This is a genomic window from Betaproteobacteria bacterium, assembly GCA_016713305.1.
Lineage (GTDB): Bacteria > Pseudomonadota > Gammaproteobacteria > Burkholderiales.
In genome coordinates, this window is record JADJPK010000031.1 from 574,839 (window position 1) to 690,181 (window position 115,343).

A 115,343-nucleotide genomic window follows, 5' to 3' on the forward strand; every position below is an offset into this window, starting at 1 on the left:
GTCCCTGTGGAATTGCTCCCGCCGAGGGTGCAGACTTCGACAGACCGCCATCGAGAAACAGCCCCCAGCGGAGGAACTTCATGCGCGCCAGTATCGATGCCTGTTTCCTTTTCCTTGCGATTGCCGGAATGCCGGTGTACGCAGCCGACCGGCCAGCAGGTCAGTGGCAATGCCAGTCGGGGCTCGGGCCGGCCGTCCTCGAGTTCCGTGACAGCGGAATGCTGATCTACGGCGGCCAGCCGATGCAGTACCGGTTTCAGGGCAATGCGATTCAGGTGCTGCTGGACGGACTGCCCGCGACCTACCCCTACGTTCTTCAGGCAGACAAGCTCGACATTGTGTCTCCGGAAGGGGACCCCATCCACTGCGTCCGCGCGGGCACGGGTTCGGCCCGAGCGCAGACACCCCCTGCTGGAGGAAGCGGACTCAATCACCTCCTGCAGGGACTGATGTGCGCGTGGTCGGGCTCGTCATCGAGCGGATCGAACTACTCCACGACCCGCAAGGTCACCTTCGACGGCCGCGGCCGGTTCGCTACGGGGGCCGAATCGAGTTTCAGCGTGACCAACCGGGACTCGGGCGGAAACGAGACCAGTTCGGCATCCGGATACGGCAGCGGTCCAGGCGAAGGGGGCGCATACGAGGTGACGGCCGCAACGCCCGGCGCCCCCATTCGCATTCGGTGGAATACCGGTGAGGACGACGTCGCATTCGTGCATCACGTTGCGTCTGGTCGGATCATGGAGGTCAGGTACGGCAAGTTGCTGTTCGCGGCCGCACTGTGCGAATGACCATTCCCGGACGGCCGGCCTCGGTCGGGCTGGGAGGAGCTCCTGTTTCCCGCCGTGCGTTCAGCCGAAGCGACTCAGAGCGTGCCCAGGTAGTGCCGGACCGATGCAAGCAAATGGCGCGGCATTGACTAGAACTTCCCCAGATGCTTGCCGCTGTCGATGGCAAGCAACTCTCCGGTGGTGACTCTCGCGCCTTCGATGAGCCACAACACGGCATCTGCGACATCCTCCGCCGACGCCGTCGTGGCCAGAGGAACGCTATCTTCATAAGACTTCTTGAATCGCGCGAAGCCTTCTTGGTCAAATCGGGCGGTGTGCCAGCGAGTCTCGATGAGGCCCGGGCATACCGCATTCACGCGGATCTCCGGTGCCAGCGCCCGGGCAAGCCCGAGGGTCATCGAGTTCAGCGCGCCCTTCGACGCGACGTAGGCGAGGGAAGATCCAAGCCCCAAGGTACCCGCGATGGAGGAAACGTTGACGACGGCGCCAGCGCCCTGCGCCTTCATGACCGGCACACAGGCCCGGATCATCTGGTACGCGCCGATGACGTTCACCGCGTAGATGGACTGGAAATCGTCGGCACTGAGGCCTTCCAGCTTGGCGGCATGCACGAACTTCGTCACGCCGGCGCTGTTCACCAGCGCATCGATGCGTCCCCAGCGCTCGAGCGCGCTCTACGCCAGGCTCCGGCACGCTGCATCGTCCGCCACGCTGCCCTGAACAACGTGCGCCTCGCCACCCGCTTGCCGGCATGCATCGGCAGTCTGGTTCGCCTCGGATTCACTGCGACTGTAGTTGATGAGCACGCGCCACCCCCGACGAGCGAGGGCGAGAGCGCAGGCGGCGCCAGTGCCCGTGCCGCCTCCGGTGACAATGCAAACCTTGTTAGGATCGTTCATGGGACGACGATAACCCTGCCCGTCGCGACGAGCAACGTCCTGGTCGGCCTCGCTGCAGTGCGAGTCCGGCCGCGACGATGCCTGGAGCGCATGTGGGCGGCATGGCTTGCTCAGGACAAGGCCGCCTGATTCGACCACTGTTACGAGGTGCCGATGACCACTCCCGATGACGTGCTGGCGTTCTGGTTCGGTCCGGGGTCTCCGCCCACGGATCCGCGACCGGAATGGTTCCGAAAATCGCCAGAATTCGATGAGGAGATCCGCACACGGTTCGCCGCCCTGCACGAGGCTGCCGTCTCCGGATCTCTGGACGACTGGGCGAACTCACCCCGTTCCCTGGCTGCACTGATCATCGTTCTGGACCAGTTCTCGCGCAATCTGTACCGGGAAACGCCTCGGGCATTTGCCGCAGATGCGGCGGCGCTGTCCCACGCGCACAGGATGATTGCGTCCGGGTGGGACGATGCGCTGTCCCCGCTGGAGCGGGCGTTCGTGTACCTGCCCTTCGAGCATGCCGAATCGCTGCCTGAACAGGATCGTTCAGTCGCCCTGTTCGGGAAACTGGCCAGGTATCCCGAGACGCAAGGCATGCAGGACTGGGCGCTCAAGCACCGGGAAGTCATCGCGCGTTTCGGACGTTTTCCGCACCGCAACGCCGCGCTCGGCCGGGCAACCACGGCCGAAGAGGCCGTCTTTCTCGAAGAACCGGGGTCTCGATTCTGAGGGCGTTACGGCATCGACAACGGGGGCGAGCCGACGGTACCCTTTCGGTTTGACCCGCCGCACCGGAGGCTTTCTTGGAATTCACGCGACTCGGCAACACCGGCCTCAAGATCTCCCGCATCTGTCTGGGCTGCATGAGCTACGGCGCACCTGAGCGCGGCCGCCATCCCTGGACCCTGGACGAAGAAACGAGCAGGCCGTTCGTCCGCAAGGCGCTCGATCTGGGCATCAATTTCTTCGACACCGCCAATTCATACTCTGAAGGCACCAGCGAGGAGATCGTCGGACGAGCGCTGCGCGATTTCGCCGATCGCGACGAGATCGTCGTGGCAACCAAGGTGTTCTTTCCGACGGCCAAAGGACACAACACGGCGGGACTGTCGCGCAAGTCCATCCTCGCGAACATCGACGCGAGCCTCCAACGGCTGGGCATGGATTACGTGGATCTGTACCAGATCCATCGGTGGGACTACAGGACGCCCATCGAGGAGACCATGGAGGCCCTGCACGACGTCGTGAAGTCGGGCAAGGCGCGTTACATCGGCGCCTCGTCCATGTTCGCCTGGCAGTTCTCGAAGGCCCAGCATGTGGCAGAAACTCATGGATGGACCCGTTTCGTCACCATGCAGAACCATTACAACCTGCTCAACCGCGAGGAAGAGCGGGAGATGCTTCCTCTGTGCGCTGACCAACGCATTGGCGTGATCCCATGGAGCCCTCTCGCGCGCGGCCGTCTCACACGCGATTGGAGCGAAGTGACCGAAAGGGAACGTACCGACGATCTCATGGGCCCGCTCTACGCCGCGACAGTGGAATCGGACCGGAAGATCGTGGGGCAGGTCGCGGCCATTGCGGCGCAGCGCGGCATTCCGCGGGCGCAGGTGGCGCTCGCCTGGCTGCTCTCCAAGCCTGGCGTGTCGGCTCCCATCGTCGGGGCCACCCGGATGGCTCATCTCGATGACGCAGTGGCAGCCTTGACGGTCCGGCTCACGACGGAGGACATCGCCTCGCTCGAAGCTCCCTACGTTCCGCACGCAGTCGTTGGCTTCAGCTGAACGCCAGGGAAGGTCTCATCAATGTACGTGGATCGCGTGGCGGAGGTAGGCGGGCAATCGCAAGGTGGGAGGCAAAGCCGGGACTGGACATCTCGTCGAGCCGCCCCACGCCGCCAGCGCCCGTTTCCGGCACAACGAAGTGGCGGTGAAGGCTCTTGCCACCTTGGCGGCGTGATGGCGAAACCCACACTGGAGGGGACAGTGCTCGCCCGGCGGCTGACGTTGTCGGCTGGACTCCTGTGTGCTCCAGCGCACGGCGGCCCGGATCTTCGCGTCATCCGCCCGCCGAACCTCCGTCGCGACGGCCCACACATTGGACCTTCCCTTGGACAATCCTTCTTTTCCACTCCTTTGACCAAGAGATCCGCTTCATGAGTTCGAATTCCGACGCATCCCTCGCCTTCCCTTTCTCGGCCTTCCGGCTCGCCGGCAAGGTGGCTCTCGTGACAGGCGCAAGTGCCGGCCTTGGCGCCGGCATCGTCGAAGCCTACGCGGCTGCCGGGGCAGAAGTGATCGCTTTGGCCAGGTCGCAGGATTCGCTGGAGGCGCTCGCGGCCCGTATCCAAGGCGCCGGCGGCCGCTGCCGTGCCGCGGTGTGCGATGTCACGGACACCGCCGGGTTGCGCCAGACCATCTCGGGACTGCCGCGTCTCGACATCCTCGTCAACAATGCCGGCACCAATTTCCCCGAACCGATCGATGAGGTGAGCGAGCACCACCTGGACGTGATGCTCGACCTCAACATCCGATCGGTCTACATCGCCGCCCAATGCGCCGTGCGGAAGATGCGCGAGGATCCGGAACGCAAGTCCAAGGGGGGCGTCATCATCAATATGTCGTCCCAGATGGGACACATCGGTTCGCCGAACCGCACGGTCTACTGCATGACCAAGCACGCGCTGGAGGGCTTCACCAAGGCATTGGCCGTGGAACTGGCGCCCGAGGGTATCCGGGTGAACAGCATCGCTCCCACCTTCGTCGACACTCCGCTGGTACGGCGAGTGGTGGATACGCCGGAAAAGCGCGCCTTCATCATGAGCCGGATTCCCATGGCTCGTCTTGCGACAGTCGAGGAGATATCGGCCGCGGCCCTGTACCTCGCTTCGCCGGCGGCGGGAATGGTGACGGGTACCTCCCTGGTCGTCGATGGAGGATGGACTGCGCAGTGAAGACGTCCCAAAGTGGCGTTGGCCACCTGGTCCACAAGGGCGGGGCTGCGTGAAAGGGCGACGCAACAGGCGAATACTGTTCCGATGCCAAGCATGAAAAAGCCGGGCGGCAACGCGCCCCGCGCCGCTCCGCACTGTTCCACGTCTATTGAAAGACGTGCAGAGCGGTCCTGTTGGCTTCGATGAACCCCCAGTCGTATTCCACACCCAGGCCGGGTCCTGAAGGAATGCCGACGCAACCGTCGGGGCCGATGCAGTCGAGTTGATCCGAGTACCCGCAGGCGTAGACGGGCGGAACGGCGTTGGGCATGTCGGGCCCCACCAGTGCGACTTCGTAGTAGTTGCTGTTCCGCATGGCGGACATGCAGTGACGGTGAGCCGGGCCACAGGCGTGGATCTCGCAGTCGACACCGAATCCCTCGGCGATATGGGCGATCTTCATGCAGCCAGTGATCCCCATGTCGTACTCCGGATCCACACGCAGCAGATCCGTCGCCTCGGCGACGAGAAAGTCCGCCTTCGGTTCGACACCACGAACATGCTCCGTCTGGAGGATCGGCGTGTCGAGGAATTCCCGAAGCCGTTTGTGTGCATAGGCTGACACGCCGCCGTCCCGGAACGGATCCTCGTACCAGAAGAAGCCAGCCTCGTCGCAGGCTCGCCCCACATAGAGCGCGTCGGCAAAGGTGCGCAACTCGCAGGCGGGATCCAGCATGAGTTCCATGGAATCGCCCACCCGCTTGCGCACGTGCAGGACGTTCTCGGCTTCTTCGCGCTTGTTGCCCTCGTTCCACCCGTGAATCTTGAATGCGCGGTATCCCAGTTCCCGGCACGCAATCGCGAAATCGCCGAAAGCCTCCTTGGAATTGAGCCCACCCTCTCCCCGGGATGCGTGATAGGTGGACGCATAGGCGGGAAGCCTCTGTCTGTACCCTCCCAGAAGCTCGCTGATCGAAACCCCTTGCGTCCTGCAGGTCCCAGAGCGCGATGTCCAGCGGTCCGTGGCCCATGTGATCGGACTGGCGCGATTCACGCGAGATCGTCGAAGATCCCCTCGCGTTGCTCCGCCTCCCGCCCGATCAGATACGGAGCCAGCATGAGCGTGGAACCGAGGGCCGCGGAGGATCCCACCCAGTGCGTCACGTATTCGCCTCGCAGCCCTCCCTCGGCGAGTATCCGCACGGCGTACTTGGTGAGCCGGGTGCTGCCTCCCTTGCCGTAGTGGAGCGCGCCGACGGCGCCGCCCCCCGCCGGGACGAGATTGGGCACATCGAACTGAAACACGTGCACTTCCACTCTGCTGATGCGGCTCATGCATTCCTCATGCAGTGAAGGTACCGGGCACGACCGGTCGTTGCCGACGCCCCAAGATCGCGCGCCATGTGACAGGATTGACAGTACCGCATAAGCTTGCGGCAATGTTCGAAAAGATCATCGCTGCTCAACCGGTTCGTTGGAGGCACGCAGGTGAAGGACAAGGTCGCGGAGCCAGGGGGCGCCGGGTCAGATAGTGAACTGGGGCAGGCCCGTGACGCAAGACGTCCGGGCTGTCCGATCGTCGCGATCGGTGCGTCGGCCGGTGGGCTGGAAGCCCTGGGGAGCGTCTTCTCACGAATCCCGACCGATCTGGGAGCCTCGTTCGTGGTGGTGCAGCATCTTTCGCCCAACCACCCAAGCATGCTCTCCATTCTGATCCGCCGGATGACCGCGCTCGATGTTCGCGACATCGTGGATGGCGAGCAGCCGCGGCCCAACACCGTTCACGTGGTCCCGCCGAATCGGCACGTCGTCCTCCAGGAGGGACGACTGGTGCTGCAAGTGCCGCAGCAGAACACGCATCCGGTCCCTTCCGTCGATGTCTTTCTCCGGTCCCTGGCGAAAGAATGCCCCACCCGCAGCATCGCCGTGATCCTCTCCGGCACCGGATCCGACGGAGCCGAAGGCGTTCGATCGCTTCATGCGAACGGCGGGCGGATTCTGGCGCAACTGCCCACCAGCGCGAAGTACCCGGGCATGCCCCAGGCGGCGCTCCGGACAGGTTGCACCGAGCGTCTCGTGACGCCGGCCGAAACCGCCGACGCCATCGGGGAGATGCTTCATTCGACAGGCGAAGCGGCCATTCCGGCGCCCATTGCGGGGAACGACCCCCTTCAAGCGCTGTTCACCCGACTCTACGCAAGAACCGAGGTCGCGTTCGCAGACTACAAGCGGGCGACCTTCTTGCGGCGCCTGGAACGGCGCCAGAATGCCTGCGGCGTCGGCTCGCTCGAAGGGTACTTGGAGTTCACCGAGCGTCATCCCGAGGAGCTCGATCTCCTGCGCCAGGATCTCCTCATCTCGGTGACCAGCTTCTTCCGGGACGGCCCCGCCTACGAGATCCTCGGGGCCGAGTTGCACAAGCGCTTCGCCACCCGTCCCGCGGTCCAGAGGTTCAGGGTCTGGGTGCCCGGATGCGCCACCGGAGAGGAGGTGTATTCGCTTGCCATTCTAATGGCCGAAGCGCTGGGCGAAGAATTCGGCCCCCATCGCTGCCAGATTTTCGCGACAGACATCGACGAGAACGCCATGAAGGTCGCTCGGCGCGGCGTCTACGCGGCCAAGTCGCTTCGTAGTCTCGATGCAGCTCGCATCCGCGAGCATTTCCGCAGCGTCACGGACGGCATGGAAATCAGCCAGCGCATCCGGGACGTAGTCGTGTTCTCGCGCCACGACCTCACGAAGGATCCGCCTTTCGGCAGGGTCGATCTGATCAGTTGCCGCAATGTGCTCATCTACTTCAATGCCGCACTCCAGGAACGGGTACTGGACTTATTCCAATATGCCCTCAAGACGGATGGGCTGCTCTTTCTGGGACGATCGGAAGGCGTCAAGAGTCACGACGGCAAGTTCACCGAGGTGGACAAGGCCGCCCGCCTCTACCGACCACACGGGAATCGACGGTCCGTCGGCTGGATCGCGACAGCTCCAAGAGCGACCGAGCCGGCGCGCGAAACGGATCTCCCGCCTTCCCACGCGGAGTTCCTGGCGCTGGCGGCCCAGGCGTATCTGCCGCCGGCCGTCATTCTCAATGATCGCCAGGAAATCGTTCATGTGATAGGGGACGTCAGTCCCTATGTGCGCCTGGGGGAGGGCAAGGCGACACTGAGCCTTCCGGAGCTCATCCATTCGTCCGTGCGATCGGACTTCCAGATACTCGCCCATCGGTTCCAGGCCGGTGGCGAGCCGCTCCTGGGACGCCCGCACAAGATCGGAACCGGGACCGCAAGCCGACGTGTGCGCATCGCCCTCTACCCGATGCGGCTTGGTCCGAGCGCGCTCCTGGTGGTGTTCGAACCCTGTCGTGGAGGGGCACCCGGCTCCGAGGAGGAGTCAGGCCCACTCGACGGCGAACTGGAACAGGAGCTGAGACTCACCCGGGAACATCTGCAGACCGTGATCGAGGAACTGGAGACCTCGAACGAGGAACTGCAGTCCGTCAACGAAGAACTGCAGGCGACCAACGAGGAACTGCAGACAACCAACGAGGAACTCGAAACCTCCAACGAAGAACTTCAGTCGGCCAATGAAGAGCTCATCACCGTCAATGAGGGCTCGAGGCGAAATCAGCCGATCTCCTCACCGCCAATTCGGATCTCGAGCATATCCAGCACAGCATGGGATTCGCTCTGATCGTAGTGGACCACGATCTGCGCATCGTGCGCACCAACGCTGCGGCTGCCGCGATGCTCGACATCGTCGTCCCCTGCTCTCTGGCCGAGATCCGGCGCAGTGCGAACGTGCCCGACCTGGAAGAGCGGCTGGCGGTCGTGATGACGGAACGGCGGGCGCGTCAGCACATGATCCCGATGGGAGACAGATTCCAGCTGCTTCACATGTCTCCCTGGATCGGTCCGTCGAGCGAGCTTCTTGGCGCGGTGCTGACCTTCGTGGACCGGACAGACCTCCGCGTCAGCGAGCATGCGCAGAAAGAAGCGCATGATCAGCTCGACGCCATCATGGAGCACTCGACGGCGCTGGTGTCGGTAACGGACCTCCAGGGCCGGATCCGAGTACGCCAATCCCAGTTTCCTGAAGGCATTCGATATCCCGTCAGCGTCGGCGATCGGCATGACGCAGCAGGAGGTCCTCACTCCCGAAGCCATTCGCTACTTCCGGCAACGTGAGATCGAAGTCGTCCACGATGGCGGGGTACGGTGGAGACCGAGGGCCGATTGCGTCTTGCGGACGGCGAGCACGTCTTCGTCACGTCGAGATTTCCTCTGTTCACGCACGACGGCAAGATCCGCGCGGTGTGCGCGATGTCCATGGACATTACTGCCCGCAGGACAGCGGAAGTGGATGCGCGCAGTCAACGCGAGCAGCTTCGGGCGGTGCTCGACTCCCTGGCTTCGAACATCGCGGTCATCGATGCTGCCGGCTACATCGTCATGGTGAATCAGGCATGGGACGACTTCAGCCGCAATGGTCGCGGGGAACCCGCGCCGGGAACGCGGCCCGGCATCAACTACCTCGATGTGGTGCGAAAGGCTGCTGGGTCGGACCCGGACGTCCGATTGGCGCTGCGGGCCATCGAGCAGGTGCTCCAGGCGGAGCAATCACACACGCAGGTGGAATACCCGTGCGCGACGCCGGAAGGCGAGCGCTGGTTCACCATGACCGTCACTCCGCTGCGCAACGGTACCGGGGGCGCCGTGATTGCGCACACCGACACCACGGTTCATCGCATCAGCGAGGAGCGGCTCAAGCTCACAGCGGCCGTCTTCGACAATGCGACCGAGGGCATTCTGGTGCTCGATGCCCGCGGCAGGATAGAAAGCGCGAACCAGGCTGCATACAGCATTACGGGGTACGCCAGCCGGGAACTGATAGGCCGCCGGTGGCGAGTGCTGAATCTTCGCCTCGCGGGAGCCTTGGCCGAGAATTCGCGTGCGCCGCTGAAGGCATTGCGGCGCGAAGGCCATTGGCACGGGGAGATCTGGGCGCAGCGTCCGAACGGCCGTCAGTATCCGATGTGGTTGAGTGTCCGCATGGTGCGCAGCGACTACGGCCCGGTCAAGCACTACGTGGCAACCTTCTCGGACATCAGCAGGCTCAAGGACGCGGAGCACAGCCTCTATCGCCTCGCGTACTACGACGAACTTACGGATCTTCCCAATCGCACCTTGTTCCACGAGAAGGTGGAACACGGCATTGCATTGGCGCATCGAAGCAGCAAGCCGCTCGCGCTTCTGTTCATCGATCTCGACCGCTTCAAGCTGATCAACGATACGCTGGGGCACGACGCCGGGGATGCGCTGTTGGTCGCCGCCGCCCAGCGGCTCAAGGACTGCATCCGCAAGAGCGACCTGGTCGCGCGACTCGGGGGTGACGAATTCGTGGTGATGCTGGAAGAACTGCGGCATCCTGAAGACGCCGCCATCACGGCAAAGAAGATCATCGGCGTGCTGAGCCAGCCGTTCAATCTGAACGGTGTCGAGATGCAGATATCGGCCAGCATCGGCATCACGCTCTTTCCAGACGACGCCCATGCCCCCGGCGAATTGATCAAGAACGCGGACGCAGCGATGTACCGCGCCAAGGAAAGGGGCCGCAACGGCTATCAGTTCTTCACCGCAGAACTGCACCAACGCACGCAGAAACGGCTGTGGCTCGAGACCGAACTGCGCCACGCGATGCCGCGAGGCGAACTGCATCTCGTCTTCCAGCCACAGACCAGCGTTGCCGGAGGCAGGCGAATCCGCGCGTTGGAAGCCCTGCTGCGCTGGGAGCACCCGACGCACGGCTGGGTTCCGCCGGCTGAATTCATTCCGGTGGCCGAGGAAACGGGCCTCATCATTCCGATCGGAGAGTGGGTGCTGCAGCGCGCCTGTCAGCGATTCCGTCAGGCTCTCGATGCGCACGCGGATGTGGACCAGCTTGCGGTGAACGTGTCACCTTACCAGTTGCGAGAACCGGACTTCGCGGAACTGGTCGCCAACACGCTCAAGCAGCACGGTCTTGCAGCAAGCCAGCTGGAACTGGAGTTCACCGAGACGGCTTTGCTGCAGGACCAGGTGCACGCAAGTGAAACCCTGGCTCGATTGAACGAACTGGGCGTGAGACTCGCCCTGGACGATTTCGGCACCGGTTACTCATCTCTCACCACGTTGCAGCGCTTCCCGGTGACTGCGGTCAAGATCGATCGGTCATTCGTTCAGGATATCGTTGGCGATGCGAACGACGCGATGCTGGTGCGTGCCGTCATGGGCATGGGCGAGATTCTCGGACTGCATGTCGTGGCGGAGGGGGTGGAGACCCCTCGTCACCATGAATTGCTGGAGTCGTGGGGGTGCCGCTACATGCAGGGGTTCGTCAACGGACCTGGACTGACAGAAGACCAGCTGCGCGAGGGAATGCTGTTTCCCGCACACTGATGGCCATCACTCACGCCAAAAAAAAGGCGCCATGGGGCGCCCGAAGAGGGAAGAGATGAGACTGTCTACGGGCTCCACTATCCGCGTGCGAAGGGCGCGCGGCCATACGCGGATCGTCATAATGGAATGGGGGGCGGACACATACCCGCCCTGTGATGCCGAGGGATTGGAAAGGTGCGCACCGGCCATGCCGGTGCGGAAGCGCTCAGACGCGCCGGTCGCCCAGCAGCCGGGCCGTGATCACGTTGAGAACGAACATCGCAAAGCCGGGGTTCAGGTAGTAGGCCTGCTTGACCTTGTCTTCGCTGAGAGCGAACAGATCCACATCCGTCACGCAGACGGCACTGCAGGTTCTCTTGTGGTCCGGTGCGAAGATGCCCATCTCCCCGAAGAGATCGTGCTGGGCGAGTTCCTTGTCTATCTCCCGGAAGACTGACAGTGCCTCGCTGGATGAGGTACAACTCGTCGGCGATGTCGCCCTTCCGGAACACGGCGTGCCCCCGCCGGATAGCGGCGGTATTCCATGTGCGGCAGCAGAAACCCGATGTCGAGCTCTCCTTGCTCCGCGTGCTCGATCTGCGAGCGAACCACCTTGATGACCCGCATGGCCACGATGATGGCCTCGCTCCGGTTCCGCACCTTCAGCTTGCGCAGGATGGCGCTCATCTGAATGCGTACGGTCCCCTCGCTCTTGTCCAGCGCCAGGGCGATTTCGTGGTTGGTTTTTCCTTGCGAAGCCAGACCCAGGACTTCGGCTTCGGCATCCGTCAGGCCAAGGTCTCTCAGCGACGGAACAGTGGCCGCATCGGCCGATACTCCGGCGGGGCGGGCCACGCCGAAAGAACGGTCGGCTTCTTCCGCGTCACTGGATAGGACCAGTCGCAAGGCCGGAACGATCATGGCCTTGCCGTAACTCTTGGGAATGTAAGCAATACCATGCTCGCCCAACATCCCAAGGTCGGTCTCCGGATCGTCGGCGACGCCGAATACGACGACCCTCAACCGCTGATTCCGCCGCCCCAGTTCGGCAAGCCTCACGAGCGAGTCGGTACCGAATCGGTCGAGGTCCACGAGCAAGAGCTGGACATCCTCGAACTCTCTTAGGGAAAGACTGCCCGGCGCTGCGTTGGTGATGAGCCTTACGTCGACGTCACCACCGAGCTCCGGGAGGACGTTCAGCAGGGTTTCCGTGAAGGGCCCGTGATCGAAGAGCACGAGCGTCTTGATGGCCATGAGTCCTTCTTCCCTCGCCCAGAAAGGGTCGCGATACCGTTATTGGTCTGGTTCCGTCGGAAGGTACCACATCGCCACTGCAAAGGCGCGCGGAGTTGGGTTGCCGCGCCCCCGGGATTTCGTCAGTCGGCTGTCTCGACCCGGTTCCTGCCATTGCGCTTTGCGCGGTAGAGCGCCGCATCGGCGCGCTCGAACACCGACTGGGCGGATTCGCCCGATCGGTGAATGGCCACTCCGGCAGAGACCGTGATGTTGCCAACGACCTCATCGTTGTTGAGACGGCGGATCCGGCTGGCTGCGACAAGACGCCGCACCCCCTCAGCAACGGCCCATGCGCCCGTGAGCGGCGTGACCGGAAGCAGGATCGCGAACTCCTCCCCGCCGTAACGCCCGACGAAATCCTTTCCCTTGACGCCCGATTTCAGAGCCGCCCCGACGGCACGGATGACCCGATCGCCGAACAGATGCCCGTAACCGTCGTTGATGCGCTTGAAATGATCGATGTCGGCCACGATGAGACTGAAGGTGTCCGAATCGTTTCCGGCAGCCTCGATAAGGTCGTTGATCCGTCGATCGAAGGCACGCCGGTTGAGCAAGCCGGTGAGGCTGTCGACCATGCTCTCTTCCCGGACACGCGCGAGTTCGCGGCGCAGATCGTCGATTTCGCGTTGACTTGCCGAAAGGCGCTCCTGGATGGTGCTCACCGTCGCCCGCATGCGCACGGTATCCATGAAGGCCGATTTCACGATGCCTTCGAATTCCGGCTGGGGCACGGATCCGCCCTCCAGGCGCGTGCCGATCTCTTCCAGCTTGGTACCGTAGTGACCTGCTTCGACGTCCACAACCGATGTGGAGTCGGAAACCTCGTTCATCACGCGTTTGAGGTTGTCTCCAAGTCGAGACACCGTATCGGTATCCAGCTCGGCGACGTACTGTTCGTAGAGACGCCGGGTCGATTCCTCGTCCAATTTCCGGCTGTTCTGGGTCAGCGCGTCGATTTCCTTCTTGAGGTCGACGCTGCCCCCGGACACGTACTCATACCAGACGGCATAGGAAATGGGATGAACCCCCGCGTCCTGCTTGGTCATCAGGACGAGGGCCATTCTCAGATACTCAGCGCACTTCTCGGGTGGATCGGGGTAGCGTTTATCCACGTGGCTTCTTCTGGGTCTGCGCCGCCTGGGGGGCGATTGCCGGCCCCGGGCAGAGGTCCGATTCGGGACCCGGTCTCGGAGTCTCCGCGGGCGGCACTGCCCCCGTACCGCGCCGGCAAATGTAAAGGCGCGAAGTTGTTGGCTCCAAACATCTATGATGCCACCATCCTTCGCGCGGATGAAGCCCCGGCACTCCCCCGCTACCCGAACGTGCCGTTGCCGCGCTCTCAGAACCTGGTCCGGCTGAGCCGCCTTTGCCAAGCGCAACAACCCCGCGTACCTCCCTCGAGGGGCGCCCCCGGAAGGATCAGGCTACGCCCGCCGGTCAGGCGGCCTGCCGCTGAACCGCCCCGCCTGCGGCGAATGCAGCGCGAAGTTCTACCTGCTTCTTGCGGGCAGCCTCCAGATTCCTTTCCTTCACGTGTCCGAAACCGCGAATCTCATCGGGGATGGAGGCAATCTGCACGGCCAGTCCATGATTCGAGTGATCGAGGCGCCCCAGGATTTCGCGGATGGAGGACTCGTATTCCCCGATGAGTGCACGTTCGGTTTTCCGTTCCTGGGTGTATCCGAAGATGTCCAGAGCGGAACCCCGCAAGAAACGCAGACGCGCAAGGAGCTTGAATGCCGTCATCACCCATGGCCCGTATTCCCGCTTGATGAGTTGGCCCGTCTCCCTATCCCGTCGCGCGAAAAGCGGGGGCGCCATGTGGAACCTCAACTGGTAAGGACCTTCGAACTGCGCCTCCAGCTTTCTGCGAAATTCCGGATCCGAATGCAGCCGCGCCACTTCGTACTCATCCTTGTAGGCCATGAGCTTGAACAGATTGCGTGCAACGCTCTCGGTGAGTCCGGTAAAACCCTTCGCCTGCGCCGCTTCCGCCCTGCGCACTTCTTCCACCAGCCCGCGATAGCGCCGAGACCACGCCGAGTCCTGGTACTCCTCGAGGAATCGTTCGCGGCGCTCGATCAACTCATCCAGCGTCTGGGAAAGTGAGGGCAAGGGAGCGTCGGCCCTTGGCTGGAGAAGACGCTCCACCGCCTGGGGATCATGGGCTGCGCGCCGGCCCCAGAGAAAGGCAGCCTGATTCATCTTCACAGCGGCGCCGTTCATTTCGATGGCCTTGCCGATCGCCTCGCTCGACACCGGAACAAGACCCTGCTGGAACGCGAAACCCAGCATGAACATGTTGGTGGCTATGGAATCGCCCATGAGGCTCGTGGCGAGCCGCGAAGCGGAAACGAATTCCGCATTCCCCTCGCCCACTCCATCGACGATGGTCTTGCGCAGCGATTCACGCGGGAAACGGAAGTCGGCCTTGCGGGTGAAATCGCCGGTCATCTGCTCGTGGGTGTTCACGACCATCCGCGTACCGTGCCTGGTCGCCGCCATCGTCTTCTGACTTGCCGAGACGACCAGATCGCAACCGAGCACCAGCCTGGCACCACCCGCGCCCAGACGGACGGTCTTGATGTCTTCCGGGTGCTTCGCGATTTGCAGGTGGCTCCAGACGGCCCCTCCTTTCTGAGCCAGCCCCGCCATGTCGAGACCCGCAAATCCCTTCCCCTCCAGATGAGCTGCCATGCCCACGATCGCGCCGATGGTCACGACACCAGTGCCACCCACGCCCGTCACCAGCACGCCAAAAGGCTCGTCGAGAGCAGGCAACGCAGGTTCGGGCAGCACGGGAAAGGGCACTTCCGAACCTGTGTCCGGGGTCCCACCCGCGCGGGCCGGCGGTTTGCGCACACCGCCACCGTGAACGGTGACGAAACTCGGGCAGAAGCCCTTTACGCACGAGTAATCCTTGTTGCAGGCCGACTGGTCGATCACCCGCCTGCGCCCGAACTCCGTTTCCAGTGGGGTCACCGATACACAATTGGACTTGACGCCGCAATCGCCGCAGCCTTCGCACACGGCGTCGTTGATGAAGACGCGCGCCGGGGCCTGCGGGAAACTGCCCGCGCTTGCGGCGGCGGCGCTTCTCGGCGGCACACGTCTGGTCATAGACGATCACCGAAACCCCCTCCACCGTTCGAAACTCCTTCTGGACGGATTCGTAGTCGTCGCGGTGATGCACCGTGACGCCCGGGGCGAATGCGGCTGCGGATCCATATTTTTCCGGTTGATCGGTGACCACGGCGATGCGCCTGGCACCTTCGGCCGCCATCTGCTGGGTGATCTGCGGGACGGTAAGCTGTCCGTCGACGTGCTGCCCGCCCGTCATGGCTACGGCATCGTTGTAGAGAATCTTGTATGTCATGGTGGCACCGCTGGCGACCGCAGCCCGGACAGCCAGAGAGCCGGAATGAAAGTACGTACCGTCGCCGATGTTCTGGAAGATGTGCCGTGTCTTCACGAAAGGTGCCATTCCCATCCAGCTGGCGCCCTCGCCACCCATCTGCGTATAGCCAGCCGTGTTGCGATCCATCCACTGGGACATGAAATGACAGCCGATGCCCGCCATGGCACGGCTTCCTTCCGGCACGCGCGTACCGGTGTTGTGCGGGCATCCCGAGCAGAAATACGGCGTCCGGTCCATGGCGGGGTTCTCCGGGACGCGGTTCTGCAGTTCCTCCTGTTCCGCGACCCGTGCCCTGAGTTGAGGATCGTTCGTCCGCTCGGCGAGTTGCCGGCCGATCACGATGGCGATCCAGTTGGGATCGAGCGCTGCATTGCTCTGGAAGAGGGTCTGTCCGTTCTCGTCCTTCTTGCCGATGACGGCCGGGGCGAGCGCCATGCCGTAGATGGCTTCCTTGAGCTGGGGCTCCACGAGCCCGCGCTTTTCCTCGACGACGATGATCTTCTCGAGGCCCTTCGCGAACTCGCGCACACCCTCGGTTTCAAGGGGCCACGTCATTCCGACCTTGTAGACCCGCAGACCGAGACGCTGCGCTTCCTTCTCGTCGATGCCGAGGTACTGAAGCGCTTGGCGCACATCCATGTACGACTTGCCGCACGTGATGATCCCGATCCTGGCATCAGGCGAATCGATCACGGTGCGGTCGATCCGGTTCGTGCGCGCGAACGCCCTGACCGCTTCGATCTTCACATTGTGAAGCCGTGATTCCTGGTCAAGGGGCGGATCCGGGAAGCGGATGTGCACGCCACCCTCCGGCACGGCAAAGTCCTCCGGGATGCGGATCCTGACCCGGTCGATATCCACATCGACCGACGCCGTTGCATCGATCGTGTCCTTCATGCTCTTGAGACCGACCCAGCACCCGGAGTAGCGTGACAGCGCCCATCCGTAGATGCCGTAATCGAGAAGTTCCTGCACGCCCGCCGGATTCAGGATCGGCATCATCGCGTCGACCATGGCGAACTCGCTCTGGTGGGCCGTGGTGGACGATTCGCAGGTGTGATCGTCCCCCATCAAGGCAAGTACGCCGCCGAGCGGCGCCGTGCCAGCGAGGTTGCCGTGCCGGAACGCGTCTCCGGTGCGATCCACACCGGGACCCTTTCCGTACCAGACCGCGAACACGCCGTCGAACTTCGAATCGCCGTTGAGATGCGCCTGCTGGCTGCCCCAGCATGCCGTCGCGGCAAGGTCCTCGTTGACGCCAGGCTGGAAATGGATATTGTGTTCTTTCAGGAATTTCGAAGCGGACGTCAACTGCTGATCGTAGCCCCCCAGCGGAGAGCCGCGGTAGCCGGAGATGTAGCAGGCAGTGTTGTAGCCGGCCGCCGCGTCCCGACGCTGCTGCATCAGGGGCAGACGGACCAGGGCCTGTGTGCCGGTGATGAAGATCCGTCCCTTGTCGAGCAGGTACTTGTCGGCGAGCGTTACGTTCAACAATGCCATGGTGAGTCCTCGGTGCGCAGCCGGCCCAGTGCGGCTGCGATCAGTCTGCGGATTGTGCCAACGGCCACTGCGGCCAGGAAGCCACTATAGTAGGACCTCGCGCAGACCGTGAGGCTGCGCATCCGGGAAAAGCTCTGTTTCCCCTCAGGACAAGAACGAATGGAAAACCTCCCGAGTCTCGTCGTGTTCGCGCGTGTCGTCGAGGCCCAGAGTTTCTCCGAAGCAGGTCGCCGGCTGGGCATGTCACCGTCCATGGTCAGCAAGCACGTGGCGAGGCTGGAGAAGTCTCTCGGCGCCCGGCTGCTCAATCGAACGACGCGAAAGCTCTCCGTGACCGAGGTCGGCGCCACCGTCTACGAACACTGCGCCCGCATCGCGCACGAGGCTGAAGAGGTGGATCTTGCCGTGGCCCACCTGCAGTCGGAGCCGCGTGGCCGGTTGCGGGTAAGCGCGCCCTGGACGTTCGGCATGCTGCACATGGGGCCGGTCGTCGCCTCGTTTCTTCGCCGATACCCTGAAGTGGAGGTCGACCTGACTTGCCGGGACAGTGTCGCGGCGGATCTCGTGGAAGAAAGCCTGGACGCTGCGATCATCCTGGCGCCGTCGGCATCCGAGAATGTGGTCGCCCGCTCGCTGGCGCCCATTCGCTGGGTGCTATGCGGTTCGCCCCAGTATCTCGAACGCCACGGCGAGCCGGCATCGATTGCGGATATCGTTCACCACAATTGCATCGTCTATCCGGACCTGCAGCAGGCAGGTGCCTGGCGCTTCAGACGGGGCGAGGGTGTCTTCAGCGCCTCTGCCTCGGGCAATTTCAGGGTGAACTCCAGCCTGGCTATCCGCGACGCCGTACTGTCCGGCCTCGGTCTCGCGGTACTGCCCACCTTCATCGCGGGACCCGATCTGCGCTCGGGGACCCTGCGCAGCGTGCTGCACGAGTACCGCCCGTTCCAGGAAAGCGAATTGCTGGCCGTCTATCTCCCTGGCCGCCCCCCCGCTCCCAAGCTGCGCGCCTTCATCGATCACTGTGTCGAAGCCTTCGGACCGATGCCGTTCTGGGACGAAGGCATCGCCTGGGAGTGACCCTCGTGCGGGACATGCGCGGCACTCGTCCCCAGACACCGCACACGCGCCGGCTTCGAAAGCGGCTACCGTACCGGAGAAGTCCAGTCCACCCAGGACAGAGCATCACATCCGAATCGTGACCTTGCCCGCATGAGCGGCGCCAAGCAGGTACTCGTACGCGGATCGAGCCTCTTCGAACCCGAAGCTCCGTCCGATGTGGGGGCGCATTCCGCTTGCCGCGATGGCCCGGTTCATTTCCTCGAACATCTCCCGGGAACCCACGTAGATGCCATGTACGCGGATATGGCGGCGCAATATGGCAGCGGTGCTGACCGGCCCGGCCGTCCCGGTCAGTACTCCGATGAGGCACATCCGCCCTCCGAACCGGAGACTCGCGAGGGACTTGTCGAACGTCCCCGCACCTCCCACTTCCAGCACGATGTCCGCGCCCATCCCGGAGGTGAACTCGAGCACGGACCTTTCCCAGTCCGGGGTGGTCCGGTAGTTCACGACGGCGTCCGCGCCCAGACGTTTCGCGATCTCGAGCTTGTCGTCACTGCTCGAGGTCACGACACAGCGCGCACCGTGCATCTTGGCGAACTGCAACCCGATCAGCGATACGCCGCCTGTTCCCAGCAGCACCACCGTGTCTCCTGCCCTCACGTGCGCTTCGCGCACGAGCGCGTTCCAGGCCGTCACAGCCGCGCAAGGGAGGCAGGCAGCCTCCTCGTCGGTGAGATGTGCGGGAACCTTCACGATTCCCTGTTCAGACAGCACGACATACTCGGCGAGCATCCCGTCGATCGCGCCACCCAGGGCTGATGTGGCAGCGTCCGAAGTGATCTCCCCGGCAAGCCACCGCTGCATGAAGCACCCGGCCACGCGGTCGCCCGCCTTTACCCGTGAAACGCCCGGTCCGGTGTCCTCCACGAAACCGACGCCGTCCGACAGAGGAATCAACCCGGCGCGAGGCGGTGCGCCGTACGCGCCGCGGGCCACGAGCGTGTCGCGGTAATTGAGCGACCACGCAGTCGTGCGGATCAGTACCTCGCCATGTCCGGGACGACGTGGCTCACGCTCGACGCGCGTAAGGCTGTCCAGACCGAGGACAGACTGCAGTTCGTACGCTTTCATGGGCAGACCCTATGAGGAGGCTTCCGACTCATCGGCAAGGATCGACGGACGACGAAACGCGACACGGGGCCTCGCACGTATTGCAACGAGTGACAACCGCTCCATCCGTCAGAAAGGTATGTCGTCTTCGAGATCGTCGAACTTGGAACCGGACTTGCCGCCGGAAGAAGAGCGGCCCGACGAAGGCGCGCTACCTCGGCTGGGTGGAGGAGCGGAGTCCATGTCGACCGCATCGGCGCCGCCCATCCCACCCCTTGAACCGAGCATCTGCATGCGATCAGCGACGATCTCGGTGGTGTAACGGTCCTGGCCATCCTTGTCCTGCCACTTGCGCGTCTGCAGCCGGCCTTCGACATAGACCTGGCTGCCTTTCTTCAGGTACTCGCCGGCGATCTCCGCGAGCTTCCCGAAGAACGCGACGCGATGCCACTCGGTCCTTTCCTGCTTGTCGCCGTTCTTGTCGCGCCAGACATCGGTCGTCGCGATGCTGATGTTAGTGATGGCACTGTTGTCGGGCGTGTAACGGACTTCGGGATCGCGTCCGAGATTGCCCACGAGAATCACTTTGTTGACGGAAGCCACTGCGGCATCTCCCCGTGAATGAGTTTCAGGGCATTGTCCTCATCGAATCGGGCGGTGTCCACTTTCAACTGGGCGGTATCACCAGACGAGAGGATGCGTACTTCCTTCACACCTGGCAGAGCCCCGAGTTGTTCCACCAGGCCATCCGCCCTGAGCGAATCCATGGGGGGCACCGGATACGTCTTGGTCACGGGTACGGACATGCCGAACGCGACCACAAGCCAGACCAGCGCCAGTACCCCGCAGAACATGAATACCGAGGATTCACCGCCATGATGCGACAACCAGCCTCCTGCGGCGGCGCCGAGCGCAGTGCCGAGAAACTGGATGCTCGAGTAGACGCCCACCGCTGCGCCCTTGGCATGAGCGGGCGCTACCCTGGAAACAAGCGACGGAAGGCTCGCTTCGAGGAAGTTGAATGCGAAGAAGAAGATCAGAAGGCCCGAGAACAGGTTGGCCACGCTGCGTTCCAGCGCCATCATCACTGCGACGGACACGAGCAGCAAACCGATCGCCGTGACAAACGCTTCCCTGTGCCGGTGATTCCTTTCGGAGTAGGCGATGAGCGGCACCATCATGACGAAGGACGCCGCCATCACGGGGAGATAGACGGTCCAGTGTTCCGACGCAGGCAGACCTGCCGAGCGCAATCCGAACGGAACGACCACGAACAACGCCATCAGGATGGCATGCAAGACGAAGATTCCGACATTGAGACGCTGGAGCTGCGGATCGAGAAAGACTTCCCCAAACGACGCGCGGGCCTTCAGGACAGGAATGGATTCGGCTGGATCGGCGATGCCGAATCGAACCAGCGCCATCGCGGCGATGGCGAGAATGCCGGTCAGGGCGAAGATGCCAGGCACGCCGATCCACCGGTCAAGCACCGGCCCCAGCACCATGGAGACGGCAAAGGTGACACCGATGGTGACACCGATGATCGCCATCGCCTTGGTACGAACCACTTCTCGCGTGAGATCCGCCGTCAGCGCGATGACCGCCGCGGATACCGCGCCTGAGCCCTGGACGATTCTCCCCGCGGTCACCCAATAGATATCGGAGGCTGACGCGGCAATGAAGCTGCCGGCCGCGAACAGAAGCAGACCCACGTAGATGGTCGGCTTGCGGCCCCATCGGTCCGACGCCCATCCGAACGGCACCTGCAGAAGCGCCTGCGTGAGCCCGTAGGCGCCAAGCGCGATTCCGATCATGGTGTGGCTGGCGCCTCCGGGAAGCGTCTCGGCATAGAGCGCGAAGACCGGAAGGATGATGAACATGCCGAGCAGGCGCAGCCCGGACACGGCGGCAAGTGCCAGGGACGACCGCAGTTCGAAGGCCGTCATGCGGTCGCCACGAGAGGATTTGGACACGAAAGGACGACAGGTTGGGACGCGAATGCGAGGGCGGGTATATTAGCCGATTGCCCGGGCATGCCGGGCATGCGCATTCCGGATCAAAGATGGAATTCATACGGGTACGCGGTGCACGCACCCACAATCTCAAGAACGTCGACCTGGACCTGCCTCGTGGCCGGCTGGTGGTGATCACGGGCATATCGGGGTCCGGCAAGTCGTCTCTTGCGTTCGACACCCTCTACGCTGAAGGTCAGCGGCGGTACGTCGAGTCGCTGTCCGCCTACGCACGGCAGTTCCTTCACCTCATGGAGAAACCGGATGTCGATCTGGTGGAGGGACTGTCTCCGGCCATCGCCATCGAACAGAAGGCGGCCGGCCACAATCCTCGATCGACCGTGGGTACCATCACGGAGATCCACGATTACCTGCGCCTGCTGTTTGCCCGGGTCGGAGAACCGCGTTGCCCGACCCATGGCATCGCGCTGCAGGCGCGAACGGTCTCGCAGGTGGTCGATACCGTCCTTGCCTTTCCTCCCGATGTCCGGATCATGGTGCTGGCCCCGGTTCTGTCCGGCCGCAAGGGGGAACACAGGGAACTCATCGAAGATCTGCGCGCCCAGGGATTTGTTCGCATCCGGCTCGACGGCCAGTTGCAGGACCTGGACCCCCCGCCAAAGCTCGTCAAGAGCCGGCACCACGACATCGAGGTCGTCATCGATCGGCTGCGGGCGCGCGAAGACAGCCGCCAGCGGTTGGCTGAATCCGTGGAAACCGCCATGCGACTGGGGAACGGCCGGGTGCTGGTGGTCGACACGGACAACGGCGTGGAACACGCTTACTCGTCCCGTTACGCCTGCCCCCATTGCGATTACAGCGCCCCCGATCTGGAGCCTCGCCTCTTCTCCTTCAACAACCCGGCCGGTGCATGCCCTGAATGCGACGGGCTCGGGCATGTCAGCTTCTTCGATCCGGACAAGGTCGTGGCATTCCCGCATCAATCGCTCGCCGCCGGCGCCATCAAGGGATGGGATCGACGCAATCAGTTCTACCACCAGATGCTGGAAAGTCTGGCCTCGCACGCCGGCTTCGATCTCGATGCGCCCTTCCAGAATCTCCCCGAGGCCGCCAAACGACTCGTCCTTCGCGGGTCCGGGCGGGAGAAGATCCGCTTCGTGTACATCGGGGAAAAAGGGAATCAGTACACCCGGGAACATGCGTTCGAGGGAATCATCCCGAACATCGAGCGCCGCTATCGAGAAACCGAATCGCCACTCGTCAGGGAAGAACTCGCTCGCTATATGACGGCGTCGGACTGCGAAGCGTGCGGCGGCGCCCGGCTGCGTCCCGAAGCCCGGTACGTTTTCGTCGGTGACCGCACCTTGCCGGAAGTCGAGCGTCTCGCACTGGACGATTGCCTGTCGTTCTTCCAGGACCTGCGCCTGGATGGAACCCGGGAAGCGATCGGCAGCCGGGTCCTTCACGAGATCCGCACGCGAATCCGCTTCCTGGTGAGCGTCGGACTGAACTACCTGTCCCTGGATCGATCCGCCGATACGCTATCCGGTGGCGAGGCGCAGCGCATCCGGCTCGCGAGCCAGATAGGCACCGGTCTGACAGGGGTGATGTACGTGCTGGACGAGCCCTCCATCGGGCTTCACCAGCGCGACAACGACCGCCTGCTGGAAACGCTGGAGCGGTTGCGCGATCTCGGAAACTCCGTACTGGTGGTGGAACATGATCTCGACGCCATCCTCAGGGCGGATCACGTCGTGGACATGGGGCCGGGCGCGGGCGTGCATGGTGGCAGGGTCGTGGCCAGCGGAACGCCAGAAGAGATCGCCCTGAGCGATGCGTCGATCACGGGGTGTTACCTGTCCGGAGTTCGACGCATTCCGGTCCCAGAGACCGTCCACGGCCCCGATTGGGAACAGTCGCTCGAGATCCGCAACGCTCGTGGCAATAACCTGAAGCACGTCAACGCGAAGATTCCTCTGGGCCTGTTCGTGTGCGTCACTGGCGTGTCGGGTTCGGGCAAATCCACGCTCGTGAACGACACCCTGTTTCTGGGTGCGGCGCAGCACCTGCACGGAAGCCAGGAGAACCCCGCGGAACACGACGAGATCGTCGGTCTGGAAAAGATCGACAAGGTGGTCAATGTCGATCAAAGCCCGATCGGACGCACACCCCGGTCGAATCCGGCTACCTATACAGGACTGCTCACCCCCATACGGGAGCTCTTTGCGGGCGTCCCCTTGTCGAGGGAACGTGGCTACGGACCTGGCCGCTTCTCGTTCAACGTCAAGGGAGGGCGCTGTGAAGCTTGCCAGGGGGATGGCGTCGTCAAGGTGGAAATGCATTTCTTGCCGGACATCTATGTGCCCTGTGATGTATGCCAAGGCAAGCGCTACGGACGTGAGACGCTGGAAGTGCGCTTCAAGGGCAAGACGATCCACGATGTGCTGTGCCTGACAGTCGACGAAGCCCGGGCTTTCTTCGACGCTGTGCCGCCGGTGGTACGCCGGCTCGACACCCTCGTCGAGGTCGGGCTGGGCTACGTCACGCTGGGCCAGAGCGCCACGACATTGTCCGGAGGCGAGGCGCAGCGGGTGAAACTGGCTCTTGAGCTATCCAAGCGCGACACCGGCCGGACCTTGTACATCCTGGACGAACCGACGACCGGCCTGCATTTCCAGGACGTCGAACTCCTGCTGAAAGTGCTGCACCGCCTGCGGGACCGGGGCAATACCGTCGTGGTCATCGAACACAATCTGGACGTCATCAAGACCGCCGACTGGATCATCGATCTGGGCCCGGAAGGCGGACAGGGCGGCGGATCCATCGTCGCCGAAGGCCCTCCGGCACGCGTAGCCAAGCAACCGGAAAGCCACACCGGACGCTATCTGGCGACCCACCTGAACGCAGAACGGGAGCGTTCGCGCGCAGATAAACCCGTCAGACGTAAAGAACGCCAGGGCGCGACCGTTAAACCTCGATGATCCCGGGGGTAGCGAGCGCAGTCCGAAACGAACACGTCGTCATGGTGGAATCAGAACGAAAGACCCCGCAGGTGGCGCTCGTCGTGGACGACGACCCCACCATACGCCTCATCGCCAGTCGCACACTGGACGCAGCCGGTCTGCGTACCATTGTCGCCATGGATGGAGAGAGCGGCCTGGACGCCTTCGACCGCCAGCGTCCCGATATCGTCCTCATGGACGTGATGTTGCCGGGAATGGACGGGTACGCCGCCGTCGAGAAGCTGCGTTCGATGCCTTTCGGGCGCCACGTTCCCGTGCTCATGCTGACCGGACTGGACGATCTGGACTCGATAAACCGGGCATACGAAGCCGGCGCGACCGACTTCATCAGCAAGCCGATCAACTGGGGCATTCTGGGCCATCGCGTCCGGTACATCCTCCGCGCGGCGGAAGCGTTCGAGGGCCTGTTCGAAAATCAGGCGCTGCTGGCCAGCGCGCAGCGGGTCGCACGCCTCGGCTCCTGGCGTTGGGATCTGAGGACTGCCCAGACGCGGTGGTCGGACGAAACCTATCGGATCCTCGGGTACACCCCAGGCCTCGTGCAACCGAGCGTCACGGCACTCATCGACCGCATCCATCCCGAGGAGCGCGAGGAGGTACGTGCCGCGCTGGCCTCCCTGCAGGATTCCGGAGCCGTCCGGGAACTCATCCACCGCGTGGTCCTGCCGGGAGGAAGCGTTCGCTATGTGCGCATTCACACGGACGTGGTGCGCGGGTCGGATGGAGCACCTCTCCAGGCCTTCGGAGCCATCCAGGACATCACCGAGAACAAGGCGGCCGAGGAGCGGATCCACCAGCTCGCCTACTTCGACCGGCTGACACAACTTCCGAACCGCCATCGGTTCGTCGAGAACGTCGAGGCGGCCCTGACCCACGCCAGGAACTCGGACCGGTTGGTCGCCGTCTTGTCGATGGATCTTGACCAGTTCAAACGCATCAACGACACGCTCGGTCATGCGGTCGGCGATCGCCTGCTCACGTCCGTCGCGGACAGATTGCGAGAAACGGTCCGAACACGGGATACGGTCCTGCGCCGCAACACGGTGGAAGACAGCCACCTCGCTCGCCTGGGGGGTGACGAATTCTGCGTATTGCTGACGGACATGTCGCATTTCGAAGATGCAGCGAAAGTTGCCCAGCGAATCATCGAGAGCCTGCAGCGTCCCATGGACGTGGACGGGAGAGAGCTGTTCACGACCACCTCGGTGGGGATTTCCCTTTTCCCCATGGATGGCGGAGACGCCGACACGCTCATCAAGAATGCCGATGCCGCCATGTACTTCGCCAAGAGCCAGGGGCGGAACAACTACCAGTTCTATGGCAAGGAGATGAACTCGCGGGCCCTGGAACGGCTGGCCATGGAATCGAGATTGAGACGAGCAGTCGAACGGCGCGAATTCCAGCTCCACTATCAGCCAAAACTGGATCTCCGATCAGGCCGGATCGTGGGAGTGGAAGCGTTGATACGCTGGCAACACCCGGAGCTGGGCATGGTGCCGCCCGCCGAGTTCATTCCCATAGCCGAGGATTCCGGTCTGATCGTTTCCATAGGGGAATGGGTCATGCGGGAAGCCGCCGAACAAGTGCGTCGCTGGCAAGCGGACGGACTCGACTCGTTCCATGTCGCGGTCAACATCGCCAGTCCGCACTTCCAGCAACCGGACTTCACCGATCATGTGGCCGCGATCCTGCAGGAGACGGGTCTTGCTCCGAAGTATCTGGAATTGGAAGTGACCGAGAGCATGCTCATGGATGATCGGACCCTCAACCTGGATACGCTCACCCGGCTGAAGAAGATGGGCTTGCGACTGTCGATCGATGATTTCGGTACGGGGTACTCGTCGCTGGCCTATCTGAAGCGCTTTCCGGTGGACACTCTCAAGGTCGACCGTTCCTTCGTGAAGGACACGCCCGCGGCGGACGATGACGCCGCGATCGCGTCAGCCATCATCGCAATGGCTCACAGCTTGCGCCTGGAGGTGGTGGCCGAAGGCGTGGAAACGTCCTCGCAACTGGAGTTTCTCAAGGCCCATGGCTGCGAGTACGTGCAGGGCTATCTCATCAGCAGGCCTGTTCCGGCCGCCGAAATTCCGGCGATCGCAGCACGGACCGTGTTTCCACTCGAATCCGCTGCCTGATCGCCGCACTCACCCCACAAAAGACAAAGCCGGCTTCCGCCGGCTTCGTCCTGGTGCCACCGCCAGAGCCACGGCTCAGGCGCCCGCCTGCTCCTGCGGTTGGCCCGTCACCGATTCCGGCCGATCCAGCAGTTCGATGTAGGCCATCGGTGCATTGTCACCCTTGCGGAACCCGCACTTGAGGATACGCAGATAGCCACCGTGGCGATTGGCATAGCGCGGACCGAGTTCCGCGAATAGTTTTGTCACCAGATCGCGGTCGCGAAGGCGGTCGAACGCAAGCCGACGATTGGCCAGCGTCGGCGTCTTGCCCAGCGTGATGATCGGCTCGGCCACCCTGCGCAGTTCCTTCGCCTTTGGCAAGGTCGTCTGAATGACTTCGTGCTGCAAGAGCGCGACGGTCAGGTTACGCAGCATCGCTGAACGATGCGCGCTCGTCCGGTTGAGTTTTCTCAGTCCAAGGCCGTGACGCATGTGTCACCTCTTCTTCGTTCGATGATCGGCTGCCGTTCAGACCTTCTCGAGTCCCGCAGGCGGCCAGTTTTCCAGTTTCATGCCCAGCGTGAGGCCACGTGAGGCAAGAACTTCTTTGATTTCGTTCAGTGATTTGCGGCCCAGATTCGGTGTCTTTAGCAACTCCGTCTCCGTTCTCTGAATCAGATCACCGATGTAATAGATGTTCTCGGCTTTGAGACAGTTTGCGGATCGAACCGTCAACTCCAGATCGTCCACCGGACGCAGGAGGATGGGATCGACCTGGGGCGTGCGGGGCGTCTCCGACTTGGTGGGCGTTCCCTCGAGGTGAGCGAACGTCTCCAGCTGATCCATCAGCATGCGCGCCGCAAAGCGGATCGCCTCCTCGGGCTCGATGACGCCATTCGTTTCCACGTCCATGATGAGCTTGTCGAGATCGGTACGCTGTTCCACGCGGGCGCTTTCCACCGCGTAACTCACCCGGCGAACCGAACTGAACGACGAATCCAGAAGGACCGTACCGATGCTGCGTGTTTCCCGATTGAGGGGCCGCTGGCTTGCAGGCACGTAGCCACGGCCGTGCTCCACGGTGATCTGCATGTCGATCTGACCACCTGCGGCCAGATGGGCGATCACATGATCGGGATTGATGATCGTCACGTCGTGCGACGCTTCGATGTCGCCCGCAGTCACCACACCTTCACCCTGCTTCTTGAGCGTGAGAACCGCCTGTTCGCGATTGTGAAGCTTCAGGACTATGCCCTTGAGGTTCAGCAGAATGTCGACGACGTCTTCTTTCACGCCATCAATCGTCGAATATTCGTGCAGGACGCCGGCGATCTTGACTTCTGTCGGTGCGTACCCCGGCATCGAGGACAGAAGAATCCTGCGCAGCGCGTTGCCGAGCGTGTAACCGTAGCCGCGCTCGAACGGCTCCATGATCACCTTGGCGTGATTCGGACCCACGTGCTGCACATCGATAATGCGGGGCTTCAACAGAGCGCTGCTGGCCATGTGATGTTCCCTTGAAGTCTGATTGCTGCAATGCCGGGGCGTACGAACCGCCCCGGAGAGATTCCTGTTACTTCGAGTACAACTCGACGACCAGCGACTCGTTGATGGTCGACGGCAGTTCCGAGCGCTGAGGCTTGGCTTTGTAGGTACCCTTCAGAGCCTTCACGTCCACTTCGATCCACTCGGGGAATCCACGGCTTTCAGCCGCTTCGGCCGCACCCTTGATGCGCAGCTGACTCTTGGCCTTCTCGGCAACCTCGACGACATCACCGACCTTCAGGTGATAGGAGGGGATGTTGACGCGACGGCCATTCACGCGGATGCCATTGTGCCGGACGATCTGGCGAGCTTCCGTACGGCTCGCCCCAAAGCCCATGCGGTACACCGCGTTGTCGAGGCGGCTCTCGAGAATCTGCAGCAGATTCTCACCGGTGATTCCTTTGCGACGTTCGGCTTCCTTGTAGTCCTTGCGGAAGGGGCGCTCGAGCACGCCATAGATACGGCGGAGCTTCTGCTTCTCACGCAGTTGCACCCCGTAGTCCGAGAGACGGCCGCTCTTCTGCCCGTGCTGACCGGGCGCATAGTTGCGCCGCTCGATGGCGCATTTGTCCGTGAAGCACTTTTCGCCCTTGAGGAACAGCTTTTCCCCTTCGCGACGACATTGGCGGCACTTCGGTTCGATGGTTCTTGCCATAGGGTGCTCCTACCCCTCAGATACGACGTTTCTTCGGCGGACGGCAGCCGTTGTGAGGCACCGGCGTGACATCCGAAATACTCGTGATCTTGAATCCGACGGCATTCAAAGCACGCACCGCGGACTCCCGGCCCGGACCAGGTCCCTTGATCCGGACTTCGAGATTCTTGACACCGCACTCCTGCGCAGCCTTGCCCGCGGTCTCTGCAGCCACCTGCGCGGCGAAGGGAGTCGACTTGCGGGACCCCTTGAAGCCGGCACCGCCGGACGTCGCCCAGGACAACGCATTGCCTTGACGATCGGTGATGGTGACGATGGTGTTGTTGAAGGAAGCGTGCACGTGCGCGATGCCTTCCGCCACGTTCTTCTTGACCTTCTTACGCACCCGGGTCTGAGCCTTAGCCATTTACGCGAATCCTCTGCGCCATTGTTTCGTTGAAATCACTTCGACGCCGCACGAACGGCTTTGCGCGGCCCCTTGCGGGTGCGGGCATTCGTTCTGGTCCGCTGCCCGCGCACGGGCAACCCCCGACGGTGCCGAATGCCACGATAGCAACCGAGATCCATGAGACGCTTGATGCTCATGGTCACTTCCCGGCGCAGATCGCCCTCGACGGTGTACTTGCCAACTTGTTCGCGGAGCTTGTCCATCTCCGCATCGGACAGATCCTTCATCTTCGCCGTCGGGTTCACACCCGCGTCGACGCAGATCTTCGCGGCGCGAGTGCGCCCGATACCGTAAATCGCCGTCAGCGCGATTCTCGCGTGCTGATGGTTGGGGATGTTGACTCCTGCGATGCGTGCCATGCTTGAACCCGTTCCGCTGTTGTTTAGCCTTGGATCAAGGCGATTAGCCTTGACGTTGCTTGTGGCGTGGATCTTCGCAAATCACGCGGACCACCCGATTGCGCCGAATGATCTTGCACTTGCGGCAGATCTTCTTCACCGATGCTTGTACTCTCATTTCCTCATCTCCAGGATGGTGCCGTTCACTTTGCGCGGAACACGATCCGCGCACGCGACAGGTCATACGGAGTCAGTTCCACAGTGACCTTGTCACCCGGAAGAATGCGTATGTAGTGCATGCGCATCTTTCCGGAGATATGTCCTAGAACCATGTGGCCATTCTCCAACTTGACCCGGAACGTCGCATTGGGGAGCGTCTCCACGATCTCCCCCTGCATCTGAATCGTCTCTTCCTTGGACATGCGCTCCGTCTCCTACCGCGTCGGGAAAGCGCCGCCCTTGAAGTTCGCCTTCTTCAAGAGACTCTCGTATTGGTGCGACATCATGTACGCCTGCACCTGCGCCATGAAATCCATCGTTACGACCACGATAATCAACAGACTCGTCCCGCCGAAATAGAACGGAACGTTCCAACGAACGATCAGGAATTCAGGCAGCAGACACACCACGGTGATGTACACCGCTCCTGCCAGCGTCAGACGCATGATGATGCGTTCAATGTAGCGGGCAGTCTGCTCACCCGGACGGATCCCCGGCACGAATGCCCCGCCCTTCTTCAGATTTTCAGCCGTCTCCTTGGGATTGAACACCAGGGCCGTGTAGAAAAAACAGAAGAACACGATCGCCGAGGCATACAGCAACACGTAGATCGGCTGTCCCGGATGCAGCGTCGCGCTGATGTCCCGAAGCCAGTTCATGTTCTCGCTCGTCCCGAACCAGCCGGCTACCGTGGCGGGAAAAAGGATGATGCTCGAGGCGAAGATCGGTGGGATCACCCCCGACATATTGAGCTTGAGCGGCAGATGCGAACTCTGTCCGCCATACACTTTCCTACCCACTTGTCTCTTGGCGTAGTTCACCAGGATCTTTCGCTGCCCGCGCTCCACGAACACCACCAGAGCGGTCACCAGCACCGCGATGGCAAACAGGAACAACACCAGCGGAATCGAATAGGACCCGGTCCGCGCCAGCTCCAGCGTTCCCCCGATTGCCCTCGGAAGACCCGCTGCAATGCCAGCAAAAATGATCAGCGATATGCCATTGCCGATACCACGTTCCGTAATCTGTTCACCCAACCACATCAGGAACATCGTTCCCGTTACGAGGGTGACGACCGTCGTGAAGCGAAAGGCCAGACCCGGGTCGATGACCAAACCGCGCTGCGACTCGAGCGCAATCGCTATCCCAAGCCCTTGGAACGTAGCCAGGAGCAGCGTGCCATATCGGGTGTACTGAGTAATCTTGCGCCGCCCCGCTTCAGCTTCCTTTTTCAGCGCCTCCAGCTGCGGCGACACGACGCTCAACAGCTGCATGATGATCGATGCCGATATGTACGGCATGATGCCAAGGGCGAAGATGGTGAATCGCGAGAGAGCACCGCCCGAGAACATGTTGAACATGTCCAGGATGCCCCCCTGCTGCGTCTTGAAAAGTTCTGCCAACTGGACCGGGTCGATTCCCGGAACCGGTACATGCGCACCAATTCGGTAGACGATCAACGCCCCGAGCAGGAACAGCAGCCTCCTCTTGAGATCTCCGAACTTTCCGGAGAGCGGCAGACGGGGGGTGTCAGCGGCCAAAGTCTTCGGTCCTTCAGGCCTCGGCGACGGAGCCACCCGCCGCCTCAATGGCCGCCCGGGCACCCTTGGTCGCCTTGATACCGGTGAGCGTGACTGCACGGTCGATGGTACCCGCCAGAAACACCTTCGCAGACTTTGCTCCCGCCGGCACCAGTCCAGCGGCCTTCAAGACCCCCAGGTCGATTCCCGCCGTCTCGATGCCGGCGAGAGAGCCAAGCCGAACCTCCGCGACCGAATCAGCGGTCAAGGACGTGAAGCCCCGCTTCGGCAAGCGGCGCTGCAACGGCATCTGCCCGCCTTCGAAACCGACCTTGTGGAACCCGCCCGACCGGGACTTCTGTCCCTTGTGTCCCCGACCGGCAGTCTTGCCAAGGCCACTGCCAATGCCCCGCCCCACACGCTTCTTCGCGTGCTTGGCGCCATCGGCCGGCTTTATTCCATTCAGTTTCATGCCTTAACCCTCGCACTTCACGAGATAACGCACCTTCTGGATCATCCCACGCACGGCAGGCGTGTCTTCCAGAACCGAGGACTGATTCATGCGACGCAGACCGAGTCCACGCACCGTGGCACGATGAGATTCGCGCGTCCCGATGACGCTCTTCACGAGCGTGACTTTGACCGTCTTCTTTCCTTGATCGGCAGCCATGGCTTACCCCAGGATCTCTTCCACCGTCTTGCCGCGCTTGGCAGCAATCTGGGAGGGAGTGTTCATGTCGGTGAGCCCCTTGATGGTGGCCCGGACAACGTTGTAGGGATTGGTAGATCCCAGGCATTTGGCCAGCACGTTGGTCACACCCATCACTTCGAAGACGGCGCGCATCGGCCCGCCCGCGATGATCCCGGTACCTTCCGACGCGGGCTGCATGAGCACGCGCGAAGAACCGTGTTCGCCGATGACCGCGTGCTGCAGCGTGCCATTCTTGAGGCTCACCTTCACCATCTTGCGGCGAGCCTCTTCCATCGCCTTCTGGACGGCAACCGGCACCTCGCGGGCCTTGCCCTTGCCCATGCCGATTCCACCGTCGCCATCACCAACGACCGTAAGCGCGGCGAAACCGAGAATCCGACCGCCCTTCACGACCTTGGTAACACGATTCACGGCGACCATCTTTTCCCGCAGACCGTCCGTCCGTTCTTCGGAGCCCTGTACGTTCCTTGCGCCTCTCGCCATTTCCGTTAACTCCTCAGAACTGCAGACCGGCTTCGCGCGCCGCGTCCGCCAGCGCCTTCACACGACCGTGGAACCGGAATCCGGACCGATCGAACGCCACCTGGTTGACACCCTTGGCGATGGCGCGCTCGGCCACTCGCTTGCCCACGATTTTCGCCGCCTCGACGGTGGAACCCCGCTTGACCTGGCCTCGCACTTCGGCTTCGAGCGTGGAGGCGGAGGCCACAACCACGGACCCAGTGGCATCGATGACCTGGGCGTAGATGTGCAGGTTGGACCGGTGAACGCTCAAACGAAGCGCCTTGAGTTCGGCAATCTTCGCTCGCGTCTGACGCGCACGGCGCAACCGGGCTTCTTTCTTCGTGATCATTTGCGCGTCCTCATCACTTCTTCTTCGTTTCCTTGATCACCACGACCTCGTTCGCATATCGAACCCCCTTGCCCTTGTACGGCTCGGGAGGTCTGTACGCGCGGATCTCCGCGGCGACCTGGCCGACCTGCTGCTTGTCGGTGCCCTTGATGATGATTTCCGTCTGGGTGGGCGTTTCCGCCTTCACGCCCACCGGCAGCTTGTGCACGACCGGGTGCGAAAAACCAAGCGACAGATTCAGCGCGTCGCCTTGGGCCTGTGCTCGATACCCCACGCCGACCAGCTGCAGCTTCCGCTCGAAACCCTTGGTCACACCGGTGACGATGTTTGCCACCAACGCCCGCAACGTTCCGGACATCGCCTTGGCATGCTGAGATTCGCTCGCGGCGACAAAGGTGAGCTTTCCCTCTTCGTTCTTGATGACGACATCGCCGGTAAGAGCCTGCGTTATCGTGCCAAGAGGGCCCTTCACCGAGATCGCCTGCGCGTCGATCTTCACGTCCACGCCCGCAGGGACAGGGACGGGATACTTTGCTATACGAGACATTGCCCTTCCCTCACGCGACGATACAAAGCACTTCGCCACCGACACCGCCAGCGCGCGCCTTGCGATCCGTCATCACGCCCTTCGACGTAGACACGATCGCGATACCCAGGCCGTTCATTACCTGCGGGATATCCTTGGAGCCACGATAGATCCGAAGGCCGGGGCGGCTGACACGCTCGATGCGCTCGATCACGGGACGCCCGGCGTAGTACTTCAATCCGATGTCCAGCACGGGCTTTCCATCATCTTCGCGGACACCGAAATCCTCGATGTAACCCTCGTCCTTCAGAACTCGTGCTATGGCCACCTTGAGCTTGCTCGAAGGCATGCTTACGGTGCGCTTCTCTGAACCCTGACCGTTTCGGATACGGGTCAGCATGTCCGCCACGGGATCGCTCATGCTCATCTCGATCCTCCTCTTACCAGCTGGCCTTGGTGAGGCCGGGAATTTCGCCACGCATCGCAATCTCGCGAACTTTGTTTCGCGCGAGCCCGAATTTCCGGAAGAATCCGCGCGGACGCCCGGTCAGGGCACATCGATTGCGCAGTCTTACCGGGCTCGAATTGCGCGGCAATGCCTGGAGTTTCTCGCGCGCCACCGCCTTATCGTCTTCCGACGCCTTTCCGTCCTGAATGACCGCCATCAGCTCCGCACGTTTGCCAGCGTACTTCTTAACCACCGCCCGGCGCTTTTCTTCGCGATTCACCAGAGAGATCTTTGCCATGATGCCGCCTAGCTCCTGAACGGAAAACGGAAGGCGATGAGAAGCGCCTTGGCTTCTTCGTCCGTCTTCGCGGTGGTCGTAACGGTAATGTTCATTCCCCGCAGAGCGTCGACCTTGTCGTAATCGATCTCCGGGAAAATGATCTGCTCCTTGATGCCCATGTTGAAGTTGCCACGGCCATCGAATCCACGCGGCGACAGGCCGCGGAAATCGCGCACTCGAGGCAACGCTATGGACACGAATCGATCCAGGAACTCGTACATCTGCTGCCGGCGCAGAGTGACGGAACAGCCGACCGGATATCCCTGGCGAATCTTGAAACCGGCAATCGCCTTGCGAGCCTTCGTGATCACCGGCTTCTGGCCCGCCACCTTCGCCATGTCGGCGACGGCGTTGTCCATGATCTTCTTGTCCGCGACCGCTTCGCCCACACCCATGTTGAGGACGATCTTCTCGATGCGGGGTACCTGCATCTTGGTCTTGTAACCGAACTGACCCATCAGTTGCGGCACGACCGTATCCTTGTAGAACTGCTGTAAACGCGCCATGTCCGCTCCTTAGGCGTCGATCATTTCGCCGTTCGATTTGAACACGCGAACCTTGCGACCGTCGTCCAGGATCCGGAAACCGACTCGATCAGCTTGTTGCGTGGCCGGATTGACGATTGCCACGTTGGATACATGAATCGCCTTTTCCATCTCGACGATGCCACCCGGCTGGTTACGCATCGGATTAGGCTTCTGGTGCTTCTTCACCCGATTGATGCCCTCTACCACCAAGCGTTCCAGGTCCACCACCTGCAGAACGGAGCCTCGCTTGCCCTTGTCCTTGCCGGTGATGACCACGACGTTGTCACCCTTGCGAATCTTGCGCACGGATGCCTCCCGATCAGATGACTTCAGGCGCGAGCGAAACGATCTTCATGAATCGTTCCGTTCGCAGTTCGCGCGTCACGGGTCCGAAGATACGGGTTCCGATCGGCTCGAGCTTGTTGTTGAGAAGAACGGCCGCGTTGGTGTCGAAACGCACGAGCGAACCGTCCTGACGGCGCACGCCCTTGGCGGTACGAACGACGACGGCGTTATAGATCTCGCCCTTCTTGACGCGTCCACGCGGGGCTGCGTCCTTCACGCTGACCTTGATGACGTCTCCGATGCCGGCATACCGGCGCTTCGAGCCGCCAAGCACTTTGATGCACATGACCGAACGCGCACCAGTATTGTCCGCGACGTCCAAAATGGACTGCATCTGTATCATGGTTGTCCTCGCTCCAACTTACCCTGCGCCGTTAGGCAGACGCCCGGCTCAGGCAGTTTTGGATCCCGTACGGGATGAACCGCCACCCGAAGAGGTGGCGGCCGAAAAGTCGAGCAGTGTACGCTGGTACGACCAACGAACGCAAGCAGTTCAAGAGGCTTCGCGAGCCTTTTCCACCAGACTCACTACCTTCCATGCCTTTGTTCGAGACAGAGGCCGGCATTCCTGGATCATGACGACATCGCCAGGGTGAAATTCGTTGTTCTCATCGTGCGCATGGTACTTCTGGGAGCGGATCATCACCTTGCCGTACAAGGGATGCTTCACTCGGCGCTCGACGAGAACCGTCACCGTCTTGTTCATCTTGTCGCTGACGACGCGACCAGTCAGCTTGCGGGTTATGGTGGATTCGCTCATGCCTTCCTCGCCGTCTCGCCGATCAGGGTGCGCACCCGCGCGATGTCCTTGCGGACTTTTCCGATCTCGCTCGTGTTCGTGAGTTGCTGTGTCGCATGCCTCATGCGCAGGCTGAACTGCGCCCGGAGCAACGATTCCAGTTCCTGTTTGAGTTCGGCGGGGTTCTTGCCCCGCAGGTCCTTGGCTTTCATGACCCCACCTGCCTGGAAACAAAGGTCGTGGCAATCGGCAACTTGGCCGCCGCGAGGCGGAATGCCTCCCGTGCAAGCACTTCGTCGACACCGTCCATTTCGTACAGCACCTTGCCCGGCTGGATTTCGGCAACGAAATATTCGGGGTTTCCCTTCCCGTTACCCATCCGGACTTCCGCAGGCTTGGAGGAGATTGGCTTGTCCGGGAAGATCCGGATCCAGATCCGACCACCACGCTTGATGTGCCGGGTCATCGCTCGACGCGCAGCCTCGATCTGGCGCGCCGTCAGGCGACCACGCCCAATGGCCTTCAGTCCATATTCACCGAAGCTCACCTTGTTGCCGCGCGTGGCAATGCCGGTATTCCGGCCCTTCTGCTGTTTGCGGTATTTGGTTCTAGCTGGCTGCAGCATTCTTCGCTCCCGATTTCCTCGACTTGCGCTCGGGCTCGACCGGCGCTGGCGCCGCGGGCTGCTCACCGCGCCCCAGAACCTCGCCCTTGAACACCCAAACCTTTATGCCAATGACGCCGTAGGTGGTCTTCGCTTCCGAGAAGCCGTAATCAATATCCGCCCGCAAGGTGTGCAGTGGCACGCGTCCCTCGCGGTACCACTCGGTACGGGCGATCTCGATGCCGTTGAGCCGTCCGGCGCTCATGATCTTGATGCCTTGCGCACCCAGACGCATTGCGTTCTGCATGGCACGTTTCATTGCCCTACGGAACATGATCCGCTTCTCCAGCTGCGCCGCGATGGAGTCCGCGATCAATTGCGCATCCAGTTCAGGCTTGCGCACTTCCTCGATGTTCACGTGGACCGGGACACCCATGAGCCGTTGCAGCTGACCCCGCAGGCTTTCGATGTCCTCGCCCTTCTTGCCGATGACCACTCCGGGGCGCGCCGAGAACACGGTGATTCGCGCATTCTTGGCGGGGCGCTCGATGATGACCTTGCTGACTGCCGCATGCGAGAGCTTCTTGCGAAGGAAACTGCGGACCTTGATGTCCTCCTTCAGCATCTCCGGGAAATTCTTGCTGTTGGCGTACCACTTTGACGCCCAGTTGCGCTGGACGCCCAGCCGGAAGCCAGTCGGATGAATCTTCTGTCCCATGAACTATCCCCTATGCCCTGGCACGGCCGGGTTCGTCCCCGACGGTCAGATAAATGTGGCAGGTGGGCTTGGAGATGCGATTGCCGCGCCCCTTGGCCCGTGCCGTGAACCGCTTGAGCGTCGGCCCCTGCTCCACATGGATGCTGGTGACTTTCAACTCGTCGATATCCGCACCCTCGTTGTGTTCGGCGTTCGCGATCGCGGACTCGAGCACCTTCCGCAAAATCGCGGCGCCCTTCTTGGGGCTGAAGCTGAGGATGTTGAGCGCGCGGTCCACCGGAAGACCACGAATCTGGTCTGCGACCAGCCGCCCCTTCTGCGCGGATAACCGTACGCCGCGCAATGTCGATTTGACGTTCATGCTCATCGCCTCACTTCTTGCCGGGCGCGGCTTTCTTGTCGGCCGCATGCCCTTTGAAGGTTCGAGTGGGTGCGAATTCGCCCAACTTGTGCCCCACCATGTTTTCGGTCACGAACACGGGGACGTGTTGGCGACCGTTGTGAACCGCAATCGTCAGGCCGACGAAATCAGGCAGCACCGTCGAACGCCGGGACCATGTCTTGATCGGTCGCTTGTCGTTGCCGGCCCGCGCACTCTCCACCTTGTCCAGGAGATGGAGGTCGACGAACGGACCCTTCTTGATGGAACGCGCCATGTCCTAACCTCTCATTTCTTGTGACGGGAACGCACGATCATCGTGCGAGTACGCTTGTTGCGACGGGTCTTGAAGCCCTTGGCCGGCGTACCCCAGGGACTCACGGGATCGCGACCGGCGGCCGTCTTGCCCTCGCCACCGCCATGCGGGTGATCGATGGGGTTCATGGCCACACCGCGCACCGTCGGACGAATGCCACGCCAGCGCTGTGCTCCCGCCTTGCCGATGGAACGAAGATTGTTTTCCTCGTTACCCACTTCTCCAAGCGTGGCTCGGCAGTCGACATGCACCCGGCGAATCTCTCCGGATCTCAGACGCAGCTGCGCATACGATCCTTCCCGTGCCAACAGTTGTACAGAAGTCCCGGCGGCCCGCGCAATCTGCGCACCCTTGCCAGGCAGCATTTCCACACAATGTATGGTGGAGCCAACCGGAATGTTCCGGAGTGGCATGGTGTTTCCTGCCTTGATGGGGGCATCGCTCCCGCTCATCAATTGCGCACCCTTCGCGATACCCTTCGGTGCGATGACGTAACGTCGTTCGCCGTCCGCGTAGCACAACAACGCAAGATGAGCGCTACGGTTCGGGTCGTATTCGAGCCGCTCCACCACGGCGGGGATACCGTCCTTGTCGCGTTTGAAGTCCACGACGCGATAGTGGTGCTTGTGCCCTCCGCCCTTGTGGCGGGTGGTGATGTGACCTTTGCTGTTGCGACCAGCCGTGGATTTCTGCTTCTCGGTCAGCTTGGCGACCGGCTTGCCTTTCCACAGATCCTTGTTCACCACCTTGACGACCGCTCGACGCCCGGCCGAGGTCGGCTTGACTTTGACGAGTGCCATTTACTTGACCTCCCCGCCGGTGAAATCGATTTCCTGGCCCGGCTTCAGTGACACATAAGCCTTCTTCCAGTGATCGCGCCGACCGATGAAACGACCGAAGCGCTTGGTCTTGCCCTTTACGTTCGAGATCTGCACGCCCTCGACCTCGACCTTGAAGAGCAACTCCACCGCAGCCTTTACTTCGGGCTTGGTGGCATCACGGGCCACCTTGAAAATGATCTGGTCGAACTTGTCGGCCACATAGGTGCTCTTTTCGGAGATCTGAGGTGCGAGCAACACCTGCAGCAGACGTTCCTGACTGAAACTCATGACAGCATCTCCTCAAGCTTGGCCACCGCCGCCTTCGTGAGCACGGTGTGCTCGAAGCGAAGCAGGCTCACGGGGTCAGCCTGCCGGGGTTCCAGCACCAGCACGTTCTGAAGATTGCGGGCCGACAGATAAAGGTTGTCGTCGATCTCGTCAGTGATGATGAGAACCCGCTCGAATCCCATCCCCTTGACCTTCTCGGCAAGAAGCTTCGTCTTCGGCGCATCGACGGAAATCCCGTCGACGACGCTCAGCCTACCTTCGCGGGCAAGCTGCGAGAAGAGCGAGCACATTCCGGCGCGATACATCTTCTTGTTGATCTTGTGACTGAAGTCTTCCTCGGGAAGATTCGGGAAGATCCTGCCGCCGCCCCGCCACAGCGGGCTGGATGCCATGCCTGCACGCGCACGACCCGTGCCCTTCTGCTTCCACGGCTTCTTCGTGCTCTTGTTCACGTCGGACCGTGCTTTCTGAGCCCGGGTGCCCTGTCTTGCGTTGGCAAGAAATCCCGTCACGATCTGATGAATCAGCGGTTCGTTGTAGTCGCGGCCGAAAAGGCTGTCGGAGGCATTCACGCTCCCGGAAGACTGCCCTTGCGCGTCGATCATCTTGAGTTCCATCAGGCGCCCCCCTTCACTGCCGGTCGGACGATCACGTCCCCGCCCTTGGCGGAGGGAATCGATCCTTTCACGAGAAGCAGCTGACGCTCTTCATCCACGCGAACCACTTCCAGGTTCTGTGCCGTTCGCGTTACCGAGCCATAGTGACCGGCCATGCGCTTGCCGGGGAACACACGACCGGGGTCCTGCGCCATGGAAATGGAGCCGGGCTTGTTGTGCGAAACAGAGTTGCCGTGGCTCGCCCTGTTCGAAGAGAAGTTGTGACGCTTGATAACGCCGCTGAAGCCCTTGCCCGAAGTGGTACCCTGGACATCGACCTTGGCCCCGACCTTGAACAGCGCCGCGCCGATCTGAGAACCGGCCTTGAGCGCCGCGGCATCTTCCTCGGAGACGAGGAATTCTCGAAGCATCGAGCCGGCTTGAACGCCAGCCTTGGCAAAGTGACCTGCAGAGGCCTTGTTGACACGTGAAGGACGTCGCACGCCGTAGGCGACCTGGACGGCCGAATACCCGTCGATGGCAGGCGTCTTGACTTGTGTGACACGGTTGTTGGACACATCCAGCACCGTCACCGGAACGGAATCTCCGTCATCGGTGAAGATGCGCGTCATGCCCACCTTCCGTCCGAGTAATCCCAGACTCATGTTTATTGCCCTCTTGGTAAGGGGCCGGCTGCAATTGGCCAGCGTTGAAATCCCACAACCACATCCGACCGTTCACCGGCGAAGCCGGTCAACGGAGTTCAGTGCTTACAACTTGATCTCTACGTCCACTCCCGCGGGAAGGTCCAGCTTCATCAGCGCGTCCACGGTCTTGTCCGTGGGGTCCATGATGTCCATCAACCGCAGGTGCGTGCGAATCTCGAACTGGTCACGCGACGTCTTGTTGACGTGCGGGGATCGCAGCACGTCAAACCTTTCGATGCGGGTGGGCAGCGGAACCGGGCCGCGAACGACCGCCCCGGTGCGCTTAGCCGTTTCGACGATCTCCATTGACGACTGGTCGATGAGCCGATAGTCGAACGCTTTGAGGCGAATCCTGATTTTTTGGCTTTGCATGTTCCGTTTCCGACTGTGCTTTCAGCCGTCCGGCGGACTCTCGCGAGCCCGCCCCGGCCGGCCGCATTACTCGATGATCTTGGCCACGACGCCCGCACCTACCGTGCGACCGCCTTCCCGTATCGCAAACCTCAGCCCTTCTTCCATCGCAATCGGCTGAATCAGGCTCACCGTGATCGACACGTTGTCTCCAGGCATCACCATCTCCGTCCCAGACGGCAACTCAATCGACCCCGTCACGTCCGTCGTCCGAAAATAAAACTGCGGCCGATACCCATTGAAGAACGGCGTGTGCCTCCCCCCTTCTTCCTTGCTCAGCACGTAAATCTCCGCCGTGAACTTCGTGTGCGGCGTGATGCTCCCAGGCTTCGCCAACACCTGACCACGCTCCACTTCCTCTCGCTTCGTCCCGCGCAGCAGCACCCCTACGTTGTCCCCAGCCTGCCCCTGATCCAGCAGCTTCCGGAACATCTCCACACCCGTGCACACCGTCTTCGTCGTCGGCTTCAAGCCCACGATCTCAATCTCGTCTCCCACCTTCACGATCCCGCGCTCGATCCTCCCCGTCACCACCGTCCCACGTCCAGAGATCGAAAACACGTCTTCCACAGGCATCAAAAACGTCCCGTCCAACGCCCGCTTCGGCTCAGGAATGTAGCTGTCCAGCGCCGCCGCCAGCTTCATGATCGCCCCTTCGCCCAAATCCCCCTTGTCCCCTTCCAACGCCTTCAGCGCCGATCCAATCACGATCGGCGTGTCGTCCCCAGGAAACTCATACTTCGACAACAGCTCCCGAACCTCCAACTCCACCAGCTCGAGCAACTCCTTGTCATCCACCATGTCCGCCTTGTTCATGAACACGATGATGTACGGCACCCCCACCTGCCTCGCCAGCAGTATGTGCTCCCGCGTCTGCGGCATCGGCCCGTCCGCCGCACTCACCACCAATATCGCCCCGTCCATCTGCGCCGCACCCGTGATCATGTTCTTCACGTAGTCCGCATGACCAGGACAGTCCACGTGCGCATAGTGCCGGTTCTCCGTCTCATACTCCACGTGCGCCGTGTTGATCGTGATCCCACGCGCCTTCTCCTCCGGCGCCGCATCGATCTCGTCGTACTTCTTCGCCTCTCCACCAAACTTCGTCGACAGCACCGTCGTGATCGCCGCCGTCAACGTCGTCTTCCCATGGTCCACGTGACCTATCGTCCCCACGTTCACGTGCGGCTTCGTCCGCTCAAACTTGCCCTTAGCCATGATGCGTCCTCTGAGTCAGAAAGTTATTTCTTGTTGATCACCGCTTCCGCGACATTCTTTGGCGCCTCGGAGTAATGCTTGAACTCCATCGTGTAGGTGGCGCGACCTTGCGTGGCGGAACGCAACGACGTGGAATAACCGAACATCTCCGCGAGCGGCACTTCGGCCTTGATCGCCTTGATGCCCGACACGAGATCTTCCATTCCCTGAATGATGCCGCGACGGGAGTTGAGATCCCCCATCACGTTCCCCATGAACTCTTCGGGCGTCTCGACCTCGACAGCCATCATAGGCTCCAGAAGCACCGGATTGGCCTTTCTCATACCATCCTTGAAGCCGATGGAGGCCGCCATCTTGAAGGCGTTTTCGCTCGAGTCCACCTCATGGTAGGAGCCGTCGAACAGGGTCACCTTCACATCGACCACAGGGAACCCGGCCAGCACTCCGTTGGGGAGAGTATCCTCCAGCCCCCTTTGCACGGCGGGAATGTATTCACGGGGCACGACACCGCCCTTGATCGCGTCGACGAACTCGAAGCCCTTGCCAGGCTCGGACGGCTCCATCTTCAGCCAGACGTGACCGTACTGCCCCTTGCCACCGGACTGCTTGATGAACTTGCCTTCGACCTCGACCTGCTTGCGGATCGCCTCGCGGTAGGCCACCTGGGGGGCACCCACGTTCGCCTCCACGCTGAACTCGCGCTTCATGCGATCGACGATGATCTCGAGGTGCAGTTCGCCCATGCCGGAGATGATGGTCTGACCGGACTCCTCATCGGTACGCACCCGGAACGACGGGTCTTCCTGGGCGAGCCGGTTCAGCGCAATCCCCATCTTCTCCTGGTCGCTCTTCGTCTTGGGCTCGACGGCCACGTGAATGACGGGCTCTGGAAACTCCATCTTCTCAAGGACGATGATCTTGTCCGGATCACAGATGGTGTCGCCCGTCGTGGCTTCCTTCAGACCCACCGCGGCAGCAATATCGCCCGCACGGACTTCCTTGATTTCTTCCCGCTGATTGGCGTGCATCTGGAGAATCCGGCCAATCCGCTCCTTGCGGCGCTTGATCGGGTTATAGATGGTGTCGCCGGAATTGACCACGCCCGAGTACACACGGAAGAAGATGAGCTGACCGACGAACGGATCGGTCATGATCTTGAACGCGAGACCCGCGAACGGCTCTTCGTCGCTCGCCTTCCGGCTGGACGGCTCGCCGTTCTCGAGCGTTCCCGACACGGCGGCAATGTCCACCGGCGCAGGCAGGTAGTCGATGACGGCGTCCAGCATGGCCTGGACACCCTTGTTCTTGAACGCAGAGCCACACAACATGGGGAAGATCTCGTTGGCGATGGTGCGCAGACGCAGACCCGTCTTCACTTCCGCCAGGGAGAGATCGCCTTCCTCCAGGTACTTGTTCATCAGCTCCTCGTTGGCTTCGGCCGCGGCCTCCACCATCTTCTCGTGCCAGCTCGCGGCGTCATCCTTGAGCTCTGCCGGAATCTCGCGCTCCTCGAAACGCATGCCTTGCGACGACTCATCCCAGTAGATCGCCTTCATCTTCACGAGGTCGATCACGCCCTCGAACTTCTCTTCCGCACCGATGGGCAGCTGGATCGGCACAGGCAGCGCCTTCAGGCGCTGCTTGACCTGATCGTGCACGCGCATGAAGTTCGCGCCCTGGCGGTCCATCTTGTTGACGAACAGAAGACGCGGGACCTTGTATTTGTTGCCCTGCCGCCAGACGGTTTCGGTCTGGGGCTGCACCCCGCCAACGGCACACAGCACGGTGCACGCGCCATCGAGCACGCGCAGACTACGCTCGACTTCAATGGTGAAGTCCACGTGACCAGGCGTATCGATGATGTTGATGCGGTGCTCGGGATAGTTGTTCTCCATCCCCTTCCAGAAGCAGGTCGTGGCCGCCGACGTGATGGTGATTCCACGCTCGCGCTCCTGCTCCATCCAGTCCATCACGGCGGCACCATCATGCACCTCGCCGATCTTGTGCGAGACACCGGTGTAGAAAAGGATTCGTTCGGTGGTCGTCGTCTTGCCGGCATCGATGTGCGCCATGATGCCGATGTTGCGATACCTGTCGATGGGTGTGGAGCGTGCCATAAGTCAGACCTTCATAGACGTCCGGCGCCCTGTGGGCGCGGAACCGCGCGCGGCCGTGTTGCCGCGCGCACCTTAGAAACGATAGTGAGAGAACGCCTTGTTGGCCTCGGCCATCCGGTGGACTTCATCGCGCTTCTTCATCGCGCCGCCCCGCCCCTCAGCCGCTTCCGCCAATTCCCCGCCCAGCCGCGCGCCCATGGACTTCTCGCTCCGCTTGCGAGCCGCCTCGCGCAGCCAGCGCATCGCGAGCGCGGTGCGGCGGACCGCACGGACTTCCACCGGAACCTGATAGTTGGCCCCGCCCACGCGACGGCTCTTGACCTCAACGACCGGCCTGACGTTCTGCAGCGCCTGAGTGAAGACTTCGAGCGGGTCCTTGCCCGTCTTCTTGCCGATATGCTCGAGAGCGCGGTACATGATGCTTTCGGCGATGGACTTCTTCCCGCTTGTCATCAACACGTTGACGAACTTCGAGACATCCTGGCTTCCGAACTTCGGATCCGGCAGGATCTCGCGGCGCTGAACTTCACGACGGCGCGGCATGAGTTGCTCCTAATTCCCGTTGGCTTCGATGATGGGGTCGACTTACTTCGGGCGCTTGGCGCCGTACTTCGACCGACTCTGCTTGCGGTCCTTCACCCCGGAGGTGTCAAGACTGCCGCGCACGATGTGGTAACGCACACCCGGGAGGTCCTTGACCCGGCCACCCCGGATCAGCACGACCGAGTGCTCCTGAAGGTTGTGTCCCTCGCCCCCGATGTAGCTGATCACCTCGAAGCCGTTGGTCAGACGCACCTTCGCGACCTTTCGGAGCGCGGAGTTCGGTTTCTTGGGGGTCGTGGTGTACACGCGAGTGCACACACCCCGCCGCTGTGGCGAGCCGGCAAGCGCGGGAACCTTGCTCTTGGACGGCTGACGAGTACGCGGCTTGCGCACTAACTGACTGATTGTCGGCATTTCTCGAGGTCCAAAAAGCCGGGACGGCTGAGTGAGCCGTCCCGGTAGCTTTCAGAGTGGCGGGCCCGTGAAGGGACGAGCCCGGGTAAAAAGACTGCGGAGTTTAAGGGGCCGCGCTGGCTCCGTCAAGCAACCTGCTGATTGTCCGCGGACAACCCGGCTTCCTCGGTGGAACCCTCCCCGACGAATACTTCCTGTTCCGTCAGTTCCTGTCCCTTCTTCCGCGAATTGTGGTAGGCCAGCCCGGTGCCGGCAGGAATCAAGCGGCCCACGATCACGTTCTCCTTCAGGCCACGGAGGTCGTCCTTCTTGCCCATGATGGCTGCTTCGGTCAACACCCGGGTCGTCTCCTGGAAGGATGCGGCCGAAATGAAGGCGTCCGTGGACAGGGAAGCCTTGGTGATCCCCAGCAGCAAGTACTCGTAGGTAGCCGGAACCTTGCCCTCGGCCTGGACGCGATCGTTTTCTTCCAGGACGTCCGCACGCTCGACCTGCTCTCCCGGGATGAAACGGGAATCGCCCGCATCGACAATCTGAACTCTCCGGAGCATCTGGCGGACGATGACTTCGATGTGCTTGTCGTTGATGCGCACACCCTGCAGGCGGTAGACCTCCTGCACCTCGTCCGTGATGTACCGGGCCAGTGCCTCCATTCCCCGCAACCGGAGGATGTCGTGCGGTTCCGGATCGCCTTCGACGATCTCCTCGCCGCGGTTCACCACCTGCCCGTCGTGCACCAGAACATGCTTGTCCTTCGGAATCAGGAATTCGTGGCCGATGCCGTCCAGGTCGGTGATGATCAGACGCTGCTTGCCCTTCGTATCCTTGCCGAAGGACACCGTTCCGGTGACCTCGGCAAGAACTGCCGCGTCCTTGGGAGACCGCGCCTCGAACAGCTCCGCAACGCGAGGCAGACCTCCCGTGATGTCCTTGGTCTTTGCCGATTCCTGGGGGATCCGGGCGAGCACCTCACCCACCCCCACCTCCTGCCCATCCTTCACGGTGATGATGGAATGGATCTGGAACGTGTAGACGACGGGCTGGTCGGTGGTCGGGAGCCTGAGATCGATCCCGTTCTGGTCGAGGAGCTTCACTTGCGGCCGGACGCCCTTCGCCTGAGCACTTCCACGGCGCTTGGGGTCGATCACGACCAGCGTCGACAGACCGGTGACTTCGTCGATCTGCTTCGCCACGGTGACACCTTCCTCGACGTTCTCGAACCGCACGCGTCCGCCGTACTCGGTAATGATCGGGCGGGTATGCGGATCCCATGTCGCCAGCACCGTACCGGCTTTCACCTTGGCACCGTCTGGAGCCAGAACCGTCGCGCCGTAGGGCACCTTGTGACGCTCGCGCTCGCGACCGTTGTCGTCGAGGATGAGCACTTCGCCCGAGCGCGAGATGGCCACCTGTTCGTTGCGCGCGTTCGTCACGTAACGCATGAGGGGCGAGAAGCGGACAGTTCCATTCGATTTGCTCTCGATCTGGCTGGCCACGGCCGTCCGCGATGCCGCTCCACCGATGTGGAAAGTCCGCATGGTGAGCTGGGTGCCTGGCTCACCGATCGACTGCGCGGCGATCACACCCACGGCTTCGCCGACATTCACCAGCATCCCCCGACCGAGATCGCGTCCGTAGCACTTGGCACACAATCCGTAGCGGGTGTCACAGGTGAGCGGCGTGCGGACCTTGACCTCGTCGATACCCAGGCTTTCGATGGTATCGACCGCCTCTTCGTCAAGCAGGGTTCCGGCGGGGATGACCACGTCGCCGGATTCCGGGCTGGCGAGATCCAGGGCAGCGACCCGGCCGAGGATCCGCTCACGCAGGGCCTCGACCACTTCACCGCCTTCCACGAGCGCCTTCATCGCCACGCCGTTGGTCGTGCCGCAATCGTCTTCCGTCACCACGAGATCCTGCGTGACATCCACGAGGCGGCGCGTCAGATATCCCGAGTTCGCTGTCTTCAGCGCCGTGTCGGCCAGTCCCTTCCGCGCTCCGTGAGTGGAGATGAAGTACTGCAGAACGTTGAGGCCTTCACGGAAGTTGGTCGTGATCGGCGTCTCGATGATGGAGCCGTCAGGCTTAGCCATCAGACCCCGCATACCCGCCAGCTGGCGGATCTGGGCAGCGGATCCCCGCGCTCCGGAATCCGCCATCATGTAGATGGAGTTGAAGGATTCCTGGAACATCGGATTGCCCTTGTCGTCCTTCAGCTGGACGACATCCCCGCTGTCTGCGGCACCGGTGACCGGCTCCGATCCGAGCTGCTCCATCATGGCCTTCGCCACCATGTCGCCAGCGCGGCCCCAGATATCCACCACCTTGTTGTAGCGCTCGCCCTGGGTCACGAGACCTGAGGTGTACTGAGCCTCGATCTCCTGCACTTCCTTTTCGGCCGAGGCGATGATTTCGTCCTTCTGCGGCGGCACCCGCATGTCGTCCACGCAGATGGACACGCCTGCACGCGTCGCCATGGAGAAGCCCGTGTACATCAGCTTGTCCGCGAAAATCACCGTCTCGCGAAGACCGCAGCGGCGGAAGGCGGCATTGATGAGACGCGAGATTTCCTTCTTCTTGAGCGCCTTGTTGATGGTGCTGAAGGGCAGCCCCGGGGGAAGTATCTCGGACAGCAGGGCGCGGCCGACCGTCGTCTCGTAACGGGTCAGCTTGTCACGCAAGGAGCCGTCCTCCGCGAACTCCTGCTCGCGGATGCGCACGCGGATGCGCGCATTCACGTCCACCTGACGCGTCTCGTAGGCGCGCGCCACTTCGGAGACATCGATGAAGGACATACCCTCGCCGCGCGCCCGCACCCTCTCGCGGGTCACGTAGTACAGACCCAGCACGATGTCCTGCGAAGGAACGATGATCGGATCGCCGTTGGCGGGGGATAGCACGTTGTTCGACGAAAGCATGAGCGTGCGTGCTTCCATCTGGGCCTCGAGGGACAGCGGCACGTGAACGGCCATCTGGTCGCCGTCGAAGTCGGCGTTGAACGCCGCACAGACGAGCGGGTGCAGCTGGATTGCCTTCCCTTCGATCAGCACCGGCTCGAAGGCCTGGATGCCGAGACGGTGCAGCGTCGGCGCACGATTGAGCAGCACCGGATGTTCACGGATCACCTCTTCTAGGATGTCCCATACCTCCGGCACCTCGGCTTCGACCAACCGCTTGGCCGCCTTGATCGTCGTCGCGAGACCGAGAATCTCGAGCTTGTGGAAGATGAACGGCTTGAACAGTTCCAGCGCCATTTTCTTGGGCAGGCCGCATTGGTGCAGCTTGAGCTGAGGACCGACCACGATCACTGATCGGCCCGAATAGTCGACGCGCTTGCCCAGCAGGTTCTGACGGAATCGGCCCCCCTTGCCCTTGATCATGTCGGCCAGGGACTTGAGCGGCCGCTTGTTCGCACCGGTCATCGCCTTGCCGCGGCGCCCGTTGTCGAGGAGCGAGTCCACGGCTTCCTGCAGCATCCGCTTCTCGTTGCGCACGATGATCTCTGGCGCCTTCAGTTCCAGCAGACGCTTGAGGCGGTTGTTGCGGTTGATCACCCGCCGGTAGAGATCGTTGAGATCCGACGTGGCGAAGCGGCCACCGTCCAGCGGCACGAGAGGACGAAGCTCCGGCGGAAGAACCGGAAGAACTTCCATCACCATCCATTCGGGCTTAATGCCGGATTTCTGGAACGCCTCGAGAACCTTGAGACGCTTGGCGATCTTCTTGATCTTGGTTTCGGAATCCGTCGCGGCGAGGTCCTTGCGCAGGCGGTCGATCTCGCGATTCAGATCGAGATTTCGCAACAGGGCGCGCACGCCCTCGGCGCCCATGGCAGCTGAGAACTCGTCGCCATACTCCTCGACCTTCGCCAGGTAGTCGTCCTCGGTCAGGAGCTGCCCGGCCTGCAATGGCGTCATTCCGGGGTGGGTCACCACGTAGGCTTCGAAGTACAGGACCCGCTCGATGTCGCGAAGCGTCATGTCCAGCACCATGCCAAGCCGGGAGGGCAGCGACTTCAGGAACCAGATGTGAGCCACCGGGCTCGCCAGCTCGATGTGTCCCATCCGCTCACGGCGCACTTTCGACAGCGTGACTTCGACGCCGCACTTCTCGCAGATCACACCGCGGTGCTTGAGCCGCTTGTACTTGCCGCACAGGCACTCGTAGTCCTTCACCGGACCGAAGATCTTGGCGCAGAACAGTCCGTCACGCTCAGGCTTGAAAGTCCGGTAGTTGATCGTCTCCGGCTTCTTGACCTCGCCGTACGACCAGGACCGGATCTTCTCGGGCGAGGCCAGCCCGATCTTGATCGAGTCGAACTCTTCTTCCTGCGTGACCTGCTTGAACAAATCGAGTAGCGCTTTCATGTGCGACTCCTTAGTAGCGATCGAGATCGATGTCGATCGCCAGAGAACGGATTTCCTTCACTAGCACGTTGAACGATTCGGGCATGCCCGCATCGATCTTGTGCTCGCCCTTCACGATGTTCTCGTAGACCTTGGTCCGGCCGGTCACATCATCGGACTTGACGGTGAGCATCTCCTGCAGGACGTAGGAAGCACCGTAGGCTTCGAGGGCCCACACCTCCATCTCGCCGAAGCGCTGGCCACCGAACTGCGCCTTGCCGCCCAGAGGCTGTTGCGTGACCAGCGAGTACGGTCCGGTCGATCGGGCATGCATCTTGTCGTCGACCAGATGGTGCAGCTTCAGCACATGCATGTAGCCCACCGTGACAGGACGTTCGAAGGACTCCCCCGTCCGGCCGTCGAAAAGCGCGATCTGTCCGCTCTTGGGCAGGCCCGCGAGTTCCAGCATCGTCTTGATCTCGCTTTCCGTCGCCCCGTCGAACACCGGGGTGGCGAAGGGCACGCCCTTCGACAGGTTCCGGCACAGCTCGACCACTTCGACGTCCGTCAGCGCCCCGATATCTTCCTGACGTCCGCTCGAGTTGTAGATGAGTTCCAGCGCCTTGCGCAGGTCGGCGATCTTCGCCTGAGCCACCAGCATGGCGTTGATCCGGTGTCCCAGGCCTTTCGCCGCCCAGCCCAGATGGGTCTCGAGAATCTGACCCACGTTCATCCGCGACGGCACACCGAGGGGGTTGAGCACGATGTCCATCGGCGTCCCTTCGGCCGTATGAGGCATATCCTCGATCGGCACGATCTTGGAGATCACACCCTTATTCCCGTGGCGGCCGGCCATCTTGTCGCCGGGCTGCAACCTGCGCTTCACCGCCAGATACACCTTCACCATCTTCTGCACGCCAGGCGGAAGCTCGTCACCGCTCGTCAACTTCCGCTTCTTCTCTTCAAACGCTGCGTCGAACTCGGTGCGCTTCTGCGAAAGACCGTCCTTCAGCTGTTCCAGCTGGGCCTGCGCCTCGTCATCGGCGAGCCGGATGTCGAACCACGAGTGGCGCTCGTTGTCGTCCAGGTAAGCCTGCGTGATCTTGGTGCCCTTGGCGAGCTTCTTGGGCCCGCCGTTGGCCACCTTGCCCAGGAGCAGCCGCCCGATCCGTGCGAACGAGTCTCCCTCGACGATGCGCAGCTGATCGTGCAGATCCGTCTTGTAGCGGCGCAGTTCGTCATCGATGATCTGCTGAGCGCGCTTGTCGCGCTCGATGCCTTCGCGGGTGAAGACCTGAACGTCGATGACCGTGCCTGACATGCCGGAGGGCACGCGCAGGCTCGTATCCTTCACGTCGGACGCCTTCTCGCCGAAGATGGCCCGCAACAGCTTCTCTTCCGGAGTGAGCTGGGTTTCTCCCTTGGGGGTCACCTTGCCCACGAGGACATCACCTGCTTCCACCTCCGCACCGATGTAGACGATGCCCGACTCGTCCAGGCGCGCAAGCTGAGCCTCGGACAGGTTGGAGATGTCGCGCGTGATCTCCTCGGGCCCCAGCTTGGTGTCACGCGCGACGACCGTCAGTTCCTCGATGTGGATCGAGGTGAAGCGGTCATCCGCCACCACACGTTCGGAAATGAGGATCGAATCCTCGAAGTTGTAGCCGTTCCAGGGCATGAACGCCACGAGCAGATTCTGCCCGAGCGCCAGTTCACCCATGTCGGTCGAGGCACCGTCGGCGATCACGTCTCCCCGGGCGATGATGTCACCCGCGCGAACGACCGGCCGCTGATTGATGTTGGTGTTCTGGTTGGAACGCGTGTACTTGGTCAAATTGTAGATGTCGACGCCCACCTCGCCTGCCAACGCCTCGTCATCATGGACCCGAACGACGATACGGCTGGCATCCACGTAATCCACCACGCCACCGCGCCGAGCCTGGACTGCCGTGCCGGAGTCGACAGCCACGGTTCTTTCGATGCCCGTGCCCACGAGAGGCTTCTCGGCACGCAGACACGGGACCGCCTGACGCTGCATGTTCGAACCCATCAAGGCTCGGTTCGCGTCGTCGTGCTCCAGGAACGGAATCAACGAAGCGGCCACGGACACGATCTGCGAAGGCGCCACGTCCATGTACTGCACCTTGTCGGGTGCGGCCAGCGCGAACTCGTTGTGATTGCGGCAGGAAACGAGTTCATCCATCAGAACGCCATCGCCATCCACCGTCGCATTCGCCTGGGCGATCACGTACTGCCCTTCTTCGATGGCAGACAGGAAGTGGATTTCCGGCGTGACCTTGCGGTCGCGGACGACCCGGTACGGCGTCTCCAGGAACCCGTATTCGTTGGTTCTGGCGTACAGCGCCAGCGAGTTGATCAGGCCGATGTTCGGGCCTTCCGGCGTTTCGATCGGACACACCCGGCCGTAGTGAGTGGGATGCACGTCCCGGACCTCGAAACCCGCCCGCTCGCGGGTAAGACCGCCCGGCCCGAGCGCCGAGACACGCCGCTTGTGGGTGACTTCGGACAGAGGATTCGTCTGGTCCATGAACTGGGACAGCTGGCTGGAACCGAAGAATTCCCGCACCGCTGCGCTGACCGGCTTTGCGTTGATCAGGTCATGCGGCATCAGATTCTCGGATTCCGCCTGTGACAGGCGCTCCTTCACTGCGCGTTCGACGCGAACCAGACCTGCCCGGAACTGGTTTTCCGCGAGTTCACCTACCGAACGGACCCGGCGGTTGCCAAGATGGTCGATGTCGTCGATCTCGCCGCGACCGTTGCGCAGTTCCACGAGAATCTTGATGACGGCAATGATGTCTTCGTTCGACAACGTTCCCGAGCCGAGCAACTCCTCCCTGCCGACGCGCCGGTTGAACTTCATCCTGCCGACAGCGGACAGGTCGTAGCGCTCGTCATTGTAGAAAAGCCCCTGGAACAGCGTCTTGACGGCATCTTCCGTGGGCGGTTCGCCCGGGCGCATCATGCGGTAGATGGCCACTTGCGCGGTCATCTGATCGACCGTCTCGTCGATGCGCAGCGTCTGCGAGATGAAGGGTCCCTGATCCAGATGATTCGTATAGATCGTCTGGATCGACTGAACGCCGTTGCCCGCGAGTTTGACGATGAGGTCAGGCGTCAACTCATCGTTGGCCTGAGCGAGAATTTCTCCCGTTTCCGGATTGATCACATTCTTGGCGAGCACGCGGCCCACCACGAAATCCTCGCCGATGGGAACCCGGGTAACGCCTGCCTGCTCGATTTCCCGCACGTGCCGCGCCGTGATGCGCTTGTCACGCTGGACGATCGCCTTGCCTTGCTTCGTGACGATGTCGAACCGGGCGATCTCGCCCCGGAGACGTTCCGGCACGACTTCGAATTCAACGCCCTCATTGGAGAGATGGAACGTGTCGAATGCAAAGAACTCCTTCAGTATCTGCTCGGGCGACATCCCGATCGACTTGAGAAGGATCGTGACCGGCATCTTGCGCCGGCGGTCCACTCGGAAATAGAGGTAGTCCTTGGGGTCGAATTCGAAATCGAGCCAGGAGCCACGATAGGGAATGATCCGGGCCGAAAACAGCAGCTTGCCGGAACTGTGAGTCTTGCCCCGATCATGCTCGAAGAACACGCCGGGCGACCGGTGCAACTGGGAGACGATCACGCGCTCGGTGCCGTTGATGATGAAGGACCCGGTGTCCGTCATGAGCGGTATCTCGCCCATGTAGACCTCCTGCTCCTTCACCTCCTTGACGGTGGGCTTCGGCGCCTCCTTGTCCATGATGGTCAAACGGACCTTCGCCCGCAGGGGTGCTGCGAACGTCAAGCCGCGCTGCTGGCATTCCTTCACGTCGAAGGGCGGCGTCCCGAGCATGTAGCTGACATAGTCGAGGCGTGCATTGCCCGAATGCGAGACGATCGGGAAGATCGATGTGAACGCCGCCTGGAGACCCTGGTTGTTCCGCGCCTCCACGGAGAGGTCGGATTGCAGGAACTGGGCGTAAGATTCGATCTGGGTGGCGAGCAGGTATGGTACTTCCTGCACCACTTCGCGCTTGGCGAAGCTCTTCCGGATTCGTTTCTTCTCGGTGAAGGTATAGCTCATGGTCACCCCACTGGAGAGTTGAGGGACACGGCAGGGCCGTGTGGGTACAACAGATACGACAGGCATGACACAACCCTCCGTGCCCCTGGGGCCGGAATGGGTCGATGGCGTCGCGACGCGGGCTGTGTGATGACGGCTGTATTCAACAAGTGGCGACAGGCCGGCGGTTTCCCGCCGGCCCGTCCTGATACATTCCCCGATTCGTAATTACTTGATTTCCGCGGTTGCGCCCGCATCCGTCAGCTTCTTGGCCACAGCTTCGGCTTCGGCCTTCGGCACGCCTTCCTTCACGGGCTTCGGCGCGCCGTCGACCAGGTCCTTCGCTTCCTTCAGGCCCAGGCCGGTGATTTCGCGAACGACCTTGATGACGTTCACCTTGTTGTCGCCGGTCTTGGCGAGAACGACCGTGAATTCGGTCTTCTCTTCGGCAGCCGGGGCCGCTCCGCCACCCGCGGCCGGGGCCGCGACTGCCACCGCCGCCGCTGCCGCGGAAACGCCGAACTTGTCCTCCATCTCCTTGATGAGTTCGGACAGTTCGAGAACGGTCATGCCGGAAATTGCGTCGAGAATTTCTGCTTTGGACAGTGCCATGATCTAGTTAGCTCCTGATTCGAGTGCCGGCTGCTTCGAAAGCCGGCCTGGATTGGTCGATGAGTGTTCCGAAAACCGGTTACGCCGGCTGCTCCGCCTTCTTGTCGCGAATCGCAGCGACCGTCCGCACGAATCGTCCGGGCACCTCGTTCAAGGTGCGGACGAATTGCGAAATGGGCGCCTGCATGGTTCCCAACAGCTTGGCCAGCAGTTCGTCGCGGCTTGGCAGGGTGGCGAGGGCCGCAACTTCCTTCGGTCCCATCACCACATTGGGCATCGCCCCGCCGCGGATGACGAACTTGTCGTTCGCCTTGGCGTACTCGTGCATCACCTTGGCTACCGCCACCGGATCGGACGACATGCCATACGCCAGCGGACCGATCATCTTGTCGGCCAGATTGGCGAACGGCGTCTCCGCCACGGCGCGGCGTGCCAGCGTATTGCGAAGCACGCGGAAGTAGACACCCGACTCACGCGCTTTCGCGCGCAACTTCGTCATGTCACCTACCCCGATGCCGCGATACTCGGCAAGCACGATAGCCTGAGCCTGCGCGACCTTCGCGCCGACCTCGGCCACCACCGCCTTCTTCTGCTCCAGATTCAGACCCAAGGTCTTGCCTCCTTGCGCTTGTCACATGAAACGGGGTATCGGTACAGCACCCTTTCGGGCCCGTCCCCCTTGTCACGGCGACCTTCGATCAGGACTGCCAACAGTGGTCGCTCCACCGTGAGGTTCGGCGACCGCCATATACGACCTGCTTCGGGTACACCGTCTGCGTAGGACTCGGGGCTGCCATCACACCTTCCGGAACACATGCTCCCTGGTGCGACCAGCCCTTCATTAAGCGACCGTTGCTCCTACGGTCTTTGACGAATCGATCGGGCCAAGAAGACGGCTTCGACCGATCCCAAAGTCTTCACAATTCCGCCCCGCCTCATGGCAGGGCGAATCCATCAGTTCATGCTTGCTGCTGCAGACTCGCCTGATCGACGCGAACACCCACGCCCATCGTGCTTGTCAGAGAGATCTTCCGGAGATAGATCCCCTTCGCCGCCGCCGGACGCGCCTTGTTCAGCGCATCGACGAGGGCAAGCAGATTCTCCCGCAACGCAACCGGTTCGAACGACGCACGCCCGATCGTGCACTGCACGATTCCGGCCTTGTCCGTGCGGTATTGGACCTGGCCAGCCTTGGCATTGCGAACGGCTTCGGCCACGTTGGGCGTCACCGTGCCGACCTTCGGGTTGGGCATCAAGCCGCGCGGCCCCAGGATCTGACCAAGTTGACCCACCACCCGCATGGCATCCGGGGCGGCAATACAGACATCGAAAGCGATGTTGCCGGCCTTCACCTGCTCGGCAATGTCTTCCATCCCGACAAGATCGGCCCCAGCGGCCTGAGCCGCCTTGGCTGCCTCACCTTGCGCGAACACGGCAACACGCACGGTCTTGCCAGTGCCGCGCGGAAGGACAACCGAACCGCGGACGACCTGGTCCGACTTCTTGGCGTCGACACCAAGATTGATCGCGACGTCGATGGACTCGTTGAACTTGGCTGTCGCATTCTGCTTCACCAGGCCGATCGCGTCGTCCACGCCGTAGAGCTTGGTCCGGTCAACCGTGGTCCGCAGGGTCTTGACCCGCTTCGAAAGCTTTGCCATGTCACAGCCCCTCCACTTCGATGCCCATGCTGCGGGCGCTGCCTGCGATCGTCTTGACGGCAGCATCCATATCGGATGCGGTGAGATCGGGCATCTTGGTCTTTGCGATCTGCTCGGCTTGGGCGCGCGTCAGCTTCCCCACCTTGTCGGTATGCGGCTTGGGCGAGCCCTTGGTGACGCCAGCCGCTTTCTTGATGAGCACGGTTGCGGGCGGCGTCTTCATCACGAACGTGAAACTCTTGTCCGCGAAAGCCGTGATCACGACTGGAATGGGCAGCCCCACTTCCAGCCCTTGGGTCTGGGCATTGAACGCCTTGCAGAACTCCATGATGTTCAATCCGCGCTGACCCAGCGCGGGGCCGATGGGAGGCGACGGGTTCGCCTTCCCGGCAGGCACCTGTAACTTGATGTAGCCGATGACCTTCTTTGCCATGATGATTCCTCATGCGGGTGCAAGCGCCCCGACGTCTCGCCCGGGCTCCCCGATCAAATTTGCGGCCCAAACTGCGTCTTGCCAGGAGACGGCGGCCGCAAAGGCGTCTCCTGCAACTGCCCGTCCGAAACGACAGAACGGACGGATCAGGATTTCTCGACCTGCCCGAACTCCAGCTCGACCGGAGTAGCTCGCCCAAAGATGGACACCGAGACTCGCAGTTTGCTCTTGTCGTAGTTCACTTCCTCGACGGTCCCATGGAAGTCGGTAAAGGGGCCATCCTTCACTCTCACCGATTCGCCCGGCTCGAAGAGCACCTTGGGCTTGGGCTTTTCCACCCCTTCCTGGATCTGCTGCAGGATCGCCTGCACTTCCCGCTCGGAGATCGGTGTGGGCTTGTGAGCGCTGCCCCCGACGAATCCGGTCACTTTGGGGGTGTTCTTGACGAGGTGCCATGAATCGTCGGTCATTTCCATCTCGACGAGCACATAGCCGGGGAAGAACTTGCGCTCCGAAATGCTCTTCTGCCCGGATTTCATTTCGACCACTTCTTCGACAGGCACCAGAATCTGCCCGAATTGGTCTTGCATCCCCGCCCGTTCGATACGCTCCAAGAGCGCCTTGTGGACGTTCTTTTCGAAACCGGAATAGGCGTGAACCACATACCAGCGCTTTGCCATCATTCGCTCCGTCCCATCATGACGCGTACGAGCCAGACAAGGGAGCCATCGACGATCCAGAGGAACAAGGCCATGATGACGACGAACAGCATCACGATGCCCGTTGTCTGGATCGTTTCCTTGCGCGTGGGCCAGACGACCTTGCGGGTCTCCGCGACCGATTCCTGCGCGAAGACATAGAAAACCTTCCCTGGCGCCGAGGTCCAGGCGAGCGCCGCAGCCGCGATCACGCCTGCGACGACGCAGAGCACTCTGACGATCAGAAGGCTATCGGCCAGCAGGTAGTAGCCCGCAACACCGGCCGCCACCAACAGCACCGAACCCGCGAGCTTGATTTTATCTATCATGAACGATCAGGAAGACAACCTGCTCCGCGACCACACCACTCGGTGCAGGCCGTCGGGATGGCAGGCCAGGAGGGTCTCGAACCCCCAACCTTCGGTTTTGGAGACCGACGCTCTGCCAATTGAGCTACTGGCCTGTACTCCGCATTACTCGATGATCTTGGCCACGACGCCCGCACCTACCGTGCGACCGCCTTCCCGTATCGCAAACCTCAGCCCTTCTTCCATCGCAATCGGCTGAATCAGGCTCACCGTGATCGACACGTTGTCTCCAGGCATCACCATCTCCGTCCCAGACGGCAACTCAATCGACCCCGTCACGTCCGTCGTCCGAAAATAAAACTGCGGCCGATACCCATTGAAGAACGGCGTGTGCCTCCCCCCTTCTTCCTTCCTCAGCACGTAAATCTCCGCCGTGAACTTCGTGTGCGGCGTGATCGACCCCGGCTTCGCCAACACCTGACCACGCTCCACTTCCTCTCGCTTCGTCCCGCGCAGCAGCACCCCTACGTTGTCCCCAGCCTGCCCCTGATCCAGCAGCTTCCGGAACATCTCCACACCCGTGCACACCGTCTTCGTCGTCGGCTTCAAGCCCACGATCTCAATCTCGTCTCCCACCTTCACGATCCCGCGCTCGATCCTCCCCGTCACCACCGTCCCACGTCCAGAGATCGAAAACACGTCTTCCACAGGCATCAAAAACGTCCCGTCCAACGCCCGCTTCGGCTCAGGAATGTAGCTGTCCAGCGCCGCCGCCAGCTTCATGATCGCCCCTTCGCCCAAATCCCCCTTGTCCCCTTCCAACGCCTTCAGCGCCGATCCAATCACGATCGGCGTGTCGTCCCCAGGAAACTCATACTTCGACAACAGCTCCCGAACCTCCAACTCCACCAGCTCGAGCAACTCCTTGTCATCCACCATGTCCGCCTTGTTCATGAACACGATGATGTACGGCACCCCCACCTGCCTCGCCAGCAGTATGTGCTCCCGCGTCTGCGGCATCGGCCCGTCCGCCGCACTCACCACCAATATCGCCCCGTCCATCTGCGCCGCACCCGTGATCATGTTCTTCACGTAGTCCGCATGACCAGGACAGTCCACGTGCGCATAGTGCCGGTTCTCCGTCTCATACCCACGTGCGCCGTGTTGATCGTGATCCCACGCGCCTTCTCCTCCGGCGCCGCATCGATCTCGTCGTACTTCTTCGCCTCTCCACCAAACTTCGTCGACAGCACCGTCGTGATCGCCGCCGTCAGCGTCGTCTTCCCATGGTCCACGTGACCTATCGTCCCCACGTTCACGTGCGGCTTCGTCCGCTCAAACTTGCCCTTAGCCATGATGATGATCGTCCTTAGTGATGCTTACCGAACCTGACATCGATTGATGAAGATGGTGCCGATGACGCGGATTGAACGCGTGACCTCTCCCTTACCAAGGGAGTGCTCTACCACTGAGCTACATCGGCGTCTGATTCCTGCCTCTGTCCGCGCGGTTGGTCGGCCTCGCACAAGAGCCACAACTAAAACTTCCCGGCGCCGGAACGCCGGACCTTGGAGCGGGTGAAGGGAATCGAACCCTCGTCGTAAGCTTGGAAGGCTTCTGCTCTACCATTGAGCTACACCCGCCTCGAACCGCCTTGTCGGCACGCAGTCTGCAGCGCCTCGACACCCGAACCTTGACCGTCGTTGGTGGAGGGGGAAGGATTCGAACCTTCGAAGGCAGAGCCGGCAGATTTACAGTCTGCTCCCTTTGACCGCTCGGGAACCCCTCCGACGAAACGCGCAATTATCTTGATCCGGCGGCGCACTGTCAAACGCGCCGCGGATTTTCGGCAAGAATTAGTCGCGAATTTCAGACAGCGGGGTTCGGATTGCGCAGGTGAAGGTCGTCGATGCTTGCCAGAACATCCGGGCCGAGATGGACATCGGTCACGCCAAGATTCTCGCGCAACTGCTCCATTGATGTGGCCCCGATGATGGTGCTGGCCGTAAACCAGCGACTTTTGACGAAAGCGAGCGCTAACGTAGATGGAGACATACCGTGTTTCCTGGCGAGCGCTGAATACGCCTCGACCGCGCTTTCGACGTTGGGCTTCTGGTACCTCTGCCCGAACGGCGGAAACCGGGTGAGGCGTGCACCTTCCGGCTGGGCGCCCTGCAGGTATTTCCCCGTAAGGTGTCCGAATCCCAGCGGGCTGTAGGCCAGCAGCGGCACACCTTCCCGACGCACCACTTCGGACAGCCCGGCTTCAAAGGTCCGGTTCAGGAGGTTGTAGGCATTCTGGATCGACACCACGCGGGGCAGACCCGGGCGTTCGGAGGCCGCGAGAAACTGCAGCGTTCCCCACGGAGTCTCGTTGCTGAGACCAATGTGGCGGATCTTGCCCGCCTTCACCATGCCAGCCAGGGCTTCCAGCTGTGTGGCGATCGGGACAGTCGGCCTTTCGTCCGCGGGGTCGTAGTGGATCTTGCCAAAGCTCGGAACGTAGCGGTCGGGCCAGTGGATCTGGTAGAGATCGATGTAGTCGGTTTGCAGCCGGCGCAGACTTCCCTCGACGGCTTCCTTCACCTCGGATGCGCCGATGGCGAGATCCCCACGCCTCACCCAGCCGAATCCTCGCCCCGGCCCCGTGATCTTGGTGGCGAGAATGACACTGTCCCTGGGCCGCCGCTTGAGCCAGCTCCCGACGAATTCCTCCGAGCGACCCTGAGTCTCGGCACGGGGTGGAACGGGATACATCTCCGCCACGTCGATGAAGTTCACCCGCGGTCGAAGGCGAAGTCGAGTTGCTCATGTGCCTGGGCTTCGGTGTTCTGTTCGCCGAACGTCATCGTGCCCAGACAGATCTCGGACACGGACAGGTCGCTGTCCCCCAGCTTGTTGTATTTCATGAAAAAACTCCGAGATATCGAGGCACGTGCGCCGCAGCGCCTGCCCCGGGGTTCACAGCTGTCCGACGCGCGTCCTGATCCAAAGTTGCCGTTCCGCCTCTGCTGCCGGCATGGGCTTGCCATAGAAGAAACCCTGAACTTCTTCGCAGCCTTCGAGCTTGAGAAAACGGGCCTGGTCTTCCTGCTCCACGCCCTCGGCCACTGTCCTCAGCCGCAGACTGCGGGCCATCCCGATCACTGCGCGGACGATGGCGACGTCGTCGAGATCCATCGGCACGTCGCGGACGAACGACCGGTCGATCTTCAGCGCGTCGATGGGGAACCGCTTCAGGTAGCCCAGGCTCGAGAAGCCCGTGCCGAAGTCGTCCAGCGCGATGGTGATTCCGAGTCCCTTGAGCTGCTCGAGAACCATTCGGGCACGGACATCCTGGTCCATCAGGACGGATTCCGTGATCTCCAGTTCCAGAAGAGATGGGTCGAAACCGGTCTCGCCGATCGCTCGCACCACCATCGCCACCAGCCGTTCACTGTGGAATTGCCGCGGGGACAGATTCACGGACAGCCGGATCTTCGGCAGACCGCGGTCATGCCACGCCTTGATCTCCGCACAGGCGTTATGCAGCACCCACTCGCCGATGGGCACGATGAGTCCGCTATCCTCGGCCACGGGTATGAACTCCAGGGGCGGGACCAAGCCTCGCTGGGGATGATGCCAGCGGAGTAGCGCCTCCACACCGGTGACTGCCCCCGTTTCCAGGCTGACCTTCGGCTGATAGAAGACCTCGAACTCGCGCCGCTCCACGGCACGTCGCAGCCCAGTCTCCGCGGCGAGCCTCGCCTGGGAACGCAAGGTGAGATCGGCGGAATAGAACTGGAAATTGTTCCGCCCCTGCCCCTTCGCGTGATACATGGCCGCATCCGCGTTCTTGAGCAGCACATCGATCTCGACACCGTCGGTGGGAAACACGGCGATGCCGATGCTGGTCGCGAGAAAGATCTCCCGCCCATCCACGTCGAACGGCGCCTGGAACGAATCGAGAATCCTCTGCGCGACCGGCAGCGCATCCACTTCCGAGCAGAGATGATCCAGCACCAGGCCGAACTCGTCGCCACCGAAACGCGCGATCATCGCTCCCCGGGGAGCACACCCGGACAGCCGGTGCGCCACATCCTGGAGGAGCCGGTCCCCCACCTCATGTCCCATGGACTCGTTGATCACCTTGAAGTGATCGAGGTCCAGAAGCAGGGCGGCGACACTCGTGTCGGAGGCCCGGGCCTGGGCAAGTGCCGCCGTCAGCCTGTCGCTCAGCATGGACCGATTGGGCAACCCCGTGAGAGCGTCGTGGTAGGCGAGGAAGTTGAGGCGCTCCTGGGTCCGGCGGTTGTCGGTGACGTCGTGGGCCAGCGTGATGACGGACAGCACGTGCCCGGACTGGTCGACCAGAGGCGTGTAATACCACTCGCAGATGATTTCCCGCCCGTCGGAGGTGCGATTGGTCAGCGTGAGCCCCGCTCCGCGCCGTTCCTTCAACAACCGCAGCCAAAGACGCCCCACTTCGCCGCAGGTTCCTTCGGTCGCGATGAGTTGGGACGCCGTCTTTCCCAGGGCCTCCTCCCTCCGGTAACCGAAGATGCGCTCGGCAGCCGGATTCCACTCGGTTGCGCGGAATCGCACATCCCATTCGATGAAGGCAAGAGGGGACTGCTGCGCGTGCAGTTTGAGCTTCTCTTCGGAACGGCGGAGAACGTCCTGGGTGGCACGGCGCTCGACCACCTCTTCCTGCAGGGCCGAATACGCGCGTTCCAGATCACTGTGCGAGCGGGACAATGCCTCCACCAAACGCACGTTGCCGTATCGCAACTCCAGGGATTCCCGGTACATGCGCGTGCTGCGGCCGCCAATCATCAACATGACCAGGGCGAAGATCGCAGCCGCTGCGCCCATCGCAATGTGAAAGCCATCGGCCGACATCATCTGCAGCGCGATGAATGGGAGTGCTGCCGGAAGAACAAAGGCCGGGTAAGCCCAGGGCAAGGGGATGAGCGCGGGCAACGCTCCTGCAATCATGCCGGCGAGCACCATGGCGACGAACGCCTGATGCACGGGGTCCTCGGGAAGCAGCGACGAGCCCAGCACACCCCAGGAAAGACCCGCGACCGTCACCGAGGACAGGAACCACTTCTCCCAGCGCCGGATGTCCGCATCGCTGCTCGACCGGCGCTGGAATTCTCGCCACATGCCCGCCCGGGCGACGACGATCAGCCCGGCGCACAGGCCCCAGGTTCCAAGGGCCATCGAATCGACCAGCGGCCACAACACGGCACTCACCAGCACCGCCACGAGGATGCTGGCCATGAGCGCGGAAGGATTCTGCGCAAAGACCGCTCGCACTTGTTGGGCGCGCACGGCCGAAACAAGCGCAGGATCGACCGCGGGGACGAACTGGGCCCGGGGCTCGATGCAGTCGGAATTAGAAAGTCGAATCACCCGATTACCGCCACTTCCTCGACACGAACACAGGATATTAAGTGAGTTTGGGCCGATTGGGTGCACTCATGCACCGTTGCAATGCACCATTCGCCCTTCGAACGGTCGCCTGTCGACGCTCTCACCGGCTTCCGTCGCCGAACCAGCCGGCCTGCTCCGGAGGAATTCCCGACACGAACGGATGACGTCATGTCACTGAGGTGGCGAAGAGGGTGCGGGATCCCGCACCGAGACAACGAATTCCACCTCGACCGCCGCGTTCCGAGGAAGCACCGCCACGCCGACGGCGCTGCGGGCATGACGCCCCGCGTCACCGAAAATGTCGCCGAGGAGCTTCGACACCGCATCGATCACGCGAGGCTGCTCGTGGAAGTCCGGATCCGATGCGACGAAGCCGGTCACCTTTATGACACGCGACACGCGATCCAGGGAACCCAGCGCCGCCTTCAGGGCCGCCAGACCCTGCAGCGCGCAGCATCGCGCCGCCAGTTCCGCATTTTCGACCGACACGTCGCGCCCGACCTTGCCCACGGCCGCAAGTGCGCCGCCGCTCCACGGCAACTGGCCACTCACCCATGCGAGTCCGGAATCAATGACGACAGGGACATACGCGAAACGGGGAACCGCGGGTTCGGGAAGGACGATTCCCAGTTGTTCGAGCCTAATTTCGATCATTCTTTTCACCATCAACGATCCGGAGGTGTCGCCGTTAAGCGGATTGAAACCGGCGCGGACATGAAGTTCTGAGTGTCCTTGAAGTCCGGTTCGGTAGCTGCAAAGTAACGTGCATGCTTCTTGCGCGAGATAGCCGAGCCCACTAGGAGGTCGTTGCCATGAACGTGATCTACAACAGCCCCAACTATCATGTGGTCGAATATCCCGGGCACGGCTTCGAGGTCATCGCGAAGCATGCGGCCAAGGGAACGTACTTGTCAGGTCCCGCTGCGGTCAAGTTCAAGGAGTATCTCACTCAGGCCGCGGCCGAGGACGCCTCCATCGAAACCGTCGACGAGTACCTGGGTGGATACGATGATCTGATGCTCCAACCGGCCATTTACCACTGAATACGACTGAACGCAGGTTGCGGCGGACGTATCCGCCGCGCCAAGCAAAACGGCACGCCCTCGGGCGTGCCGTTTTGCTTTGGAGACCGCCGGAACGCTACTGGTGCGCCGCCGCTGCCGCCGCTCCTGGCTCGATGACCATGCTGGTAAATGGAGGCACGTAGGCCTGCAGCATCACGAACAGGCCGATCAGACACGCCAGTGCGATGGAGTGCCAGAACACGTACCGCAGGATCACGCCCTCCTTGCCGACGTAGTTCGTGGCGACGGAAGCCACGACGATCGATTGCGCGTCGATCATCTTGCCCATCACGCCTCCCGAACTGTTCGCGGCGGCCATGAGAGTGGGCGAAATGCCAAGCTTGTTCGCCGTGATCTGCTGCTGACTGCCGAAAAGCGCGTTCGAACCCGCGTCCGTCCCCGTCAGCGCCACCCCTATCCATCCGATCAGCGTGCCGAAGAACGGGTACAGCACGCCCGTGTTCGCGAACGCGAGACCGAGGATCGCGTCCATGCCGGAGTAGCGGGTCGTGTAGCTCAACGCGATCATGGCGACGATCGTCACGATGGAGTTGCGCATGATCCAGATCGTTTCCAGCCAGCTCGCGACGAGCTCCTTGATCTTGAAGCCCATCATCAGGCCGCTGATGATCGCGGCGATCAGAATGCCGGTCCCGGTGGCGGAGAGAAGACCGAACTTGAGAACCGCGCCTTCAGTATGTGGCTTGGCAACGGCCGGCTCGACCCGCTGCACCATCTTGTGCAGGCCGCTCATCTCGAACTCGAAGTACGTCACGCCCTTGGTATTGAGCCAGCCCTTGACGACGGGCAGCCCCCAGGCGAACAGGATCACCGTGAGAATGATCCACGGCATCCACGCCTTGCGCACCAGATCGGACGAATGCGCGTGCGCCGCCTTGGCGGCCTGGGCGAACGGCACCATCCCGGATGCGGAACCGTCCGCGGCGACCATCACCTCCTTGGGTCTCCAGACCTTGAGGAACAAGGCGACCACGACCATGGAAATCATGGCGGACACCATGTCGACCAGCCAGGGGCCGTGGAAATTGGAGATGAGGAACTGGGGGATGGCGAAACTGGCACCGGCGACCAGGATGGCCGGCCAGATCGCCATGGCGCGCTTGAATCCGCAGAACGTGATGACCAGCCAGAAGGGCACGATCACCGAGAAGAACGGCAGCTGGCGGCCCACCATCGCGGAGAGCTGAAGCAGATATTCGTCGGTGTTCTGGGTAACGCTGTTCAGCACGATGATGGGGGTGCCGAGCCCGCCGTATGCGACCGGCGCGGTATTGGCGATGAGCGATAGGCCCGATGCCGCGAGGGGAGAGAATCCCAGGCCGATCAGGATCGCTCCCGTGACCGCGACCGGGGTTCCGCCCCCCGCTGCGCCTTCGAAAAAGGCACCGAAACAGAAGGCGATCAGTATGAGCTGCAGGCGCCTGTCGCCGGTGATCGCGCCGATGGAGTCCTGCAGCACCTGGAAGAGCCCGGTCTTCTGCGTGAGGCGGTACAGAAAGATCAGATTGACGATGATCCAGCAGATGCCAACCAGCGAGAAGGCCCCGCCGAACAGCGCTGCCTTGGTCGCCATCTCGAACGGCATGCCGACGACCATTACCGCAATGACGAACGCGGAAACGAGGCCGAGGACAGCCGCCACGTGAGCCTTGATGTGAAAGAAACCCAGTCCGCCCAGCAGGACTAGGACCGGGATAGCCGCGACCAGCGTGGACAAGATCGTATTGCCCAGCGGGTCGTACACCTGGGACCAGAGTTCCATACTTCCTCCCTTGTTGCATTATTTTTTGGCCCTGGTCCCGCGCGCCCGTCGTGGTCCGGAAAACCGGTACGGGCAGGGCAATGCAGCGAGCGCCAGCGAGAGCCGGGCGAGAGCCGGGCGAGAGTATAGACGTGCGCAATCCGATCAGCCACGCGGGCGTCAGGACTTTTTGCCGCAGGCCGTCCGGGGATCGGGCTTCCGCGTGGCGGCGCCGGCCCCTCCTGTCCGGTGGTACGCTCGGGACGCCGCTGAAGGAACGTCCGCCCCACGGCACTTCCGCCTGCGGTCCATCCAGGAAAACGACGGGAGGAAGACATGCGCAACCGCTTGACTGCCGTATTGGCTGCAACCTGCATCGCCTGTGCCGCCGCTAATGCGGCGGACAACATCAAGGTCGCCTTCATCGACCCCTTGTCCGGTCCGTTCGCCAACCTGGGCGAAGCGGAGGCAAGGCACTTCCAGCTGGTGATGGAAGGTATCAACGCGCGCGGCGGCGTGCTCGGCGGACGCAATTTCGAACTCGTCACGTTCGACAGCAAGGCCAGTCCGCAGGAGGCCGTGCTGGCGCTCAAGCAGGTCATCGACCAGGGCATCCGCTACATCCTTCAGGGCAACAGCTCCAGCGTGGCGCACGCGCTCGTGGACACGCTCGACAAGCACAACAAGCGCAATCCCGATCAGGCCGTGATGTTCCTCAACTATGCGGCGGTGGACCCCGCCCTCACGAACGACAAGTGCACGTTCTTCCACTTCCGCTTCGATGCCGATGCCGACATGAAGACTTCGGCCATCACGGATGCCCTGGCGCAGGACAAGAATGTCAGCAAGGTCTATCTCCTCAATCAGGACTACGCCTTCGGCCAGGCGGTGAGCCGCACCGCGAAGGTGATGATCGCGAAGAAGCGGCCCGACATCCAGATCGTGGGCGACGACCTTCATCCGCTGGGCAAGGTCAAGGACTTCGCACCCTATGTGGCGAAGATCAAGGCATCGGGCGCGAATGCCGTATTGACGGGCAACTGGGGCAACGACCTGGCGCTGCTCATCAAGGCGAGCAAGGACGCCGGCCTGAAGGTCGAGTACTACACCTTCTACGCCTTTGCCACCGGCACGCCGTCGGCCATCGGGGAATCGGGAGCGGGCCACCTGAAGCTGGCGAGCCAGTGGCATTCGAACGTGGGAACACCCGGCGCGGACAAGTGGGTCACGAGCTATCGCGAGCGCTACAAGTCCCTGAAGGACGATTTCATCTTCACGACACCGGTGGCCGCCATCGAAATGCTGACCAAGGCCATGACCCAGGCGAACTCTGCGGAGCCGCTGGCAGTGGGCAAGGCGCTGGAAGGCATGAAGTGGCAGAGCGACACGGGCGAGGTGATCATGCGCGCCGACAACCACCAGCTCCTGCAGCCCATGTTCATCTCGACGTTCGTGAAGGCCGACGGCCGCAATCCGAAGTTCGACGTCGAACGCACCGGCTTCGGTTTCCGCACCGACCGCCGGATCGAGGCGAAGGACACGATGATGCCCACGACCTGCAAGATGGAACGGCCCTGACCGGTGCGTGTCCGTCCCGCCGCGATACCGCGGAGGGACGGACCCCATCGCCGCCGAAGGTGCTGTTCAACTTTGGCGCAGCATGCGAACCAGGTCGTCGGCGCGCACCTTCAGGGAATCCTGCACGCCGTCCTTCTGCCAGCCGGGATCGAAGCGGAATCGGTCGTAGTCCCGGGCAAGAGCGCGCAGCCGCTCACCCAGCGAATTGTCCGCGCATGGGATCTCCTCGAGCCATTGAAGGATGCTCTTGTCGGGTGTGCGGTGGTGGCCGTGCGACTCGAGGACCCGTGCCAGCGAGGCGATGCAAGGGTGCACCGCCGGCGCAGCGATTCCAGGGGTTGCCGCATCGGCCTTCGTCCGCCGGCTGCGACGGACCACGCCCCAGAGGACCCAGCCGGCCAGCGGAACCACCGCCGCCAGCCACCACAGGCTCGGGCTCGTGTCATCACCATCCGACAGCCGCCACAGCGTGAACCGGAATCCTGCCCAGGACAGCAGATCGCTCAGCATGGGGTCACCGGCTGCCCGATCCTCGGCCGCGATCCATCCGGACGGGGTCGCGTCCACCTCGATCCACCTGCCGTCGATCCAGGCCAGCGTCCAGGCATGCGCGTGGCGGGCGCGCACCACGTACGCCTTCTCGCGGCTGCTGTATTCGCTCACCACGTAGCCGGTGGCGTAACGCGCAGGAATGCCCAGCCTGCGCAGGACCAGGGCCGCTGCCGTGGCGAAGTACTCGCAGTGGCCCGCGCGGTCCGCTTCCAGAAAGCGGTTGAGCGATCGCGCTTCTCCGGCCTCGCCGGTCAGCCGGGTGGTATAGCGGTAGCGCGTGCTGAAGTGGCGCCGAACCGCCTCCGCGGCAGCCATGCCTCCGAGCCCCACTGCCCGCGCCTGGGTGCCCGCCGCCAGCAGCGCCTCGTCCAGTCTCGCGGGATACGCCAGGTCATGCGGGCCCGGGGGCGAGTCCCCCACCTGGCGGTCGACGGAACGCGCCTCGAACGCGACCAGATCGGGACCCGACGAGACCCGCACGGCGCCCAGCCGGCTGATTTCCACGCGGCCCACATTGAGTCCCTCCAGCCGGACGGTGTCCGGGGGGAGCGGCAGCAGCCCGCGGCCGCGGTCCAGCCACTGCGCGATGCGAGTGGATGCGAATCGCGCGGCCGGTTCGTCCGTCAGCAGCCATCCCCGTTCACCGATGCCCGGCGCCTGGCGGAACACAGGGTCGCGTACGAACCAGGTGTCGTATCCGAAGGCATCGTAGACGGCGTCGCGCAGGCGGAAAGGAGGCTGCGCCTCGGACTGGACACGCATGACGATCCGTCCGGACAGTTTCAGTTCCCCGATCTCGCCGATGGACGTCTGGGTCCGTGTCCCGTCCGCTCGTCCGGACCAGCGCTCGCGCAATGCCTCCAGGATCTGCGATTCCAGTTTCTCCTGCGCAGCGACGAGCGCCTCCTGCAACAGGTATCCAGTCGCGATCACAGCAACCCACGCAGCGAGCCAGCGATAGGAGCTCTGTCCCATCCGCCGCGCCGGCCACGCGGCATAGCCCACGGTGATGGCCAGCAGCGGCAGGAACCACCCGTGCCTGGGATTGGCGCACGCGGCCGCCACGAGACAGTGACAGAAGTACGCGACGTCCAGGGACACCCGGCCATTGACGGCCGGATCATCGCGGCGCCTGCGAAGCGACCAGAACAGCGACGACAGCGGAAAGGTGCCCGCCTCGCTCATCCGCTGCATGACCACCAGCGCAGCCAGCACGGCCGGCATCCACGACAGCGCGCCGATGATGCCCTGTCCCGCGTCCTTGGCGGCGAGCCACTGCCACCCCACGAACAGGACGAAGCCGATGCTCGTGAGATCGGTCACCCGCTCGAACTCGCGATCGTCGAACGACCACCGGCTGGACAGCCGGGATGCGCCTTCCACCAGCAGGACGAGGATCGCACCCGCCAGGTACCGTTCCGATGCAACCGCCCAGAAGGCCAGCCCTGCGGAAAGGAGAAACGGCGGCGGGTGATAGGAGGAACGTACCTTCATCGGAACGATTCCGGCAGACCGGATGGGGAGGACTGGATCGTCGTTCGCGGTTGCCTTCCGATTGCCGGCCGCGCGATGGCGAAACGGAGGGAGTCGCCGGGACAGGACATCGCGTTCCACCGCCCGGCGTGACCGTTGGCGGCCACCCGATCGAGCCGGAAAGCGAGTGCCTGGCGGGACGGCTGGCACCGCCCGTCGGCACGGCGGCGGATCTGGCCGGCAGTGGATCGGGCGTACGTGCCACCCCTCCCGCAAGACGATGCGCCGCTTCCGCCCGCGGCGTCCCGATGCGCGGAGCCGCGCGGCCGCCTGGACCCTCGCGCGTTCCTTGCTGGGTGAGCCTGCGATAACGCCGCCGACATGGGGTCAGACTTTCCTCAGATCCTGGGCCAGATGACTCGGACGCAAGTGGTGAAAGGGCACGTCAGCCACCCTGCGGGGAGGTGCGAGATCGCTCACCAGGAACACCCTTTGTTCCATTCCGCGGCGCCCCAGCGCACGCACGAGTTCCAGGCGCGCATCGTCGAGAGCCAGCAGGACGTGCACGCACGCTCCCAGGCCGGGCGCATGCGCGATCACGGCCTTGGCCAGCACGTCGAACGAAGCGATCCTGGCAGGGACCACCTCGGCAAGTTCCTCCAGCAGAACCAGTGCGCCACCGTGCCCTCGTCCGCCGGTGGCCGTCACGGCGCGATTCTCCACGAACATGAGGTCCAGCAGCGCATCCTCGAGCGCAACGCTCGTCACGAGCGATGCAGCCGTGCTCACGGCGGCCTCGAAGGCTGCCTCTGCCACTCCCTCGGCGAAGGTGTCCAGAATCAACCCGTAGCGCGTCACGTACTCATCGCCCATCTCCTTCACCACCAGGCGTCCGGCGTGCGCGGAACGGCCCCAATGTATCCGGCGCAAGGGATCGCCCGGACGATAGTCGCGGATCTGCAGGAACTCCTGGCTGTCCCCTGTCCTGGGCAGCATCGCGAAACCTCCCTGCTGCCGCCTGCGTGCGCCTGCGAACGCGGGAGTCGCGACAGGATGCTGCTGTGGCAGGACGATGAGAGTCTGTGGCAACGGTTCCTGCCACCCGGCGTTCACGAGGCCCAGCACGTCCGGCTTCAGGAGACGGATCCGATCGAATCGCAGCACGCCCCGCCTCAGGGGAACGAATTCCTGCACCAGTCGCACGGGCCGCGTTGACAGGACCTGGATGACGAGAGGAGGCAGGCTCGCACCTCGCAACGCGGTCAGCGCACCGAGCCAGCGTTGGTAGCCCACGTGGCGGTCGAAGTAGTTTCGTGCGGCGTCCGCGCCGTCCTGGCGATGGTATTTCCGGCGAGCCGGAAAACGGACCTGCAGTTCGTCACGCACCAGGACCCCCGGGAGACGATCCACGTCGGGCCCGTCGATGAGGATCTCGTAGCGGACGGGGCTTCCCAACGAGGCGACCGCCGGCAGACGCCGGACCATGTCGAGGCGCGGCCGCCAGCGCAAGGAGGATATCCAGGCGACGAGGAGCAGACCGGCGCCAAGCGCGAACACCTGGAATGCCATGGTGCGGGACGTGTCGATGCCGAACACACCTGCGGTGACGGTGACGGACAGCACGGTCTTTCCCGCCAGCGTGAATCGGCGGTCCGACCAGTCGGAGACCCGATAGGCCCGGGCGAAGACCGCCTCGAGTCTCACACCGGGACCGGCACCGCCCGCACGATGTCCTCGACGAGCGTTCGCGTCGAGATGCCCCCGTAGACGCGTTCCCTCTCCAGCACGATGCGGTGCGCCAGGGCATCGACGGCGATCTCCTGCACGTGACGCGGGGAGACGAAATCCTGGCCATCGAACGCAGCAAGCGCCTGTGCAAGGCGGAGCATCGACAACGATGCCCGCGGGCTCGCGCCCAGTGCCACTCCGGTGGTAGCTCGCGTTTCCCGCACGAGATCGACGACGTAGCGCTTCACGTCCCCCGAAACGCGGATGGCGGGGAGCGCCTCCATGGCGGAAGACAGTTCGGCTGCGTTCACCGCCGGCACAAGCGCATCGAGAGGATCGGATGTGCCGCGCGCCGTGAGGAGCGCGACCTCCTCCTCCGCGTCCAGATACCCCAGAGACAGCCGGACGGCAAACCGGTCCATCTGCGCTTCGGGCAGGGGATAGGTCCCGTGAAACTCCACGGGGTTCTGCGTCGCCATGGTGAAGAACGGGGCCGGCAATCCGCGCCTCTCTCCATCCACCGTCACCTGGCTCTCGCCCATCGCCTCCAGCAGCGCGGACTGGGTCCGCGGACTGGCGCGGTTGATCTCGTCGGCCAGGAGGATGTGAGTGAATACCGGCCCGGGGTGAAAGCGGAAGCGGTCTTCCCGCGGATCGAAGACCGACACGCCCAGGATGTCGCTCGGGAGCAGATCCGGAGTGAACTGGATGCGGCGGAAGTCCAGGCCGAGCGATCTTGCCAGCGCCTTGGCGAGCGTCGTCTTGCCGGTTCCTGGAACGTCCTCCAGCAGCACGTGCCCTCCTGACAGGAAGGCGGCCACCACTTTCCGGATGACGTCGCCCTGCCCGACCATCACCTGCGACACGCTTTCGGCGATTTTCCGGCAGGTCTGTGTCATCGGGACGGCCGACCAGGCGGGAGAAGGGTGCGGCTTGGACAACTCGCTCATGGGACGGGCGGTAATCCGGGGGCGATGCAAGGGGCGGTCTTCGGCCTTCGAGAAACAATGCACCGTGCGCGCCGGCAGTATCCGCGCGCCTCTGGCATTCCAGGCCTACTGTCCGGCAGCGGGTGCTTCGGGGGAAGCGGCCGGGGCATTGGGGTCGGTCACGAAGCCGAGCCGGGTGAGCCCGGCGTTGCGCGCGAGCGCCATGATCTCCGCAAGCCGCTGATAGCGGGTGTTGTGATCGGCGCGCAACTGGAGTTCGGGTTGCGGATCCTGTGAGGCGGCCTTGGCCATGGCCGCTGGCACGTCGGCCTCCGCCATTGGCTTTTCATTCCAGAAGAGCCTTCCCTCGGAATCGACGGACAGCGTCACCGTGTCCGGCTGTTCGGGATTGGCCGTGCTGGCGGCCTTGGGGAGGTCGATGCGTATGCCGTGCGTAAGCAGCGGTGCGGTGACGATGAAGATGATGAGAAGAACCAGCATCATGTCGACCAGGGGCGTGGTGTTGATCTCCGCCATGGGTTGCGGCTGTGGTCCGCCCGGCTGTTCGTTGAAGCTGCCGAAAGCCACGGTTCAGACCGTCTGCGGCCGGCCGGGGAGATTGCCCGGGGTGGTCGCCGGCGAACCTTGGCCCCCCCCGTCGAGCCGCGCTCCGGTCGCCAGATACGCGTGCAGGTCGTGGGCAAACGCATCAAGGTCCGCCAGGATCACCCGGTTGGTTCGCACGAGAGCGTTGTAGCCAAGGACAGCCGGTATCGCCACGGCAAGACCCAGCGCCGTCATGATGAGGGCTTCGCCCACCGGCCCCGCAACCTTGTCGATGGTGGCCTGTCCCGAAGCGCTGATGCCGATGAGGGCATGGTAGATACCCCACACCGTTCCGAACAGTCCCACGAACGGCGCCGTGCTGCCCACGGAGGCCAGGAGCGAAAGCCCCGTCTCGAGCCTGGCATGCGCCGCGTTGACGCCTTGGCGCAATCCGCGGGTGACGAATTCCGACAGCGGCAGAGCATCACCCAGCCGGCCCGCCTGGTGGCGCTGATGATGCAAGGCCGCACCAACGCCGGCGCGGGCGAGAGACACGAAGGGATTGCCGCTCTGGTGCCGCAACTCCTCGACGGCTGCACTGAGGCTGGGGGCGCTCCAGAACCCGTCGACGATGCGCCGCGTGCTGTTCCGCACTGCGACAGCACGGAAGACCTTGGAAATGATGACGGCCCAGCTGGCTACCGACATGGCGAGGAGCAGGATCGCCACGGATAGACCGACGGCGTCGGTCTGCTGCAGGAATGCGATCAGTCCATGGGACGAATTGCCCATGCGCCGCTCAGTCCCCGTACATGCGCTGCATGCGCTCGCGACGTTCCTGCGCCTCGATGCTGAGGGTAGCCGTGGGCCGGGCCAGGAGGCGCCTCACCCCGATCGGCTCGCCGGTTTCGGCGCAGTAGCCATAGCTGTTGTCGTCGATGCGGCCGAGCGCCTCGTCGATCTTCTTGAGCAGCTTCCGTTCGCGGTCCCGGGTCCTGAGCTCGAGAGCCTGCTCCTCTTCCTGGGTCGCACGGTCGGACACGTCGCTCGTCGCTTCGGTTTCGCGCAGGTGCTCGCTCGTGTCCCGCACGTTCTCGAGCAGTTCGGCCTTCAGTTCGAGCAGACGCTGTCTGAAGAAGGCGAGCTGCTCTTCGTTCATGTAGTCCTTTGCCGGCGCCGCGAGCAACTGGGCCTCGGTCAATGGTTTCTTGCTCGATTTCCGTTCCATGATCTCGCTGGGTGAACGTCCGAATTTGCGGCGCGCAAGAGTGCACGGTCTGGCGGCGGAGCGCAAGTGGATGCGCAAAATGCGGGCCGTCCTCGCGATTTCCCCGGGGAAGGACCGACCGGCGTGCGCGCTCGCGCCCGGGGGTCCGCCCGGTGCCGACCCCGCGAGTGGCCCGGGAAACAGGCGGTCGCAGGCAGCGTTGGCTGGCTCGACGAAACCTCCAACCCTGCCTTCGCCTCACGCCCTTTTCTCCCTTCCACCCGATCCTCGCACATCGACCGGGCACTTCCCTGGGGTAGACTGCCGGGCCGCCGGATTGCTGGGAGTTCGTGATGGGCAAGCACTGTCTCGTTTGTCATGGCGGCTGGCGCCGCCTTTCACGCAGGGCTCGGAGCGCAGCCTCGACCCTCGCACCCCTGTGGATGGCCGCGGCCTTGTGCCTGCCTGTGCCGGTTCACGCGGAGTTCGTCACGAACGGTCAGTTGAAGGACTGGCTCGCCGAGGCCGCCAAGCGAGGTGGTTCGTTCAAGGACACCACGCTGGCGCTGGGCTTCGTCTCGGCAGTGCACGATCTTCATGCCGGAGAAGAGATCTGCGCACCCGACCGGATGCGCGCCCGTGAATTGTTGCAGGCGGTCCGCGAATGGATGCGCGATCATCCGGATCTGTGGGGCGCGTCGGGAGCAAAGACGGTCCGCCGCGCGCTTTCGGACAAGTACCCCTGCAATATGTCTCCGGACGACAACACATCGCAGTGAATGCCAGACCGCGCGACCCCGGCCCGCAGAGCTCTTGCCGAACCCTTGCCGAACAACGGGCCCGATTGTCGGCACGCGCAGTATGACCCGCCCCCTCGAACAACGACACCATGCACAAACGGTCTTGCCCGCGCCGCTTCGCGTGCGCCTCGCTGATCGCCGCGGCCCTTGCCCTCGACGGCTGCACCTTCGCCCCGCAGCGATACACCCAGCCCGAAATTCGTGCCAACGCCCTCGCGCCGGGGGAGCTTTCCCGCGGCGGCCTCGCGATTCTCACGCCCTCGACCGTGACAGGTCAGGAAGAAGACCGGCAGACGCTGGCGCTGCTCTTCACGGAATCGCTGTCGCGCACGCGACCCGAACTGCGGATCGTGCCGCTGCCCGAGGTCCTGAGCGCGGTCAATCGGAACAGTCTCGTCGACGCCTATCAGCATCTCTATGCCGACTACAGGCTGACCGGGGTGTTCCAGCGGGACGTCCTGGCCCGGCTCGGTCAGGCGACCGATACCCGCTATCTGGGGCAGCTCAAACTGGCGCGGCTCGAGCAAGGCGCCAAAGGCCGCTTCGGTCTGCTGGGGCTCTCCGTGCTGCAGACACAGTATGCGCACATGCGCCTGTTCTTCCAGATATGGGACGCCCAGACCGGCGCCGTGATATGGGAGGGTATCGACGAATTGACCATATCCGTCGAGACCAGCCGGGAACGGGCCGTGACGCTGCGCACCATCGCCGAGCAGGCCGCAGCCGACCTTGCCGCGCGATTGCCTTGACAGCGGCGTCAGGAAGCGGCCGTGACCGCCGGGGTCGACACTTCGCGAGATGAATCGCTCGCCGAATCGAGAAGGTCCCGCAGGGCCGCTTCCAGCGTCCGGGGCGAGAAGGGCTTGGAGAGGTAGGCGTCCATCCCCGCTTCCTTCCAGCCCGGTTCGTCTTCCATGAAGGCGTTGGCCGTCACGGCCATGATCGGCAACCGTGGCCCGGCCGATCCCGCCTCGCGGGCGCGAATGGCCCTCGTCAGCTCCAGACCGTCCATCTCCGGCATCTGGATGTCGAACAGGCCGGCATCGAACCTGCCCGGCTCGTAGGCTTCCAGGGCCTCGCGACCGTCGCACGTGGACATCACATCGTGGCCCATCCGCTCGAGAATGGCCACGATGAGCCTGCGGTTCACCGGGTTGTCCTCCGCGGTCAGCAGCCGCAGTCGCGCGAGGGGTCGGCTGCCGCGCGATTCGTCCGCCCCCGCCGCGGAGGTTTCCGGTCCTTCGTCGGAGCGGACGAGGTCGACGTGGAAGCGGAACGTGCTGCCTTCCTTTTCGCGTGACTCCACCGCCACCTTTCCGCCCATCATCCGAACGACGCGATCGGCGATGGTGAGCCCCAGCCCGAGCCCGCCGAACTGTCGCGATCCGGTCATGTCCGCCTGTTGGAAAGCCTCGAAGATGGCGGATACCTGGTCTGCGGGGATCCCCACGCCCGTGTCCCTGATGGTGAACTCCAGACGCACTCCGGGGGCCTCCAGCGAACTCGCATCGACCTCGAGCGATACCTGCCCGCGCAAGGTGAACTTCACGGCGTTGCCCACGAGACTGGTCAGGGCCTGCCGCAGCCGGTACTCGTCGCCGACGACCCGGCGCGGCACGTCCGCGGCGATCCGCAAGGAGAAACCGATCCCTTTTTCTTCTGCCGCCGCCCGGAAGACGCCGGCGAGGTCCTCCAGACAACGGATGAGGTCGAACGGACGCGGGTTCAGCGCGCGGCTCTCCTGAAGCGTCGAGAACTCCAGGATGCCGTTGATGACTTCCACCAGTTGACCTCCGGAACGCTGCAGCGCCTGCAGGTAATCCTTCTGCTGTTCGGTGAGCGGTGTCTCGGTAAGGAGATTCGCCATGCCCAGCACACCGTTCAGCGGCGTGCGCAGCTCATGGCTGACGTTGGCCAGGAACTCGCTCTTGGCCTTGTTGGCCCGATCCAGTTCGGCGATCGTCTGACCCATGGCCGTGCCCATGCGCACCACCAGACGGCCCGATTCGTCCAGTTCCGTGATTTCGTAGTTCCGCTCCGGATGGCGGTACGTGCCTTCGCCGATGCGATGAATGACCTCGTTCAGTTCCAGCAGGGGCGTGGTGAGCTTGCGGCTCTGCGTGCGTGCGCGCCGGTAGAGCCATGCGAAGAACACGGCGTAGAAGACGACCAGTCCGGCGACCATCGTCCAGGCGATGCGGCCGGCCTGGCGATGCAGTTCGTCGACGACGGCGAACACGTTGTCGCGCGGGACCATCACCAGGAGCTTCCAGCCCGTCTGGGGGACAGTCCCCCACGCGACAAGCTTCGGCGCGCCGAAGTCGATCACGTCCGCGCCGGAGGCCGAACGGTTCACCAGCGCGCCGAGCGGACGGAGGTTCGCCCGCTTGGACAGGCTGAAGTCGTCGGGCTTCAGCGTGTCCTTGAGTATCGCCGTCTGGTAATCGTGGGTGGTGAGTTCCGCGAGACCCCATTCCCCCTCGGCGGCCTTGGGAAGGGCGATGACGGTGCCCTTGTCGGACACGAGCACGCCGTAGCCGCCCCAGGGAATGGACAGGTCCAGCACATGTTTCACGATCGTCGCGATCGTGATGTCGATACCGACGACCCCTTCCAGGAACTCGCCGCGATACACCGGCGCGATGGCCGACACGATCCAGCCGGCACCGGCGGGATCGAGATACGCGTCCGTCCACACCACCTTGCGCGAGGGATTGTGAGCGGCGTCGGCCTCGTAGTAGAAGTTGTAGGACGGAATGTCCATGCGCGGCGCGTATTGCGTCAGCACGTCGAAATACGGATAGATCCAGTTCAGGGAATCGTGCGTGTTGATGTAGGCCTGCACGACCACCGGATTCGCTTCCTTGATCGCGCGCAGGACGCGATCGATCTGCGCCAGCCTGTGCGCCTTCGCCTTCTGCGGGTCCCCGACGGGAACGACTCCGCTGTAGAACATGGCGCCGTGTCCGGTGTCGCGCACCGTGTAGTACGCCCCTTCACGGGACATCGCGTACGTAGCCAGCACCGCGGACGGCGGAACGTGCGGCGTGGACAGCGCGGTCGCGGTTTCCGTGCGCAGCACCTCGGCGAGACCCGCCACCGCGGCGAACCGCTCATTGATGTTCTGCGCCTCGCGGGTGGCAATGCCCTCCACTTCCTCCACCGACAATGCGCCAAGGGAACGGACGTTCTCCCGGTGCGTCACGACGCTGGTGATCACGTAGACGGCGATGATCACCAGTTCCACGAGCAGCAGCGGCACCAGGGTGGTCCTGACGTAGGAGCGCCAGATCCAGCGCTGCGCAGGCGTGGTCGGCCCCGGCTGTTCCTGCAGATTGAAGCCCGGCAGTCCCGGCGCGTTCTCTCTCACGTGGCCGATTCTCCCAGGCCGTAGCGGCGGCCCCAGCCAAGTCCCTGGAGCGTGTCGCCCCGGGGCCGGTATTCGCAACCCACCCAGCCGCCGTAACCGATGCGGTCCAGGAGATCGAAGAGAAAGGGGTAGTGGATCTCGCCCACGTCCGGCTCGTGCCTGCCGGGCACTCCCGCAATCTGCAGATGACGCAGCCGCCCAAGGTGCTTTTCCAGGGTCTCTGCGAGGTTGCCTTCGAGAATCTGCATGTGGTAGCAGTCCAGGTGAAGCCACGCGTTCGGGTGGTCGATTCTGTCGAGCAGGGCAGCCGCCTGGGAAGACGTGTTGAGAAAGTATCCGTGCATCCCCTTGGTCGTGTAGCTAGGGCCTCCCTGCACGATGCCGAAGCGGGCATTGATCGGCTCGATGACGACCGCCACGCCGTGGGGCGCGAAGAACTCCGCTGCAAAGCGCAGATTGCTCACGTAGACGTCCTCGGACCGCCTGAAGTCCTGCCCGGGACCGACGACTCCGGCCATCACGTGCACGGTGTCGCACGGAAGGGCTCGGGCATAGACCAGTGCCCTTTCGAGGCTTGACCGGAACTCGGATTCCCTGCCCGGTACGCAGGCGAGTCCGCGGTCGCCGCGGTTCCAGTCGCCCATGGGCGCGTCGAACAGCGCCATGGTGAGCCCTTCCCGAGCCAGGTGTTCGTGCAGGACCTAGGGCGGATGGTCGTAGGGCACCTGGAACTCCACCCCCGGAAACCGGCGTGCGCGGCCCGTGCAAAACGGTCCAGGAAAGGGACATCGGTGAACAGGTAGTGGAGATTGGCGGCGAATTTGGGCATGGAAGCAGGCCTCGGACGGTTCGGGACCCTCGAAGATTAACGGCTGCGGCAACGGCTGCTGAAGATCTTCCCGTGGGCCGTACGGATCATGCTCCCCGCTCAAGCCGGAAACCGTGCTGAAACACCAGATGCGGACACTCGGGTGCTGGAGTTCCAGTCATGGCCTCGTCACTTTCCGTCACATCCCTTTCTTCCCCTGAAGCGGCTTCGTCCGCCTGGAACACGCCGGTTCTTCCGCAGACGCAGGAGAGTCCCGGCGGCGCGCAGCCGGAAGAAGGCCGAACCGGCTCGGCGAACCGGCGCAACACCGCGGGTTCCCGTTCCTGGGTCGCCAGGGACGGGACCGACCGTCCCCTGGGATCGCTCGGCCTTGAACGGGCGACGCTCAATCGTCTGGCGCGGCTCGGCGCTCTGGGCGTCCGGGATCTGGCCGATCTCGACGCGGAGACGCTCTGGCGCTGCGTGGGAAGGCACGGGCTCATGGATCTGATCAAGGCGTTGACCGAGCGAGGCATGCCCTTGCCGCCACTCAACGACTACGAACGCTGGCGCCTGGGGCTGGTATCCCGTCAGGCCATCGAAGTGCGGATCGATGCGCAGACTCCCATTGCCGATCTGTGGCCACGCGTCGGGTCAAAGACTTCCGATGCGCTGTTGAAGCGTGGCTTCCAATTGTTGCGCGACGCCGTGCCTGCCTCGCGGGATGACGTGCGCCTCTTGTATCGCCTGGGCAGACACCGGCTCGAGAGCCTGCGGCAGGTGTTCACGGAGGCAGTCGGGTCCAGTGGTCCGGAGGACCGGAACATTCTCGAGACCGGATTGCAGCTGATCGATCGATACGGTCGGTCGCGCTCGCGCGACGCCTCTTCATCGGCCGCTTCGGGCGACCACGGGAAGGCCGCAGTTGCCGGCCTTGAGAATGCAGCACCAGCCAGGGAAATCAACGATGGCGCAAATCGATAACACCGAAGTGGAGAACTGGGCGGACTACATCGACCGTCTGACGGAATTCGTTCCACCTACGGTCAGGCTGCGCCAGCGCCTCGCGAGTCTGCACGGCGAGCCGTCCGCGTCGGGCTGGAGTGCCGAACGCAACCACATGGCGGACGACGGGGGCACCCGCTTCAAGGACGATGGCAGAGAAGCCACGATAAGCGGGCTGCCTCGCGACGGCAGCCCCCCCGGCACGTGATCGAACGCCTATCCGCAGTGCCGTGAGCACCCGAGACAGACAATTGGCGACGCAGATGCGCGAACACACGGCAGCGGCGTGTCGCCGGAGCGGGCGACGAGAGTCGGGGTACCGCTTCAGAACGTCAGTTGACCGCTCACGCTCACCGTCTTGGCCGTGAAGTCGTTGAAGGGTCCGAAGCCGTTGGCGACCCAGGCGTCGTTCGCCGTCCGGCGATCGTAGGAGAAGGTTCCATTGACCCTCACATTGCGCAAGGGCGACCAGAGGAGGGACGCACTCAGGGAATTGAAATTGTCCTTGCGGGTCGGCGTGCCCACGGTCACGAAGTCCGGATCGCCCAGGAACGAGCGCTTGCGCAGCGAGTAGTTGAGCTGCAGGACCAGCTTGTCGCTCAGGCTCTGGGCTGCGCTGAGAGAGAAGCCCTGGGTGAGCACGAAGTTCGTCGTGAGATCTTCCCAGGCGCCGATCTCCCGGAACACGGAGCCGTTGAGCGACGTCTTGCTGGACAGGGTGTACCCCGCCGACAGACGGCCGGTGATGCCGTCGAAATTCCGCTGCCCCAGTTGCTTGTACCGGCGGCTGGTGAAGCCGAGGTTCCCCGAAAGCCGCGTGAGGCCGCTGAACTGGTAGTCGATCGTTCCCTCGGCCGTGTACTGCTGGTAGGCATTGTCGATGGTGGATGTCGCCGTCACCACGCGATTGGGCAGCTTCCCGTTCAGGTATCGGAAGTTGATCCCGATGAAATCGTCGGTGCCCTTGCTGTACCGCCGGGAACCGGCCTCCATCACCCATTCCTGCCGGTCCTGGCTGTTGAAGCGCGACAGGCTGTTGCCGATGTCGCTGTAGCGCAGCGCGCCGCGCAGCTTCCAGTCCGGGGACATGCGCAGCAAGGCGCTGCCGAAGAACTGCGTCTGGTCGCGAAGATTGCGCGCCGTCCGGTCGCCGGTGCGGAAGTCGTACAGGTTGGAGGCAACCTGCGTCTTCTCGATGCCCGCGTCGCCGTCCCATCGGTCGGCGTACACCCAGTTCCACGTGCCGCGGGCGTTGTACGCGAGATAGTCGAGCGAGTCGTAGGTATTGTGACGCGTGTCGGTCAGTTGTGATCGCAGGGAGAACGTCTGGCGGCTCACATAGTGATCGATGTCCAGGCCCGCCTGCAGACCGAGCGTCTGATCGCCGCGCTTGCCGTTCTTGAGCAGTGTCCCGCCGCTCGAACGGTCGTCGAGGTAGAAGACGTTGTCGGAGTAGGTGTACACCGCGCCGACATTCGGGCGGATGCGGTCGCCCTCGAGGGCACTGGCCGGCACGCCTGCCAGCGATGCCGACAGGACGGCAAATGCAACGGCTGAACGCCGCCATGTGAGGGAATTCATCGGTCTGCTTCGCATGTTCACCAGTAGTGCCAAGCCCCAGTATAGAGCACCCATATTCCCAGGAGGGCATTGGTCAGGCCGTGCGAAACGACCGGTGCCCAGAGGTTGCCGGTGAGGCGGTAGAGCCAGCCGTATGCCAGACCGGCCAGCACACCGGCAAACCACTCGTTGTGCTCGAAACCGAACACGATCGACGACACGAGCAATGCCTTCAACGTGACCGCGCCCGGGAGTATTTCCTGGAAACGCGGGTTGTCGATCCAGCGCATCACGAACGAGCGCCAGAAGAGTTCCTCCATCACGGGCACCACCAGCGCGGCACCGGCGATACGAAAGAGCGCCAGCGCCACGTTCACCCGCTCGCCGTCGCGAGGGTCGAAGCCCTTTCCCGCCTCGCCCAGCGTCATCCATCCGGCGGAGAGATTGATCCACAGAATGAACACTGCGAGACCGGTGACGGCGGCCAGCGCCCACACGCCGCCCGGCATGCTGGCCTTGCCGCGCAGTTCATCGTATTGGCGCCAGTAGAAGGCCAGCACGGCTGCCACCACCCCCACTCTCAGCGGATAGAGCCAACGCGCGTCGAACGGCAGGTCATCCGGCAGGACGCCATTCAACGCAAGAAAGGCGATGTAGAGAGCGAACGGCAGCGCCCGGGCGAACGCCGGACTGCGCAAGGCAGAGGTCATTGTCATTGTTTGTCGGGAATCGAGGCGCCCGGATTATCCCAGAACGCCCTCCAGGTTCACGCCTGCAGCACTTACCGTGCCGGAGCCACTTCCGCGTCCTGCGCGCGGTCGCGAACGGATTCGAGCAGATTGTCGATTTCGGCGCGCCGCAGGCCGGTGAAAGGTTCCTTGCGCTTGAGGACGTCCCAGAATCCGACGTCGCGATACTTCGTCATCAGTTCTTCCACCACTGCACGCAACTCGCGGTTCTTGAGCTGGCAGTTGTCCAGCACCTGCTGCAGTTCGCCTCGCGCAGCGGTCATTTCGCCGAGCGCCTTGTCCACGCCGGCCTTGGACGCCACCAGGACTGCCAACTCTGCCGACAGCCGGCTCGCCCCGGCTTCGGTCCGGGACAACCGTTCGGCAAGATCCGTCTTTTCCTTCAGCAGCTGGTCGCGCTCACGGGTCAGGGTCTCGACGGCGGCACGCAGGGCATCGCCTTTCTGCCGTGCCCGGGCAATCTCGCCGGCCGATTCCGATTCCTTGGACTTGAGTACCTTGACCTGTGCTTCCAGCTTGCCGCGCTCCGCTTCCACGGCGGCTCTGGCCTCCTCCGCCTGCTTCTGCGCCGCCTGCGCCCGGCGAAGGAGCTCGCGCTCGCGGGCTGCCTGCTTCGAGGCGGCATCCTGGGCAAACGCGGCGGAGCCGGACAACACCAGCAGCACGGCAACGACGAGGGCGAGAGGCCGGCGCATGGTCAGAACCTCACGTTCAGGTCCGCCTGCAGCACGTCGATGGACAGCGGCAGGTTGGCGCCGCTCACGGCGAACGGAGTGATCGCATCGGCCGAGAGATACCGGATCCGGATCGCCGCGTTGCGGTCCAGGCCATAGAACCCGCCGATGAAGAATCCCTTGGTATTGGTGCCGCCGAGATTGAAGTCGGAATCAGTGAACGCATCCAGCACCGCGTCGCGCTCGAGGTAGCGGTATCCGAAGAACACCTGCCAGTCGTGCAGCGCGCGGATGGCGTCGCGACCCAGCGTGATCTTCGCCTGGTAACCGTCGGTCTGAGCTTCCAGGTTCGTTCCGGTGCGCGCCCTGATCTCGCCGGCGTCGAATCCGATGTTCTTCACATAGTCCCCGCCGAACTTCACCACGAACGGATCGAACACCACGAAATCCAGTTCGCCACCGAGATTGATCAGCCTGAACTTCGAGCTCAGGCCCATCTGCACCGTGGTCGGGGACAACGTGTTCTGGTTGATGTTGAATCTCGAGTTGCCCTTCTGGCGGTAGAACGGCCGGGACCAGTCGTTGGGACCTGGCGCCACCGACGGATTGCTCGTCGCGGGATTGGGACGGCCCTCGATGTTCTGGTAGTCGAACAGCGCGGCGCCGAACTTGACCCTCAGTCCGTCGGAACCGGTCCATTCTCCGCCCGCCTGCACGCCGAACAGCCACTTGTCCTGAGGATCGGGGACATCCGGGTTGGACGCCTGGATCTGCAGGGGGAACGCCCCGGCGGTCGCGAAGACCGTGGCGCGTTCGGCCACCTGCGGCCGCACCGAAGCGGCCAGCCCCTCGAAGTTCAGGTCCTCGTCCCATACCAGGTCGGTGGGCCAGAACCACGGATTGGGCATCCGTCCGGCCGACGCGCTGATCCAGGGCAATGGATCCCATTTGAGATACGCGCGATCGAGCGTGAGTTGCAGCCCGCCCTGACGATCGCGGCCTCTGCCGAGGGAGGCGTTGGTCGAGACCGGGTTGTCGGTGGTGCCGGTGGCAATGCGGAATCCGGCGCCGAGTCGTTCGGAGAGCTTGGCCAGCATTCCGATCCGCACGCGGATGCGCCACAGCGCTTCGTCGTGCCGGGTATTGGAGAGCGACGGATTGAACGGGTCCAGATCGACCGCCTGGCCGTAGTCCGACGGGGAGATGTTGTTGCCGTCGAAGCTCTCGCCCTGATAGCGAAGCCGCATGTCTCCTTCCCACGCGATCCGGTCCAGCCATTCGGGCAGAGTGCCCGGCTCGGCCCATCGCTCCGACTTCGCCTGGGCAAGCACCTCCTGCTTGATCTCCTCGCGGATCTCTTCCTTGACCACGTCCGGCACGTAAGGAATCCGGACCGTCTTGGGCGCCTTGCGTCGCGAAGTGGACGCAGTCTGCGAGTCGGCGTCCACCATTTCGGGTTTCGGCGGGACGCCCTCTTCCGTGGGGGCAACCGGGGGCGCAGCCCCCGTATCGCCGCGTTCCACCTTCCCCGCAGCCGCGGGAGGCGGCGCACGCCGCTTCGGCGCGATCGTGCCCAGTTGTTCTCTTGAAGCAGGATCGAGCATGGGCACCACCTTCTCCATGTCCACCACCCCCTCCTCGATCATCAGGCGGATGAGACCCAGGGTGGTGGCACGGAGCTGCTCTACCTGCTGCCTGTCGCGTGCGAGTTCGGCGCGTTCCTTCTCGGTGTCGGCGGCGGGCAGCGGCGCCGGTTTGGCCGCAACGCGAGCTGGAGTCCGCGCGGTACTCTTCTTGGCGGCCGGCGCAGCCTTCGGGGCCGGCGTCGTCTGGGCGTTCGAGTTCGTCGTTGCGGCAGTGGACAGGCAGGCCGCGATCAGCAGGGAAAGGGATTTCATGGGGTTCTGGTGTGCTCGTCGCGACGTCTTCGCCGTCCGGGGAGAGGGACGTGTCATCCGGCACCTCTCGACGTGACGCGCAGCTTCACCGGCTGAGGCAGATCCGGCGGAGGTGGTTGAACCGGCGTGGCGGCCGCCAAGGCGCCCCGGATCTCCTTGTCGATCTCCGCGTTGCCGCTGCCATCGACGAGGTCGACCCGCGAGATGCGGCCGTCGGGGTTGAACCAGACGCGCACCACCGCCCGATAGTCGGCGCTGCGCAGCTTCTGGTTCCTGGAAAGCTCCTCCTGGATGTGGGACTGCACGAGCGCGGTGAAGAAGGCGAACGCGTTGCCGGAACCGCGCCCCGTGCCGATCTCGCCGATCTCCGTGATGTCACGTCCCCCCGGACGGCCCTGCAGGCCGAAGCTGTCGCCGCCGGCCCCGCCTTGCGCGTCGACCCCGAGATCCTGCGCCGGCGGGGGATCATTGGAAGCGTCCGGCTGCTGCGGTTCGGGCTCGGGCAGCTTGACCTCTTCCTTGACCTCCGGCTCGGGGGGCTTCTCCTCGGGCTTCGGCGGCGGCGGAGGCGGTGCCTGACGAAGCACCGCGATCTCCTGAATCTTCGGTTTCGAACTCTTCACGGGCGTGGAGACCACGCTGTAGATGCCGTACGCGAGACCCGCGGTCATGGCGACCCCGGCAATACCCAGCACCACACGCAGCGGCTGCATGCCGTCACTTCACGATGCGGGCGGTGACGAGGCCCAGCTGGCGGATGTCGAGCCGGCCGCAGAGATCGAGCACTTCGATCACCTTCTGGTACTGCACCGTCGAGTCGCCCTTGATCACGACGGGAAATTCCGGGGTCACGGCCTTGAACTGGGTGAGCCTTTGCTCCAGTTCGGCCAGGGTGACCGGATAGGTGTCGAGAAACACCTGACCGTCGGCGCGGACCGTGATCGCCTTGGTCGTGGGCTTCGCAAGGCTTGGCGTGTTGGACGCCTTCGGCAGATCCACCTTGATGCCCTGCACCGAGGCGGTCGTCATGATGATGAAGATGACGAGCAGCACGTACGCAAGGTCCAGCATCGGCGTGACGTTGATCTCGTCGTACGGTTCGTTGCCGTCCTGGACCTTGGCTGACATGGCGTCAGGCGACGTACCGTTCGGCGATGCGGCTCACGACCTCGTCGACGAACACCTGCATGTCGGCCGAGATGTTCTTGATGCGGCTCGCGAGATAGTTGTAGCCGAACAAGGCCGGAATCGCCACGCCGAGACCCGCCACGGTGGCGACGAGCGCAGCCGCGATACCAGGCGCGATGGAGTTCACGTTCACGTCGCCTGCCGCCGCGATGGCCGCAAACGTGATCATCACCCCCACCACGGTACCCAGCAGTCCGAGGAAGGGCCCGCCGGAGATCGCGATGGTCAGAAGCACCATCTGGCTGTTGAGCCGCGCGTTCTCGCGCACCGTCGTGGCATCGAGACTCGCCCGTATCGCCTCGATCGACTTGTCGGACAGCGCTGCCGCCCCGCCATCCAGGCGCCGGCGCAGTTCGGTGCTCGCGGTCTGGTGCAACCGGAAGAGCGAGGAGTGCTTGCTCGAGGCACTCTCCCCTTCCACCGCGAGAATGTCGTCCGTCGCGCTGAATTTCTTCTGGAAGGCCTTGTTCGCGCCGTCCATGCGCACCAGGAACACGCCCTTGGAAACCATGACGAAGAAGCTGATGACCATCATCACCAGGAGAATGCCGATGACGATCCAGCCGTCCAGCGTTACCGCGCCGAGCAGGATCCGGAAGTACGACGCGTCGCCGCCGCCTTCCTCGGTCTCGGCTTCCGCCGAAACCCGGGTGAGCTTGCCGGCGTCGCCCTGCGCGGCCACCTGTGCCTTCACCCACGAGTCAGGACGCGCCGCGTTCGCAAGTTGCAGTTCGTCCATGTCGCCCACATAGCCGCTCCCCACGACAATGTCGCCGTCGAGATCGGCAGTCTTGACCTCTGCGGAAGCCACCTGCGCACCATCGAGGTAGACGAGTACCCTGTCGGCGAACGTCACCACCACGTGATGCCACGCCGACGGAGCCAGATCCACCTTGCCCGACTCTCCGCCGAAGGCCCGCACGAACAGTTTTCCCTGTTCGAGCCTGACGTCGACGCCCGCCGCGGACTGCCCACGTGCGAACAGGCTCGCCGATTGATTCGGATCGCCCGGCTTCACCCACGCCGAAAACGTGAATCCGGCCGGACCGGTCTTCATCGCGGGGGCGGACGGGAACACAAGCTTCGCCGAGCCGTTGAAGGCTGCCGCGCCGTCGGCGACGCCGGCACCGCTGGCCACGACACCCGTCGTCGCGATCTGCGCGGAATAGGCGGTGCTGTCCTTGTAGGCGGCATCCTTTTCCGAGAAGTGCACGACAGCGAGATACGAGGAGTCGTAGGTGGACTTGGCATCGCCGGCGGCAGGCGCCTTGTCGTTGCCGTAGTACATCCAGAAGGTGCTCACCGCGCCGCCCTGAAGGCTGGGCACCTGCACCCAGATCAGTGCGAGTTCGTTCGTGGCGTCGAACGATTCGATGTGGTACTTGAGCGGGGTCTTGTCGTCTTCGGCGACGAATCGCAGATCGTTGCCATCCAGTTGCGCTTCGGCGAAGGCAAAATTTCCAGTGTGCAGGCGGATCAGGACAGGCGCATTGGAGACGGCCGCGGAGATCCCCGCTCCCTGCGGCGAAGTATCCAGCTCGATCTTCTTGCGGCCCGTCCAGTCGGCATTCCACCAGGCGAGGGACAAGGCCGGCCAAAGCATGGCCATGGCCGCCAATATCAGAACGACACGTCTCATGGGATTCGGGAGAAGGAAAGAAACCACTGGAGGCCTCGATTGTCTCGATGCCGCATTGCATGTTTGTGACGACCGGGTGACTTCGTCGGGGGCCGCGCGCCGCGGCGCCTCGATCGACGGGCACCGCGGGTCAGCGCGTGCCGCTCCTCTTGTCGTCTTCGTCACCCAGCGCGATGACTTGCACCGTGATGAACGACGGCTTGAAGTTCTGTGCAGCCCCTGCCTCCGCAGCTTTCTCCGTGGTCTTCTCGACCGCCTTGGCCGCATCGGTTGCCGTGTTCGACGGCGGCGGCGGCGGCGGAGCCGCGGGCACCACGGCCGGAACCGACGAGAGGGTCACGCCGCCCGCGCCGACGATGTTGTCCGCGCCCCGGACCGTCTGTGCACCCACGATCACGGCATTGGCCGAGCGGATCGGCGCATCGCTCGCCTCGATCGCACCACGCGGAGCAAACAGGTACACGCTGCCCGGTGCCACGTCCTCACGCGCCAGGAGCGTTCCGATGCCGGCCCCCGCGACCGAGGCCGACGTATCGAGAATGATCTGATCGCCACGGATGATGATCTGCGGGGGCGGTGTGGCGCTCGTCGTGCGTGCGCCGCGCCCAGCATCGATGCTGCCGAACGACGACCAAAGCTCGATGTCGCCGCCCTGCAGGGTGAACACACGCGAGGTATTCACCTGGAAATCGCCGCTGACGACGGCCCGGATGGCGCCGCCGCGCGTCGTGAGAATGCCCAGTTCGGACGCAGCCTTGGTCGTCTGCAGGTCGGTGACGCCCACGTTGACGAAGCCCCCGGGGACCAGCACCTCGATGTCCCCCCCCTGCTCGCTCTTTACCTGGCTGCGGTAGAGGGACAGATTGGCACGCGCATCGGACGCTTCGGTCAACGATCCGGGCGCATTCGGAAAAAGGTCGAGGATGGCGAAGTCTCCGGCGCGGTAGTCGCTGACCGCATTGGTGGAAGCGCCCCGCACGCCGGCCTCGTGGATCTCGCGGAAGAAGAGCTGTCGCAACGCAGGTTCGAGAGCACCGGCCGATCCCTCGAGGAAGCCGGCCAGCGAGGTGGCGGACACAGGCAGCGAAGCGGCAAAGGCAGAGCGCGCCTGCGACATGTCGAGGGTGGCGTCGCCGGTCTTGTGCCGCATCGCCTGCAGAAGGCGAGCGCCGTAGGCCGACTCGAGCGATTCGGAAGCGCTTCGCAACTGGGACGCGTAGGTCTCCTCGGTGGCGGTCGACGTGCTGTCTGCGACAGTTGGCCGCTCGAGCGCTTTGGAGACCTGTGCACGGGCAGCAGCAATTCCGTCGGCCCCGCTTCCGGTGCCCAGCGCCAGGGCCAGCGCGCCGTTGTAAGCCTCGAGTTCCGTCTGCGGCAGCAGGCCCAGGACAGGATCGGTCAGGTGGAAATAGCGCTTGTCCTGTGCGAGCGTCGACCTGATCGCGGGATCCGAACTGCCGAACAGCAGGTACTCCATCCGCGCCTGCGCCGGAGTCAGTTGCGAATTCCCCGTGGCAAGGCGGAGAGCGGCGAGAAGCGCGCTGTCATAGGCCGCGATGCTCGAGGAAGGCAGGGCGGAACCGGCAGGATCGGTGTAGCGGAAGAGAATATCCTCGAAACCCGCCGGCGGCACGACCGCGGCATCGGCGGAGCGCAGGACCGTGTAGGCGTCGCGTGCCTGCTGAAGTGTGAGCGTGCCGTTGCCCGACCACTCGCGCATGAAGGCGAGCACGAACCCGTCGTAGGCATCCGTCAGTGAATCCGGAAGTGCGGCGGCCTTCGGGTCGGTCGCCCTGAGGATCGCGTACGCGGCCCTGGCCTCCGTCACCCCGAACGAACCGCTCGCTTCGCGCGCCTTCAGCGTGGCGCGCATCGCCGCAAGCGTGGCTGCGTCGGACGAATTGACCGACGCGACCGGAATCGGCGCGGCGGCCGGATCGACCGACTTGAGCGCCAGGTAGGCGGCCCGCACCTCGGCGTCCGTCGATTCGCCTTGCGCCACCCGCCGGCTCATTTCCGTGCGCACGAAAACGTTGTAGGAGGAAGCTAGATCCTCGGGCAAGGGACGTAGCGCCGGATCGGTGTAACGGAGCAGGAGTCCGTCGTAACGCGCCTCGCCCGTCCCCACCATCAGCACGATGTCGGCGCCCTCTTCGGGCAGGTAGGGATTGTTGAAGTTGCCGCGGGAGACGATGCCCCTGGACGGGCCCAGATCGATGCTGCCACCGGCCGTCACGAACAGCGTGCCCGGTCCGCCGATTTGCAGTGTCTCGTTGGACGCCGCGAAGTCGTACACGATGTCGCCGCCCACGGAGATCGTGGACCAGTCCGTGGTCGCAAGATGCTGCGCCGAGATCCAGCCGCCTTTCAGATCGCCCGCCGCTTGCAGCACGAACCGCTTGGGAAGCTGCAGGAAGATGGAACCGCCGGGTCCGCTCACGTCGCCACCCTGGGCGATGATGCGGACCGGTTCGGTGTCTCCCGAATGAGGGCTTTCCGGACCGTAGGCCGACCGGCTGAAGTAGTCGGCCCCCGTGACGACGGCCAGCCGGTCGCCGAACTCGTTGCTCGGAGCGGCGGCAGTCGGCAGAGCGGACACGGGCAGAGCGGACATGTTGATGCGCCCCGCGGACGAGATGGCGCCCGAGGCGAACAGGTCGAGCTGGCCGCCCGCCGCTGGCGCGAGCGTCATGGCGCTGCCTACGGAAGGGTCGCCGCTCATGGCTGTTGCGCGCAGCGACCCGGCGTAGAGCGTCAGGGCGGCGACGTCGGTGCCTGCGCCAGGAATGCCGAACGAACTCGTGAGCGGAGCGCCACCGCCGTTGTCCAGCGCCAACACGCCGTCGCGGGCGACCAGCTCCACCGCCGAGTCCGCCGCCAGGGTCGAGAAATACGAAACGCGGCTCGCATTGCTGGCGTTCGTCGAGGGCTGCGGCGAGAACGTTGCGTTGAGCACGGCCGCCAGCCCCAGGCTGCCCCCCGCTTCGAGCCGCGCATTGCCCTCGCCCACCGACACGAGCGAGTAGATGGGTTTTCCTTCCGAGGTGGTCCGGGCGGCGCCGATGTCGCGCCCCGCGGCCACGCGTATGTCGCCACGGCCCGCATGGAAGACGCTCGTCAGGATGTCGCCGGCGGCGGAGACGGTGACATCGCCGCCGCCCAGCACCTTGAGATTCGCCATGTCGGGCGCCGCGCCGTCTTCCCCGGGCAGGCGTCCGCTGGTTCCGGACGCCACGCCCAGATTGCGGATGCTACCCCCGGAGGTCACGTTCACGTCCCCGCCGCCGAAGGCACCGATGCCGTGGCTGAAATACTGGAACTGCGTCCACCACGTCGGCCGGAAGTAGCCGCTGTCGTTCGTGGCACTTTCCAGGTTTCCGTTCTCGTCCACGGCACCGATACGGAACAGCCAGTCGTTCACCCACCGGTTGCCGCCGGTGCCCTCGATGTCGCCGCCGGCCACGATGCGGATGTCTCCGCCCCGCAGCGGGTATCGCGGCGCCGATGCGCCGGAGAATCCTCCGGCGACCAGGAACTGGTTGCGTCCGTCGGGTCCCACGTCCGCGTGGTTGTCGGGCCGGTCGCCCAGGCCCGCGACGTAGATCGCGGAGGTGGCCGAGTCGACGACTTCGCCTGAGGCGTCCACACCCAACACGAGCGACGTGGCCGCCGCGATGTCGATGCTTCCGGCGCCGGTTCGCACGACCTTGGCGGAGGCAAGTTCGACGCGCCCGTCGCGCCCCGACATGCCGCTGCCGTCCAGCACGGAGAGGGGATTCGCGGCGCCGAGATCCGCGCCGCCAGCGAAGCGGTACGACCAGCTGTCGCCCTCGGTGTCGGCGAACTGGGCGCCCGAGGTGGACTGCACGAGATTGGCCGTACGCAGGACCGTGGGATAGACGTTGGTACCGGTGGTCGCGTTGAAGCCGTCGGAGATCGATCCGTTCAGCGTCACGCGGCCCGCGGCCCGGAGCGTGAGCAGGCCCGGTTCACCTGGTGTGGCAGCGGCCGTTGCGCCGTATCTCCAGTAGAACCCAGTCGCGGCCGTGGAGCGGCTGCGCAGGTCCCAGTCCTGAGGCAGCACGATGTCCCCTTGCGACCCGATCTCGATGCCGGGACGCAGGTGATAGCGGGCGTCGGCGCCGATACCCAGGCGCGTTTCGATGGCTCCTGCATTGGCCATGAAGGTGTTCGTGGCGGTACGGAGGGTGTTCAGCACGGAGGACGCGGAGGTTCCACCGGTCAGCGTCACGCCGCTCTCGCCGAAGCGGCTCACCTGGACCGCTTCCAGCACGATGCTCTCGGCACCGCTGATGCTCGCGTCAAGCGTCCCGGCCACCACACCGTCGGCGCGCGAGGTGACGGCGATGTCGTCGGGATTCGACGTACCGAGTCCGCTCTCGATCCGAGGCGCCCGCAGGACGACCTGCCCGCCCCGCGGCAGCGTCTCCCAGGGCTTTTCCCCACGCCGCACACCGGAGCCAGCGTCTCCGGTGGCGGTCGACACGTCGATCAGGCTGCCATCGAGCAGAATCAGGCGGGACGCCCGGTCGAGCGCGGCGGCCTCGTCGTCTGCCGCAGCGCGGGTGCCCCCCACGCCCAGAATCACCGTGCCGCCTTCACCACGGGTTCCGTCCGCGAAATCCAGGTACTCGGTGGCGTTGGCCAGCAGCCGGGCCGTGCCGCGCAGAACCAGCGTGCCTCCGTTCGACGCGCCGCCATTGCCTGCGAAGATCTCGATCCTTCCGCCTTTCGGACCGGACGCATCGAGGGTTCCGGCGATGTCCACCTTGCCATTGTCCGCGGCGAGACGGATCTCGCGGGCGCGGACGATGTCGATGGCGCTCAGCGTGATGTCTCCGCTGCGCTGCCGGATGTCGACGGATTCCGTGAACCCGCCCGTGCGCAGTGCGGCTGCCAGATCCGCCAGGCCGCTCACCGCGGCCGCATCGAGCGAGAACTGCCCTGCGCGGCCGTCCTGCGCCGCCGCCGAGAGCGTCGCCCGGATGTCGGCGGTCCCCGTCGCGGCGCTCACGCGCAGGATTCCCGCGTCCGCCGCTCCCGCGCCGTGCACGTCGATCGTGCTGCCCACCTGCGCGACCACATTGCCGGCGCCGCTGGAAAGCACGATCGTCCCGGCCGACGTGGCCACGGCCACCGTGTCGAACGTCTTCTCGAATCCCGGCGCAGAAAGCACGGAACCCTGCTGCAGTTCGACGCGCCCCCCACTGGAGGTGGCGACGAGTTCGATCCGTCCCGCCGGCGCCTCGATGCGGCCGCCGTGGAGCACGCTGGCGCCCTGCAGCGTCCAGCGGTTTCCGAACCCTTCCCATGCCGCCGACGACACGCCCGGTCCTGCGATCGTGGTCAACACACCGGTTGCCGTGATCGTGGTGTCCGCCGCCACATCCCCGACGATGCGCGCCGAGGTGATTTCGAGGTCGCCTGCCGCCTGCAGAATCGCCGTACCCGCTCCTACCAGGTCAGCCGTGGCCACGAGTTCCGATTTGGTGAACCCGGAAACGCCGAAGGCTCCGGCACCGTCCTCGAGACGGATCGTGGAAGCCTCGATTCGCAATGTTCCCGCGCCCTGCGCAAGGTCCGTGCGAACGGAAGCCGAGTGATCGATGCCGGCCGGATTGGACAGGCTGACGGTACCCGCCTGCAGGACGGCCCGGACTCCGGACGAACCGTAACCGGCGATGCCCGCGGCCTCGATGCCCAGATAGCCCAGCGTGGCCGAACCGAGCGTCAGACCCGCGGACCCCGGATGCAGGTCGACGGTCGTGTAGCTGCGCAAGCGGAGTTCGGTCAGCGTCGAGAGCGTGTCGAGGTCGGATTGCGCGAGGATGGATCCCTCCGTCCCCGCCGGAGCATCGCCGATGCTGATGCGCGTCGCTCCCAGAGTAAGCGCGGTGCCGGGATTCGCGCCGAAGTCCAGCACGCCGGGGGCAACACGCGTCTCCCGCGTGGCGTCGAGCACGATGGAGCGTCCCGTCAGGGTGGCGCCACTTTCGATCACCAGCGATCCGCTCGTTCCGGTGACGTTCGTTCTCGTCAGCGCCGACTGGGACCCGCCGGACACGCGCAGGAGAGATCCGTCTCCGGACACGCGATAGGCCGTGGCGGCCGCGCTGCCCGAGGGAGCGATGACGGAATCTCCCCGGACCACGACGGACCCCGCCACGGCGAGGAATTCCGGCACCGTCATCGCGGAGCCACCGGCGGTGTCGATGACGACTTCCTGGGCACGGGTTCGCAGAAGCGTCGTTGCGTCCTGTGCCGCCCGCGTGCCGCCGATGAGCATACTTGCTGCTCCGATATCGCCGAGTCTGCCCGCATCCAGAGCCACCCATCCCGACGGAGCGGCCCCGCCATCGGCAGTCAGCATCAGCCGGTTTGCACTCACGTCCAGCCACAGGCCTCGTCCGCCCGACGCGGCGGCGGAGCGGATCTCCGCCTCGAGCACGAGGGCGCTGGTTCCGCCGGTCACGGCATTCGCGGCATCGAGGACCAGCGCACCCGCGTCCGCGCTCTTCGTCGTGGCTGTCGTGCCGAAGAACGAATCGGGCGTGGTCATCTCGAACTGCGACCGTGCAAGCGCCCAGTCGGCGGAGGCCACGTCCACCCTGAACGACCGCGCGTCGGCCACGTATCCGCCGTCGGCACCCGGCGTGAGCAATCGGCCCAGCACAAGCGACGATCCGTCCTGCGGACGGATGCTGCCGGCGGGCAGCGTGTCGAGCTGTGCCGTGTCGAGCGTCACGACAATCGCGCCTGGCAACAGCGCATATCGGGCCGGCAGCAGCGTGTAGTCCCCGGCCTCGAGCAGTCCCGGCACGTCCTGCTCGATCCGCAGAGCGGTCCCCGCGTCGAGCGCGACACCTGTCATGATCTGTTCGTCGTGCGGTGCGAAACGGGACGCGTAGCCGGGAAGGATGACGAACCGGTTTGCCGCCACTGCCGGGTCGAGCACGTCCTTCGACCCGCCCGTGCCAGGAACGAACTCCCACGCGGTGAGCGTCCCGCCTCCGCTCAGATCGACGACCGCACCGGCAGCGAGATCGAGTTGCGGCGCCGTCAGCGAAATGCGCTTCTCGGGCATGGCCAGGTCTCCATCCCCGCCGGCTGCCGAATAGACAAGTCGCCGGCCGTTGAGAATCGTCCGGCCGAACAGCAGTTCCTGTCCGTGCGCGCTGGTGCTCGTGAGGCTCCCGCCGGTCAGCGTGATGGTCCGGCTCGCTTCGAAGGAAATCGATCCCATCGGTGCGACGACTGACCCGCCCTGCACGATGTCTCCGGCGATCACCCGCAGTACGCCGCCTGCCGAAAGGACCGGCGCGGCCTCCCCACCAGAGGCGACCGAGAACGTGCGGTCGCCGAGATCCAGCGTGAACTTGGCGTAGGTTTCCGGATGCACGGAGCGCGCAGTGACGGACACGTCGGCTCGGGTGCTCAGCGATCCGGGCAACGCCACGACCGCATTGCCGTCGGTTCCGGTGGAGACGGACGCGACGCCTCGCAGCCGCACATCCTCGCTCGTGACGAAGTTCAGCGTGCCGACGCCTTGCGTCGCGAGATTGCCCACGAGATCCGCCTGGACCGCGGAAACGGCGATCGTCCCGGGCCCGCCCGCGGCGGCCATGCGCAGGGAATCCGACTGGCGTGCGGTGCGGACCGGTCCGAGCGCCACATACGCCGCGCTGAGGTTCACGATCAGGGTACGCGCGGCCGGGGTTCCCGGATGGAAGCCGTTGGGATCCTCGACGACGATGTTCGGCGCCTCGAGGCGGAGTTCGCGCGCGGGTGACAGCGACAACGACTGCTGCGCGACGTCCGCGCCGCTGCCGAGAAACTCGATGCGGTGCTCTGAGGAAAGAGCCACGATGTCCGCCCCGCTGTCCTCCAGCACGGCGTGCTCGACGATGCCAAGTCCGATGAGCGTGTCCGGCACCGAACCGGAGAGGCTCATCGAATCGAGAACATCGATGGAGCGCAGCGACACCTGCAACCGGCGCGGACCGGCCAGCCGCGACGCCAGCGTCGCGTCCGCCGGCGTCTCGAAACTGCGCCCCTCGCGATCCATGGTCACCGTGATCTCGCCGCCGCGCGCAGAGCCGGTGCGCGCGGCCTCCAGGCGGCCGCCCAGCAGCAACGCCTCGCGAGCCGCGAGCGAAATGCGTCCGGCGTCGGAATCCACGCGCTGAACGGAACCGAAGATCACCGCTCCGTTCGACGTGGTCGCAAGTGCCACCTCTCCCGATGTGCCGCGTACGTCAATGAGAGAGCCCCGTTGCGTGACGAGTGCGCCGTTGGCCGCATCCAGGACGACGGATCCGCCATCGAGCACGCGCCCGTCAAGCAGCGGCCTCGACACGGAGTCGAGCATACGGACGCCGCTCACGTCCAGAACGGCCTGCTCGCCCAGAAGTATCTTGCGGGTTGCGTCGTAGACATCGGTCAGGGTCGGCTGCGGCAGACGGATGTCGATCGAGCCTCCTGCCGCACGCACCGTTCCATCGATCAGGATGCGGCTGGCCGCGGAAATCGTGACGTTGCCCAGCACGCCGGCGTCCACCCGTGCACCCTGGTGGACGCTGACGGACGACAGGAGGGGATCGTTCCTGAGCGCGCTCAGCGCGATGCTGCCGGCGGGCTGCAGGTCTGCCAGGCCGGATCGCGACACCGCTGCAACCGATGAAACGTCGACCCCGGCGACCGCGCCTCTCGCATCGGGCTGGACGACCCGGAAGGCAGCCAGCGGTGCGACGACCGCATCCGGCATGACGAGCACACCGTCGGCACCCTGCAGGTCGTAGTTCGAGAATCCACGGTCGTCCCACAACGACGTGAGGTGCAGTTCGCCGGGTCGGGCGCGACCCGCGGCCTTGTCCTGATCCGTCCACGCGGAAGCCGAGCCCAGCAGGTTGTCGCCAGCCAGCTGCGAAATCAGCGTACGCCGCTCCTCCACGTTCTCCGGGCCGCCGATGGTCAGGAACGATGCGCTCAGTTCCAGCGACCCTCCCTCGCTTCCCACGTGCCGCCCGAAACCGAAACCGGACATCTCAACCGTGTCGTCGATCACCAGGTTGCGCGTCCGAATCGCGCCGGAGGTCTCGACTTCGCCGAGAATCGGGCCGCGGGTGCGCAGGGCGATGGACCCGGCGTCGCCGTAGCGGAAGCGGCCGTTGACCAGGTAGGACAAGCCCGCTGACACGTCGAGACGGCTGCCCGAGGACAAGGTGACATCGGTACCACGAAGCGCGATCGACCCGCCGTTCACGGTGACGATGCCCGGAACGGTGCCCGCAAGCGCCGACTTCCGCTCGTTGGTCCATGTGCCAGCCGTGGAGAGATAGGTCCCGCTCGACACGGTGAGCGAACCGAGTGCATCCACGTCGATCACCCCGCCGGGAGCGACGATGCTCCCCGCCAGCACGGTCGAGCCTCCATGCAGGATCGCCGAGCCTCCAGGGCCCAGATGGAGTCCCGCGTCCGCCGTCTGCGTTACCGTGCCGAAGGTATAGGCCTCGAGCCGCGTCAGATTTCCCGCGCCGAACCACGTGGAAGGCAGCGTCGACAGACGCCCGATGGCCTGGTCGGTAACGAAGTCGGACGGTAGCCTGACCGCTTCGGACGCGATTCGAAGCTGGGCATAGAGGGTTCCCGCCGGATCGGCCGCATCGCCGAGCAGCAGGCGGCCTCCCTTTGGCTGAGTGGCGGCGTCCTGCTGTCGCAGACCCGACACTGCCGTGCCGGACAGCGTCCCGTCCACTGCGACCCGTCCGCCCCAGACCTGTATCGTGCCGGCGTCCCTGCCTTCGCGATAGCCGGCTTCCTGCTGCTGAACGTTCACGATCCGGTCGTAGATCCGGTCAGCGCTGGCGTCGGCAAAGGCAGTCCCCTGCCCGCCGGACTCGAGCAGCGTGACGCCCACTGTGGCTGCGGCATAGTCGAGCCAGCCCCCCGAGACGTCGAGCACCGACCCCTCCCGCACCACGACGTCGCCTTCGCTTTGCAGCACGATGCTGCCGCCCGCGGCCAGCCGCTCGCCCACGCCGCGCTGGACCTGGCTTCTGAATCCGGACGCGTCGACGATGTCCGGCGACGTGCGCAGGTCGAGATAGATTTTCGAGTTGCGCAGAATGCCGTCCCGTTGCACCGGCGCGTCCTTGAGTTCCGGACCGCGCAGATCGACTTCGACGACGTTCCGCGCCACGGAAAGCGCCACGTCGCGCACGCCGGCCACGTCCAGCCGCACATCCCGCCCCACGTACACCCGCACGCCGCGGTTGTCGTAGGTGTCGGCGCTTCCGGTGGAGTTGTCCGGAATGATCTGGAACCCGGGCACCGTACGTTCGGTGAGCTCGTCCTGGTCCAGCGGCGCCCTGGCCGCCTCCTGCGCAAGGAAGCTGATCTTCCCTCCCGGCGCCAGGACCGCCGCGCCGTCGCTCACCCGCACCGAGCGCCCCGAGATCGTGATGGTCGGGACCACCAGCGACTGGTCGTCGGTGATCGCGCGCGAACTCTCGACCGTGGGTAGAACGTCGGTTTCCGTGATGGCCCCGAGATTGCCCGGCCGCGAGCGGGACGATGCCGTTTCCGGCAGGACGCTCGTTTCGCTGCCCGCACCGATGACGACCGAACCCGTGCGTTCGGCCCGCGGAATGAACACGGGGTCGGAGGAGCCGGCCACCTCGCGCCGCTCGTTGCGCGTCCAGGTGTCGCGCGCCTGAATCGTGATGGATCCGTTCTGGTCCACCGTGCTGGTGGCGAGGATCCGTCCGCTCTGCTCCACTTCAAAGCCGGCCAGGGTGACGTTGCCCCGCTTCGCCACAATCTGGTAGACACGTTCGATAATGGAGTCGCCGGAGGTCTCGGTCCATGCGGCCGCGGCCTTGTTGGTCACCTTGCCGCCGATCACCGTACTGCCTTCGGAGTAGGGGTCCACCTCGATGAGGAAGCCGCGCAAGGCCGAGTCGAGCGGGGCGGTCAGATAGACCTTCGCACCGGCACCGAGAATCGTCTGGCCCTCCGGCGATTCGATGCGTCCCTGGTTCACGACCTGAGGTGCGAACAGGAGCACGCGTCCCCCGGCGGTTGTGCGAATGCGCGCTCCTTCCTGCACTTCCACCTTGACGTTGCGGAAGCCGGCCGCATCACCTTCCCACACGAAGGCGGCACCCGGCTGCGTATGCTCCGGGTCGGCCGCACGGGGATTGACGATGAGGGAGGTGAGCCCCTTCTCGAACACCTCGTTGGAAATGTTGAGCGCGGACGCCACGAGGCCGCCCACATTCACCTGTGCGTTGGGGCCGAAGAGAATCCCCTGGCTGTTGATGAGGTACACCTGCCCCTGGGCCTGCAGCATGCCGTTGATGACCGACTGCTCGGTGCCCACCACGCGGTTCAGCGTGGCGCTCGATGCGCCCAGCTGATGATTGAACGTGACCGATGCGTTCTCGCCGATGCTGAAACCCTGCCAGTCGATCACGGCGCGTGCGCTCGATTGGTCGATCAGCATCTGTGCTGCGCCCGGCTGGGTGATGGCGGCCGCGCCGCTCATGACTTGCCCCCCCTGCGGCAATGCCGTCGGCGCCACTTGCGCGATCGCGGGAGTGCAGACGGATACAGCCATCAAGGCCGCAACGAGACGGCGCAGAACAGGCGTCGAAACGCGTCGCGGCGACTGGCTTGGTCCCTTGCCCGAGCGAACGATTTCTGAAACGACGACAGGCAAGCCGGTGTCGCGGCGAAGGGTGATGCGATGGATGCCCGCGTTCATCGGTGGCTCCAGGAAAGCGTCAGAAGTCGTACGCGACACGGAACTGCACCCGCGGTTCGCCCGCTCGGGTCGCGTCGGAACTGCAGGTGCCGGCGCAGGGCGGCGTGTTGAGCGGCCAGGCCAGATCGAGCGACGCCGACAGTCGCTCCGTTCCCTGGGCCCTCAACCCGATGCCGGCACCGCTCACACGTGTGCTGCTGGGGCGTTGGAAGGCCCGGTGCACGTACGCTTCTCCCGCGTCATAGAAGACGAGCGCCTTGAGATCGCGCAGAGCGTTGCCGGCAGCCGAGGCCATGGAGGGGCTGATCGCCTCCAAGCGGAAGAGATAGGCGTCGTCGCCGATCACCTCGCCCTCGAGGTATCCCCGCACGCCGTCGACGCCGCTTAGGAAGAACTGTTCCGTGGTCACCAGCGTGCCGCTGGAAGCCTGGCCCTGGAAGCGGACCTTCGCCGAGAACCCGCGCGGGAGGAATTGCTCGCGCTGCAGGTCGGTACGGAAGGAGGCATAGGACGCACTCGCTCCCTGCTGTCGTGCCTGGAACTCGGCTTCACCGTTGCCGAACCAGTCGCGCATGCCGAAGGTCACGCCGAGGTTCGCGCTGGTGTTTCCCTTTTCTCCCCGGTGCTGGAGACCGTATTGGGCGGTGAGCGGCACATACGAGATGGGGACCGGCGCGCCGCCGGGCCCGAAACTGGTCGTCTCGGAGAAGTCCTTGTAGTCGGCGCCCAGAGTGACGAGCTGGCTCAGCGTTCCGCGCGGTCCGGTGGGCATGATGTAGCGCGCGCCGACGATGTTGCCTCGACCCACGACGCCCAGCGTCGGGCTGGTCGCAATGTCGGTCAGCGACTTGGTTGCGAACACCGCGAGAAGGTTGCGATTTCCACCGGGGGTCCACGCGTAGTTGGCCGAGAGCACCCGAACCTGGGACGTGTCTTCGGGCGAGGTGAGCAACTGGACGCCTGCACTGTGCCCCAGGCCCCAGAGGTTGTCGTAACGGACCGCCGCAGACAGTCGCAAGGGTTCGGTATTCGCGATGTAGCGGTTGTTGATCTCCACCGAACCGTGCAGGGGCAGCTTGTCCTCGACCTTGAGGTCGATGTCCACGAACCCGGGCACCGGCGCCTGCTTGAGCACGGGGGTGATCTTCCGGTCGGGGCGGCGATTCAGACGCGCGAGATCCTCCTGCACCCGGGGGAAGTTCGGCACGGTGCCTTCCTTCATCGACACCGCTTCCTCGCGGATCTCGCCAGCAGAGAAATATTTGGCCCCGCGCACGCGAAGCCTGTTGATCGCACCCTCGGTGACCTGCAGCGTGACGACGCCGCTGTCGACCCGCTGCTGCGGGATCTCCACTAGCACGGTCAAGTAGCCCGCGGACTGATAGGCACGCTCGAGCGCATCGGCGGCACGGCGAACGTCCTCGATGTTTCGCGCAGTGCCGAGATGGGGATAGACGGCGCGGCCGATGTCACGCTCCGACAGCACCGTATTGCCTTCGACGCGGTACTCGAGCACATCGAACGCCGGTTGTGCGGATTCGCTCTCCCCGTCGGCCGGCGTCGCAGCGAACGACGGCCATGCGAGCCCGAAGACGAGGGCGGCAGCGATGGCGCCGAACACGGCGCATGAGAGACACGACAGCCCCGCCGCGCGGATCGCCGGGAGTATCTGCCCGTCTGTCTTGTACCAGAACATGGAACTTCTCTTGCCTCTTACAGCGCAAGAGCCCCGCCTCGTGGAGGCGGGGCTCCTTCTGCTGCCGGCACCGTGATCGCGCGGCACCGGCTGCATGAACATCACTGGATCAGTAGAAGTACTTCAGCGGACCGCACATGTTGCCGCCGCGCGTCGCCTTGGCCGTGTTCGGGCCGGCGGCTTGCGGAGGCAGCGCCGCAACCCACGCCGCGGTGTTGCCGGCAGGCGCGCTGATGGCGTTGACGAGCGCGTCGACGAAGCTCTTGGTCGTCGGATTCGCGGTCATCTTGGTGGTCTTGTACTGGAAGGTCAGTTCCGCGGCGAAGTCGTAGGCGCCGCTGATCAGATTGGCCTTGGTGGGAGCGGTGCCGGTGGCACCGGCCGACAGCTGCGGCACGAGGGCGGAGGTGTTGTCCGTGTCCTTGTAGGTGCCCGCACCGTCCAGCGTGCGGAACGACCAGCCGGAGACGCTGCCGTTGTTGTTGTTGAGGCTGTCCACCGAGAGCACGCCCACGGCGCCGTAGGCACAGGTGCCGAAGTCGACGCGGAACCACTTCCCTTCTTCGTTGCGGAAGTTGTACAGGCCGCCGTTGTTGGCTGCCTTGAGGCAGTTGCGTACGTCGCCCGAGCCGCTGTTCTCGATGACCGTGAGACCGGCTGTCACATCCAGCGTGTAGGGGTTGCCTTGCGTGCCGTCTTCGCCCGCGTTGCCGGGTTCGCCGTCACCGTCCGGATCGAAGCCGGCGCTGTCAGTGAGTCGCTTGGGTTCGGCGAAGTCGTCACCGACGACGGAGCCCTTCGTGCACGGGAAGCCCGCGAAGAACCAGTTGTAGGACGACTGCGTGCCGGAACCCGGGAAGCGGCGGCATACGACGATGCCGGGCTTGGTCTCGAGCGGGCCACCGCTCGCCGTCAGGGACGGATCCACCTGCGACCAGTCGACATAGCCGCCGGCGCGAAGAATGTCGCCATAGACACCACGGTTGAAGACGGTCGTGGCCGGGACCGCGTCGGTCGCCACGATGCCCATCATCAGCGTGTTGGCCGCCTTGATGGTCAGGCCGGCGGTCTCGGCAGTGGTGAGCTGGGTCACCGTGCCGCCAAGGGCCGCGATATATTCGAGGTTGTACGGGGCCTTGAACATTTCCGGGGAGACGTCGGACACACCGAACGTGGGCTTCAGGCCGGACACGCCGTCCGTACCCGTCAAGGGGCAGACGCGCGCGGAGCCGGTTCCGGTGCAGGCGCCGGAGTTGGTCACGTCCAGCACCTGAAGGAACTCGTCACGCGCCACGGGATTCACGCCGAAAGCGGAACCGCCGGCGGAGCGCTTGATGAAACGGATGCTCTTGCCCCGGTGGGCGGCGGGAACCGGATCGGCGTTCTTGAGACGGCCGACGAACGCACGGTGGTTGGATGTGCCATCGGTGATCTTCACGTAACCGGCCTCGAGCCAGGAGGTGACGGTGGTTTCGAGGAAGTTGTCGGGGGCGCTGGCGCCAGACAGGAACACGTTGTCGTAGCCGGGATCGGCGGTGCAGGTATAGGGATCGAAGTTCGCATCGCCGCAGGTGCCGGCGAAGCCGGTCGAAGCAGCGGACACGAGGGCGAGGCCCAGCGCTGCAGACAGTTTGGTCAGTTTCATTTCGTCTCCTTTGGGGTGTACGCCCCCCGCACCGGTTCCTTGGAGCCGGCGTTCGAGAAGCGGATTGCTAGGGTGGGCCGGCCCGGGGGCCGGCCCGATGGGTCAGCGGCGGCGACGCGCGACGAGACCGAGGCCCAGCAGGCCGGCGGCCATCATTGCGTAGGTGCTTGGTTCCGGCACGGGCGCGTAGACCAGATCGCCGTCCATCTGCAGCGTCCAGTTCATGGGCGTCCCGGCATCCACCTGGTAGCGGAACTTGTTGTACGCGTTGCCGGCCACGCCGCCGTTGGCGTCGAGCAGGAAGAATTCGAGGCTGCCGCCCATGTTCGCCGCATTGATGAACGTGGCCTTGCTGCCGATGTTGTTGCCCCACGACAGGCTGCCGCCATAAGCGGAGCCATCCGATGACAGGACCACGGCGCTGCCGTCAGTGGCAGAGCTGTGGGTGGGGAAGGAATTCTGGTCGCTGGCGAAGGACGTCACCTGGGCCACCATGTCGATGAGCCCCTGGTTGTTGCCCTCCGGCGTCGTGCCGGCCACGACCGTTGTGAGCAGACGGCGTTCGCCGGAAGAGTCGCCACCGACGACGTTCCACTGCAGGCGTGCACGCTCCTGCGCCGTGTTGCGAGAATCGTCGGAGAGCCACTGGGCAAACAAGGCATCGGGCGCGAACTCGATGAGCGTGCTGGCTTGCTGCTTGTCAGCCACCATCACCGGGTTGTTGGCCGCGGATGCGAAGTTGTTCATGAACAGGCCCAGATCGCGCGAGTACGACTGGTCGTCGGCGATGTCTTCCGTACCCATGTCGTCCCACACCACCAGGAACAGATTGCCGTTGCCGCCGGTAACGCTCGGCAGCACGATGTTCGCGTGCGCGGACCCGCCGGCGAACGCGGCTGCCACCGCCAGTGCAGCCAGGGAAAGCTTGGATTTCAGAATCATTTCTTTGGTGCTCCTCAAGAATCTCGAAAATGAACTGCGACACTCCGAATCGCCGGGGACGCGCCACTGTCTTGCAGGCGGACGGCCGGGGAATGCTGCTCGTCCACGGTGACGCGTCCGCACTTGCGTCGCATGCATTCGCGGTATCGGATCGGGCCGATCCATCTCCTGCTGCGGAACCTTAGTCTGCGTAGGTGACAACGGCGTTTCAATGACCCATTCGGCCCATCGTGCAGCGCAATACACTGGCGATTCGGGCGAATGATGGCGCGCAAGGATGTCAGCAGTGCTCGCGTGAATTGGCGATGCACATGGTCCGAATGGATCATTCGCACGGCAGTTCTTGCAGCGTGTCCCGAGCGGGCGCTGGTGGCTCGATCAGGAAGCCATCATTCGATGAATGTGGCAGGCATGAAGGGAAAACGGCGGAATTCGGAGGATTGGAATCGCTGCCGCCAGCGAGTTGGAGGCGCAGGCGAACAGCGACGTCCGCACGACAAGCAGCGGCGCGAATCCCGGGGCGTCCAATGGGCCGAACGGCTCATGAGCCTGAACAACTTCTGCAACATTTCGTGCCGGGACGCCTCGTTCGACATCCCCCTTCGTGCGCGCCGATCGGCGCTGCGCTAGCGCCCCAGATTGCGAAGGCAGGTCGCGTAACTGCGAGACGAGGCGGATTCGCACTTGCGCCGCTCGCTTGCGTCGGTCATGTCCATGCATCGGAGCATCGCATCACGGCGTTCGTCGGTACACCGGCTCTGCGGATTGGGATCTGTCGCGGGCGGCGTGCTGACGACGACCGCCGGCACAGTGGCAGTATCGGGGGACGAAGGAACCTGCGCTGGAGCGGAAGTGCCAACTGGCGTGGACGGCGCGGCCGCGGCATTGCCGGGCGGCACGGTGGATGACTCCTCGTAGGCGAACTTCCACTGAGAGTACGTGGATCCGGAAATGCCGGTGGGAAGCCCCGCCGTGCGGAAAGCGCGGTCGGACGACAGACTGTGCACGCCAGTGATGCGGCCATCGGGACGAAGGATGAGTCCCCACGTGGTCGTGCGCGTCATCGGATCGATGAAGATCCGCCTCAGATGGCGGCGGACCACAGGCTGGCGCCGGTCTTCGAGCAACTCGTCGAGCGACTTGGGAAACTGCTTGGCCGCACCGGGCGATCCTTCTACATAGCTGCGGATGGCCCTCTGGAACTGCTCGCCAATGAAAAGAAGTTCTTCTTCCCTTTCGCGCTGCTGCGCGGAGTGCCACACGACGCCGACGGATGCGAGTCCAGCACCGAGGGCCGCCAGCATGATCAGCACGACGAGATAGGTGAAACCTCGGGCTTTCGACCGCATGACGCCTACTCCGTCCGGAGCGCTTCGCTGTCGATGAGTCTCAAGGAGATGGCGCGCGCCACGGCTTGCGCACGATTCTGGACATTGAGCTTGCGCAGGATCTTCTGCACGTGATTCTTCACGGTGAGCGGACTGATTGCCAATATTGCTGCGATGTCGGCGTTGCTCTTGCCTTCCCTCACCCACTGCAGGATCTCGAGTTCCCGCGTGGTGACGCCCCGGTCTTTCGCGGCAGGGGCACCGTTGCCTTCGACATCCTCCGTGGCGATACGCAACTGGGCGATGTGCAGCTGAGGCAGCAGCAGATCCAGAAGATAGGACAGGCGCGACGTGACGATCCCTTCCATCCGACCGAAGACGAAGAAGCTCGCCGGGTAGCCCGGCACTCGCGGCGTGCCGTGGACCGCCAGATTGGTGAGACCATGACGGTTGAGCGCTGCCTCGAAGTAGCGGTAGGTCGAGGAGCCGCCTTCCATGCCGGGGGCGATCAGCAGCGGCTTGCCGCCTTTCTCCGCCCACGCGCGTATGGCCTGGAGAACGATCCCGGATTCCAGGTCTTCCAGATCCGCCACTGCATCCTCGGACAGAGGCACGCTCGAGGACCGGAAGAATGCGAGCGAGCGGCGTTCGAGATCGCCGTAGGCGCAGATGAGGATCTCGTGCGGTATGAGGCCTTGCAGCGCGCCCTGGGCCCACAGATAGAACTGCGACCGGCGTCTGACGCCGTGGGCGGTTTCCAGGATGTGATACAGGCGCTCCTGCTCGAGTGAAGACAGGGGCACCCACTCTTCCTGCGAGCGCGAGACGATCTGCATAGGGGTCGGTGACGGCTCCAGAGCCGCCGCCCGTGTGCGCTGCGGCCCGTTCCCACTCGTTGTTGTGGACAACCTCCGGCGCAGTCTCGCGGCTGCGTGTTGCAGCACCATGACGGGGGCCATCTTGCTGCCACGCCGGAACCCTTGCCCCCTGGCGACCCGGCGCTTCGCGCAGCATTCCGCTGAACAAGAATGTCTTTCGCGAATCGGTTGTTTGGCGTTTGACAGCATGCGAAGCGAAGTCACTGCAACCCTTCCAGTGAATAGGTGCCGGGCGATGCGCCAGCCGCCAGCAACAGGTCCGCGATGGCCCGGTTGCGCTTGTAGACAGCCCAGTAGAGGGGGGCGAATCCGTCGCGCCCTGTCAGATCGGGATCGGCACCGGAGCCCAGCAACCTCTGCACGGTCTCCAGCCGCTGAGCCCGGACCGCCGCGATGAGCGCAGTCCAACCCTGACGGTTTCGCAACGAGGCGTCCGCGCCATGACGGAGCAACGCTTCGACCGCGGAGATCCGGCCGGTGGCCGCGGCATCGATCAGCGGCGTGGCGCCGTTGTCGGATCGGGCATCCGGGTTCGCACCGGCCTCCAGCAGTTCCTGGACGACGTTCGCGTGACCTCGCAGGGCGGCGATGCCCAGGGCGTGGAAGCCCGACGCGTCCTTGCGGTCGACCAGCGCGCCGTTTTCCAGAAGCAGCCGGACAAGCCCGGGGTGTCCCAGCTCGGCCGCGATGACCAGGGCAAGCCGGCCCGATGCCCCCGGCGAATTCGCCTTGGCGCCCTCGGCCAATGCCTTCCTCGCGGCGTCGACATCGCGTCCGGCCACACCGAGTTCCAGTCTTTGCTGCACGCCGACAGGCGCAACGGGACCGCCGCTTTCGTGCAAAGCGGAACGCAGCGTCTGCAGCCGCTGTGCGGTCGCCGGCTCCGATACGCCGAGCCGCCGAAATACGGCATCGTCGAATTCTCCCGGCTCGGGGCCGTCTCGCGCCTGTGCCGGTGCAAGAAGGACCGTCAGGAGAAAGGCACACAGCGCGACGGTCCCCGGCCTCGCGATGTGCGGACAAGAGGGCAGTTCCGTTCCGGATCGTGCGGATGTCATCGTGGTCTCACCAGGTATCGAATCGGCTGCCGTCGCGCGCGGTCGCTTCCGAGCCGCTGTGCACGTCGTAGACGGTCCCCGCATCGGCGCCCGAGGGAGGCGCGACGATCGCCCACGTGTCCGAGCGTTCCGTGATCGGATCCATCGGCGCCTCGCGCAGGTAGCGGAGCTTCACCAGTTCCTCGAGGGTATCCGGATAACGGCCCCGGTCCGCATGGTACTGATCGATCGCGGTACGCAGGTGCATGAGGTTCTCCTTCAGCACGACTTCCCTGGACCTGTCGACGCGTTCGCCGAAGCGCGGAACGGCAATGGCCAGCAGCAATGCCAGCACCGCCATGACGACGAGCAACTCGATGAGGGTGAATCCCCGGCGGCGCACGGCCTCACCAGCTCCGGTAGGGAACGCCGTTCAGCCCGACGCGTTCCGATCGGGAATAGACGTCGAAGACATCCTTCCCTTCGGCGGGGCGGTCCGGCGGGCTGGCGTAACTGCGCTTGCCCCACGTTTCTTCCGGTGACATTTCGGGGTCCGCGAACGGGTCTCGCGGAACCCTCCGCAGAAAGTAGAGGGTCTGCCGATCGGGCGATTTCACGTCGGCCACCCCTTCGACAAGGTCGGCCAGACGGCGGGGAAAACCCGACTCGTCGGCCTTCTTCTCGATGCGCCCCTCGTCCGTGGCCTTCTTGTAGGCATCCAGCGCTCCACGGATCTGCCGCAATGCAGTCCGCAGTTCGGATTCCTTGGCCCGTTGCACCGACAGATCGTTGAGAGGCACGAGCCCCAGGGCGAGCACGCCCAGGATGGCCACGACCACCATCATCTCGATCAGGGTGAAGCCACGGCGTCGCAGCGGACTCCGTCTGCGGCCCACGGCGTGCGGCAGGAACGCGATTCCGTTCACGGAGTGACTTCGGTCCTGAGCGGTGCCGGCGGGCTGGCGCCCACCGCGAATCCCGAAGCATCGACAAGTTCCATCGCCGAGATCGCGATGGGAGACGAAGCGCCGGCCGCCCCGATGACGCGGAACGTGACATCCGTCATCCGGGCAAGCGCCGAGGCCGGAATCTGCAGACGGCCGGGCAGGCGTGGCTGCGCGCCCTGCACCTCCAGTACCGAGGGATCGAAAGCCAGCTCGACGAAGCCATCCTTGATGTCCACCACTTCCGGAATGGTGACCGTGACGTTGAACTGGGACCCCTTCTGCACTCGTGCCGGAGCGGTCAGGCCCACTTGGAAGGCACTGTCGGTGACACGGCCCGCGTTGTCCGGTTCGGGCGGGAGCGGCTGTCCCGCTGCCCCCGCACCGGGCGCCACCACGACCGACCCGGGCGCCGTCTTCGCGATGCGCAGGGGTGGAAGCCCCGGGGTGGTGTCCGTCCCCACCGGCATTTCCGCCATCACGCCTTCAGGCCGCGAAACGTTTCTCACGATGCGTGGCGTGATCAACAGGACGATTTCCGTCTTGACCTTGTTCTCGTTCTCCGTCCCGAACAACCGTCCGAGCACCGGCAGATCGCCCAGTCCCGGCACCCGCTGCGAGGCCCGCCGGTCCTCGTCGTTGATGAGTCCCGCCAGAATCTGCGTCTCGCCATCGCGCAGCTGAAGCGCGGTGTTGGTGTTGCGCGTGCCCAGGCGGTACGCCACCGTGTTTCCGGTCCCGGAGGAGACCGTGATGGTCTCCACGATGTTGCTCACTTCCAGCCCGACCTTGATCGCCACCTCGTCGCTGATGGCAATGGTCGGCTCCACGTCCAGCTTGAGCCCCACGTCGAGATAGCTCACGGAGGTGGCCACACCCACATTGGCCGTGGCCGTGGTGGTGAACACCGGCACCTTGTCCCCGATGTGGATGCGGGCCTTCTCCTTGTTCTTCACGCGGATCCGCGGATTGGCCAGAAGGTCGGTCCGGCTCACGTTCGCCCGCAGGTTGAACACCAGCGCCGGATTGCTGGTCGTGAACATCATCGGGCTGTCCACCGGGATGGTCGCCGCGGAGGAAATCGCTCCCGTGGCGTCCTGGGCGCCGAGGCTCACGCTGGCCGGCCAGCGGATGCCCAGGTCCTGCAGGCGGCTGCGCGTGATCTCCAGGACCTCCACTTCCAGCATCACCTCCGCGTCGGCCACATCGAGCGTGCGCACCAGCTGGTCTGCGAGCCGCACCACCTCGGGAGTGTCCTTGATGATCATGAGATTGAGCTTCTCGTCGATGAACACGTCCTGGGTCTTGACCATGCTCTTCACCATGGCCGCCGCCTGCTTCACGTCGGCGTTGGCCAGATAGAAACTGCGCACCACCAGGTCGCGGTAGTCCTTCTGCTTGGCGGGCGTGTTGGGATAGACCAACACCGAATTCTCGTTGAGTATCTTGCGGTCGAGCTGGTTCGTGGTGAGGATGAGCTTCAGCGCATCCTCCAGACGCGTGTTGCGCAGAAAGACGCTGACCTTGGTGTCGGACCGTACGTCCCGGTCGAACACGAAATTGATGCCGGAGGTGCGCGAAAGCATGTCGAAGACGGTCTTGAGGGAGGCGTCCCGGAATTCGAGCGAGACGGGCTTCCTGAACGGCGCCTTGAGTTCCGGACCCGCACCGGCGGAAAGCGAGGCTTCCAGGATGCGGCGCAGCAGATCGCGGGCGCCGGGATACCCGGGCGACTCGGCGAGCAGCACCCTCAGTTTGCCTTCCGCACCGGCGAGATCGTTGCGGCCGAAGAGCTCGCGGGATTCCTTCAACAACTTGTGCGCGTGCCGGGATCTCGTCAACTCGTTCAGCCGTCCCGCGACCCGTTGGTTGGCGGGATCCGCCGCCGACCCGGCCCGGTATTCGGCCTCCGCCTCGTCGAACCTTTCCTGGCGCGCCAGCGCATCCCCCGCGGCGATGCGCTTGCCAACCACCACTTCCCGTTCGCGCAGCAGCGCCGCGCGGTATCGCGGATCGCCGGGTTTCTCCGTGACCGCGCGCTCCAGTTCCTGCAGCGCTGCCTCGGACTGACCCGCGGCGCTCAGGCGCGTGCCCTCCTCGAAATGGCGGTTGGACGCGCAGGCGGAGAGGAACAGCGCGGCAAGGAGAACGGCGGTGCGGATCATGGGGCTCGCAGGGAGATCGTCTGCCGCTGATTGAGCGGCAGGTAGGTGAACACGACGGCGTCTTCGGTAACCTCGTCGACACGGTAGGCGCCTTCTATGACAGCGCCCGACGCGACGGCGATGTCGCGGCCTTCGCGCGCGAGAAACACGGTCGTGCCTCCCTCGCTCACGAACTTGCCGACATAGGAAAAGGGCAGCGGCGGCGCCTGGGGCGGCGGCGGAGGCGGCATGGCCTCGCGCTGCGCTTCGATTTCCCGCGCGGTCATCTTCCTGGGTGGAGGCTCCCAGCTGCGCGCCGCGAACGCGTCGGCACTGGCGCCCCTTCCCGACCGCTTGAGCCGCGCCAGATCGATGGCGGGAATATCGGTTAGTGGTTCCTCGCGCTTGCGCGCGGCCGACGCAGCGGCCTGCACCGCCGTCGAGGCAGCAGACCGGTCACGGGCCGCCTGCGGCGCTTCGTTTCCGTCGACCCACTTGACCGCGGCGAACGTCAGCGCCGCGGCCATGAACAGCAAAGCACGTCTCACCGGAGTCCTCAGCGTCACGAGCCACCTCCGAGATACAGAGTGAACGTCACTTGCGCATCGAGCTCCGGCGAACCGATCGATTCGCGGCGCACGACGATATCCTCGAGCGCCGCTGCGGGAATCCTGTCGAGCGTCTCCGCGACGAACGCACGCAGCTGCGGATAGCTTGCCTTGAGAGGCAGCTTGATCTGGTAGCGCGAGAGCCGCTCCCGCGGCCCTTGCTGCATGCGATATTCGCCGGAGTCAAGCGTGAGCCCGTTGTGGGCAGCCGCCGTGTGCAGCTTTCCGATCCACTCGGGAAGCGAGTCCGTTGCCGGGAAGAACGCGTAGAAGTTCTCGAGCTGTCCGGCGCGGGTCGGAGCCGGCGCGCCGGGGCCGTCGGCGGACGCGCGCAGCTTCTTGCGCATCTGCCCGTACTCCGCCTCGAGTTGGCCGATCTCCCGCTTCACGGGGAGCAACACCGACAGGGCGAAGCCGGCGGCGAACACGATGAGCGCGAGACCCGCGAGACCGCGCCACTTCAGACGTCCGATCTCGCGCCGTGCCAGCCAGCGCAGCGTCGCGTTCATGGCGTGGACACCCACTGCGCCAGCACCTTGAACGCCAGCGGCCGCTGTGGATTGTTCCCGCGGATCTCGTGCGAGACGAGGTGCACGCGTTCCAGCGACCGGGTGCTTTCCAGCCTGGACAGGAACGCGAGCAATCCATCGAGATGACGGGCTTCACCTTCCACGGTCACCACGCGGCCGCGGGCGTCGGGCTGAAGACCGAGAAGCGCGACGTTGGCGTCGACGGCCGACTCGACGTCCTCGAACAGGCGGTCCCAGTGCAAGGACAATTGGTCGAGGACCGCATTCGCCCGGCGCAGTTCGGCCTGCAATTCAGCCGACGGCACTTCGCTCGCCGAGAGCCCGGGCAAGGCGCGCCGGGCAAGCTTGCGTGTGTCGGAGACCTTGTCTTCCCAGCGTGCCCGTTCCTCCTTGAAGTCGGCGTAACGGCCTGCGACGATCAGAGTGAGCACGACCCCGATACCCAGCAGGATCGTGCCGGTCCTTCGGCTTCCCGCGCGGGGCCGGAGGAAATCGAGATCCAGAGGCGCGATGCTCACGGCCGTACCTCCGCCGCCTGGAATGCAGCGCCGCGCGCCACCGCCGGGCCTTCGACCGATTCCGCCACCACGTCCCAAGACCCGATTCGCGCGGGCAGGGCGGCCTCCACGCCGTCGGTCGCCACGTAGAGACGTCCGCCCTCGTGGCCCGCCGCCGCGAGCGCCGACATGCCGGTGAGTTCGGCGTGCAGGCAGTCGGACCATCGGCCGGCGCAGCGCACGCTGGTGATTGCGCGCCACCTGCCGGCATCGATCACCGCAATGGTTGCGCGTCCCGGTTCCAGTTGCGCAAAGGCGCTGACCGGAGCGCGCAGCGCCTGTCTGCGGCGGTCGAATGCGGCGGAAAATCGAGGCGCAACGGAGGAAAGCCGCGATCTGCCTGCCTCGCAGACAGCGATCAGCGCCTCGATGAAGGCCGAGTCCACCGCACAGGCCACGACCGGCTCTCCGGGGCACTGTTCCGTCAGGGAGACCGACCAGGCGGCAGCGCGTTCCCCGTGTACCGCCTCCATTTCCATTCGCGCATAGCCTTCCCATTCCTCGTCGGTGGCGATGGCATCGCTCGGCGGCAGGAGGAGCCAACGGACGAAATGCCCCGACAGTTCCACCTCGACGTCCGTACCCTGCCAGCGTTTTTCGGCGAGTGCTTCCGCGAGGCCATCCAGGGCTCCTTGCCAAGCGGGTGCCGTACCGTGCCGGACCGCGAACTGTTCGGCGGTACGAGCACGGCGGCGCAGGACGGATCCGTGCCTCTCGACCCGGATGGCATCCGGACGCAGGAGCACGGTCAGGCGGTCACGCCACCAACGTGACACGGTTGATCTCCTGAAGGGTCGTTTCGCCCGAGGCCACGAGCGCGAGCGCGGAGTCGCGCAGGAATGCCGTGCCGGACCGTCGCGCGGCATCCTTGATCCGCCGGATCGGCTCCCGGCTCGTGATCATTTCGCGCAGTTCGTCCGTGAGCACGAGCATCTCCGCGATGGCCTTCCGTCCGCGGAAGCCGGTGCCCCGGCAGTGTCCGCACCCGGTTCCTGCACGGAAACGGTAACCGTGCACCGCGATGCGGGTGAGACCGGAATCCGCAAGCAGTTCGTCGCTCGGTTCGTCGTCCGCGGCGCAATGCGCGCAGTTCACACGGACCAGCCGCTGGGCGACGATCCCGTTGAGAGCGGAGACGAAGCTGTACGGGTCCACGCCCATGTGAGTGAACCGGCCGAGAACGTCGAACACGTTGTTGGCGTGCACCGTCGTGAAGACGAGGTGACCGGTGAGCGCTGCCTGGATCGCGATCTGAGCCGTTTCCGAATCGCGGATCTCGCCCACCATGATCTTGTCGGGGTCGTGCCTGAGGATCGAGCGCAGACCACGCGCGAAGGTGAGGCCCTTCTTCTCGTTCACCGGAATCTGCAGCACTCCGGGAAGCTGGTACTCCACCGGATCCTCGATGGTGATCAACTTGTCGTGACCATGATTGATCTCGGAGATCGCCGCGTAGAGCGTGGTGGTCTTGCCGCTTCCGGTCGGACCGGTCACGAGCAGCATTCCATACGGTTCGGAGGACAGCCGCCGCAGCCACGTCTTGGCGGCCTCGTCGAAGCCCAGGCTGTCCAGGGACAGGCCTTTCACCTGGTCGGCAAGGCTCTGCTTGTCGAGGATCCGCAGCACCGCGTCCTCGCCGAAGATGGAGGGCATGATGGAGACGCGGAAGTCGATCTCCCGGCGCTGCACGGACACCTTGAACCGGCCGTCCTGCGGAACACGGCGTTCGGCAATGTCCAGTTCCGACATGACCTTGATGCGCGAGATCACCTGCTCCGCCATCTCCAACCCGTTCACCTGGCTCACGTTGGAAAGCACACCGTCTATCCGGTACTTGATGATGAGTCCGGCGGCGCCAGTCTCCAGATGGATGTCGCTTGCGCCGCTCTTCAGCGCATCGTAAAGGGTCGAGTGCACGAGGCGGATGACCGGGCTGGTGGCGGCGCTGATGCTCTTGAGGGAAAGGTCCTCGACGGTCTTTCCGCTCTCGGCGTCGGCGCGGGATTCGACGACCAGGCTTTCCATGGCGCGCAGGCTGTCACCCTGCCGCGCGAGCCACGCCACGAGATCGTCGTGGCGCACCAGCACGGGTTCGAAGGGTGCCGCGACCCGCTCGTCCGCCCAGACGCGGATCCGGGTCTCGAAGGGGTCCGCGTACGCCAGCATCAGTTGGCCACCCGGATCACGCAGGAGGGCGCATTCATGGGCCAGTGCCTCTGCATAGGGCAGGAGATCGTAGGCCGGCTCCGCCGCATGCAGTTCGGCCATGCTCAGGACGCGCCGCGACAGCGTCACGCCCAGAGCCGCGAGAAACGCGTCCTCACCCAGCCCGCTGGTTTCCTCCAGGCAGGCGACGACGCGCCGGCCCGACTTTGCCGCAAGTTCGCGAGCGCGGGAGAGATCGTCCGCGCCGAATCGGAACGCAGGATCGAAGTCGAGGGGCTTCACTGAATGCTCCCCGCCAACTCGAAGATCGGCAGATACATGAGCACCACGATGCCGCCGATGACAACGCCGATGAACGCCATCAGAAGCGGCTCGAAGATCTTCGTGAACCATTCGACCCAGCGTGCCATTTCCTCGTCGTGGAACGCCGCGATGCGCTCCATCATCTCTCCCATCTGTCCGCTGCGTTCGCCCACCCGCAGCAGCCGCAGGAGACAGGGGTCACGAGACCGGTGGACTCCATGGACACGGAGATCGGCTGCCCCTCGCGGATCAGCCGCGACGCCCGTTCGAAGCGCACGCAAAGCTCCGCGTCCAGCAGGCCGGACACCATCTGCATGGCCGGCACGATCGCGATGCCTCCCACGAGCAGCATTCCCAGGGTGCGGTAGAAGCGCGCGAGCTGATAGACACGCAACCGTTCGCCCATCGACGGGATCCTGCGGAACGCGCGCAGGATGCGGGCGCGCGAGCCGGGCTGGAACAACCACCAGACGAGTCCCGCACCGCCAGCAAGGAACGCCAGACCGACCAGCACGCCGTTGGACTTGATCAGTTGCCCCCACTCCATGAGCAGCCGGGACATGAACGGGATGTCGTCCCCCATCTCCTCGTATACGTGGCTGAACCGAGGCACGACATATCCAAGCAGGAATAACGCCACCAATCCTCCGACGCCCATGAGGATCAGCGGATAGATGGAGGCGCTCACGAGCTTCTTGCGGACCACATCGAGCTGCGACTGATAGGCCACGTAGCGGGTCAGCGCCTCCGGCAGCCCACCGGTGCGTTCGCTGGCACGGACCGTGGCAACGTACAGTTCGGGAAACGCTGCGGGTTCCAGTTGCAGGGCGGACGAGAAGGGCTTGCCCTCGTACAGGGCGGAAAGAAGCCGCTTCAGCGCGGACCGCGTCTCTGCCTTGGACTCCTTTTCCTCCAGCGTTTCCAGCGCCTCCACGAGACTGATGCCCGACTGCAGAAGGGCAAGAAGCTCCTGGGTGAACAACAGCAGGGGGAAGCGCGCCTTCCTGGCGAGGGACGGCAGACGCATGCGGGCTCCGCCCTGGACCGACAGCACCGTGTAACCGCGGCCGACTGCCTGCGTACGGGCCTCTGCCAGATCCCGCGCGTCAAGTTCGAGGGAGACGACCCCCTGACCGGATTTCATGGCCTTCACACGGTATCGCATCGCGGATCAGCCCCTGTGACGGTGGGTCGCGGGACATGGCGGGATGCGTGGAGTCATGACGATAACGAGAAGGCCAGCATTCAGTTCCAGTTGCCGATGTCCGCGTTCTCACCTTCTCCGCCCGCCTGGCCGTCCTTGCCGAAGGAGAAGATGTCGAACTCGTTCTTCTCGCCGGGAGACCGGTATTGGTACGGCTTGCCCCAGGGATCGGGCGGGATGGATTTCTTGAGATAAGGCCCCTGCCACTTCGCTTCGTTGCCGGGACGGACTTCCAGCACGGTCAGCCCCTCCTCAGTGGTGGGATATCTTCCCACATCCAGACGGTAAGTGTCGAGCGCCTTCTCGAAGGCGTCGATCTGGGCTCGCGCCACTTTCACCTCCGACTTGCCGACCTGAGCGAAATATCGCGGTCCCACGTAGCCCGCCAGCAGGCCGATGATGACGATCACCACCAGCAGTTCCAGCAGGGTGAATCCTCTGGGGCGGCGGCATCGGTCGGACGGGGCGCGGATCGGGTGGAAGTGGCGATCCGGAAACGCCTGCCGGCGGCCAGAACGGCAGGCAGGCGCCCGGGAGAAGCGAGGGCAGATGTTCATGGGCAGGTCTCGATGTACGTCTCAAGTTACCGGGCAGATGTGACG

At 64.0% G+C, this 115,343-nt stretch carries 97 protein-coding genes, 4 tRNA genes and 7 pseudogenes; 16 read left to right on the forward strand and 92 right to left on the reverse strand.

Annotated features, from left to right (window positions below; translation table 11 throughout):
- Nucleotides 1–80: 80 nt before the first annotated feature.
- Nucleotides 81–791, forward strand: a complete 711-nt coding sequence (locus tag IPK20_24210; protein MBK8019479.1) for a hypothetical protein — start codon at nt 81–83, stop codon at nt 789–791.
- Between the two features lie 128 nt (nt 792–919).
- Here the strand turns inward: IPK20_24210 and IPK20_24215 are convergent.
- A pseudogene (locus IPK20_24215) lies at nt 920–1,690 on the reverse strand (SDR family oxidoreductase).
- A 153-nt stretch (nt 1,691–1,843) separates the two neighbouring features.
- On the opposite strand from IPK20_24215, the gene IPK20_24220 reads away from it, so the two are divergent.
- From IPK20_24220 to IPK20_24230, 3 genes are all read left to right on the forward strand, one after another.
- Nucleotides 1,844–2,413: a DUF924 domain-containing protein gene (locus IPK20_24220; protein MBK8019480.1), complete on the forward strand. Its 570-nt coding sequence runs from the start codon at nt 1,844–1,846 to the stop codon at nt 2,411–2,413.
- A gap of 74 nt (nt 2,414–2,487) precedes the next feature.
- The gene (locus tag IPK20_24225) at nt 2,488–3,468 is read left to right on the forward strand and encodes an aldo/keto reductase (GenBank protein MBK8019481.1); all 981 of its coding nucleotides are present in this window, start codon (nt 2,488–2,490) and stop codon (nt 3,466–3,468) included.
- Between the two features lie 371 nt (nt 3,469–3,839).
- Nucleotides 3,840–4,637 carry an SDR family oxidoreductase gene (locus IPK20_24230; protein ID MBK8019482.1) on the forward strand — a complete coding sequence of 266 codons (798 nt, stop codon included), beginning with the start codon at nt 3,840–3,842 and terminating at the stop codon, nt 4,635–4,637.
- 145 nt (nt 4,638–4,782) lie between these two features.
- On the opposite strand, the pseudogene IPK20_24235 reads toward IPK20_24230, so the two are convergent.
- Both IPK20_24235 and IPK20_24240 read right to left on the reverse strand, forming a co-directional pair.
- Nucleotides 4,783–5,647: pseudogene (locus IPK20_24235) on the reverse strand (mandelate racemase).
- 19 nt (nt 5,648–5,666) lie between these two features.
- Nucleotides 5,667–5,951: a hypothetical protein gene (locus tag IPK20_24240; GenBank protein ID MBK8019483.1), complete on the reverse strand. Its 285-nt coding sequence runs from the start codon at nt 5,949–5,951 to the stop codon at nt 5,667–5,669.
- A gap of 153 nt (nt 5,952–6,104) precedes the next feature.
- On the opposite strand from IPK20_24240, the gene IPK20_24245 reads away from it, so the two are divergent.
- From IPK20_24245 to IPK20_24255, 3 genes are read left to right on the forward strand one after another with little or no spacing between them, the layout of a single operon-like run.
- Nucleotides 6,105–8,306, forward strand: a complete 2,202-nt coding sequence (locus tag IPK20_24245; protein MBK8019484.1) for a hypothetical protein — start codon at nt 6,105–6,107, stop codon at nt 8,304–8,306.
- Nucleotides 8,291–8,800, forward strand: a complete 510-nt coding sequence (locus tag IPK20_24250; GenBank protein ID MBK8019485.1) for a PAS domain-containing protein — start codon at nt 8,291–8,293, stop codon at nt 8,798–8,800. Before IPK20_24245 ends, IPK20_24250 begins: the two co-directional genes overlap by 16 nt.
- Before the next feature lie 48 nt (nt 8,801–8,848).
- Nucleotides 8,849–11,050 (forward strand): EAL domain-containing protein, encoded by a 2,202-nt coding sequence (locus IPK20_24255; GenBank protein ID MBK8019486.1) that lies wholly within the window; start codon nt 8,849–8,851, stop codon nt 11,048–11,050.
- A 205-nt stretch (nt 11,051–11,255) separates the two neighbouring features.
- On the opposite strand, the gene IPK20_24260 is transcribed toward IPK20_24255, so the two are convergent.
- The 4 genes and pseudogenes from IPK20_24260 to IPK20_24275 all read right to left on the reverse strand — a co-directional run bounded on the left by IPK20_24260 (nt 11,256) and on the right by IPK20_24275 (nt 17,243).
- On the reverse strand, nt 11,256–11,432 hold the full coding sequence (locus IPK20_24260; GenBank protein ID MBK8019487.1) for a hypothetical protein: 177 nt from the start codon (nt 11,430–11,432) through the stop codon (nt 11,256–11,258).
- Between the two features lie 35 nt (nt 11,433–11,467).
- Nucleotides 11,468–12,283 (reverse strand): response regulator transcription factor, encoded by an 816-nt coding sequence (locus IPK20_24265; protein ID MBK8019488.1) that lies wholly within the window; start codon nt 12,281–12,283, stop codon nt 11,468–11,470.
- Nucleotides 12,284–12,405: 122 nt separating this feature from the next.
- Complete coding sequence (locus IPK20_24270; protein MBK8019489.1) at nt 12,406–13,386, reverse strand: GGDEF domain-containing protein; 981 nt, start codon at nt 13,384–13,386, stop codon at nt 12,406–12,408.
- 376 nt (nt 13,387–13,762) lie between these two features.
- Nucleotides 13,763–17,243: pseudogene (locus IPK20_24275) on the reverse strand (indolepyruvate ferredoxin oxidoreductase family protein).
- Between the two features lie 159 nt (nt 17,244–17,402).
- Between IPK20_24275 and IPK20_24280 the strand changes: the two are divergent.
- The gene (locus tag IPK20_24280; GenBank protein ID MBK8019490.1) at nt 17,403–18,326 is read left to right on the forward strand and encodes a LysR family transcriptional regulator; all 924 of its coding nucleotides are present in this window, start codon (nt 17,403–17,405) and stop codon (nt 18,324–18,326) included.
- A gap of 105 nt (nt 18,327–18,431) precedes the next feature.
- On the opposite strand, the gene IPK20_24285 is transcribed toward IPK20_24280, so the two are convergent.
- The 3 genes from IPK20_24285 to IPK20_24295 all read right to left on the reverse strand — a co-directional run bounded on the left by IPK20_24285 (nt 18,432) and on the right by IPK20_24295 (nt 21,367).
- Nucleotides 18,432–19,442, reverse strand: a complete 1,011-nt coding sequence (locus IPK20_24285) for an NAD(P)-dependent alcohol dehydrogenase (protein MBK8019491.1) — start codon at nt 19,440–19,442, stop codon at nt 18,432–18,434.
- A 108-nt stretch (nt 19,443–19,550) separates the two neighbouring features.
- Nucleotides 19,551–20,024 (reverse strand): single-stranded DNA-binding protein, encoded by a 474-nt coding sequence (gene ssb, locus IPK20_24290; protein MBK8019492.1) that lies wholly within the window; start codon nt 20,022–20,024, stop codon nt 19,551–19,553.
- A complete protein-coding gene (locus IPK20_24295) occupies nt 20,003–21,367 on the reverse strand; it encodes an MFS transporter (GenBank protein ID MBK8019493.1) in 1,365 nt (454 codons plus the stop codon). Before IPK20_24295 ends, ssb begins: the two co-directional genes overlap by 22 nt.
- Nucleotides 21,368–21,483: 116 nt before the next feature.
- Here IPK20_24295 and uvrA point away from each other — a divergent pair, with 116 nt between their 5' ends.
- Both uvrA and IPK20_24305 read left to right on the forward strand, forming a co-directional pair.
- Entirely contained in the window at nt 21,484–24,375 is a 2,892-nt protein-coding gene (gene uvrA / locus IPK20_24300) for an excinuclease ABC subunit UvrA (protein MBK8019494.1), read from the forward strand.
- A 41-nt stretch (nt 24,376–24,416) separates the two neighbouring features.
- The gene (locus IPK20_24305) at nt 24,417–26,555 is read left to right on the forward strand and encodes an EAL domain-containing protein (protein ID MBK8019495.1); all 2,139 of its coding nucleotides are present in this window, start codon (nt 24,417–24,419) and stop codon (nt 26,553–26,555) included.
- 75 nt (nt 26,556–26,630) lie between these two features.
- On the opposite strand, the gene rplQ is transcribed toward IPK20_24305, so the two are convergent.
- The 49 genes and pseudogenes from rplQ to IPK20_24550 all read right to left on the reverse strand — a co-directional run bounded on the left by rplQ (nt 26,631) and on the right by IPK20_24550 (nt 63,098).
- Entirely contained in the window at nt 26,631–27,029 is a 399-nt protein-coding gene (gene rplQ, locus IPK20_24310; protein ID MBK8019496.1) for a 50S ribosomal protein L17, read from the reverse strand.
- 36 nt (nt 27,030–27,065) lie between these two features.
- Entirely contained in the window at nt 27,066–28,043 is a 978-nt protein-coding gene (rpoA, locus tag IPK20_24315) for a DNA-directed RNA polymerase subunit alpha (GenBank protein ID MBK8019497.1), read from the reverse strand.
- A gap of 67 nt (nt 28,044–28,110) precedes the next feature.
- Nucleotides 28,111–28,737: a 30S ribosomal protein S4 gene (rpsD, locus tag IPK20_24320; GenBank protein MBK8019498.1), complete on the reverse strand. Its 627-nt coding sequence runs from the start codon at nt 28,735–28,737 to the stop codon at nt 28,111–28,113.
- Nucleotides 28,738–28,753: 16 nt separating this feature from the next.
- Nucleotides 28,754–29,143: a 30S ribosomal protein S11 gene (gene rpsK / locus IPK20_24325; GenBank protein ID MBK8019499.1), complete on the reverse strand. Its 390-nt coding sequence runs from the start codon at nt 29,141–29,143 to the stop codon at nt 28,754–28,756.
- 35 nt (nt 29,144–29,178) lie between these two features.
- Entirely contained in the window at nt 29,179–29,544 is a 366-nt protein-coding gene (rpsM, locus tag IPK20_24330; protein MBK8019500.1) for a 30S ribosomal protein S13, read from the reverse strand.
- A gap of 43 nt (nt 29,545–29,587) precedes the next feature.
- Nucleotides 29,588–29,701: a 50S ribosomal protein L36 gene (rpmJ, locus tag IPK20_24335; GenBank protein MBK8019501.1), complete on the reverse strand. Its 114-nt coding sequence runs from the start codon at nt 29,699–29,701 to the stop codon at nt 29,588–29,590.
- Nucleotides 29,702–29,726: 25 nt separating this feature from the next.
- Nucleotides 29,727–29,945: a translation initiation factor IF-1 gene (gene infA, locus IPK20_24340; protein ID MBK8019502.1), complete on the reverse strand. Its 219-nt coding sequence runs from the start codon at nt 29,943–29,945 to the stop codon at nt 29,727–29,729.
- Nucleotides 29,946–29,957: 12 nt separating this feature from the next.
- Nucleotides 29,958–31,283 carry a preprotein translocase subunit SecY gene (gene secY, locus IPK20_24345; protein ID MBK8019503.1) on the reverse strand — a complete coding sequence of 442 codons (1,326 nt, stop codon included), beginning with the start codon at nt 31,281–31,283 and terminating at the stop codon, nt 29,958–29,960.
- A gap of 13 nt (nt 31,284–31,296) precedes the next feature.
- On the reverse strand, nt 31,297–31,734 hold the full coding sequence (gene rplO / locus IPK20_24350) for a 50S ribosomal protein L15 (protein ID MBK8019504.1): 438 nt from the start codon (nt 31,732–31,734) through the stop codon (nt 31,297–31,299).
- Nucleotides 31,735–31,737: 3 nt separating this feature from the next.
- Nucleotides 31,738–31,932: a 50S ribosomal protein L30 gene (gene rpmD, locus IPK20_24355; protein MBK8019505.1), complete on the reverse strand. Its 195-nt coding sequence runs from the start codon at nt 31,930–31,932 to the stop codon at nt 31,738–31,740.
- A gap of 3 nt (nt 31,933–31,935) precedes the next feature.
- On the reverse strand, nt 31,936–32,457 hold the full coding sequence (rpsE, locus tag IPK20_24360) for a 30S ribosomal protein S5 (protein MBK8019506.1): 522 nt from the start codon (nt 32,455–32,457) through the stop codon (nt 31,936–31,938).
- A 13-nt stretch (nt 32,458–32,470) separates the two neighbouring features.
- Entirely contained in the window at nt 32,471–32,827 is a 357-nt protein-coding gene (rplR, locus tag IPK20_24365) for a 50S ribosomal protein L18 (GenBank protein MBK8019507.1), read from the reverse strand.
- 13 nt (nt 32,828–32,840) lie between these two features.
- On the reverse strand, nt 32,841–33,374 hold the full coding sequence (rplF, locus tag IPK20_24370; GenBank protein MBK8019508.1) for a 50S ribosomal protein L6: 534 nt from the start codon (nt 33,372–33,374) through the stop codon (nt 32,841–32,843).
- Between the two features lie 10 nt (nt 33,375–33,384).
- Complete coding sequence (gene rpsH, locus IPK20_24375; GenBank protein MBK8019509.1) at nt 33,385–33,780, reverse strand: 30S ribosomal protein S8; 396 nt, start codon at nt 33,778–33,780, stop codon at nt 33,385–33,387.
- Between the two features lie 13 nt (nt 33,781–33,793).
- The gene (gene rpsN / locus IPK20_24380; GenBank protein MBK8019510.1) at nt 33,794–34,099 is read right to left on the reverse strand and encodes a 30S ribosomal protein S14; all 306 of its coding nucleotides are present in this window, start codon (nt 34,097–34,099) and stop codon (nt 33,794–33,796) included.
- Nucleotides 34,100–34,107: 8 nt separating this feature from the next.
- The gene (gene rplE / locus IPK20_24385; protein ID MBK8019511.1) at nt 34,108–34,647 is read right to left on the reverse strand and encodes a 50S ribosomal protein L5; all 540 of its coding nucleotides are present in this window, start codon (nt 34,645–34,647) and stop codon (nt 34,108–34,110) included.
- A gap of 9 nt (nt 34,648–34,656) precedes the next feature.
- Nucleotides 34,657–34,974, reverse strand: a complete 318-nt coding sequence (gene rplX, locus IPK20_24390; protein MBK8019512.1) for a 50S ribosomal protein L24 — start codon at nt 34,972–34,974, stop codon at nt 34,657–34,659.
- A gap of 13 nt (nt 34,975–34,987) precedes the next feature.
- Entirely contained in the window at nt 34,988–35,356 is a 369-nt protein-coding gene (gene rplN / locus IPK20_24395) for a 50S ribosomal protein L14 (GenBank protein ID MBK8019513.1), read from the reverse strand.
- A gap of 150 nt (nt 35,357–35,506) precedes the next feature.
- On the reverse strand, nt 35,507–35,773 hold the full coding sequence (gene rpsQ, locus IPK20_24400) for a 30S ribosomal protein S17 (protein ID MBK8019514.1): 267 nt from the start codon (nt 35,771–35,773) through the stop codon (nt 35,507–35,509).
- Nucleotides 35,770–35,964, reverse strand: a complete 195-nt coding sequence (gene rpmC / locus IPK20_24405) for a 50S ribosomal protein L29 (GenBank protein ID MBK8019515.1) — start codon at nt 35,962–35,964, stop codon at nt 35,770–35,772. The genes rpsQ and rpmC overlap by 4 nt, the downstream gene beginning before the upstream one ends.
- Nucleotides 35,961–36,377, reverse strand: coding sequence for a 50S ribosomal protein L16 (rplP, locus tag IPK20_24410; GenBank protein ID MBK8019516.1), 417 nt, complete (start codon nt 36,375–36,377; stop codon nt 35,961–35,963). The genes rpmC and rplP overlap by 4 nt, the downstream gene beginning before the upstream one ends.
- Entirely contained in the window at nt 36,361–37,074 is a 714-nt protein-coding gene (rpsC, locus tag IPK20_24415) for a 30S ribosomal protein S3 (GenBank protein MBK8019517.1), read from the reverse strand. The genes rplP and rpsC overlap by 17 nt, the downstream gene beginning before the upstream one ends.
- Before the next feature lie 10 nt (nt 37,075–37,084).
- Nucleotides 37,085–37,435 (reverse strand): 50S ribosomal protein L22, encoded by a 351-nt coding sequence (gene rplV, locus IPK20_24420; protein ID MBK8019518.1) that lies wholly within the window; start codon nt 37,433–37,435, stop codon nt 37,085–37,087.
- Between the two features lie 10 nt (nt 37,436–37,445).
- The gene (gene rpsS / locus IPK20_24425) at nt 37,446–37,730 is read right to left on the reverse strand and encodes a 30S ribosomal protein S19 (protein ID MBK8019519.1); all 285 of its coding nucleotides are present in this window, start codon (nt 37,728–37,730) and stop codon (nt 37,446–37,448) included.
- An 11-nt stretch (nt 37,731–37,741) separates the two neighbouring features.
- Nucleotides 37,742–38,569, reverse strand: coding sequence for a 50S ribosomal protein L2 (gene rplB / locus IPK20_24430; GenBank protein MBK8019520.1), 828 nt, complete (start codon nt 38,567–38,569; stop codon nt 37,742–37,744).
- Nucleotides 38,570–38,878, reverse strand: a complete 309-nt coding sequence (gene rplW / locus IPK20_24435) for a 50S ribosomal protein L23 (protein MBK8019521.1) — start codon at nt 38,876–38,878, stop codon at nt 38,570–38,572.
- Nucleotides 38,875–39,495 carry a 50S ribosomal protein L4 gene (rplD, locus tag IPK20_24440; protein MBK8019522.1) on the reverse strand — a complete coding sequence of 207 codons (621 nt, stop codon included), beginning with the start codon at nt 39,493–39,495 and terminating at the stop codon, nt 38,875–38,877. The genes rplW and rplD overlap by 4 nt, the downstream gene beginning before the upstream one ends.
- Complete coding sequence (gene rplC / locus IPK20_24445; GenBank protein MBK8019523.1) at nt 39,495–40,139, reverse strand: 50S ribosomal protein L3; 645 nt, start codon at nt 40,137–40,139, stop codon at nt 39,495–39,497. Before rplC ends, rplD begins: the two co-directional genes overlap by 1 nt.
- Nucleotides 40,140–40,244: 105 nt before the next feature.
- Entirely contained in the window at nt 40,245–40,553 is a 309-nt protein-coding gene (rpsJ, locus tag IPK20_24450) for a 30S ribosomal protein S10 (GenBank protein ID MBK8019524.1), read from the reverse strand.
- A 66-nt stretch (nt 40,554–40,619) separates the two neighbouring features.
- Nucleotides 40,620–41,810: an elongation factor Tu gene (gene tuf, locus IPK20_24455; protein MBK8019525.1), complete on the reverse strand. Its 1,191-nt coding sequence runs from the start codon at nt 41,808–41,810 to the stop codon at nt 40,620–40,622.
- Between the two features lie 23 nt (nt 41,811–41,833).
- Complete coding sequence (fusA, locus tag IPK20_24460; GenBank protein ID MBK8019526.1) at nt 41,834–43,927, reverse strand: elongation factor G; 2,094 nt, start codon at nt 43,925–43,927, stop codon at nt 41,834–41,836.
- A 72-nt stretch (nt 43,928–43,999) separates the two neighbouring features.
- Nucleotides 44,000–44,470 (reverse strand): 30S ribosomal protein S7, encoded by a 471-nt coding sequence (gene rpsG / locus IPK20_24465; protein ID MBK8019527.1) that lies wholly within the window; start codon nt 44,468–44,470, stop codon nt 44,000–44,002.
- Nucleotides 44,471–44,512: 42 nt separating this feature from the next.
- Entirely contained in the window at nt 44,513–44,884 is a 372-nt protein-coding gene (rpsL, locus tag IPK20_24470) for a 30S ribosomal protein S12 (GenBank protein ID MBK8019528.1), read from the reverse strand.
- A 125-nt stretch (nt 44,885–45,009) separates the two neighbouring features.
- Nucleotides 45,010–49,251: a DNA-directed RNA polymerase subunit beta' gene (rpoC, locus tag IPK20_24475; protein ID MBK8019529.1), complete on the reverse strand. Its 4,242-nt coding sequence runs from the start codon at nt 49,249–49,251 to the stop codon at nt 45,010–45,012.
- 10 nt (nt 49,252–49,261) lie between these two features.
- Nucleotides 49,262–53,335: a DNA-directed RNA polymerase subunit beta gene (gene rpoB, locus IPK20_24480; GenBank protein MBK8019530.1), complete on the reverse strand. Its 4,074-nt coding sequence runs from the start codon at nt 53,333–53,335 to the stop codon at nt 49,262–49,264.
- Between the two features lie 207 nt (nt 53,336–53,542).
- Nucleotides 53,543–53,926, reverse strand: a complete 384-nt coding sequence (gene rplL, locus IPK20_24485; protein MBK8019531.1) for a 50S ribosomal protein L7/L12 — start codon at nt 53,924–53,926, stop codon at nt 53,543–53,545.
- 79 nt (nt 53,927–54,005) lie between these two features.
- A complete protein-coding gene (rplJ, locus tag IPK20_24490; protein ID MBK8019532.1) occupies nt 54,006–54,536 on the reverse strand; it encodes a 50S ribosomal protein L10 in 531 nt (176 codons plus the stop codon).
- 349 nt (nt 54,537–54,885) lie between these two features.
- A complete protein-coding gene (gene rplA / locus IPK20_24495) occupies nt 54,886–55,587 on the reverse strand; it encodes a 50S ribosomal protein L1 (GenBank protein MBK8019533.1) in 702 nt (233 codons plus the stop codon).
- Between the two features lies 1 nt (nt 55,588).
- On the reverse strand, nt 55,589–56,020 hold the full coding sequence (rplK, locus tag IPK20_24500; GenBank protein ID MBK8019534.1) for a 50S ribosomal protein L11: 432 nt from the start codon (nt 56,018–56,020) through the stop codon (nt 55,589–55,591).
- 146 nt (nt 56,021–56,166) lie between these two features.
- On the reverse strand, nt 56,167–56,700 hold the full coding sequence (gene nusG / locus IPK20_24505) for a transcription termination/antitermination protein NusG (protein MBK8019535.1): 534 nt from the start codon (nt 56,698–56,700) through the stop codon (nt 56,167–56,169).
- Nucleotides 56,700–57,047 (reverse strand): preprotein translocase subunit SecE, encoded by a 348-nt coding sequence (gene secE / locus IPK20_24510; protein ID MBK8019536.1) that lies wholly within the window; start codon nt 57,045–57,047, stop codon nt 56,700–56,702. The genes nusG and secE overlap by 1 nt, the downstream gene beginning before the upstream one ends.
- Before the next feature lie 58 nt (nt 57,048–57,105).
- Nucleotides 57,106–57,181 (reverse strand) — tRNA-Trp (locus IPK20_24515).
- 10 nt (nt 57,182–57,191) lie between these two features.
- Nucleotides 57,192–58,381 (reverse strand): annotated as a pseudogene (tuf, locus tag IPK20_24520) (elongation factor Tu).
- A gap of 53 nt (nt 58,382–58,434) precedes the next feature.
- Nucleotides 58,435–58,509: transfer RNA gene (locus tag IPK20_24525), tRNA-Thr, on the reverse strand.
- Nucleotides 58,510–58,595: 86 nt separating this feature from the next.
- Nucleotides 58,596–58,669, reverse strand: a tRNA-Gly gene (locus IPK20_24530).
- Between the two features lie 61 nt (nt 58,670–58,730).
- Nucleotides 58,731–58,815, reverse strand: a tRNA-Tyr gene (locus tag IPK20_24535).
- 80 nt (nt 58,816–58,895) lie between these two features.
- Nucleotides 58,896–59,935: pseudogene (locus tag IPK20_24540) on the reverse strand (NADP(H)-dependent aldo-keto reductase).
- A gap of 52 nt (nt 59,936–59,987) precedes the next feature.
- Nucleotides 59,988–62,423, reverse strand: coding sequence for an EAL domain-containing protein (locus IPK20_24545; GenBank protein MBK8019537.1), 2,436 nt, complete (start codon nt 62,421–62,423; stop codon nt 59,988–59,990).
- A gap of 192 nt (nt 62,424–62,615) precedes the next feature.
- Nucleotides 62,616–63,098: a RidA family protein gene (locus tag IPK20_24550; GenBank protein MBK8019538.1), complete on the reverse strand. Its 483-nt coding sequence runs from the start codon at nt 63,096–63,098 to the stop codon at nt 62,616–62,618.
- Between the two features lie 158 nt (nt 63,099–63,256).
- On the opposite strand from IPK20_24550, the gene IPK20_24555 reads away from it, so the two are divergent.
- Nucleotides 63,257–63,487: a DUF3567 family protein gene (locus IPK20_24555; protein MBK8019539.1), complete on the forward strand. Its 231-nt coding sequence runs from the start codon at nt 63,257–63,259 to the stop codon at nt 63,485–63,487.
- Between the two features lie 97 nt (nt 63,488–63,584).
- Here IPK20_24555 and IPK20_24560 read toward each other — a convergent pair whose 3' ends face one another.
- The gene (locus tag IPK20_24560; protein ID MBK8019540.1) at nt 63,585–65,291 is read right to left on the reverse strand and encodes an L-lactate permease; all 1,707 of its coding nucleotides are present in this window, start codon (nt 65,289–65,291) and stop codon (nt 63,585–63,587) included.
- 315 nt (nt 65,292–65,606) lie between these two features.
- On the opposite strand from IPK20_24560, the gene IPK20_24565 reads away from it, so the two are divergent.
- The gene (locus IPK20_24565) at nt 65,607–66,848 is read left to right on the forward strand and encodes a branched-chain amino acid ABC transporter substrate-binding protein (GenBank protein ID MBK8019541.1); all 1,242 of its coding nucleotides are present in this window, start codon (nt 65,607–65,609) and stop codon (nt 66,846–66,848) included.
- A 66-nt stretch (nt 66,849–66,914) separates the two neighbouring features.
- Here IPK20_24565 and IPK20_24570 read toward each other — a convergent pair whose 3' ends face one another.
- The 6 genes from IPK20_24570 to dksA form a co-directional block, all read right to left on the reverse strand.
- Complete coding sequence (locus IPK20_24570; GenBank protein MBK8019542.1) at nt 66,915–68,894, reverse strand: transglutaminase domain-containing protein; 1,980 nt, start codon at nt 68,892–68,894, stop codon at nt 66,915–66,917.
- A gap of 366 nt (nt 68,895–69,260) precedes the next feature.
- Nucleotides 69,261–70,577 (reverse strand): DUF58 domain-containing protein, encoded by a 1,317-nt coding sequence (locus tag IPK20_24575; protein ID MBK8019543.1) that lies wholly within the window; start codon nt 70,575–70,577, stop codon nt 69,261–69,263.
- Nucleotides 70,574–71,500, reverse strand: coding sequence for a MoxR family ATPase (locus IPK20_24580; GenBank protein ID MBK8019544.1), 927 nt, complete (start codon nt 71,498–71,500; stop codon nt 70,574–70,576). Before IPK20_24580 ends, IPK20_24575 begins: the two co-directional genes overlap by 4 nt.
- Nucleotides 71,501–71,656: 156 nt before the next feature.
- The gene (locus IPK20_24585; protein ID MBK8019545.1) at nt 71,657–72,067 is read right to left on the reverse strand and encodes a biopolymer transporter ExbD; all 411 of its coding nucleotides are present in this window, start codon (nt 72,065–72,067) and stop codon (nt 71,657–71,659) included.
- A gap of 54 nt (nt 72,068–72,121) precedes the next feature.
- The gene (locus IPK20_24590; GenBank protein MBK8019546.1) at nt 72,122–72,868 is read right to left on the reverse strand and encodes a MotA/TolQ/ExbB proton channel family protein; all 747 of its coding nucleotides are present in this window, start codon (nt 72,866–72,868) and stop codon (nt 72,122–72,124) included.
- Between the two features lie 7 nt (nt 72,869–72,875).
- Nucleotides 72,876–73,304, reverse strand: a complete 429-nt coding sequence (dksA, locus tag IPK20_24595) for an RNA polymerase-binding protein DksA (protein MBK8019547.1) — start codon at nt 73,302–73,304, stop codon at nt 72,876–72,878.
- Nucleotides 73,305–73,636: 332 nt separating this feature from the next.
- Between dksA and IPK20_24600 the strand changes: the two genes are divergently transcribed.
- Together IPK20_24600 and IPK20_24605 are read left to right on the forward strand one after the other, a co-directional pair.
- Nucleotides 73,637–74,062, forward strand: a complete 426-nt coding sequence (locus IPK20_24600; protein ID MBK8019548.1) for a hypothetical protein — start codon at nt 73,637–73,639, stop codon at nt 74,060–74,062.
- 110 nt (nt 74,063–74,172) lie between these two features.
- The gene (locus IPK20_24605) at nt 74,173–74,832 is read left to right on the forward strand and encodes a hypothetical protein (GenBank protein MBK8019549.1); all 660 of its coding nucleotides are present in this window, start codon (nt 74,173–74,175) and stop codon (nt 74,830–74,832) included.
- Nucleotides 74,833–74,840: 8 nt separating this feature from the next.
- Here the strand turns inward: IPK20_24605 and IPK20_24610 are convergent, their stop codons facing one another.
- Both IPK20_24610 and IPK20_24615 read right to left on the reverse strand, forming a co-directional pair.
- Entirely contained in the window at nt 74,841–77,453 is a 2,613-nt protein-coding gene (locus IPK20_24610; GenBank protein MBK8019550.1) for a response regulator, read from the reverse strand.
- Nucleotides 77,450–78,282 (reverse strand): annotated as a pseudogene (locus IPK20_24615) (hydroxypyruvate isomerase family protein). Before IPK20_24615 ends, IPK20_24610 begins: the two are co-directional and overlap by 4 nt.
- 159 nt (nt 78,283–78,441) lie before the next feature.
- Between IPK20_24615 and IPK20_24620 the strand changes: the two are divergent.
- Both IPK20_24620 and IPK20_24625 read left to right on the forward strand, forming a co-directional pair.
- A complete protein-coding gene (locus tag IPK20_24620) occupies nt 78,442–79,245 on the forward strand; it encodes a hypothetical protein (protein ID MBK8019551.1) in 804 nt (267 codons plus the stop codon).
- Nucleotides 79,229–79,474, forward strand: coding sequence for a hypothetical protein (locus IPK20_24625; GenBank protein MBK8019552.1), 246 nt, complete (start codon nt 79,229–79,231; stop codon nt 79,472–79,474). Before IPK20_24620 ends, IPK20_24625 begins: the two co-directional genes overlap by 17 nt.
- Before the next feature lie 116 nt (nt 79,475–79,590).
- Here IPK20_24625 and IPK20_24630 read toward each other — a convergent pair whose 3' ends face one another.
- The 24 genes and pseudogenes from IPK20_24630 to gspG all read right to left on the reverse strand — a co-directional run bounded on the left by IPK20_24630 (nt 79,591) and on the right by gspG (nt 115,298).
- Nucleotides 79,591–80,847 carry a hypothetical protein gene (locus IPK20_24630; GenBank protein MBK8019553.1) on the reverse strand — a complete coding sequence of 419 codons (1,257 nt, stop codon included), beginning with the start codon at nt 80,845–80,847 and terminating at the stop codon, nt 79,591–79,593.
- A gap of 17 nt (nt 80,848–80,864) precedes the next feature.
- On the reverse strand, nt 80,865–81,536 hold the full coding sequence (locus tag IPK20_24635; protein ID MBK8019554.1) for a CAAX prenyl protease-related protein: 672 nt from the start codon (nt 81,534–81,536) through the stop codon (nt 80,865–80,867).
- A gap of 71 nt (nt 81,537–81,607) precedes the next feature.
- Nucleotides 81,608–82,270, reverse strand: coding sequence for a hypothetical protein (locus tag IPK20_24640; protein MBK8019555.1), 663 nt, complete (start codon nt 82,268–82,270; stop codon nt 81,608–81,610).
- A gap of 2 nt (nt 82,271–82,272) precedes the next feature.
- On the reverse strand, nt 82,273–84,147 hold the full coding sequence (locus tag IPK20_24645) for a putative porin (protein MBK8019556.1): 1,875 nt from the start codon (nt 84,145–84,147) through the stop codon (nt 82,273–82,275).
- Between the two features lie 53 nt (nt 84,148–84,200).
- Nucleotides 84,201–84,818 carry a TonB family protein gene (locus tag IPK20_24650; protein MBK8019557.1) on the reverse strand — a complete coding sequence of 206 codons (618 nt, stop codon included), beginning with the start codon at nt 84,816–84,818 and terminating at the stop codon, nt 84,201–84,203.
- Nucleotides 84,819–84,864: 46 nt separating this feature from the next.
- Nucleotides 84,865–85,275, reverse strand: coding sequence for a biopolymer transporter ExbD (locus tag IPK20_24655; protein ID MBK8019558.1), 411 nt, complete (start codon nt 85,273–85,275; stop codon nt 84,865–84,867).
- A gap of 4 nt (nt 85,276–85,279) precedes the next feature.
- Nucleotides 85,280–86,974, reverse strand: a complete 1,695-nt coding sequence (locus tag IPK20_24660) for a DUF2341 domain-containing protein (GenBank protein MBK8019559.1) — start codon at nt 86,972–86,974, stop codon at nt 85,280–85,282.
- A gap of 130 nt (nt 86,975–87,104) precedes the next feature.
- On the reverse strand, nt 87,105–98,540 hold the full coding sequence (locus tag IPK20_24665; GenBank protein ID MBK8019560.1) for a filamentous hemagglutinin family protein: 11,436 nt from the start codon (nt 98,538–98,540) through the stop codon (nt 87,105–87,107).
- A 238-nt stretch (nt 98,541–98,778) separates the two neighbouring features.
- Nucleotides 98,779–100,455 carry a ShlB/FhaC/HecB family hemolysin secretion/activation protein gene (locus IPK20_24670; protein MBK8019561.1) on the reverse strand — a complete coding sequence of 559 codons (1,677 nt, stop codon included), beginning with the start codon at nt 100,453–100,455 and terminating at the stop codon, nt 98,779–98,781.
- Nucleotides 100,456–100,564: 109 nt separating this feature from the next.
- Nucleotides 100,565–102,100, reverse strand: coding sequence for a hypothetical protein (locus IPK20_24675; protein MBK8019562.1), 1,536 nt, complete (start codon nt 102,098–102,100; stop codon nt 100,565–100,567).
- Nucleotides 102,101–102,202: 102 nt separating this feature from the next.
- The gene (locus IPK20_24680) at nt 102,203–103,042 is read right to left on the reverse strand and encodes a PEP-CTERM sorting domain-containing protein (protein ID MBK8019563.1); all 840 of its coding nucleotides are present in this window, start codon (nt 103,040–103,042) and stop codon (nt 102,203–102,205) included.
- Between the two features lie 626 nt (nt 103,043–103,668).
- The gene (locus IPK20_24685; protein ID MBK8019564.1) at nt 103,669–104,391 is read right to left on the reverse strand and encodes a type II secretion system protein; all 723 of its coding nucleotides are present in this window, start codon (nt 104,389–104,391) and stop codon (nt 103,669–103,671) included.
- Between the two features lie 5 nt (nt 104,392–104,396).
- Entirely contained in the window at nt 104,397–105,173 is a 777-nt protein-coding gene (gene epsA / locus IPK20_24690; protein ID MBK8019565.1) for a transcriptional regulator EpsA, read from the reverse strand.
- 275 nt (nt 105,174–105,448) lie between these two features.
- Nucleotides 105,449–106,306 (reverse strand): ankyrin repeat domain-containing protein, encoded by an 858-nt coding sequence (locus tag IPK20_24695; GenBank protein MBK8019566.1) that lies wholly within the window; start codon nt 106,304–106,306, stop codon nt 105,449–105,451.
- 7 nt (nt 106,307–106,313) lie between these two features.
- Nucleotides 106,314–106,688: a prepilin-type N-terminal cleavage/methylation domain-containing protein gene (locus IPK20_24700; GenBank protein MBK8019567.1), complete on the reverse strand. Its 375-nt coding sequence runs from the start codon at nt 106,686–106,688 to the stop codon at nt 106,314–106,316.
- A gap of 4 nt (nt 106,689–106,692) precedes the next feature.
- A complete protein-coding gene (locus IPK20_24705) occupies nt 106,693–107,130 on the reverse strand; it encodes a type II secretion system protein (protein ID MBK8019568.1) in 438 nt (145 codons plus the stop codon).
- 77 nt (nt 107,131–107,207) lie between these two features.
- Nucleotides 107,208–109,394 (reverse strand): hypothetical protein, encoded by a 2,187-nt coding sequence (locus tag IPK20_24710; GenBank protein MBK8019569.1) that lies wholly within the window; start codon nt 109,392–109,394, stop codon nt 107,208–107,210.
- Nucleotides 109,391–109,921 carry a hypothetical protein gene (locus IPK20_24715; GenBank protein ID MBK8019570.1) on the reverse strand — a complete coding sequence of 177 codons (531 nt, stop codon included), beginning with the start codon at nt 109,919–109,921 and terminating at the stop codon, nt 109,391–109,393. Before IPK20_24715 ends, IPK20_24710 begins: the two co-directional genes overlap by 4 nt.
- Before the next feature lie 14 nt (nt 109,922–109,935).
- Entirely contained in the window at nt 109,936–110,490 is a 555-nt protein-coding gene (locus tag IPK20_24720) for a hypothetical protein (protein ID MBK8019571.1), read from the reverse strand.
- Entirely contained in the window at nt 110,487–111,029 is a 543-nt protein-coding gene (locus tag IPK20_24725; GenBank protein MBK8019572.1) for a hypothetical protein, read from the reverse strand. The genes IPK20_24720 and IPK20_24725 overlap by 4 nt, the downstream gene beginning before the upstream one ends.
- The gene (locus IPK20_24730; GenBank protein MBK8019573.1) at nt 111,026–111,844 is read right to left on the reverse strand and encodes a hypothetical protein; all 819 of its coding nucleotides are present in this window, start codon (nt 111,842–111,844) and stop codon (nt 111,026–111,028) included. Before IPK20_24730 ends, IPK20_24725 begins: the two co-directional genes overlap by 4 nt.
- The gene (locus IPK20_24735; GenBank protein ID MBK8019574.1) at nt 111,825–113,627 is read right to left on the reverse strand and encodes a type II/IV secretion system protein; all 1,803 of its coding nucleotides are present in this window, start codon (nt 113,625–113,627) and stop codon (nt 111,825–111,827) included. Before IPK20_24735 ends, IPK20_24730 begins: the two co-directional genes overlap by 20 nt.
- A pseudogene (locus tag IPK20_24740) lies at nt 113,513–114,702 on the reverse strand (type II secretion system F family protein). The gene IPK20_24735 and the pseudogene IPK20_24740 overlap by 115 nt, the downstream one beginning before the upstream one ends.
- Before the next feature lie 80 nt (nt 114,703–114,782).
- Nucleotides 114,783–115,298 (reverse strand): type II secretion system major pseudopilin GspG, encoded by a 516-nt coding sequence (gene gspG, locus IPK20_24745; GenBank protein ID MBK8019575.1) that lies wholly within the window; start codon nt 115,296–115,298, stop codon nt 114,783–114,785.
- Nucleotides 115,299–115,343: the final 45 nt, after the last annotated feature.

Excerpts from the sequence above, each read along its gene's own strand:
- IPK20_24210 (MBK8019479.1), top strand. The coding sequence starts at position 81 with ATGCGCGCCAGTATCGATGCCTGTTTCCTTTTCCTTGCGATTGCCGGA.
- IPK20_24220 (MBK8019480.1), top strand. The coding sequence starts at position 1,844 with ATGACCACTCCCGATGACGTGCTGGCGTTCTGGTTCGGTCCGGGGTCT.
- IPK20_24230 (MBK8019482.1), top strand. The coding sequence starts at position 3,840 with ATGAGTTCGAATTCCGACGCATCCCTCGCCTTCCCTTTCTCGGCCTTC.
- IPK20_24240 (MBK8019483.1), bottom strand. The coding sequence starts at position 5,951 with ATGAGCCGCATCAGCAGAGTGGAAGTGCACGTGTTTCAGTTCGATGTG.
- IPK20_24250 (MBK8019485.1), top strand. The coding sequence starts at position 8,291 with ATGGGATTCGCTCTGATCGTAGTGGACCACGATCTGCGCATCGTGCGC.
- IPK20_24260 (MBK8019487.1), bottom strand. The coding sequence starts at position 11,432 with ATGGGCATCTTCGCACCGGACCACAAGAGAACCTGCAGTGCCGTCTGC.
- IPK20_24265 (MBK8019488.1), bottom strand. The coding sequence starts at position 12,283 with ATGGCCATCAAGACGCTCGTGCTCTTCGATCACGGGCCCTTCACGGAA.
- IPK20_24270 (MBK8019489.1), bottom strand. The coding sequence starts at position 13,386 with ATGGCCCTCGTCCTGATGACCAAGCAGGACGCGGGGGTTCATCCCATT.
- IPK20_24280 (MBK8019490.1), top strand. The coding sequence starts at position 17,403 with ATGGAAAACCTCCCGAGTCTCGTCGTGTTCGCGCGTGTCGTCGAGGCC.
- IPK20_24285 (MBK8019491.1), bottom strand. The coding sequence starts at position 19,442 with ATGAAAGCGTACGAACTGCAGTCTGTCCTCGGTCTGGACAGCCTTACG.
- IPK20_24295 (MBK8019493.1), bottom strand. The coding sequence starts at position 21,367 with ATGACGGCCTTCGAACTGCGGTCGTCCCTGGCACTTGCCGCCGTGTCC.
- uvrA (MBK8019494.1), top strand. The coding sequence starts at position 21,484 with ATGGAATTCATACGGGTACGCGGTGCACGCACCCACAATCTCAAGAAC.
- IPK20_24305 (MBK8019495.1), top strand. The coding sequence starts at position 24,417 with ATGGTGGAATCAGAACGAAAGACCCCGCAGGTGGCGCTCGTCGTGGAC.
- rplQ (MBK8019496.1), bottom strand. The coding sequence starts at position 27,029 with ATGCGTCACGGCCTTGGACTGAGAAAACTCAACCGGACGAGCGCGCAT.
- rpoA (MBK8019497.1), bottom strand. The coding sequence starts at position 28,043 with ATGGCCAGCAGCGCTCTGTTGAAGCCCCGCATTATCGATGTGCAGCAC.
- rpsD (MBK8019498.1), bottom strand. The coding sequence starts at position 28,737 with ATGGCAAGAACCATCGAACCGAAGTGCCGCCAATGTCGTCGCGAAGGG.
- rpsK (MBK8019499.1), bottom strand. The coding sequence starts at position 29,143 with ATGGCTAAGGCTCAGACCCGGGTGCGTAAGAAGGTCAAGAAGAACGTG.
- rpsM (MBK8019500.1), bottom strand. The coding sequence starts at position 29,544 with ATGGCACGCATCGCAGGAGTCAACATCCCCAACCATCAGCACGCGAGA.
- rpmJ (MBK8019501.1), bottom strand. The coding sequence starts at position 29,701 with ATGAGAGTACAAGCATCGGTGAAGAAGATCTGCCGCAAGTGCAAGATC.
- infA (MBK8019502.1), bottom strand. The coding sequence starts at position 29,945 with ATGTCCAAGGAAGAGACGATTCAGATGCAGGGGGAGATCGTGGAGACG.
- rplO (MBK8019504.1), bottom strand. The coding sequence starts at position 31,734 with ATGAAACTGAATGGAATAAAGCCGGCCGATGGCGCCAAGCACGCGAAG.
- rpmD (MBK8019505.1), bottom strand. The coding sequence starts at position 31,932 with ATGGCTGCCGATCAAGGAAAGAAGACGGTCAAAGTCACGCTCGTGAAG.
- rpsE (MBK8019506.1), bottom strand. The coding sequence starts at position 32,457 with ATGGCGAGAGGCGCAAGGAACGTACAGGGCTCCGAAGAACGGACGGAC.
- rplR (MBK8019507.1), bottom strand. The coding sequence starts at position 32,827 with ATGATCACGAAGAAAGAAGCCCGGTTGCGCCGTGCGCGTCAGACGCGA.
- rplF (MBK8019508.1), bottom strand. The coding sequence starts at position 33,374 with ATGTCTCGTATAGCAAAGTATCCCGTCCCTGTCCCTGCGGGCGTGGAC.
- rpsH (MBK8019509.1), bottom strand. The coding sequence starts at position 33,780 with ATGAGCATGAGCGATCCCGTGGCGGACATGCTGACCCGTATCCGAAAC.
- rpsN (MBK8019510.1), bottom strand. The coding sequence starts at position 34,099 with ATGGCAAAGATCTCTCTGGTGAATCGCGAAGAAAAGCGCCGGGCGGTG.
- rplE (MBK8019511.1), bottom strand. The coding sequence starts at position 34,647 with ATGGCGCGTTTACAGCAGTTCTACAAGGATACGGTCGTGCCGCAACTG.
- rplN (MBK8019513.1), bottom strand. The coding sequence starts at position 35,356 with ATGATACAGATGCAGTCCATTTTGGACGTCGCGGACAATACTGGTGCG.
- rpsQ (MBK8019514.1), bottom strand. The coding sequence starts at position 35,773 with ATGAGCGAATCCACCATAACCCGCAAGCTGACTGGTCGCGTCGTCAGC.
- rpmC (MBK8019515.1), bottom strand. The coding sequence starts at position 35,964 with ATGAAAGCCAAGGACCTGCGGGGCAAGAACCCCGCCGAACTCAAACAG.
- rplP (MBK8019516.1), bottom strand. The coding sequence starts at position 36,377 with ATGCTGCAGCCAGCTAGAACCAAATACCGCAAACAGCAGAAGGGCCGG.
- rpsC (MBK8019517.1), bottom strand. The coding sequence starts at position 37,074 with ATGGGACAGAAGATTCATCCGACTGGCTTCCGGCTGGGCGTCCAGCGC.
- rplV (MBK8019518.1), bottom strand. The coding sequence starts at position 37,435 with ATGAACGTCAAATCGACATTGCGCGGCGTACGGTTATCCGCGCAGAAG.
- rpsS (MBK8019519.1), bottom strand. The coding sequence starts at position 37,730 with ATGGCGCGTTCCATCAAGAAGGGTCCGTTCGTCGACCTCCATCTCCTG.
- rplB (MBK8019520.1), bottom strand. The coding sequence starts at position 38,569 with ATGGCACTCGTCAAAGTCAAGCCGACCTCGGCCGGGCGTCGAGCGGTC.
- rplW (MBK8019521.1), bottom strand. The coding sequence starts at position 38,878 with ATGAGTTTCAGTCAGGAACGTCTGCTGCAGGTGTTGCTCGCACCTCAG.
- rplD (MBK8019522.1), bottom strand. The coding sequence starts at position 39,495 with ATGGAACTCAAGATGATCGACGCGCAAGGGCAGTCTTCCGGGAGCGTG.
- rplC (MBK8019523.1), bottom strand. The coding sequence starts at position 40,139 with ATGAGTCTGGGATTACTCGGACGGAAGGTGGGCATGACGCGCATCTTC.
- rpsJ (MBK8019524.1), bottom strand. The coding sequence starts at position 40,553 with ATGCAAAGCCAAAAAATCAGGATTCGCCTCAAAGCGTTCGACTATCGG.
- tuf (MBK8019525.1), bottom strand. The coding sequence starts at position 41,810 with ATGGCTAAGGGCAAGTTTGAGCGGACGAAGCCGCACGTGAACGTGGGG.
- fusA (MBK8019526.1), bottom strand. The coding sequence starts at position 43,927 with ATGGCACGCTCCACACCCATCGACAGGTATCGCAACATCGGCATCATG.
- rpsG (MBK8019527.1), bottom strand. The coding sequence starts at position 44,470 with ATGCCGCGCCGTCGTGAAGTTCAGCGCCGCGAGATCCTGCCGGATCCG.
- rpsL (MBK8019528.1), bottom strand. The coding sequence starts at position 44,884 with ATGCCGACAATCAGTCAGTTAGTGCGCAAGCCGCGTACTCGTCAGCCG.
- rpoC (MBK8019529.1), bottom strand. The coding sequence starts at position 49,251 with ATGAAAGCGCTACTCGATTTGTTCAAGCAGGTCACGCAGGAAGAAGAG.
- rpoB (MBK8019530.1), bottom strand. The coding sequence starts at position 53,335 with ATGAGCTATACCTTCACCGAGAAGAAACGAATCCGGAAGAGCTTCGCC.
- rplL (MBK8019531.1), bottom strand. The coding sequence starts at position 53,926 with ATGGCACTGTCCAAAGCAGAAATTCTCGACGCAATTTCCGGCATGACC.
- rplA (MBK8019533.1), bottom strand. The coding sequence starts at position 55,587 with ATGGCAAAGCTTTCGAAGCGGGTCAAGACCCTGCGGACCACGGTTGAC.
- rplK (MBK8019534.1), bottom strand. The coding sequence starts at position 56,020 with ATGGCAAAGAAGGTCATCGGCTACATCAAGTTACAGGTGCCTGCCGGG.
- nusG (MBK8019535.1), bottom strand. The coding sequence starts at position 56,700 with ATGGCAAAGCGCTGGTATGTGGTTCACGCCTATTCCGGTTTCGAAAAG.
- secE (MBK8019536.1), bottom strand. The coding sequence starts at position 57,047 with ATGATAGATAAAATCAAGCTCGCGGGTTCGGTGCTGTTGGTGGCGGCC.
- IPK20_24550 (MBK8019538.1), bottom strand. The coding sequence starts at position 63,098 with ATGATCGAAATTAGGCTCGAACAACTGGGAATCGTCCTTCCCGAACCC.
- IPK20_24555 (MBK8019539.1), top strand. The coding sequence starts at position 63,257 with ATGAACGTGATCTACAACAGCCCCAACTATCATGTGGTCGAATATCCC.
- IPK20_24560 (MBK8019540.1), bottom strand. The coding sequence starts at position 65,291 with ATGGAACTCTGGTCCCAGGTGTACGACCCGCTGGGCAATACGATCTTG.
- IPK20_24565 (MBK8019541.1), top strand. The coding sequence starts at position 65,607 with ATGCGCAACCGCTTGACTGCCGTATTGGCTGCAACCTGCATCGCCTGT.
- IPK20_24570 (MBK8019542.1), bottom strand. The coding sequence starts at position 68,894 with ATGAAGGTACGTTCCTCCTATCACCCGCCGCCGTTTCTCCTTTCCGCA.
- IPK20_24580 (MBK8019544.1), bottom strand. The coding sequence starts at position 71,500 with ATGACACAGACCTGCCGGAAAATCGCCGAAAGCGTGTCGCAGGTGATG.
- IPK20_24585 (MBK8019545.1), bottom strand. The coding sequence starts at position 72,067 with ATGGCGGAGATCAACACCACGCCCCTGGTCGACATGATGCTGGTTCTT.
- IPK20_24590 (MBK8019546.1), bottom strand. The coding sequence starts at position 72,868 with ATGGGCAATTCGTCCCATGGACTGATCGCATTCCTGCAGCAGACCGAC.
- dksA (MBK8019547.1), bottom strand. The coding sequence starts at position 73,304 with ATGGAACGGAAATCGAGCAAGAAACCATTGACCGAGGCCCAGTTGCTC.
- IPK20_24600 (MBK8019548.1), top strand. The coding sequence starts at position 73,637 with ATGGGCAAGCACTGTCTCGTTTGTCATGGCGGCTGGCGCCGCCTTTCA.
- IPK20_24605 (MBK8019549.1), top strand. The coding sequence starts at position 74,173 with ATGCACAAACGGTCTTGCCCGCGCCGCTTCGCGTGCGCCTCGCTGATC.
- IPK20_24620 (MBK8019551.1), top strand. The coding sequence starts at position 78,442 with ATGGCCTCGTCACTTTCCGTCACATCCCTTTCTTCCCCTGAAGCGGCT.
- IPK20_24625 (MBK8019552.1), top strand. The coding sequence starts at position 79,229 with ATGGCGCAAATCGATAACACCGAAGTGGAGAACTGGGCGGACTACATC.
- IPK20_24630 (MBK8019553.1), bottom strand. The coding sequence starts at position 80,847 with ATGAATTCCCTCACATGGCGGCGTTCAGCCGTTGCATTTGCCGTCCTG.
- IPK20_24635 (MBK8019554.1), bottom strand. The coding sequence starts at position 81,536 with ATGACCTCTGCCTTGCGCAGTCCGGCGTTCGCCCGGGCGCTGCCGTTC.
- IPK20_24640 (MBK8019555.1), bottom strand. The coding sequence starts at position 82,270 with ATGCGCCGGCCTCTCGCCCTCGTCGTTGCCGTGCTGCTGGTGTTGTCC.
- IPK20_24645 (MBK8019556.1), bottom strand. The coding sequence starts at position 84,147 with ATGAAATCCCTTTCCCTGCTGATCGCGGCCTGCCTGTCCACTGCCGCA.
- IPK20_24650 (MBK8019557.1), bottom strand. The coding sequence starts at position 84,818 with ATGACCGCGGGTCTCGCGTACGGCATCTACAGCGTGGTCTCCACGCCC.
- IPK20_24655 (MBK8019558.1), bottom strand. The coding sequence starts at position 85,275 with ATGTCAGCCAAGGTCCAGGACGGCAACGAACCGTACGACGAGATCAAC.
- IPK20_24660 (MBK8019559.1), bottom strand. The coding sequence starts at position 86,974 with ATGAGACGTGTCGTTCTGATATTGGCGGCCATGGCCATGCTTTGGCCG.
- IPK20_24665 (MBK8019560.1), bottom strand. The coding sequence starts at position 98,540 with ATGAGCGGCGCGGCCGCCATCACCCAGCCGGGCGCAGCACAGATGCTG.
- IPK20_24670 (MBK8019561.1), bottom strand. The coding sequence starts at position 100,455 with ATGTTCTGGTACAAGACAGACGGGCAGATACTCCCGGCGATCCGCGCG.
- IPK20_24675 (MBK8019562.1), bottom strand. The coding sequence starts at position 102,100 with ATGAAACTGACCAAACTGTCTGCAGCGCTGGGCCTCGCCCTCGTGTCC.
- IPK20_24680 (MBK8019563.1), bottom strand. The coding sequence starts at position 103,042 with ATGATTCTGAAATCCAAGCTTTCCCTGGCTGCACTGGCGGTGGCAGCC.
- IPK20_24685 (MBK8019564.1), bottom strand. The coding sequence starts at position 104,391 with ATGCGGTCGAAAGCCCGAGGTTTCACCTATCTCGTCGTGCTGATCATG.
- IPK20_24695 (MBK8019566.1), bottom strand. The coding sequence starts at position 106,306 with ATGACATCCGCACGATCCGGAACGGAACTGCCCTCTTGTCCGCACATC.
- IPK20_24705 (MBK8019568.1), bottom strand. The coding sequence starts at position 107,130 with ATGATGGTGGTCGTGGCCATCCTGGGCGTGCTCGCCCTGGGGCTCGTG.
- IPK20_24710 (MBK8019569.1), bottom strand. The coding sequence starts at position 109,394 with ATGATCCGCACCGCCGTTCTCCTTGCCGCGCTGTTCCTCTCCGCCTGC.
- IPK20_24720 (MBK8019571.1), bottom strand. The coding sequence starts at position 110,490 with ATGAACGCGACGCTGCGCTGGCTGGCACGGCGCGAGATCGGACGTCTG.
- IPK20_24735 (MBK8019574.1), bottom strand. The coding sequence starts at position 113,627 with ATGGTTCACGAAGATCTTCGAGCCGCTTCTGATGGCGTTCATCGGCGT.
- gspG (MBK8019575.1), bottom strand. The coding sequence starts at position 115,298 with ATGAACATCTGCCCTCGCTTCTCCCGGGCGCCTGCCTGCCGTTCTGGC.